Source organism: Kordia sp. (assembly GCF_050633145.1).
In the GTDB taxonomy this organism is placed as follows: domain Bacteria; phylum Bacteroidota; class Bacteroidia; order Flavobacteriales; family Flavobacteriaceae; genus Kordia.
The window spans coordinates 1-115343 of the sequence record NZ_JBOEFY010000018.1 but is presented as its reverse complement, the minus strand read 5'-3'; the positions used below and the strand labels follow the sequence as shown (position 1 = coordinate 115343).

At 33.1% G+C, this 115343-nt stretch carries 90 protein-coding genes (1 of these 90 running past the window's edge); 17 read left to right on the top strand and 73 right to left on the bottom strand.

Going from position 1 to position 115343, the window contains the following annotated elements; all coding sequences use genetic code 11:
• From ACRBBL_RS09445 to ACRBBL_RS09405, 9 genes are all read right to left on the bottom strand, one after another.
• A protein-coding gene (locus tag ACRBBL_RS09445) for an Ig-like domain-containing protein (protein WP_431368792.1) crosses the window boundary here: on the bottom strand, positions 1-1049 show its 5' portion. 6004 nt of this gene lie to the left of the window's left edge; only the first 1049 of its 7053 coding nucleotides appear in the window; its start codon is at positions 1047-1049; the stop codon falls past the left edge of the window.
• 9 nt (positions 1050-1058) lie between these two features.
• Positions 1059-7838 carry a hypothetical protein gene (locus ACRBBL_RS09440; RefSeq protein ID WP_431368791.1) on the bottom strand — a complete coding sequence of 2260 codons (6780 nt, stop codon included), beginning with the start codon at positions 7836-7838 and terminating at the stop codon, positions 1059-1061.
• A gap of 6 nt (positions 7839-7844) precedes the next feature.
• Positions 7845-10265, bottom strand: a complete 2421-nt coding sequence (locus ACRBBL_RS09435) for a hypothetical protein (protein WP_431368790.1) — start codon at positions 10263-10265, stop codon at positions 7845-7847.
• Positions 10266-10272: 7 nt separating this feature from the next.
• Complete coding sequence (locus ACRBBL_RS09430) at positions 10273-13920, bottom strand: hypothetical protein (RefSeq protein ID WP_431368789.1); 3648 nt, start codon at positions 13918-13920, stop codon at positions 10273-10275.
• An 18-nt stretch (positions 13921-13938) separates the two neighbouring features.
• Positions 13939-16236, bottom strand: coding sequence for a hypothetical protein (locus ACRBBL_RS09425; protein WP_431368788.1), 2298 nt, complete (start codon positions 16234-16236; stop codon positions 13939-13941).
• 787 nt (positions 16237-17023) lie between these two features.
• A complete protein-coding gene (locus ACRBBL_RS09420; RefSeq protein WP_431368787.1) occupies positions 17024-17746 on the bottom strand; it encodes an ABC transporter ATP-binding protein in 723 nt (240 codons plus the stop codon).
• Positions 17747-17767: 21 nt separating this feature from the next.
• Entirely contained in the window at positions 17768-19261 is a 1494-nt protein-coding gene (locus ACRBBL_RS09415) for a DUF5687 family protein (protein ID WP_431368786.1), read from the bottom strand.
• Positions 19262-19426: 165 nt separating this feature from the next.
• The gene (locus ACRBBL_RS09410; protein WP_431368785.1) at positions 19427-20203 is read right to left on the bottom strand and encodes a hypothetical protein; all 777 of its coding nucleotides are present in this window, start codon (positions 20201-20203) and stop codon (positions 19427-19429) included.
• A gap of 43 nt (positions 20204-20246) precedes the next feature.
• Positions 20247-20585, bottom strand: coding sequence for a PadR family transcriptional regulator (locus ACRBBL_RS09405; RefSeq protein WP_431368784.1), 339 nt, complete (start codon positions 20583-20585; stop codon positions 20247-20249).
• Between the two features lie 147 nt (positions 20586-20732).
• On the opposite strand from ACRBBL_RS09405, the gene ACRBBL_RS09400 reads away from it, so the two are divergent.
• Positions 20733-21773 carry a 2Fe-2S iron-sulfur cluster-binding protein gene (locus ACRBBL_RS09400; RefSeq protein WP_431368783.1) on the top strand — a complete coding sequence of 347 codons (1041 nt, stop codon included), beginning with the start codon at positions 20733-20735 and terminating at the stop codon, positions 21771-21773.
• A 211-nt stretch (positions 21774-21984) separates the two neighbouring features.
• On the opposite strand, the gene ACRBBL_RS09395 is transcribed toward ACRBBL_RS09400, so the two are convergent.
• The 6 genes from ACRBBL_RS09395 to ACRBBL_RS09370 form a co-directional block, all read right to left on the bottom strand.
• Positions 21985-22578, bottom strand: a complete 594-nt coding sequence (locus ACRBBL_RS09395; RefSeq protein ID WP_431368782.1) for a phosphopantetheine-binding protein — start codon at positions 22576-22578, stop codon at positions 21985-21987.
• Between the two features lie 40 nt (positions 22579-22618).
• On the bottom strand, positions 22619-24277 hold the full coding sequence (locus tag ACRBBL_RS09390; protein ID WP_431368781.1) for a HEAT repeat domain-containing protein: 1659 nt from the start codon (positions 24275-24277) through the stop codon (positions 22619-22621).
• 69 nt (positions 24278-24346) lie between these two features.
• A complete protein-coding gene (locus ACRBBL_RS09385; RefSeq protein ID WP_431368780.1) occupies positions 24347-25387 on the bottom strand; it encodes a glycosyltransferase family 9 protein in 1041 nt (346 codons plus the stop codon).
• Between the two features lie 28 nt (positions 25388-25415).
• Entirely contained in the window at positions 25416-26021 is a 606-nt protein-coding gene (locus ACRBBL_RS09380) for a DUF4254 domain-containing protein (protein ID WP_431368779.1), read from the bottom strand.
• A gap of 110 nt (positions 26022-26131) precedes the next feature.
• Complete coding sequence (locus tag ACRBBL_RS09375; protein ID WP_431368778.1) at positions 26132-31951, bottom strand: SdrD B-like domain-containing protein; 5820 nt, start codon at positions 31949-31951, stop codon at positions 26132-26134.
• A gap of 241 nt (positions 31952-32192) precedes the next feature.
• Positions 32193-33116: a DUF6427 family protein gene (locus ACRBBL_RS09370; RefSeq protein ID WP_431368777.1), complete on the bottom strand. Its 924-nt coding sequence runs from the start codon at positions 33114-33116 to the stop codon at positions 32193-32195.
• A 46-nt stretch (positions 33117-33162) separates the two neighbouring features.
• On the opposite strand from ACRBBL_RS09370, the gene ACRBBL_RS09365 reads away from it, so the two are divergent.
• Positions 33163-33390 (top strand): DUF6341 family protein, encoded by a 228-nt coding sequence (locus ACRBBL_RS09365; protein ID WP_431368776.1) that lies wholly within the window; start codon positions 33163-33165, stop codon positions 33388-33390.
• Here ACRBBL_RS09365 and purD read toward each other — a convergent pair.
• From purD to ACRBBL_RS09155, 42 genes are all read right to left on the bottom strand, one after another.
• Positions 33385-34656, bottom strand: coding sequence for a phosphoribosylamine--glycine ligase (gene purD / locus ACRBBL_RS09360; RefSeq protein ID WP_431368775.1), 1272 nt, complete (start codon positions 34654-34656; stop codon positions 33385-33387). The two genes, ACRBBL_RS09365 and purD, sit on opposite strands and share 6 nt — an antisense overlap.
• Positions 34653-35423: a glycosyltransferase family 2 protein gene (locus ACRBBL_RS09355; RefSeq protein ID WP_431368774.1), complete on the bottom strand. Its 771-nt coding sequence runs from the start codon at positions 35421-35423 to the stop codon at positions 34653-34655. The genes purD and ACRBBL_RS09355 overlap by 4 nt, the downstream gene beginning before the upstream one ends.
• Before the next feature lie 2 nt (positions 35424-35425).
• Entirely contained in the window at positions 35426-36832 is a 1407-nt protein-coding gene (locus tag ACRBBL_RS09350; RefSeq protein ID WP_431368773.1) for an exopolysaccharide biosynthesis polyprenyl glycosylphosphotransferase, read from the bottom strand.
• A gap of 3 nt (positions 36833-36835) precedes the next feature.
• Positions 36836-37822 (bottom strand): UDP-glucuronic acid decarboxylase family protein, encoded by a 987-nt coding sequence (locus tag ACRBBL_RS09345; RefSeq protein WP_431368772.1) that lies wholly within the window; start codon positions 37820-37822, stop codon positions 36836-36838.
• A 20-nt stretch (positions 37823-37842) separates the two neighbouring features.
• A complete protein-coding gene (locus ACRBBL_RS09340) occupies positions 37843-39153 on the bottom strand; it encodes a UDP-glucose dehydrogenase family protein (protein ID WP_431368771.1) in 1311 nt (436 codons plus the stop codon).
• Between the two features lie 83 nt (positions 39154-39236).
• Positions 39237-41270 carry a polysaccharide biosynthesis protein gene (locus ACRBBL_RS09335; protein WP_431368770.1) on the bottom strand — a complete coding sequence of 678 codons (2034 nt, stop codon included), beginning with the start codon at positions 41268-41270 and terminating at the stop codon, positions 39237-39239.
• A 56-nt stretch (positions 41271-41326) separates the two neighbouring features.
• Positions 41327-42460: a DegT/DnrJ/EryC1/StrS family aminotransferase gene (locus tag ACRBBL_RS09330; RefSeq protein WP_431368769.1), complete on the bottom strand. Its 1134-nt coding sequence runs from the start codon at positions 42458-42460 to the stop codon at positions 41327-41329.
• A gap of 2 nt (positions 42461-42462) precedes the next feature.
• Positions 42463-43074 carry an acetyltransferase gene (locus ACRBBL_RS09325; protein ID WP_431368768.1) on the bottom strand — a complete coding sequence of 204 codons (612 nt, stop codon included), beginning with the start codon at positions 43072-43074 and terminating at the stop codon, positions 42463-42465.
• Between the two features lie 51 nt (positions 43075-43125).
• Positions 43126-43680 (bottom strand): sugar transferase, encoded by a 555-nt coding sequence (locus ACRBBL_RS09320; RefSeq protein WP_431368767.1) that lies wholly within the window; start codon positions 43678-43680, stop codon positions 43126-43128.
• Positions 43681-43739: 59 nt separating this feature from the next.
• The gene (locus ACRBBL_RS09315; protein WP_431368766.1) at positions 43740-44489 is read right to left on the bottom strand and encodes an aldo/keto reductase; all 750 of its coding nucleotides are present in this window, start codon (positions 44487-44489) and stop codon (positions 43740-43742) included.
• On the bottom strand, positions 44477-45253 hold the full coding sequence (locus ACRBBL_RS09310; protein ID WP_431368765.1) for a TauD/TfdA family dioxygenase: 777 nt from the start codon (positions 45251-45253) through the stop codon (positions 44477-44479). Before ACRBBL_RS09310 ends, ACRBBL_RS09315 begins: the two co-directional genes overlap by 13 nt.
• 11 nt (positions 45254-45264) lie before the next feature.
• Positions 45265-45927 (bottom strand): PIG-L deacetylase family protein, encoded by a 663-nt coding sequence (locus ACRBBL_RS09305; RefSeq protein WP_431368764.1) that lies wholly within the window; start codon positions 45925-45927, stop codon positions 45265-45267.
• Positions 45928-46092: 165 nt separating this feature from the next.
• Positions 46093-47073 (bottom strand): methionyl-tRNA formyltransferase, encoded by a 981-nt coding sequence (locus ACRBBL_RS09300; protein WP_431368763.1) that lies wholly within the window; start codon positions 47071-47073, stop codon positions 46093-46095.
• Between the two features lie 5 nt (positions 47074-47078).
• Positions 47079-47654: a sugar transferase gene (locus ACRBBL_RS09295; protein ID WP_431368762.1), complete on the bottom strand. Its 576-nt coding sequence runs from the start codon at positions 47652-47654 to the stop codon at positions 47079-47081.
• Complete coding sequence (locus ACRBBL_RS09290) at positions 47655-48902, bottom strand: glycosyltransferase family 4 protein (RefSeq protein ID WP_431368761.1); 1248 nt, start codon at positions 48900-48902, stop codon at positions 47655-47657. It lies immediately after the preceding gene.
• A gap of 9 nt (positions 48903-48911) precedes the next feature.
• On the bottom strand, positions 48912-50792 hold the full coding sequence (locus ACRBBL_RS09285) for an alginate lyase family protein (RefSeq protein WP_431368760.1): 1881 nt from the start codon (positions 50790-50792) through the stop codon (positions 48912-48914).
• Positions 50793-50826: 34 nt separating this feature from the next.
• Positions 50827-52941 carry a bi-domain-containing oxidoreductase gene (locus ACRBBL_RS09280; RefSeq protein ID WP_431368759.1) on the bottom strand — a complete coding sequence of 705 codons (2115 nt, stop codon included), beginning with the start codon at positions 52939-52941 and terminating at the stop codon, positions 50827-50829.
• A gap of 26 nt (positions 52942-52967) precedes the next feature.
• Positions 52968-54290, bottom strand: coding sequence for an O-antigen polymerase (locus tag ACRBBL_RS09275; protein ID WP_431368758.1), 1323 nt, complete (start codon positions 54288-54290; stop codon positions 52968-52970).
• Between the two features lie 10 nt (positions 54291-54300).
• Entirely contained in the window at positions 54301-54837 is a 537-nt protein-coding gene (locus ACRBBL_RS09270) for an acyltransferase (protein WP_431368757.1), read from the bottom strand.
• Positions 54815-55948, bottom strand: coding sequence for a hypothetical protein (locus ACRBBL_RS09265; RefSeq protein WP_431368756.1), 1134 nt, complete (start codon positions 55946-55948; stop codon positions 54815-54817). The genes ACRBBL_RS09270 and ACRBBL_RS09265 overlap by 23 nt, the downstream gene beginning before the upstream one ends.
• A complete protein-coding gene (locus ACRBBL_RS09260) occupies positions 55935-57131 on the bottom strand; it encodes a hypothetical protein (RefSeq protein ID WP_431368755.1) in 1197 nt (398 codons plus the stop codon). Before ACRBBL_RS09260 ends, ACRBBL_RS09265 begins: the two co-directional genes overlap by 14 nt.
• Positions 57124-57669 carry an acyltransferase gene (locus ACRBBL_RS09255; protein WP_431368754.1) on the bottom strand — a complete coding sequence of 182 codons (546 nt, stop codon included), beginning with the start codon at positions 57667-57669 and terminating at the stop codon, positions 57124-57126. The genes ACRBBL_RS09260 and ACRBBL_RS09255 overlap by 8 nt, the downstream gene beginning before the upstream one ends.
• Before the next feature lie 18 nt (positions 57670-57687).
• Positions 57688-58938, bottom strand: coding sequence for an O-antigen ligase family protein (locus ACRBBL_RS09250; RefSeq protein WP_431368753.1), 1251 nt, complete (start codon positions 58936-58938; stop codon positions 57688-57690).
• A gap of 166 nt (positions 58939-59104) precedes the next feature.
• Positions 59105-60307, bottom strand: a complete 1203-nt coding sequence (locus ACRBBL_RS09245; protein WP_431368752.1) for a hypothetical protein — start codon at positions 60305-60307, stop codon at positions 59105-59107.
• 64 nt (positions 60308-60371) lie between these two features.
• On the bottom strand, positions 60372-60932 hold the full coding sequence (locus ACRBBL_RS09240) for a hypothetical protein (protein ID WP_431368751.1): 561 nt from the start codon (positions 60930-60932) through the stop codon (positions 60372-60374).
• Between the two features lie 86 nt (positions 60933-61018).
• Positions 61019-62446, bottom strand: a complete 1428-nt coding sequence (locus ACRBBL_RS09235) for a hypothetical protein (RefSeq protein ID WP_431368750.1) — start codon at positions 62444-62446, stop codon at positions 61019-61021.
• 6 nt (positions 62447-62452) lie between these two features.
• On the bottom strand, positions 62453-63916 hold the full coding sequence (locus tag ACRBBL_RS09230; RefSeq protein WP_431368749.1) for an MBOAT family O-acyltransferase: 1464 nt from the start codon (positions 63914-63916) through the stop codon (positions 62453-62455).
• A gap of 42 nt (positions 63917-63958) precedes the next feature.
• Entirely contained in the window at positions 63959-65425 is a 1467-nt protein-coding gene (locus ACRBBL_RS09225) for a thrombospondin type 3 repeat-containing protein (RefSeq protein ID WP_431368748.1), read from the bottom strand.
• A 4-nt stretch (positions 65426-65429) separates the two neighbouring features.
• Positions 65430-66206, bottom strand: a complete 777-nt coding sequence (locus ACRBBL_RS09220) for a T9SS type A sorting domain-containing protein (protein WP_431368747.1) — start codon at positions 66204-66206, stop codon at positions 65430-65432.
• 6 nt (positions 66207-66212) lie between these two features.
• Positions 66213-67418 carry a UDP-N-acetyl-D-mannosamine dehydrogenase gene (wecC, locus tag ACRBBL_RS09215; protein WP_431368746.1) on the bottom strand — a complete coding sequence of 402 codons (1206 nt, stop codon included), beginning with the start codon at positions 67416-67418 and terminating at the stop codon, positions 66213-66215.
• Between the two features lie 6 nt (positions 67419-67424).
• Positions 67425-68552 (bottom strand): non-hydrolyzing UDP-N-acetylglucosamine 2-epimerase, encoded by a 1128-nt coding sequence (gene wecB, locus ACRBBL_RS09210; protein ID WP_431368745.1) that lies wholly within the window; start codon positions 68550-68552, stop codon positions 67425-67427.
• A 37-nt stretch (positions 68553-68589) separates the two neighbouring features.
• The gene (locus ACRBBL_RS09205) at positions 68590-69849 is read right to left on the bottom strand and encodes a nucleotide sugar dehydrogenase (protein ID WP_431368744.1); all 1260 of its coding nucleotides are present in this window, start codon (positions 69847-69849) and stop codon (positions 68590-68592) included.
• Entirely contained in the window at positions 69839-70834 is a 996-nt protein-coding gene (locus ACRBBL_RS09200; protein ID WP_431368805.1) for an SDR family oxidoreductase, read from the bottom strand. The genes ACRBBL_RS09205 and ACRBBL_RS09200 overlap by 11 nt, the downstream gene beginning before the upstream one ends.
• A gap of 105 nt (positions 70835-70939) precedes the next feature.
• Positions 70940-71737, bottom strand: a complete 798-nt coding sequence (gene cysQ, locus ACRBBL_RS09195) for a 3'(2'),5'-bisphosphate nucleotidase CysQ (RefSeq protein ID WP_431368743.1) — start codon at positions 71735-71737, stop codon at positions 70940-70942.
• 4 nt (positions 71738-71741) lie between these two features.
• Entirely contained in the window at positions 71742-72596 is an 855-nt protein-coding gene (rfbD, locus tag ACRBBL_RS09190) for a dTDP-4-dehydrorhamnose reductase (protein WP_431368742.1), read from the bottom strand.
• Positions 72593-73126: a dTDP-4-dehydrorhamnose 3,5-epimerase gene (rfbC, locus tag ACRBBL_RS09185; protein ID WP_431368741.1), complete on the bottom strand. Its 534-nt coding sequence runs from the start codon at positions 73124-73126 to the stop codon at positions 72593-72595. The genes rfbD and rfbC overlap by 4 nt, the downstream gene beginning before the upstream one ends.
• A gap of 9 nt (positions 73127-73135) precedes the next feature.
• Positions 73136-73993, bottom strand: a complete 858-nt coding sequence (rfbA, locus tag ACRBBL_RS09180; RefSeq protein WP_431368740.1) for a glucose-1-phosphate thymidylyltransferase RfbA — start codon at positions 73991-73993, stop codon at positions 73136-73138.
• A gap of 18 nt (positions 73994-74011) precedes the next feature.
• Positions 74012-75031, bottom strand: a complete 1020-nt coding sequence (rfbB, locus tag ACRBBL_RS09175) for a dTDP-glucose 4,6-dehydratase (RefSeq protein ID WP_431368739.1) — start codon at positions 75029-75031, stop codon at positions 74012-74014.
• Positions 75024-76115 (bottom strand): hypothetical protein, encoded by a 1092-nt coding sequence (locus tag ACRBBL_RS09170; protein ID WP_431368738.1) that lies wholly within the window; start codon positions 76113-76115, stop codon positions 75024-75026. Before ACRBBL_RS09170 ends, rfbB begins: the two co-directional genes overlap by 8 nt.
• 10 nt (positions 76116-76125) lie before the next feature.
• Positions 76126-77820 carry a DUF6909 family protein gene (locus tag ACRBBL_RS09165; RefSeq protein ID WP_431368737.1) on the bottom strand — a complete coding sequence of 565 codons (1695 nt, stop codon included), beginning with the start codon at positions 77818-77820 and terminating at the stop codon, positions 76126-76128.
• A 42-nt stretch (positions 77821-77862) separates the two neighbouring features.
• Positions 77863-79362 carry a GH3 auxin-responsive promoter family protein gene (locus ACRBBL_RS09160; RefSeq protein WP_431368736.1) on the bottom strand — a complete coding sequence of 500 codons (1500 nt, stop codon included), beginning with the start codon at positions 79360-79362 and terminating at the stop codon, positions 77863-77865.
• A gap of 82 nt (positions 79363-79444) precedes the next feature.
• Entirely contained in the window at positions 79445-80317 is an 873-nt protein-coding gene (locus ACRBBL_RS09155) for a M23 family metallopeptidase (protein ID WP_431368735.1), read from the bottom strand.
• Positions 80318-80446: 129 nt separating this feature from the next.
• On the opposite strand from ACRBBL_RS09155, the gene tatA reads away from it, so the two are divergent.
• The 9 genes from tatA to ACRBBL_RS09110 all read left to right on the top strand — a co-directional run bounded on the left by tatA (position 80447) and on the right by ACRBBL_RS09110 (position 87006).
• On the top strand, positions 80447-80635 hold the full coding sequence (tatA, locus tag ACRBBL_RS09150) for a twin-arginine translocase TatA/TatE family subunit (RefSeq protein WP_431368734.1): 189 nt from the start codon (positions 80447-80449) through the stop codon (positions 80633-80635).
• A 107-nt stretch (positions 80636-80742) separates the two neighbouring features.
• Positions 80743-81258, top strand: a complete 516-nt coding sequence (locus tag ACRBBL_RS09145) for a PsbP-related protein (RefSeq protein ID WP_431368733.1) — start codon at positions 80743-80745, stop codon at positions 81256-81258.
• 41 nt (positions 81259-81299) lie between these two features.
• A complete protein-coding gene (locus ACRBBL_RS09140; RefSeq protein ID WP_431368732.1) occupies positions 81300-81971 on the top strand; it encodes a hypothetical protein in 672 nt (223 codons plus the stop codon).
• Entirely contained in the window at positions 81955-82413 is a 459-nt protein-coding gene (locus ACRBBL_RS09135) for a hypothetical protein (protein WP_431368731.1), read from the top strand. Before ACRBBL_RS09140 ends, ACRBBL_RS09135 begins: the two co-directional genes overlap by 17 nt.
• A 199-nt stretch (positions 82414-82612) precedes the next feature.
• Entirely contained in the window at positions 82613-83113 is a 501-nt protein-coding gene (locus ACRBBL_RS09130; RefSeq protein ID WP_431368730.1) for a Crp/Fnr family transcriptional regulator, read from the top strand.
• 65 nt (positions 83114-83178) lie between these two features.
• A complete protein-coding gene (locus ACRBBL_RS09125; RefSeq protein ID WP_431368729.1) occupies positions 83179-84033 on the top strand; it encodes an acyl-CoA thioester hydrolase/BAAT C-terminal domain-containing protein in 855 nt (284 codons plus the stop codon).
• Between the two features lie 70 nt (positions 84034-84103).
• The gene (locus tag ACRBBL_RS09120; RefSeq protein WP_431368728.1) at positions 84104-85357 is read left to right on the top strand and encodes an alpha/beta hydrolase-fold protein; all 1254 of its coding nucleotides are present in this window, start codon (positions 84104-84106) and stop codon (positions 85355-85357) included.
• A 24-nt stretch (positions 85358-85381) separates the two neighbouring features.
• Positions 85382-86476, top strand: coding sequence for a hypothetical protein (locus ACRBBL_RS09115; RefSeq protein WP_431368727.1), 1095 nt, complete (start codon positions 85382-85384; stop codon positions 86474-86476).
• 5 nt (positions 86477-86481) lie between these two features.
• Positions 86482-87006 carry a hypothetical protein gene (locus tag ACRBBL_RS09110; RefSeq protein WP_431368726.1) on the top strand — a complete coding sequence of 175 codons (525 nt, stop codon included), beginning with the start codon at positions 86482-86484 and terminating at the stop codon, positions 87004-87006.
• 73 nt (positions 87007-87079) lie between these two features.
• On the opposite strand, the gene ACRBBL_RS09105 is transcribed toward ACRBBL_RS09110, so the two are convergent.
• From ACRBBL_RS09105 to ACRBBL_RS09080, 6 genes are all read right to left on the bottom strand, one after another.
• Positions 87080-89206, bottom strand: a complete 2127-nt coding sequence (locus tag ACRBBL_RS09105) for a Tex family protein (RefSeq protein WP_431368725.1) — start codon at positions 89204-89206, stop codon at positions 87080-87082.
• Between the two features lie 337 nt (positions 89207-89543).
• Complete coding sequence (locus ACRBBL_RS09100; protein WP_431368724.1) at positions 89544-93401, bottom strand: LamG-like jellyroll fold domain-containing protein; 3858 nt, start codon at positions 93399-93401, stop codon at positions 89544-89546.
• A 572-nt stretch (positions 93402-93973) separates the two neighbouring features.
• Positions 93974-94960, bottom strand: a complete 987-nt coding sequence (locus ACRBBL_RS09095; protein ID WP_431368723.1) for a DUF4837 family protein — start codon at positions 94958-94960, stop codon at positions 93974-93976.
• A gap of 25 nt (positions 94961-94985) precedes the next feature.
• Entirely contained in the window at positions 94986-96629 is a 1644-nt protein-coding gene (locus ACRBBL_RS09090) for a LysM peptidoglycan-binding domain-containing protein (RefSeq protein ID WP_431368722.1), read from the bottom strand.
• Between the two features lie 265 nt (positions 96630-96894).
• Positions 96895-98082: a phosphoglycerate kinase gene (locus ACRBBL_RS09085; protein WP_431368721.1), complete on the bottom strand. Its 1188-nt coding sequence runs from the start codon at positions 98080-98082 to the stop codon at positions 96895-96897.
• Between the two features lie 7 nt (positions 98083-98089).
• Positions 98090-99157: a DUF2652 domain-containing protein gene (locus tag ACRBBL_RS09080; protein ID WP_431368720.1), complete on the bottom strand. Its 1068-nt coding sequence runs from the start codon at positions 99155-99157 to the stop codon at positions 98090-98092.
• A 185-nt stretch (positions 99158-99342) separates the two neighbouring features.
• Between ACRBBL_RS09080 and ACRBBL_RS09075 the strand changes: the two genes are divergently transcribed.
• The 3 genes from ACRBBL_RS09075 to ACRBBL_RS09065 all read left to right on the top strand — a co-directional run bounded on the left by ACRBBL_RS09075 (position 99343) and on the right by ACRBBL_RS09065 (position 101218).
• Entirely contained in the window at positions 99343-99696 is a 354-nt protein-coding gene (locus ACRBBL_RS09075) for a dihydroorotase (RefSeq protein WP_431368719.1), read from the top strand.
• A gap of 92 nt (positions 99697-99788) precedes the next feature.
• Positions 99789-100949 (top strand): ATP-binding protein, encoded by a 1161-nt coding sequence (locus ACRBBL_RS09070; protein WP_431368718.1) that lies wholly within the window; start codon positions 99789-99791, stop codon positions 100947-100949.
• A gap of 83 nt (positions 100950-101032) precedes the next feature.
• The gene (locus ACRBBL_RS09065; protein ID WP_431368717.1) at positions 101033-101218 is read left to right on the top strand and encodes a hypothetical protein; all 186 of its coding nucleotides are present in this window, start codon (positions 101033-101035) and stop codon (positions 101216-101218) included.
• A gap of 55 nt (positions 101219-101273) precedes the next feature.
• Here ACRBBL_RS09065 and ACRBBL_RS09060 read toward each other — a convergent pair whose 3' ends face one another.
• The 7 genes from ACRBBL_RS09060 to ACRBBL_RS09030 form a co-directional block, all read right to left on the bottom strand.
• Positions 101274-103874, bottom strand: a complete 2601-nt coding sequence (locus tag ACRBBL_RS09060; protein WP_431368716.1) for a TonB-dependent receptor plug domain-containing protein — start codon at positions 103872-103874, stop codon at positions 101274-101276.
• 55 nt (positions 103875-103929) lie between these two features.
• Positions 103930-104850 carry a FecR family protein gene (locus ACRBBL_RS09055; protein ID WP_431368715.1) on the bottom strand — a complete coding sequence of 307 codons (921 nt, stop codon included), beginning with the start codon at positions 104848-104850 and terminating at the stop codon, positions 103930-103932.
• Positions 104851-104903: 53 nt separating this feature from the next.
• Positions 104904-105416, bottom strand: coding sequence for an RNA polymerase sigma factor (locus tag ACRBBL_RS09050; RefSeq protein ID WP_431368714.1), 513 nt, complete (start codon positions 105414-105416; stop codon positions 104904-104906).
• A 459-nt stretch (positions 105417-105875) separates the two neighbouring features.
• The gene (locus ACRBBL_RS09045) at positions 105876-106547 is read right to left on the bottom strand and encodes a hypothetical protein (RefSeq protein ID WP_431368713.1); all 672 of its coding nucleotides are present in this window, start codon (positions 106545-106547) and stop codon (positions 105876-105878) included.
• Between the two features lie 28 nt (positions 106548-106575).
• Entirely contained in the window at positions 106576-107649 is a 1074-nt protein-coding gene (locus ACRBBL_RS09040) for a hypothetical protein (protein ID WP_431368712.1), read from the bottom strand.
• On the bottom strand, positions 107630-108175 hold the full coding sequence (locus ACRBBL_RS09035) for a hypothetical protein (RefSeq protein ID WP_431368711.1): 546 nt from the start codon (positions 108173-108175) through the stop codon (positions 107630-107632). Before ACRBBL_RS09035 ends, ACRBBL_RS09040 begins: the two co-directional genes overlap by 20 nt.
• A 2-nt stretch (positions 108176-108177) precedes the next feature.
• Positions 108178-108645, bottom strand: coding sequence for an RNA polymerase sigma factor (locus tag ACRBBL_RS09030; RefSeq protein ID WP_431368710.1), 468 nt, complete (start codon positions 108643-108645; stop codon positions 108178-108180).
• A 478-nt stretch (positions 108646-109123) separates the two neighbouring features.
• Here ACRBBL_RS09030 and ACRBBL_RS09025 point away from each other — a divergent pair, with 478 nt between their 5' ends.
• Complete coding sequence (locus ACRBBL_RS09025) at positions 109124-109390, top strand: hypothetical protein (protein WP_431368709.1); 267 nt, start codon at positions 109124-109126, stop codon at positions 109388-109390.
• An 11-nt stretch (positions 109391-109401) separates the two neighbouring features.
• Positions 109402-110055 (top strand): hypothetical protein, encoded by a 654-nt coding sequence (locus ACRBBL_RS09020; protein ID WP_431368708.1) that lies wholly within the window; start codon positions 109402-109404, stop codon positions 110053-110055.
• A gap of 86 nt (positions 110056-110141) precedes the next feature.
• On the opposite strand, the gene ACRBBL_RS09015 is transcribed toward ACRBBL_RS09020, so the two are convergent.
• From ACRBBL_RS09015 to ACRBBL_RS09005, 3 genes are all read right to left on the bottom strand, one after another.
• A complete protein-coding gene (locus tag ACRBBL_RS09015) occupies positions 110142-110492 on the bottom strand; it encodes a hypothetical protein (protein ID WP_431368707.1) in 351 nt (116 codons plus the stop codon).
• A 273-nt stretch (positions 110493-110765) separates the two neighbouring features.
• Positions 110766-111614, bottom strand: coding sequence for a DUF4249 domain-containing protein (locus ACRBBL_RS09010; RefSeq protein WP_431368706.1), 849 nt, complete (start codon positions 111612-111614; stop codon positions 110766-110768).
• Between the two features lie 4 nt (positions 111615-111618).
• Positions 111619-113997, bottom strand: a complete 2379-nt coding sequence (locus tag ACRBBL_RS09005) for a TonB-dependent receptor (protein WP_431368705.1) — start codon at positions 113995-113997, stop codon at positions 111619-111621.
• Between the two features lie 325 nt (positions 113998-114322).
• Here ACRBBL_RS09005 and ACRBBL_RS09000 point away from each other — a divergent pair.
• Positions 114323-115343: hypothetical protein (locus tag ACRBBL_RS09000; protein ID WP_431368704.1), on the top strand; the 1021-nt coding region annotated here is incomplete at its 3' end.

Genomic DNA, 115343 nt, shown 5'->3' with positions numbered 1-115343 from the left:
TGAGTTTTACAAGTAATAAATTGATCTTCACTACAAACTAGTAAAGATTGATTTTTTTGATTATAAGCCGTTGTAACTATTCTATTAGTTTCGATGTTGAAATTAAATTGCCTTAAGCCATTTTCAAGATCATCAAAATGTATTTCTTTAGACCATTGCACATTAAAATTCCAATCTAATAAATGAAGAATTCCATGTGTATTATAATGTGTTAGTATGTAAAAGCCTTCTTTCGCTATTTGTAATTGAGAGTGGTTATTTCTTGTATTCGATAAGTAGAAAATTGGCTGACTACTTAAATTACTATCTAATATGCTTACAAAAACAGCTTGTTCTTTTACTAAATAACCAGATATTAGATATTTCCCTTCTAGCCATTTTATATCATGAATGGCATTATAAGGGGTAACAATTTGTATCGGTTTATTTAGTTTTAAATCATTGTTTAGCTCAATAATTATACCTCTTGAATCCTTTTCAATATAACGTCCTGCTATGACCAAGCCTTCTTTGAAGGAGTGAATAGCTTCTACAATAAACTCTTCTTTATTAACAACAATATAATTTCCAGTAACAAAAGAGCCATTACCTAAAAACTTAGCAACAAAAGGAGAATTGCTAGTATCAATTTGATTTCTATCGGAAATTACAACAAAGAATTCAAAAGCTTTGTGAGAAGCTTCTAAATGAACAATTACGTCTTCATCTTTCCAAGGTAAGGATTCAACCCAATTGACAGTTCCTTCTTTACTATCAATACTAATTAAGTAATGCTTTTTACCCGTAGTCGCATGAATTATATATTGGTAGTCAAATTCTTTATGAGGTTTTATCTGGATAATTTTCTTGAATGAAATTGGGGCTTCTTCTTTTTCAATGCGATATACTTTTTCCCATATTAATTGTCCTTGAGTATCAGTACAAGTTATGAGTCCTTCTGCTTTGGTCTTGCCAATAGCTAGAATGAAACTATCTCCATTTTGAATAAATTCTTCACTATAAAAGTAATTTAGTGAATCGCCTTTGGTATATCTATTTATAAATGCCATTTTTAATCTTTAATTTTCAAGGTTTAACACTAAATTTTCAACAAGAACAGAATCTTCTATATTATATGAGTTTCCATTCCAAAGTTTGTACTGAAAACGTATATCTAAACTATTAGCAGTAATTATTTTACTTGAATGCATGATAAGTACCTGAGAATAGTCTTTAGAATACAACATGTGATAATTAGTATCTCTATTTGTTATGTCCTGCATAATCGCTATAATACCTTGTTTTTCTTCAATTTGTGAACCGTTTATTCCTTTTATAATTTCCAGTGGTATTTTAGGATCATTGAAAGGTTCAGGGTTACGTATTAACAATGCTACAATATCATTAGTGTTCTGATTTCTGATACTATTAAATTCTGTAGTTACTGGCGGATCTAATGGAATTATTCTAAAAACACCTTCCAATATTCTATCTAAATAATCTACAAATTGTGATTCTTGCACATCGTTTGTAGCATTAGATGTTGTTAAAATATTGTAAGCATCATCTATAACTTGGGTATTAAGGTCTAAACTAACATTAAATACTGCTTTTGTTATAGGGTTATTAGCTTCATCACGTTCTAAAATATAACTTTCCACTTGCTCATTAAAATTTAAATAACGAGAGGTTTGAAATACGTAATTATGAATTTTCTTTGTCACATTATTAAATGTATTGGTAAATATTGCCGTATACATTTTTCTCGGTTTCAGGTTTTGAAGCGTTATCGTATTGTATTGACTAGCAGGTTTAATAATATCTCCTGCTTCAAAATTACAATCACCACCTTGTTCTTCTACAAAATTCTGAATAAACTGTAATAGTAACGGCATTGGTGGTTCTTCATCTTCTGTCCACTCTTCAATAGTTTGTGGAAGATTAGTCACATCAACATCAGGAGGCATTGGATGTTCCATAATAATATTGGAAACAGGATCTTGGATAAACACTTTTAATGCCTGCAGTCCATCTGTATTAGATAGTAGAGGTAAATGATTGTCGCTTGATCCTCCATAAGCATCCCACTGGTCTTTTAACATATGCGCTATATATGGTTTTATATAGAATAACAATAATTTCGCCTGCTCACTGCTGTAAAATAATGGTTTGGATTGTAATAAATTACCATCGGCATTAGGATACGAGCGCCTGTAATCTATATATTGTTCTAAAGAGGTTAACGCATACTGATCTGGATTAGTGAGCTTACCATTGTCATCTCTATTAAGTAATTCTCCTGTTTGTGGATTGTATTCATTACCATACATTACATTAGGTGCGTTGTGGTAATGTCCAATAGTACCTGCTGTCTTAAAGCCGTAAAAATATTTAAAAGGATGGTCATTTGCATCATCCACAATGTCTTTAACTGTAAATTCAATATGGTATTTAGTGTTAGGTCTCCAAATTGGGTCAACCACATTATTAATAGCTTCTATAGTAGCTAAATAATCTTCTTGAATTGGTTCCTGACCAGGAATGTTTAAATTGTATGTCCAGTCTTCAACAGATAACCAACAAATTTCATGTAATAAGGTACCGCAATTGGTTGGTGGTTCTTCTTGGTTTTCGCAATTACAATTCCCTAATTGACTCACAAGGTTTATAACAGTTGAGACATACACTATTAATTGATTGTTATAAATATTAATAACATCTGCTCCTGTTAAATCATTATTTTCTGAAAAATAGAGTTCTAATTGATGATCACTTGAAAGCATTAGCCCTAAATAAGGTGTTAAATAATTAATAATATCATACTGAGGATGATCACTATTGAAACGTTTAACCTTAGCTTCTATTTCATTAGGGCAAGCTAGACTTTGTTGAATAAGTTCTAAATTATCTGTTGGTTGTAAACAATTCTGATAAATGGTATTTATTTCTTCATACAAGCCACAAACAACCTCATCTTTATCATCACACTCTACATTATTTTGAGAACAATCACAATTCCCTAAAAGATTCAGTTTGTTAACAATAATTTGCGCCTTTTCTCTTAATTGGTAATAACGAATTATGTAATCATTATTACCCTCATTAGCTATTAAATCCACTAAAAGGCTTCTATATTCGTTTAACGTTGGCTGTAAATTAGCATTTACAAATTCTTCTGTTAATTGACTATATATGAGTTCTACAAATGAGTTATATATGGATAAATACTCGTTAATCTCATTTATAGATTCTATGTGTTCTGGGTATTTTGCAGGGAATAATTCAGATAAATCATTATATAAATTACAGATGGTTTCGTCTTTAATACAATCATCTTCAATAGTTGAACATCCTAATCCTTGTAGTTCTTCTAATTGTTGAAGTAAATTAAAATAAGTTTCTGTATCTAAAGGTACTTCAATATTAACACCTTGTGGAAGGTCGTTTCCTAATTGTTCATATGTGTCATTGAACAATTGTTCTATTTCCTCATAAATGGCATCTATTTGAGATTGATTGCCATTACTTGGTATAACCTCAATTTTACTGATTGGTATATCTTCATTGGTATATGTAATTGTACTTTCTAATTGAGCAGGTGAATAGTTTATACTCTCAATTTCATCATATTGTATTATATAATCACCTTCCGGTAAAAACGATTTATAATAAATCACTTTAACCGACTGTGCATTGGTTGATAGTTTTAATTTAACTCTATTTGAAGGTTCTGGTAACTTAAATTCTAAAGTACTTGAATTTGGAAACTCTAACGATCTGCTAAATCCAAAGGTATTAGGTTTACTAACCACAGAGGCGTTTGAGTTCATCACTATACCATTTACAACAGAAGTCTGTCCTTGAGAGATGTTAAAAAATACTTGTTGATGTGAATGATAATATGGGAAATACGTTACTGTATTATATTGTGTGTTTAAAGGTGTTTGCAACCAGTTAGCACATTGATCTTCTCTTTTTTGTCCAGCACAGAAAAATGTAGCATGTGTTAATCCTAATTGCTCCGGAATAAACCAACCAGACTCACCTTGTTCAACATACGAAAATGGAGAAGTTGCCAGTAATCGTATTGCATTATATTCTTTACTAGATTTTTGCCAGTGCCCAATACGTAGATGATCTACGTTATTTCTATCAGTAGTATTTACTACTGCTTCATATGGATGATAGTCTACCCAAGTCGCCGAGCCATCTTTTGCTGCTTTAATTTTTATATCAGTAATTTGATAACGATGTTTTACTTGTCGTAGTTCATTCCCTTTTATCACCTTTACAGGAGGAATTAAATCTTCATAATTTTCTGGCGCATTGTTGTAGCTTCCTATACCTCCTTCGCCTGCAATATCTCCAGGCAATACTGCCTTTTCGAACTTTATATCTACATAAGTGTCTAGAGGAATGATAGCATTATTGAAAGATTCTACAACTTGCGGATCATTTAAATTTGGCAATGTATCTTCAAAATTAATTAACTCAAAAGTTTCCCCAGTAAGCATGTGGATGCCTTTTACAGCTTGATCTCTTAATTCTTGAGGGATTGCAGGTATTGGAGTTGTATCGATATGACGGCTCTTTTCCCATTTTATTTTTACAGTAGCACAAACTTTAATTTTAATAAAGCCTATCTTAATTTTTCCACAGACTCTAATTTCTGCATAAATTAAGAATGGTTTTGCAGCTTCAACAGAAAAATGTACATAAAAGGATACGCCAACTTCAATAAAACCAAATAGCCATACTGTAGCTCCTGCATCTACCGTCATATAACCGCCTATTTGTGAGCGTTCAAAACTAATAAAACCGCCTACTTCTGCAATAAGCCATGCTTTTACCCTAGCTATTGCAAAATTCTCATCAATATCAAAGGATACTTTAGCACCAGCCTCAATACCACTTGCAGAAAGCATTAGGAAACTCTCCATTTCTACGAGCGTTAATACTTTTGCTGTGATAGGGTCTTCACGAGTTCCTAAGTTTAAATACCAACCACTTGGATTGTCCCAGAAATATCCTGCTTGCATATATACATGCAAGTCAATGATATTACCGCTATTTTGTGGCAGTTTAAAATCTACACCTGCACCAATTTCTATACCATTATCTGCCAAAATCATAAAGGCAAAAAATGGTGGTTCGCCACTATCATCTAACCCCCACTCTTTACTTAATATACTGGCTCTACCATCTATCATCAGCATATTTGGGATTGATAATAACACCATAACGCGTAACGAAATAGCATCACTACTTCCCATAGTAGTTATAGTCACACCTGCACCTACGCTTACAGGGTTGGTATAGTTTTCTGTTTTATCTGGTCCATTAAATTTGGACACATGTACGCCACGTGGTGGATATGTATAATAATCATACCATTTATCATCATGTGAATGCAGACCTACCGCTTCTTTTTCTGCTACATATCTAAATCCTAGAAGACCTCTAAAGCCTGTAATCCCCAATCCTGTGGCTGCTATTGGAATAGGAATAGGAATATCTAGAGAAGCATCTAGTAAAAATGCTGGATGTTTTGGTTGTAAGCGCATATCAGCAGAACCTGTTGCCTTTAATTTGCTTAAATTTAATTTTAAAGAAACACCTCCAGCATATTCTACTTCATTTACAGATAACCATCCCTTTATAATTACTTTTGCAGTTTCTGGAGAGGCATCTCCTGGAATGGTTAAATTTACTTCTATTGTTTCTATTTTGATGTACGAATGAAACTCGCCATCATCAACTGTAAAGAAATATTTTATACCTGCACCACCTCTAGCATCAAAGCCTGCTAATCCAACAGCTATGGCTCCATCAAACCCAAAGTAATTGTACTTACGCATCACTCCGTTGTGTTCTTCTTGAAAAGACCCATAATTAATTCCAGATATAGATACTTCTAGCACTGGATTGTCCTTTGTTCCAATTAACACCATGCTAAAGTTGGTTGGAACAGCTATAGCTCCACCTATAATTTCAAAGCTACCATCACTATAAATGCGTAAACGCTCTACATTAATACGTTGGTCACCAATAAAGCTTTTAATAATTTCATTAGTAAATACTATATCACATGCAGTTCCTATGTAAAAGGGTTCGTCATTACTTTCTCTACCAACTTCTATTGAGTTAATGTATAGATCCAATATATTTGGCAAAATAATGGGTGCAAAGCCATCTTGTTCTGATGCTGTTACATTGAAACCTCCATCATCATCTAAATGTCCATATATATCTATGTTTGCAATGTCACCATTGGCATCTTGTAATCGAGGTATTTTTAACCCTCCTTGTATATTTGATTCTACTATATGTCCTTGTTGAAAGGTCATATCGAAGCTTGTAAACCAGATTTCAAAGCCGTTTGTACCAATACGTTTACTTAACCTTGGTCTGTTGGCTTCATCACTTGTATTATAAAGTGTGTTTAAGTAGCTGTAATATTCAGATACATTCGTATATATTGTAGGTTCTGACTCGCCAACTTTTGTTAAATTCAGTGGAAACACAAATTGTGTGGCTTCATGAGTTTCTAATTGGTTTTTGAGCTCAGTATGATTATTAATATCAGTAACTATTATATTATTACTTACATCTTTATGTGTAGTTTGTATTGGGTATTCAAATTGAAAATAGTCTGTATAATAGTTTAAAATAGTACCATCACTATTTCTAAAGGTTTCTGTTTCTAATGCAATAGTTCCTGATATACCTCCAGTTCCTATTAATAAATTATATCCTGCAATTTTAGCTGTTATACCTCCAACAACTTCATCATCGTTAAACCACTTTGGTGGTAAGGTTACTGCGGCATATTGTGCATACACACCTTTAAAAGTATTTGGTCTGCCATCTGCAGTAGCTTCGGGGATGTTTCTATCTTTTCTTAAATCAAGTTTTAATCCAGTGAATTCTACTACCAACCCCGTATTTCCTATCATAGACTTAGTAAAGTCAAAACTATCTTCTTCATAGAAATTTAACCCTTGGGTGGTAGAATACTCAACTTTCCCAACATTATATGTCAATCTGGATTTAAATTCTTCTGGTAAAGACTCTAAATTCTCATCTACAGGAACTAGCCATTTTCTAGGAAACTCTAAAGCAAGATCTATATTATCTATAGAAAGACTAAATTGAGGGATTAATATATTTAAGAAATCTTCAAACTTCAGATTTCCAAATCTTCGTTTAAAGATTGTTCTTAGCTTATCAAAAGCTTGATCAAAACTATCAGAGCTTAAAAATAAGTCATAAATAACATCTAAAGTCCCTCTAAAAAGTTGAATATGTTCTATGATATTATTTATGGCAGTGATATCATTATTTATATCGCTATCATTTAATATAATATTATCACTATATAATGAATTATAGTCATTTACAAAGCCATTAATAGCATTCGTTTCTTGCTGAAATTCTATTATGAAGTCATATAATAACATCTCTTTTGATGTGCCCGCTATGTCAAGGAAAATTTCCAGAATTGATTTAATAGAATTATCAAAAGAATTAAAATTAAATTGATTTTTATACCTAATTATTTTCCAGTTATAATGAAATGAAATAGGTATTTCTATACTATCTGATGTATTTCCTGGATTAAATAGTAATTTAAGACTATCTTCTCCAAGAAATTTAATTCCTATATCTTCTAATAGGATTATTGTGAGTTTATAAAACGCTGCATCTTTATAATAGGTTTTATGTACTGAATAATTCTTAAAAAATATCTTCCCAAATAATGTATCAAGAACATCATTTAAAAACTCTACTTCTACTGGTATGTTTTCTATTGTGATAATATCACTTAAGCTAGGATATAGTGTGTTATTTGCTGCCATTTATTTTTAATATTTTTGTACCATACCAGAGTATCTTACTTGTTTAAACTTCATTTTTTTCATACAGTTAGGGAACTTTATATGAGAGTACTCAAATATTTCCCTATCTCGAAAGGTTTCCATTTCTTTTCGTAATGCTAGCCGCTTTCTATATTCTTTTTCAATTTCTTTTAATTCTACTAGTGTAAATTCCTCCGATTTTTTATATACTTTCATGATGGCATCTATATTTTGAATAGATACAGATTCTCCCATAATTTCATCACGTATATAAATATATTCTTCCTTGAATTTATCTCTTTTAGGGTCTCTTATATAAATAGAATCTAACTCCTTTAGCTCACAAAAACATTCAGGAATACTTTTAATTTCTTCTATATTTTTAACTTCAAGAAAACGAAGTCCTTTAACTTTAACTATGTTATTTATCTCTTCTTGACTTGTTATTGAAGCCTTTCTTAGATGTTTCAATTTGCCGTAGTCAAAATTACCACTAGTTACCCTGTTTGAGTAGTCTATATATTCATAGCCTTCATAAACTATAGTATATTCGCCCAAGTCTCTTATGTCTTCTATGGTAAATTCTTGTACGGGTATATTTTCCTTACGGTTATGTTCATAATAATTATTGAATTTAAAAACATGCAACGGTTCTAAATTATTTTCTTCTATAAGATCAAAATAGCTTTCAAGAAGTTTTAGTTCTTCATCCAAAAATACTTTAGATCCATTGGCTCCTATTTCAAACGATATAGTACCATAAATTTCTTCGTTTTTAATAGCGCTAAATAGTTTATCCTTTTTTAAATCACTACGTTTTATTGGAGTATATTCATCTAGTCTGTTTAACTTATTTATTACAGTATTTTGTTTTGCCGAATATTCTTTAGTGTAAATATTCTCTTTAGTAACAAAAGGAATTTCTCTAAGTTCGTATAAAGCGTCTACCTTTTTTTTATTAGTATCTGTCTCCAATAATTGACCATTAGAATATATTCGATCGTTATAAACTTTTCTTTTTTCAAAAGGAATATCATTAATGTCATAAGAAAAGTAAGATGCCTTTTCTGCAGCATTTAAAATATCGTCTATTTGCGTAATTTTATTATTGTCAATGTTTACGATATTAAGAGGACTCTTATTTAAACCGTCTAATACTTCCTGTATATTAGAATAACGCCAAATCAATGTTTTTAAGTACTGTTGATCATTTAGAAACGTTGGCATTTCATTCACTGTCTTTTTATCTAAGAAAATTAATTGTTCTAACTTTTTTGCGTCAGAAAAGTTTGGAAAACCATTAGATAATCCTGTGTTTACAAAAACAATCTTTTTAAGATTTATTAGCCCTAGAATATTTGTTTCAAAAGAAACATTGGTCGTATTATTAAAAATTTTAAGTGTTTCTAATTGAGTTAGGTTTCCTATATTTCTAGGAAAATAGTTGACCTCGCTATTAAGAATCGTTAATTGTTTGAGTTTTTTTAAATCTTCTATAGAACTGGGTATACTATCAATAAAGGCATTTGTCAAAACGATTTCTTTTGCAGACTTCACTCTTAATAGATTTTGTATAAAACTTGTATGATTAGCCATCGATTTAACTGTCCTATCTTGAAATAATTGATCCGTTTGCTTCCCTTGTTCAGATTTTCCTTTTTTATATAACCTAAACTGTTGAAAATCTTTTTCTTTTAATTTTTGAGAGATTTCTTGTTCATAAATGATTTTGGAAATCTTCGTATCATTCGTAAAACAGCTTGGTAACGTTATGCTTGCATAAAATGGAGCTGCTTGCGTAGACAGTTGATCAGGATTCGCAAGATCACTTCTCTTTCCTGTTATTTTTAATGTATTAATGTTAAGTAAACAAAAGGTTTCTGGCAAGACAGATAACTCTTCAATAGTTTGCTTTCTGTTCCAAAATAAATGTGAACTTGGCTTTAAATTAAGTGTCAGTAATTCAATTTTTGGAAGTACTTTTATTTTTTCAATTAATACATCCAAAAACTCTTTATCATAACCCGATAAGCTAATTGCTTTTAAATTTTTATATATAGTAAAATCTAATTGAGTTATCTCTTTTAATGCATTCTCCCTAGTTTCCTCATTTAATGAAAGTTCCTTAGCTGAAAAATCAATTTCAATATGAATTACTTTTGGAAATAAAGAATAGGACTTTGAAAATTCATACTTTTTTCGAAGATTAAAATTTACTTTCAGCTCTAATATAGAATCATAAGATTTAGCAATATCTAAAGTATTAAACAATTCTAAAGATTGAGATTGAGGTATTAATGCTATTTGTTTTTCTACATCCTGTATTTCATTAATAGTATTGACAGGAGTGTTTGTACTACACTTCGGTAATAGCACTAAAATCAAGCTATAGCAGATTAAACGATATGTCTTATGAAATAGTTTCATTTCTTTATTAAAATTGCTTATCAAATAACATTTTCAAATAAGGCTGTATATAGGTATCTAAAAAGTTTGACTTTGTATTGTTAGCTGGATCATAAGGAACAGGATTATTTGGATCTATATTTAGAACAGATATATAATATCCATTTTCAAAAAGAGGCACTCTTTCTTTAATTTCATCTGCAGGAGTGTATTCATTAGCAGGTCCGCTTTGATAAAGTTTTAAAGGGTCGGCTCCTATCAAATCTGAAATTACCCCAAACCAATGGCTAAAAGGGAAACATCCATCATCTTTAATAAGATCACTATGAACCACCACTTTGCTTTCTACATGAACTCTAAGTCTAACCTTAAGGCCTTCAGATAATTCTCCCGTAAAGCCAAAACCTCCGCCAACTTCAGCGTGCAGGGCCATGTTAACATCATACATAGATCTGAAATAACGAAAAGCTAATTTGGCAAACATTGTATACATTGCTGCGTCGTATTCTGTTACGGTATCATCTCCTTTATAGAATCCTGCTCTTTCAGACATTTCAAAAACAGTAATGTCTAATAGTGTTTTGAAACTAGCAAGAATACCACCTCCATACTGATTTAAATACGATTGCATTTGAGGCTCTTGAGAAGCGTCATTTAGTTTGGTATATATAGTATCTACATCGTTCTGAGGATCTATGATATCTTTGTATTTATCTGATATATAATTTTTAATTTCTTCCGCTACCGTATCATCATTCATTACTTTATTGAGTGCTGTTAATACTCTAATAAAGATGATAATCCCTTTTATGAAGTTGATATAATCTTTTCCTGCAATTGTATAATTGAAATCTAAATAAGGATTCATACTGAAGAAAGATTGTTTTGCTTTTTGTCTAAAAGCTGTTTGATCTGCTTCGAATGCTAACCACCGTTTAGAAATTTGTTGTTTTTTTATACGTCTACGATATTTTCTATTAAACAACGATAAACCTATTCTCTTTTGAAAATTTACATGACTAAAGGTCTCTTGAATTTCTAAAAAATTATTAGTGAATTTGTTTATAAATCCTTCATCTTGTAGTGTTTGCTCCATACTACCCAATGCTAAATTTTCATTTGGCAATACTGCATTTATTATTCTCCCTAGATTGAAGTAATAGCAAGATTCATATCCGCTTCCTTGATAAAGATCTAAATTCCCAGAAAAATTATAAAACCCTATATATTTACTTGTCTTCTTAAGAAAATTATCTAATGTTAAGACATAGTTTTTAGTCACATTACTACCTCCTAACTCTTTTGCTATATCAAAATCTACCATAAGTTTTATACCTAAACCTTGATGTATATTAATATCCGGAATAGGAGAAACAGGTAAGTTAAGTCCAAAAAGCCCTAATGACAATGAATTATAAAAGTCAAAATGTACACTTCCTTCGCCAAATGAAGATAATTTAATTCTAGAAGGAACCCTTATATCTCTAACGGGATCGTAGCAATTATCCATTGCAAAAGGGTATTCAACCTCAACCTCTACTCCATATCCATACTCTACTCCTCCACCAAGTCCAACTGAAGCAGCTGTTCCAGAGAATAGAGACAATAAAAATGGAGGTAATAGGTTTTTATTCGTTAAACCTCCATTTACACCCACATCTTCTGGGTGAAGCCAATTATATTGTTGATTTTGTTCTTCACTTGGAACACCATATTTAAAAGTAGCACTTGCGCCTGTACCAGCTTCTAAGTATGATGCTTTGTATAATTTGAATTTAGTTACGTAATTCCATAAATTAAAATTGACTGTTTCCGCTGCCTTTTGAAATGCATAAAAACCTGCATATGGAAATACAGCAGAAACGGCAGAAACAACTGTGCTCAATAAACCAATAGCTCCATAAGCAGCAGCAGCTAAATTTGTTGATATAGGATCCTGTCCTGTGATAGGAATTTCAAACTCTATTAACGCAGACATTTTTTCTCCTGCCTGAAGATCTGCTCCTGCAGTAACACCAATTCCTGCTTTCTTTTCTTTACTTCCTCGTTTTCCGTTCCAAAACCCAAGATCAAAACCTACACCTGTATCTAAACCGCCTCTTATTTCACCATAAGCACTTATTTTAAGCGTATAATCAAGGTGACTATTAGTATCTTCTCTCCAAATAGAGATATCTCCCACAAAATCTATACCTATTGGTATTAAAAAAGTAGCTCCCAATTCTACACGTTGTCTAAAACCCAAAGATCGGTAAGGAAACATTTTTTTTACGGCTTTTTTAGCAAACTCAACTAAAAAATCACCTGAGTTATGACCATTGACAGGCATCAAAAATTTATACGTATTCCACATGGTAGTCATAAACTGTCTAGATGGCAACCACATCAAGTAACCTTCTGTAAGACCAATCCGCAATTTAATTCCGCCACCATCAAGTTCTTCAACATAATTATAGCCTGCAGAAGCTGCTATAAGTTCTGTTAGAAACTGATCGTAATAAGCAGTAGCGCTGGTATGATTTGCTGAAAAATGAGTTTCTGTAGCTTGTCGGGCTTCATTAATATCATTTTCAGTTAACCACTGCCCTGGCGATTTGACGTAAATACTTCGTTCATTATCAGACACTAAATCAAGATTAGATACTTGATTATTAGAATAGATGAGTACATTTAAACAAAACTTAAGCAGTAACATATTTTCATGCGTTATAGCATCTGGGAATGTTGTACCTGGAAATGATATATTTTCGCTATCATCTATAATACCATCTTCATTTACAGACCTTAAAGTAACTGGATCAAAATAAGTTTCTTTGATAAGGTTTAAAAGATATTCGCTATCATTCGCAATTGTTGTAGGTAAACGATGAATTTTTGAATACACATCTGGCATTTTTGATGGATGCGTATTCCAACTTTTATGAATAGAACTTCCTTGTATATAACCATTTAATTCATAACCTTTATTGAATATTTCATCATAAAGTTCTGCACCTCCTGTTATGATTGGTTCCACTAATTGCTTATCTCTATTACCTGAAAGAACTTTAACATAATACCAGTCAGTAGCAGTATCTCCTCCTTCTCTAAGGACATATAAAATATCATTTTCTTGCAAGCGAAACAAAACAGGTGAATTTGGAATCGGTTCCGAATATAAATTCACACCCACTCCACTAGCATCAAGAACTACAGTTGTTTGCGAAACAACGGTAGACTGCCCATAATTAAAAATAGTTCGCGCAGTTTCTTCATCATAATCAGATATTCTATTTAAAGCTTTATCCAATTCATGCAATGTTTTCCTTCCAATGATTCCATCTATGTTAGCATTTAACTCAAGCGTTTGTTGTTGAAAATAACGAACTAAAACTACCAAATTGCTATCAAAGCCTCCACTAATAGAAAGACTTAAAGCCTGTGCCTTTTTGGTGGCACTGACATTTGGTATTTCTGGAATAATAATTTTAAGAGCTTTTCTTATTAATAGTACGGCCTGAGAATTATTATTGTCTCTATCAGCCGATAGAGATGTTCCTTGCCCTAAATTGATTAATTGAAGCGTCTGATTTGGTTCAAATAATTTACTGGATAAAGACGGTAAATTTTCTGGATAAAATGTAGACTCTTGTAATAAAGATGCATCTGCTGCATCTTTGGACATATATATAGGCATGTTTTTTTTGTTTTTTTATTAGTATTCCAACCTTCTTGGTATTTTATGGTATGCATATGTAGAAATACCAGTGTCAAGATGTTTCTCTGTAACATTTCCCATATCGTCTTCTGCAAAACCTTTTAAGAAAAGTTTAGCTCTTCTATATTCCCCTCCATCAATTATAGGATTTTTTCCGAAAACAGAAACCCCTAAAAATATCCTGTACTTATCTGAAAAACCTTCTTGATTTTTCATAAGTTCCAGAGTGTCAAATTGATCTTTTGTTATGGTAATACAATCAAAGTGCTCATAATCCAATTCATTACTTAAACCATCAACTGCATTATTAACCGTAAAATATAATGGCTTAATGCTTACCAAAGTATCTGGCTCTCCAATAGTTTTAAGATAGCTTATATTTCTTTTATTTAAAGTTATGTTTAAGTCTTGCTTTGTTAAACTAAATAAAAAATCTGCTTCTCCTACTGTAAAACTTGAGTTCAAATGTGATTTGATTTTACTACTATCCTTAGCACTATGCATTATATTTTTATTGTCTATATAGGTAAAAAAGGTATAATTGTTATTATCTATCGCCATACCGACCTTTGGTGTATATAATTCTTCATAATAACTGCCATAACTTCCCGCAATAGGAAAAGCATTAGATTGTGAATACAATCGCACAGAAACCCTATTTAATCTTGGCATGAATATGGGTTTCATTTCAAAAATAGGAAACATTAGGTCTAAAGGATGTTTGTCATACCGTATCAGACTAGGAACTGGATCTGTTAATTGACCTGTGCTGGTATCTAAATTTCGCCTTTTAGGTATCATTCCCTGTCTTACTACTCTTAATTTAAATTCTGTAGCTAATTTTATGTAATGATAAGAGGGAATAACTCTTTGAGAATTCGTTAAAGACAAATCATTCGTCAAAAATAAAGGTAAATCTAAGGTTGATTTATAATTAACATCATCAAAAGCACCATAATCTTCAACAAGAATTTCACGCACCTTTAAATCATCTAAATGAGGTGTCTCTGTTTGATCTGGATTTAAAATTCCTTTACTATATGCTGATAAAAAAATCTTAAGCGAATTATCTGTATTCTCATTTAAATCTTCTGGGTGATTCTCATAAATACTTTGCACCAAATTTCTTAAAATAATTGACGTCCTAACAAATTGATAGTCTAATATATCATGTTCTTCTTGTAAGGCACCGTCAAATAAAGTAGCAAATGTCGAAGGGGAAAGATCAATTGCTGTCAGAGGCCATCCCATAGGGTATTGAAACTGAGCAATATTTTCTATGCCAAAAATTTGATAGCTAATATTATTTTCTGATTGTCCTATTGGGTTAGAAATTGTAAACATGAGGTACTCACTAAAATAATTATACGAATACCCCGTTCTATGTCTAAAATCGACATAAACTCTTTTATTATTCGTAAATTTATTTAACAACTCATAATTATTGCTTCTCAGTGGCACATCTTCATAAGTAGTACCGGAAACTTGCTTCATTAAAACATCATAACTTAATTCATCTTCTTTTATAGTTAAAGAACCATAAAAAGCCACAGGGTCAAAAAAGTGTAAAATTTCTTCACGCATATGCTTCTTCTCAAAGCCTGAATACGCTGAAACGTTCAGTACATGCTCGCTTTGTCGTAAAACGCCCATTTTAGTTTCATAGCCTATCCTTTCTCCTATGATTTCAAATCCTGCATCAATACCATCTTTAAAAACACCTATAAACATTCCTGCTTTTACTATTGGTAATTGTAAATCAGAATCATCGTCGTCCAACTCAATGACATCTTCTATATACGCTTCATCTGGAACATAAAAAGGATCTGTATCAGCTAAATCATGAGCATAATCATAACCTATATGGGAAGATTTTGGAACTTCATTGATCCCAAGTTCTTCATTAATTTTTGCTTGCTGATCATAAAGTAAATTCCTTACATCAGAAGCTTCTGGAGAAGCAGCTTGGATTATTTCACCATTAGTATCAATTAAAGAGGCTTTATCTATTCCTCTATAAATAAAATAATTCACGTGTTCATATTCCCATATTACAGGATCAACAGGTTTTAAAATGATATTTACGATACCGTTTATTGGAGTTCCTGAAGAATCAAACGCATTTTGGACTAATAATATAGATTTTGCAGCTGCAACAGCTATATTATTTGTAGAGGAATCAAATGTAAATTGATTACAAAGTCTATACTCATCAGCATTGATAACTCCAAATGGTTTTTCTTCAGTTGTGGCTAACCACGATTGTTTATCTGTAAAAAAGAAATATTTATTCATTTACTTTTATATTATATGAATCAAGAGTTATTTTTTTGAAATTTAGTGGGATCAAATTTTTATTCCATCTATTCTCACTCAGTGATTATTTTTAATTTTTGATTACTTTAAAAAAATGACAGATTTTGCAGCTAGATAATACTGCTTTTTCCCTTTAAATATATAGATTTTTCTTAGATACATCATATATAAATATATAAACGTAACAAAAAGTTAATAAGCGTAGTTAAAAAAACAATAAGCGTTGATTTTTCAGTATTAAATTTCAAAAACCTATTTCTAATTTGAGAAAATCGGATTAAAAAGAAAAATTAAAATGAGTAAGCGATAACATCTGTTTCGTTAAATAGTATTTTGATTTAGTTAAACTCAAAATACTGTAAATACCTAACAAAAATTAGGCCAAAACTTACAATAAATCCCATAGTTACAATAAAAAGTAAAATATTAGAAATTAATTACTTTGTCAAAAGTCTCATCAATTTCTTTGTGAATAGAATTAAAAAGAGTAAACCTTGAAGGCTATAATATTTTATAAAACTCAGCTTAATGATAAGCAAATTGTTTAAGTTTTTTTAATACGATATTTGCGTTAAACCAAAAAATTTCAATATTTCGCACAGGAAACAATAGAGCATTCAGTAAATTAAAATGTTTGAATATCAGTTATTTAAAATTTTCGAGTAAGAAAAGTGAATAGCCTGACCGCAATGAAAAAACACCAAACCGGTACTTCGACTCCGCTCAGTAACCAGTTTGGTGTTTTTTTGTTGTGGGAACGCCCAAATTATTCTTCCTCGGAAGATGTTACAGCTGATCCTGCAAAGAAATTTTCTAGTTCTTTTAGGGTTGCTTCTGAGGTTTCTATGTCTTTGACAACTTCACCTTTGTTAAGTACCACAATTCGATCAGAAACTTCAGTAACGTGCATTAAATCGTGACTCGATACGAGTACCGTTACTTGGTTGTCTTCTGATAGTTTTTTGATGATTCCTTTGAGGCGAATTTGCGTGGTTGGATCTAAGTTTGCAAACGGCTCATCTAGGATAATGATTTCAGGATTTCCGATAAACGAAGCAACAATTCCTGCTTTTTTCTGGTTTCCTTTACTGAGGTCGCGCAAGTATTTTTTCTGATTGAGGATTTCTCCGTGAAAGAAGTCTTCAAATTGTGCCAATAACGCATCGACATCTGCTTTGTTTTGTCCGCGTAAGTCACCAATAAAGTAAAAGTATTCTTCTGGTGTTAGGTAGCCAATTAAGAAACTTTCGTCAATGAATGAAGATGTAAACGGTTTCCACTCTTCGCTTTCGTTTACTTTGATTCCTTTACTACTTATATAACCTGTTGTTGGTTGAATAAGATCTAACAGTAAACTGAAAAGTGTTGTTTTTCCAGCTCCGTTGTTTCCTACCAAACCAAAACTTTGTCCTTTAGGTATTTCGAGACTATCTATTTTAAGAACTGTGTTTTGTCCGTATGTTTTTGATATATTTTTTATTGTGATCATTTTTCTTCTGTTTGTGTGTTATTATTTTTCGTCGAACGCTGCAATGGTTTTGTATTTTCCTTTTTGGTATACTTTTTCTATTTGTGTGAGGAAATAGTTTTTGAAAACCAATCCTACCAATCCGCTCACAGCAAGCGTGATGATTCCAGCATTTAAGCTATCTGTAAAGTAATAAGGAACATAAAATAATACTACTGGCAACAACATTTTTGGCAATGCAATGAGTAATTGTGTCGGATTGAAACCTTGCGTATTACTGAATGCTTTTGCTTTTTCGTTAAGTTTTACTGGAACTCTGTTAAGCGCTCCACCAAATAATGTTACAAACGTGTTGATTCCGATGTTGAACGATGCGCCTGCAGCAATCATTGCATATTTATCCCAACCAAAGTAAATGTATGGTGTACTTAGGATGAATGAGATGACTACAGCAATAACCATAAGATACCATTTAGACTCTAAGTATTGTCTGTATGGAATGTTTTGACTCATCATCATTTTGTAGTGTTCACTATCCCAAGAAGGCACTAATTGACCAAACGAGAATAGAAATCCTGCTGTAATAAATATGGACGCAAAGGCTATAAACCCTGGCATGTCATTGTATGTTTTTTGCGTAAAGAATATAACCCCATAGAACAAGAAGAAACCAGACATTAATAGTACTTGTCTTGGGCGTTTGTTTCTCCAAATCATACGTACATCGTTTTTTAAGAAGGTTGCCAATGCTCCAAAACGGTCCAGCCAAGAAAGATCGGATGCGTTTACTTCTTTTACTTTTTGAGAGATGGCACTGTCTAAGTAGAAACGACTGTTTAGGTAATTAAAGTTTAAGTAATATAATATTCCTAAGATTGCAATTGGCACTAGAATGTAGATTGGATTGTTGTATAGTCCGTTGAAAACAATTCCTAAAGGTGTTGCTACATCGTAAAAACCAAAATACTGTGCAGCAATTGAACCAATAAGTGCTGTAGCCACTACGTAAAATACTGTATTACTTTTGTTTACGAGTATGTTTAAGAAGTTAAGTGATAATGTGATAACAATAATAGATAACAACCAACATATTACATGTAAAGGTGGATATCCTTGCCCTAATAGTATTACACAATACGGAATAAAAACCAATAAAGGCAATAAGTTAAAGAATGAAATAACCGTTTTCCCTAATAAAAAGTGAATGATTGTTTTTTGTTTGATGGGAATAATCATGAGTGGTTTTATGTTCATGACTGGCATTTGCTGCATGAAATAGCGGAGCATTAAATCGGCCATAAACCAAAAGGCGATAAAGCTATTTACAATTACGTGTGGATCTATTAGATGTTCTGGTACTCCTAAACTTTTTAGATATTTTTTAATACCGAAGAATAATCCCATACCTGCTAGTATTGCCATACCACCTATATAGGCAGCAGCAATGAAAAGCAGTACTTTAATGGCGACTCCTTTTTGGAAAGAGGCAGAACGGAGAAATTCTTTCCATTGTAAGCTTATAAATGTTTTAATCATTGTATGTGTGAGTTAGTTGTATGGTTAGTATCGGTTTTTTGAATTTGTTACAGGTTGGGTTGTTAATTTGTTGTTTGTTGTTTGTTGTTTGTTGTTTGTTGTTTGTTGTTAATTTGTTTACTTCCTATTTTATTTCAAAGTGTAAACTAGTAAACTTTTAAACACCTAAACTTCAAACTTGTATTCTGGATAGGTTTTTTCTAATAACTCTTCTGCTTTTTCTGGCACTACAATGATATGTATGTAGGTTAATAATGATCCTAATACTATAATCGTTGCTACTCCTAATTGTACCCAATAATGATTGTATACGAAAGGCGGTATTAATGAAGATATATAGTCCGTTTTTAAATTTATTAATACAATTGGAATCGACATTATTAGAAAATCAACTATTTTTCGCTTCTTGCTTTTTTGTTGTCTTTCATAACTTACATGACTATGAAAAATCATATCTTCTAATTTCCATCTCTTCCCACTCTTTTTGACTTTTCTTTTATAAATTATTCTATTGTTTATGGTTGATAAGATATGTGTTAAAAGTATAATCATGAAAAAAATAGAAACCGTAAACATCGACAATACATATGGTTCTTCTGGCAAAAACCGAAGGCAATAAAATAGAATTGCAATGCTAGAAATGGTTCCTATTATTTTAGGCAGTTTAAAGTATTCCATAAAAAATCTTGAAATGATCTTTTTGTATTTTTTTGATAATGCTTTATCATGCTTTTTAATTACATCTGAAAAACCTACTGCTCCAAATTTTTGAAATTCTTGCATTTTGACTTCTTCAAAGGATTTTTCAGGATTGATACTCCATTGTTTTTCTATACCATTGGCTAAATGATCTACCAATTCTGTTTGCAAATCATAATGCTTCACATCTTGAGTTACCACAAATCGATATAGTTCTTGTATGTGTGCTTTTGTTAATTCCATTTTTATGTTTTTTTGTCACGAATACATACATTTTTGCTGTTACTTATTCAATACTCCATTTTGGATTTACCAAAACCTGCATGTTTCTAATGTATTCTTCTAATTCTTTTAGTTTACTTATGGTTTCTAGGCTTCCTTTTTCGGTAAGCTTGTAATATTTTCGCAATCGGTTGTCCACTTTTGCTACTTCTACTTCTAATAAGTCTTCTGCTTCTAGTTTATGTAACGCAGGATATAAAGCGCCTTCGGTAATGTTCAACTCTCCTTTGGTGATTTCTTTTACTTTTTGTGTGATTTCATATCCATACATTTTTCCATGCTCTTCTAATAGTTTTAGAATGATGGTCGTTAAGCTTCCTTTATATAGTTTTGAATTTCCCATAACTTGTTTGTGTGATATAAATATATGCATAATTTTCTTATGCATAAGATTTCTAGGTATATTATTATCATAAAATGCACGTAAAAACATTTCTGTTTTGTTATTTTTGCCAAAAATTTTAGCATACCCTTTTAATATAAATGCACAATGTCAGATTTTCGTCAACTAGAAGTACGTCATATTCATAGAGAAACACCAAGCGCCGTAAGCGTTGAGTTTCATGTACCAGAAGCATTACAACCTTCTTTTTCTTTTAAAGCAGGACAGTATGTTACGCTTAAAACAACATTGAATGGTGAAGAAGTTCGTAGAGCGTATTCATTATGTACAGCTCCAAAAGAAAATAGACTTTGTGTTGCTATTAAAGAAGTAGATGGCGGATTGTTTTCTACATACGCCAATAGAGAATTGACAGAAGGTACTGTGCTAGATGTACATTCGCCAGAAGGAAATTTTGTGTATACACCTTCTACACATCAAGGAGCCGTTGCGCTTTTTGCAGCTGGAAGTGGAATTACACCAATGATGAGTATTTTGAAAACTGCTTTAGATTATGGAAATACGGTTGCATTGTTGTACGGAAATAAGTCTCCTGAAGAAACTATTTTTCATGACGAATTGATCGCGTTGACTGAGAAGTATCCTAATTTTTATTTGAAGTTTGTGTATAGTCAAGCACGTGCCGAGAATGCGTTGGCAGGACGAATTGATAGTACAGCTGTAAATTATGTGGTTAAGAATCAGATGAAAGACGCCGATTTTAAACATTATTATATTTGTGGCCCTGAAGCAATGATTAAAACAGTTTCTGAAACTTTAGAAAATAATGGCATTTCAAAAGATGCTATTTATTTTGAGCTGTTTACTTCATCTTCTGAAACTAACAAAGAAGCAGAAGCGATTTCTGGAAAGTCTACGATTTCTATTACGGTTGATGATGAAGATTTTACGTTTGATATGGACGCCAGCGAAACTATTTTGGACGCTGCATTGAAACAAAAAATTGATGCACCCTATTCATGTCAAGGCGGAATTTGTAGCAGCTGTATTTGTAGAGTTACGGAAGGAAAAGCTATTATGGAGAAGAATCAGATTTTAACCGATAGCGAACTGGAAGAAGGTATGATTCTTGCGTGTCAGGCACATCCGACTACAGCTACGATTAAGGTTGATTTTGATGATATTTAATGGTGTTAGGTGTTAGGTGTTAGGTGTTAGGTGTTAGGTGTTAGGTGTTAGGTTAAAAAGTAAAAAATATTAACCGTTACAGCAAATTTCTAAGGTTAATTGATAACTTTATTCTAAAATCTTTTTTACTTGTCTATTTAAATAAGGTTTATTTGTTTTTTGTGAATATTTCTATTTGTTGATCTCGCTCACAACCTAAGCAACATTTTTTTTAATCAATTCCTAGATCATTTGTTAAGGAATGATGTAGTTTAATTTCACTGATAGGAACTCCTGTACTGTCTTCTACAACTGCGCAGACTATTCTTTCTATTTCATATTTGCTTGAGATATTTTCTATAGAAATTAATTTATCAAAATTCATAGAAATAATCCAGTTTGTAAATTTTCGTAAGGTGTTTTCTGCTACAGGTTCCGTTCGATCGTAGAGCTTAAGACCAAAAAGTTTTACTTCTTTATTTAATGTTTTATCTAAGTCTAAATCGACTAAATCTGGAATTTTGAGTTGTAATTTTGTTTCAAGTTGTTTCCACTCAGAAGCTATGTTTGTTTCAGATAGTAAGTCGGAAACTTTAGTATTTAGAGTGACCTCATTTTTATCATTTCCAAATTGCATTAACGCTTTTCTTATTCTGTAAAATACGATCTGTGACAAACATTTTTGATTCGGTTGAATTTTTATTTTTTCATACACACAATCTACTATTTGCTGAACAGTAGTAAGCATTTCGCATTCAGCATCTGGAATTTGAATCCCAAATGTTTTTTCAATTGAAACTATTAGTTCTACAGAATCTAAGCTCATTTTAGTATTTGTATAAAATTAGTCTGACTTTAAGTTTTTATCATTCCCAATTATCCAATATTTCTTTGACCAATTTCGAAACAGAATCTGAGTCGCTATCTTTAAAAGTAGCAATGTATTTTTTTCCCTTTTCACCTTTTAGCTCTGACAATGCAACAATGTAGGTTCTGCAATTGCTATCACTTCCTTTTCGCTCTTCCTCGCTTAAAGCTATTATTTGATCAATAGATTCCTTGTCAAGCAGTTGTGAAAGTCCAAACACAGCATTTCTTTGTATAAAAGTATCTTCATTTTCTTTATGAATGATTGCTCTAAATATTTCTTTGTGTTCTTTTTTGGGAAAGCTAGATAAGTATTCAATAGCACTTCTTCTCCAATCTCTGCTTTCTTGTGATGTATTGTATATTTCTACATACGTGTTTTGAAGTGTATCTATGTTATTATTGATTAGAATTGGTGTTACTGAAACTTCTCTTTTTATAGGATCTTTAAGTAATTCAATGAGTTTTTTTATGACTTTCTCATCCGTTGTATTTTTTAACGCATCAATAGCCCAATACCTAACAGACGAATTTTCCTTATCTATATACGTATATAGAATTCTTTGTGATAGTTGATCTTCTCTGTTTCCTAAAGCTTTTATTAAATATTGTTGAATTGAAATATGTGGTGTTATTCTGAGTGTTTCTTGTACATCGCTTAAAAGTTCATCCGAAAACAACAATGGGGTTTGAAAAGCACTGAAATAGTAGTCTTCTGGAATTTCTCTACGTGAGACCAACTCAAGCCAATACTTTACACTTTCTGGGTTTTTGGATTCTAAGAAACCATTTAAAATGTCTTTTGAAACCACTTTTTGTGTTTCCGCAAGTTCTTTTATATAGTCTACATCTTCTTTTGTTGGACTGTTTACTAATGCCTGAATGGCTATCGATCTTGTTTTTGTACTGTCTAATAAAGGAACTAACACTTCTTTTAAGTTTCCTATTTGCAATTCTTTTATTGAATAAATAGCATATCCTTTTATGTTATAGTCCCAATTTTTTACAGCGCTTAGTAATAGTTTTTCCGTTTTTTCTGTTTTTTCCGTGAAGGAAAGTATTTGTGCAGCTAGCACTTTTGCTTTTTTGTTATCACTTTCAATCCTATTGTATGCTGTGTTTTGAAGCGAGTCTTTCTGAAGCTTTATATATAAAGGAATCATGTGTGAATCTCCAAAGTTTTCATGTGCCACTAAAAAATCAAAAAGAGCTGTAGTGTGATTTGTATTTAAGTACATTAAAGCCATTCCACACCAAATAAGGTTCCCTTCTCTTGTTTCTGTTTTTAGTTTTTCTAGCAGCACTTGTTCATGACTCGCATCTTTAGCACTTGCAAGCACTAAATAGGAAAGTAATCTATGATTGGCGTTTTTAGAATGCAGTAAAAATTTAATGGTGTTTTTATATTCCTCCGTTTTTTTGTACTCCGCTAGCGGATAAGAAGCTATAGGTTCATTTTTTATATTTGCTGTAAACTGAGTGATATCACTATGAGGTGTTAGAAATTCTGAATATTTTCTAAACATTCCATCCAAATCATCTTGACTAAAATCGGCTACTGTTGCATTTTGAAATTCTTTTTTGAACTCTTCTAAGTTTTGACCAAAAGATGCAATGGTTAGTAAGAATATTGCTATTCGCAGTATGTTTTTCTTCATGTTTTTTTAAAATATCTATTTCTGATGTGCTATAAAAGCATTCTGACTAAGATAGTATTTTTAAAAAAGCTATTCATCAACCACTTCCACAATTTTATCAAAAACTGCTTGTGGTGTAATGGTTTGCATGACATTTTCGTAACCTTCAGGATATTTGTTTCCGTAGATGGAAGTTGGCAATAACGGATATTGTTCTCTGTCTGCCAATAAAGCGTTTTTTGGTGATTGTCCAAACGGATAAAATCCTGCATACGGATGCGTAACTCCCCAAATGGTTACTACTTTTTTACCGAACATAGCCGCTAGATGTGCATTTCCAGAATCCATAGAAAGCATCACATCTAAGTTAGAGATTAGGTTTAGTTCTTCTTCAAAAGAAAATAAACCTGCAGCGTTCACGACATTATCATATTTGCTTTCCCAATTAATCAATTGTTTTTTGTCTGCTGGTCCGCCAAATAAGATGATTTTATAGTGTTTTATTTCGCTCAGTTTTTCAATTACCGCTTGCATTTGAGCAATTGGATAGCTTTTCCCATCAAAAGCAGCAAAAGGAGCAATACCAATTAGTTTTTTGTTTGTTTCACCAATGAATAAATCGATCTTTTTTGTGGTTTTTAGCCGTGCTAATACATCTTCATTTGTTAAGTCAACATTGTATCCAAGTTTTCTAAAAACATCTGCATAACGCTCGTGTGTTGTTTTGAGTTGCTTGAAGATTTTACCTTCGGTTTTGGTCAAGGCTTTTTTGGCTGCTCTGCCTTTGTCTATTTTACAAATTTTGTATCCGCCAAGTTTAAAATACGTTCCTAAAATTTTAGATCGCAATACATTGTGCAAATCGGCAACGAAATCAATGTTTAGTTTTTTGAGTTCTTTGTAGAGTTTGAAGAGTCCAAGAACACCTTTGTGTTTTCCTTTTACATCTGCTGTATAAAAAGATACATTGGGAATGTTTTGAAAGATGGGTTTTAAGAATGCGCGCGAAACAACCGTTATTTTTACATTTGGATGCGTACGTAGCATTGCCTTTATGACAGGTACAGTCATAGCAACGTCTCCCATGGCAGAGAGACGTATGACTAAAATGTGTTTGGAAGCTTGTTCCATGGTTTTGAATACCTATGTGAGACTTCTGTTATTTGTTTTTGTTGTACAATACCGGATTTAGATCGTCGTCATTGTACATTTTCATTTGCTTGTAAACTTTCATGTATTTATCACCACTTTCTATATCAGCAATCAGTTGATCTATTGCAGAAGAAAGATCTACACGTTGTTCTAAAAGAATGTTTAGTTTGTCTTGACATTTTGCTCTGTGCGCATCGGAAGCATCTTTACGATCTGCTTCTTCTTGCATGTGATATATTTTTAATGCTAAAATTGACAAACGATCAATAGCCCAAGCTGGACTTTCTGAGTTGATCGTTGCAGAATCTTTTACTTGAACGTTGCTGTATTTTTGAAGAAAGTAACTATCTACATATTCTACTGTATCAGTTCTGTCTTGGTTAGAAGCATCAATTAATCGTTTTAATTTTAATGCGCCTACAGGATCTATATTCGGGTCTCTAATAATGTCTTCATAATGCCATTGTACCGTATCAATCCAGTTTTTTCTGTAAAGTAAGTGTTCTACTTTATCTTTTGGATATGGGTTTTCAAAAGGTTGGTCTACATCATCGATGATGTGATATTTTTCAATGCTATCCTGAAATATTCTATTCGCTAGATCACTAAACATAATTCTATTATTTTGCTACAAATATACGCTAATATTTGAGTTTAGTATAGGAAATAAAAAAAGCCGCTTTTCAGCGGCTTTTCTAATTAATTATGAGGGATTGCTATTAATTATTGTTTAACAAATTTCTTGCTAGCAACTTTATTTCCTGATACGAATTTAGCGTAATACATTCCTGGCGCTAACCTTTGAACGTTTACTTTAGCTTCGCTTCCAAATGAACTTGCTGTTGTAGACATTACTCTATAACCTCTGTCATTGTAGATCTCAACAGTTATGTCTCCTGCGAATTCATCAGCGTTGATCGCAATTTCTCTTACTGTTGGGTTTGGATATAATCTTAATCTATCAGATACATCTTCTGGAGCTTGGCTCACTGCGTTTCCGCTAGTGAATAATGTATCATCTCCTGAATCAGCTCTTGATGTAGAGTCTGTATTTACATACTTAACTCCATAGTTAATATTAGCCAAGTTACTTGTCATATTCACAGTATACACTCCGTCAGGGCTTGCAGTACCTGAATCTACATCATACGTATTTCTGTATGTTTCAAAGATTGTATCTGCTGGAAGTACTAATACAATGTGTACTAATCCTGCTGTAATCTCATCTACTAAGTAGTTAGGGTTTAATACCTCAAATCCTGCATTTGATGTTTGTGTAAATGCTACTAAAGCATCTAAGTTAGGATCAAATAATCCGTCTCCGTCTGTATCTGCATATACTTCAATTGGTAAACCGTCTAATGTATCTTCATTTGAATCAAAAACACCGTTTTCGTTTTGATCGTTAAATACAGCTCCAGTTACTTGGTATAAAGTATTAGCGATTCTCATACCGAAGTCAATATCAACAGCATCTGTATTGATACTAGAGATTGCTCTGTTATCTGGTGTAGTAAATGTTCCGTTTGCTACTAATGTAGGTGCAACTATTACATTTCTAAGGTTTACGTTAGAGAATTGGTATGCTCCTGTTGCAGAAGTAGTAATAGTACTTAGTGATATATCACCAGCATCTAAAGCTCCATCAGCATTTACATCTTCGAAAAGTGTTACTCCAATTCCTACTAATCTATCCTCGTTAGAGTCTTTTATTTGATCAGAGTTTTGATCATCCCAAACAATTCCTGAGATGTTGTATAAAATTACTACTGTTCTTAAGATTCCGAAATCAACAGTTGTTGAAACTCCTCCAGTTAATACTACATTTATTGGTGTAGTTGCAGTGTATGTAAAGTCAGCAGTATTAGATGGTACCATCATTTGAACAATTACATTTGATGCAGTAATTCCTATGAACTGGTAGTTTCCACTTCTGTTAGAATCTGTTGTTGCAATAAGTGGCTCACCTCTATCAATTCTTCCGTTTCCGTTTACATCTTCGTAAAGGTTTACAGTGATTCCTCTTAATCCTGCTTCAGTAGATTCGTTAACTCCGTCTCCGTTTTCATCGTTAAATACATTTCCTGAAACTGTGTATGAAGTAGCTTCTTTGTTTACTCCAAAGTCAACTCCTGTTACGTCAGTGTTTACTGAGCTAGTATCTAATCTTGCATCAGTAGTTAACGTATAAATATAATCAGCAGTGTTTTGTGGTATTGTAATAGCAACTAAAGTATTTGCTTCAGTTACATTAAGGAATGAATATGTTCCATCAGCAGCAGTTGTTGTAGTTTCGATAATTGTATCTCCAGTTCCAACTCTTCCGTTAGCATCATCATCAATATATAATGTTAATGTTACGTTTTCTAATCTTCCTGCTTCATTACTATCTAATGCAGCATTGCTGTTATCATCATCATATACAGTTCCAAAAATGTTGTAGCTTACAACTTGAGCTCTATCAATTCCGAAGTTTACATCATTTACATCTGTAATTGTTGAACTTACTGCTTGATCTCCTGCTGTTGTTAATACGAATGTGAATGTTGCAGTGTCAGTTGGTACTGTTACCGCTACAATTACGTTTCTTACAGTTACACCTGTGAAGTTGTAGTTTCCAGACATTGTGTTAGTGTTTGTAGTACCTATTACAGTATCTCCAGCGTCTAATACACCATCGTTATTGTTATCAGCATACAAAGTAAGTAATGCTCCTCCGATGAAACCTTCACCTGATTCTCTTACTCCACTTGCGTCATCATCATCAAATACATTTCCTGAGATGTTGTATAAGATAATTTCTTCTTCGTTAATTCCAAAGTCAGCTCCAGTTACATCAGCAATTGTTGAGCTAGTGTTTAATGAAGATGAAGTTGTTAATGTATATGTAAATGTTGCAGTGTCTGTTAGTACAGTTACCTCAACTAATGTGTTTTCTACAGTTACATTTGAGAAACCGTAAGTTCCATCGTTAGCAGAAGTTGTTGTAGAGATTACTGTATCTCCAGCATCAACAGCTCCATCAGCATTTACATCAGCATATAATGTTAAAGTAACATTTGCTAATCCAGCTTCACTATCGTTTGTTCCGTTTTCATTATCATCATCAAATACAGTTCCTGAGATATTGTAGTCGATTATTTGTACTTTATTAATTCCAAAATCTTGATCAGTTACATCATTGATTGTTGAACTAACCGCTAATTTTATTGCTGTAGTAGCTGTATACGTAAATTCTGGTGTGTTTGCAGGTACTTCAACTCCTACTAATGTAAACTGTGTTGTTACATTTGTAAAGCTATAAGTTCCATCTACTGCAGTAGAACCAATTTCTAAAAGTCCGTCTCCAGCAGTTAATGTTCCACTTTCATCGTTATCAGAATATAATTTAACAGTAATAGCGTCTAAACCAGTTTCACTATCATTTGTTCCGTTTGCATTGTCATCATCAAATACAGTTCCTGAGATATTGTAGTCGATTACTAAGTTTTCGTTGATTCCAAAATCTAAACCATTTACATCTGTAATTAATGAGCTTACAGCTTGCGTGTTAGATGTTGTTAATACATAAGTAAATGTTGCCGTGTTTCCTGGTACACTTACTACTGCCAATACATTTTCTGTTGTAATGTTTGAGAAGCTGTATGCTCCGTTTACATCAGTTGAAGTACTTGTGATAGTTGTATCAGCTACATCTAAGTTTCCATCAGCATTGTTATCAGCATATAATGTTACAGTAACTCCGTTTAAACCATTTTCACTATCGTTAGTTCCATTTTCGTTGTCATCATCAAATACAGTACCTGAGATAGCGTAGTCGATTACTTGCTCTTCGTTGATTCCGAAGTTTACATTGTCAACATTTACGTTTGTAGAACTAGTGTTTACTTCACCTGCTGTTGTTAATACATAAGTAAAGTTTGGCGTGTTTCCTGGTACTGTTACCGCTACTACTGTATTTGGTACAGTTACACCTGAGAAGCTGTATGTTCCATCTACAGCACTTACTGTAGTTGAAATTACTGTATCTCCAGCATCAACAACACCATCAGCATTGTTATCAGCATATAATGTTACTGTGATAGCGTCTAAGTTATCTTCTCCAGCATCTTGTGCTCCACTTTCGTCGTTATCATCGTATACATTTCCTGAGATAGCATAGTTGATTACTTGCTCTTCGTTAATTCCGAAGTTTACATTTGTTACATCAGTAGTAGTTGAACTAGTGTTTACTTCTCCTGCTGTTGTTAATACATATGTGAAATCTGCTGTGTTTCCTGGTACTGTTACCGCTACTACTGTATTTGGTACAGTTACACCTGAGAAGCTGTATGTTCCGTCTACTGCAGTTGTTGCAGTTGAAATTGCTGTGTCTCCAGCATCTACAGTTCCGTTTGCATTGTTATCAGCATATAATGTTACTGTGATAGCGTCTAAGTTATCTTCTCCAGCATCTTGTGCTCCACTCTCGTCGTTATCATCATATACGTTTCCTGAGATAGCATAGTTGATTACTTGCTCTTCATTTACTCCAAAATCAACTCCTGTTACATCAGTATTGATTGCATCAATAGCTTGAGTTCCTGGTGTTGTTAAAGTATATGTAAAGTCTCCAGTGTTTGTTGGTACTGTTACCGCAACAATTGTGTTTTGGATACATACATGTAAGAAACTATATGAACCGTCATTTCCTGAAGTTGTTGAAGTAATTACTGTATCTCCAGCATCTAAAGCTCCGTCAGCATTGTTATCAGCATATAATGTTAAAGTAACATTTGCCAATCCAGCTTCTCCGTTATCTAAGATAGCATCTTCGTTGTTATCATCATAAACAGTTCCGAATACATCATAGTTTACAGGAATTAATGCTTCGTTGATTCCAAAATCAACAGTTACATCATTTGTAGAACCTGTAACCGCAACAACTTCTGGAGTTGTTGATGTGTACGTAGTTGTTGGTGTATTGTTTGGTACAGTTACTGCAACTAACGTTTCAGCTACTTCAACATTGTTAAATGTATAAGAACCATTTGAATTTGTAACTTGAGAATCAATTACTGTATCTCCTGAGTCTAAAACATTATCATTATTGTTATCAGCATATAATGTTACTGTAATAGCGTCTAAGTTAGCTTCTCCTGAATTCTGAGTTCCATTCTCGTTGTTATCATCGAATACAGTACCATCAATTTTGTATGATACAGGTGGTGTTAAGTTGATGTAATCAGATGCATCTGTAATTCTACCAACATCTTGAGAGTTTAATCCAGAGATCTCATTTAATGATCCTAACTGAATACTATTGTAAGTTCTTAAGTTAGAAGGAGCCGTATATTTTTGCACAAAACTTTTAGTTGTACAAGATGTATGAGGACATCCATAGTAGTAAGATGTACTACACTGTCTTTTGTTCTTTAATAACTGAAGATTGTTGTTCTTATCTTTAGCCATTTGCGCATATACATCTTCATTGTTAGCCCAGTCATATCTGTTGCTATTGAAGTTATATGATTGTACTTGGTAAGAAGTAGCTGCGTACATCTGACCGTTGTCACCAACTACGATATCTCCAAGTTCTCCTCTGTAAAGGAAACTAGAGTACCACCAGTTGTCATATACAGGTTTTCCGTGTGCTACAGATGTTGTTTGACCTGATGTATCTGCTAATCCGTTAAAAGAAATTTCTAATAAGTAAATGTAGTTATTGTATGAACTATGCGAATAACTATACGAATACGACGAGTACGTTTGAGCTGTTGAGTTAGTTCCTCTTTGCTGTAATGTATCATCATTCGTAGAACCATCATCACTTGGTAATTCTTCTTCAGGAATATAATCACTTACATTGTCATTAATTTGATTTGCTTCTTCAGCTTCAATAACAACAAAGTCTTCAGGGCTTTCTCCGTCTCCGTCTCTTCCTCCATTATCCTGCTCAGCTTCCATAGTGGCAGCTGTAGTTGTATTTGATGATCTAGTAGTAAACATTCCAGTCGACACTGTTCCTGTCGCTCTCTGGTTATCACTTAATTCATCTTTAGGATTTGAATTACCTGAAGTTCTTCTACCATCTCTGTAGTAGTAGCAATACACAGGATATTCCATTGCGAAATATAATTTCCCGTTGTAAAAAGTTGCTCCACCAGAGGCAAGACCTCTAGAAGAATACGCGTGACCAGTACTTGTAAAAAAGTGTCTTACTGATCCAAAACATTTATGCACATTTGTGTATGCATTGTAACCATATATCGTCCAGTTGTAACTAGAGATGTGGTTAGAAACGTAAAAAATCCATCCTGTAGTTTGATCACTAGCGATAGAGTTAATTTCGTTTACATAAGGTGATGTTGCCAACAACGTAGCGTGGTACGTGTTCATGTCGAGTTTGTAGATTCTTTTTCCCGCAGATATGATAACTCCGTTATCATTTGTGGTCATCATTTCATTCTCGACAACATTTTCGCTTGTGGGCATTGAATTTGCGAAAACATTCGTCAGTCCTAATAAGGCTGTTAGGACCAAAAGAGTAATTTTAGTCTTCATTGATTTGCTGTTTAGTTAACTATTATATATACCAGTAGTACATGTAATAGGTTTGGTTTAAAATAAGTTTGGGGTGAGCGGCTTAATTCTCGAACACAAAAATATTTGGAATTCTTTTAATAAGCAGACAACGGGTTTTTCTTTTAGATAAAACGTCATTAAAATCGAGAAAAAGCACTTTATGTAGCCCTTAACTTACGTCAATGTAAGTTTTTACCCTATTGATGTTACGGTTTTATGCTTATTTTGAATAAATATTGAAGATAAAGCTAACAATCATTAGTAAAAGGAGTAAACTATTGCCAATCCTTTTATTTTCAATATTTTCTAGAAGATTTGCCATAAAAATAGCTAATGGAAATAGTAGCAAAAGCTCTGTATTATACGTGCTATTCTTAGCAAATAACACGTATGTAATCCCTATAAAAAAAAGCAATTTACTAAGTAAAAAAGATAGTTTTTTTTGAGAAGAATACGTTTTGTATTTTAGAAAAAATATTACAAAATTTATGCTAAAAAGCAAAGTAATGAGTGTATGTAGCGCAATTCTGCTATAATTTGTCACAGAATAGTCGATTTTTACATCAAACTGAAATAGTTGATTTATAAGAATGCTTTGCTTCGTACAATATAAATATACAATATACATACCTACAACAGCGATTAAACTAATTATTGGTACAAACCAATTTCTATAATCATTCGATACATACATTAAAATTCCAATGTATATGACAACAAAATAGACTATAATCCATGAATCAAACAATAAAGCTAGACTTATAAATAAGGATGCATCAAATATTTTTTGTTTTACACTCCGTAAAGATCCTAAAGTAATGATTCGTCTAAAAGCAAAAAGTATCAATAAGTGTATGCAAACAATTTTTAAATTTTCGAAAATTGAAGGAAACAATCCTATAAAAATAGTTGCAAATAAGAGCACAAAATCGTTTTGCTGCGTTAAATCGTTCTTCTTTACGATGAAATTCATCACTAATAATGAAAATAATAGTAATAATAGGACAGGAACTTGCAATAACAACACATCAAAATTAAGCTCCTTATCCTTTGAAAATAAGTATATTACAAAATACACAAGAAGAATTCCTGAGCAAAGAATAAAATTTATTGGTTTTGATTTACCAAAAACGCTTGTTATCATTTGAGGTTTTTATATTTTTGTACTGTAAATATAATATGATTTATCGATGAAAAGTCTATTTGAAGGAATTGCATACTTATTTGAAGAAATATTATTCATACCATTTAACGGAATGCGTGAAATGGAATTAGAGAGTTGGACATTAGCCAACACATTAAATTGGATTTTTATGTTAATTGCTGCTGCTGCAATGGTATATTGGGTTAAGCAATTGAAAAAATTTGATGACAACAATGAAGAACGCAAAGATGTAACTTCGCATACTTATTTATAAGTCGAAACCAATATCTTTTCTATAATACATCTTATCAAAATGTAACTTGTTTATATTTTGATAAGATTTTTTTATGGCTTCTTCGTAGGTTGCTGCCTGTGAAGTTATCGCTATAACTCTTCCTCCATTCGTAACTACTTTTTCTCCGTCTAGTTTTGTCCCAGCATGAAATACTATAGAATCTTTAATAGTTTCTATACCTGTAATTTCTTTTCCTTTTTCATACGCTTCAGGATATCCGCCAGAAACTACCATAATTGTAGTTGCCGCTTCTTCTTTGATCTGTATAGCTACATTATTTAAAGTTTGCTTGCCAACAGCTTCAAATAAGTCAACCAAGTCATTTTCCAATCGTGGAATTACAACTTCTGTCTCTGGGTCGCCCATACGAACATTATATTCTATCACAAATGGATCATTTCCAACTTTGATCAATCCAATAAAGACAAAACCTTTATATGGCAAGTTATCTTTTTGAAAACCATCAATAGTAGGTTTGATGATGCGTGTTTCTACTTTTTCAATAAATTCAGCATCTGCAAATGGTACTGGCGATATTGCGCCCATTCCACCTGTATTTAACCCTGTGTCTCCTTCTCCAATTCGTTTGTAGTCTTTTGCCGTTGGAAGCGTTACATAGTTTTTCCCGTCTGTTAAGACAAAACAACTTAACTCTATTCCATCTAAGAATTCTTCAATAACAACTTTCGTGCTGGCATCACCAAATTTGGCATCGACCAACATTTCACGTAATGCGTCTTGTGCTTCTTTTAAATCACTGATGATTAATACGCCTTTTCCAGCGGCCAAACCATCTGCTTTTAGTACATACGGTGATTTTAGTGTCGTTAAAAATTCGCAACCAGCTTCTACAGTATCTTTGGTAAAACTTTCATATGCGGCAGTTGGAATGTTGTGACGCATCATGAATTTTTTGGCAAATTCTTTACTTCCTTCTAACTCGGCAGCTTCTTTTTGTGGACCAATTACATGAATTCCTTTCAAGGCTTCATCATTCAAAAAGTAATCGTGAATTCCGTTTACTAATGGATCTTCTGGTCCTACCACAACCATTTCAATGTTATTTTCGATTGAAAACTTTCCAATCGCTTCAAAATCATTTACACTCATGGCAACATTTTCAGCAATTGCAGCTGTTCCAGCATTTCCTGGCGCTACAAATAAGTTGCTTACGCGTGGGCTTTGCGCTAGTTTCCATGCAAATGTGTGTTCTCTTCCTCCTGATCCTAAAACAAGAATGTTCATAGTTGTGTTGTTTGTTGTGGTTTTATAAAGAAATGTTCTATTAAAAATCGAATTAAATATAGACCCGATTTGAAAGCCCCAAATTTAAGTGCCTTTCTGTAAATAGCATAATTGTATTTTAATAAATTTAGTTTATTGGACGAAATTGAATTTTCGCGCACACGATATCGTGCTAACGGTTCTTCCAAACTGTATGCATAACCTACTTTTTTTATAAGTGTAAGCCATAATGCCCAATCTTGACGTTTGCGTATGTTTGGCATGTACACTTTACCGAGTTGCTCCGCATTGTAAATTCCCGTAAGGTTTCCGACATAATTACTTTTAAGCATTTTGGAGAAGTTTACTTTTGGCAAAGCTTTGATCATTTTTCCGAGCGATTTTCCCTGTTCGTCCATCAATTCGTAACTCGTAAAACTTACTGCAATGTTTTTTTCTTGCATGAATGCGATTTGTTTTGTGAGCTTTTCAGGCTTCCACAAATCGTCTGCGTCTAAGAATGCTATATAGCTTCCAGCAGCATTTTCAATAGCTGTATTTCGTGCGATGGCTGCTCCAGAGTTGGTTTCCAGTACATGAACTTTGATACGATCGTCTAAAGCGGCATATTTTTTAAGAATGGCAACAGTTGCATCTGAAGAAGCATCATCTACAATAACCATTTCCCAATTGGTATAGGTTTGCGCGCGTACAGAGTCAATAGTTTCCGAAATAAATGCTTCGGTATTGTACGTTGGTGTAATGACAGAAACTAACGGTTTATGCATGATTAGTATGCCTTTTTTTCTCCTTTAACGATGTTTGCAATTGTTTCAAAGATAATTTTTATGTCTAAGAATAATGACCAGTTTTCAATATAAAAAATATCATATTTAATACGGTTTATGATGTCTTCATCATTTTTTATTTCGCCTCGATATCCTTTTACTTGTGCCAAACCAGAGATTCCCGGTTTTACGCTGTGGCGGAATACAAAGTTGAATTTGTCAATTTTTTTGGCATATTCTTTTGTGTACGGAATCATGTGTGGTCTTGGTCCTATTACTGACATATCGCCTTTGAGTACATTGAAAAATTGCGGTAATTCGTCAATACTTGTTTTTCTAATAAAACGACCAATGCGCGTTACACGAGAATCTTGTTGTGTAACATGTTCGTACTTGGAATCGTTGTTATGCGCGAGCGATCTAAATTTGTAACAGGTAAATTCTTTGTAATTAATTCCATTACGTACATGTCTGTAAAAAACAGGTCCTTTTGATTCTAACTTAATTAATATCGCCATTAGCGGAATAAACCAAGAAAGCACACATATAATGATGATTAAAGAAAATACAATATCAAATCCACGTTTTATAAATCGGTTTATATTATTGTTTAACGCTGTCTCTTGAATAGATAATACAGGTAAATAATTGTAATAATCCGTTTTAAGTCGTTTGGTAATCAGCTTTTTTGTATTTGGAATGAACTTAATATTGATCATGTTTAAACTGGCATATTTTACATAATCATTCACGTGTTTTTCCGAAACCTCATCAATAGCACAGTAAATTTCATCAATTCCTGTCTCTTTTTCTATAAAGTCAAAACTTTCTTCAATGGTTCCTGTAACAACATCGTTTTTGTTATCGCTAAAAATCCCTAAGAGTTTATAACCAAGATCTTTGTTGTTTCTAAATAAGCGTTCTAATTCTTGCGCGCCCGCACTAAAACCAATGATGATGACTCTACGTATGTTTCCATCTAAAACGGAACGGTATTTTTTTAGTCCATAATATCCAATTATTTTACCCAAACCGATAATTCCGAAACTAAGCATCAAGTATTTAAACGTTACAAATGCAGAAACATTGATACTTCTAAAAATTCCGATAAACGCATACATAATCAACGTATACGCAAATAGTTGTTTGATAACTAAGGATAAAATATGTGGCACCGACGTAAATCGATATACGTTATAAAATTTTAAAAAGAATGATGATAATGGCCAAAATATAATCGTGTAGATGATGAATAATAAGTGTTTATTATTCCAAAAACTCGATTCAAAAAAGTATAGGTCTTGATCGTTAAAGTCAAAAAAGAAGAAGACAAGAATATTAATGACGCACAAGTCGAATACCATAAAAAATGGTCGCAAGAGCCATGAATATCTTCCTTTTACATGCATGGGCTACATTCTTGTATAGGTTGAAAAATCTTTGTGTTCTTTTTTGAATAATTCACTTTCTGGTAGTGATTTGAAATATTCATACGTGCGTCGCATTCCTTCGCTACGATCTACTTTTGGTTCCCAATTAAGTATTTCTTTTGCTTTACGGATATCTGGTTTTCGCTGTAGCGGATCGTCTACTGGTAATTCTTTGTAAATTACTTTTTGCGTAGTTCCTGTTAGCTTAATGATTTCTTCGGCAAATTCACCAATAGTAATTTCATGCGGATTTCCAATGTTTATTGGTTCTACATAATCACTCATTAATAACCTAAAAATTCCTTCTACTTGATCGGTTATATAACAAAACGATCTCGTTTGTGATCCATCACCAAAAACAGTTAAATCTTCACCGCGCAATGCTTGTCCTATAAATGCAGGAATTACACGTCCGTCATTCAGTCGCATTCTTGGTCCATAGGTATTAAAAATACGCACAATACGTGTTTCAAGTCCGTGAAAACGATGATATGCCATTGTGATAGATTCTTGGAATCGTTTGGCTTCATCATACACACCACGTGGACCAATAGTGTTTACATTTCCGTAGTATTCTTCATGCTGCGGATGCACTAATGGATCGCCATATACTTCTGATGTAGAAGCAATCAAAATACGTGCGTTTTTTTCTTTGGCTAAGCCTAATAAATTATGTGTTCCAAGCGAACCTACTTTTAAGGTTTGAATCGGAATTTTAAGATAATCTATTGGACTTGCTGGTGACGCAAAATGCAAAATATAGTCTAGTTTTCCAGGCACGTGTACAAATTTTGTAACATCGTGGTGGTAAAACTGAAATTCTTTAAGATGAAATAAATGCTCAATGTTACGAATATCTCCCGTAATAAGATTGTCCATTCCAATAACGTGATATCCTTCATTAATGAAGCGATCACATAAATGTGAACCTAAGAATCCTGCGGCTCCCGTAATTAGAATTCGTTTCATAGCATTGGTTAGTTTAGGTATTATAATACGTTTTTGCGTCCAATAGAAAAATAGGCAAATCCTTCTCTTTCCATTTCTGCTACGTCATATAAGTTTCTACCGTCAAAAATGATCGGTTGGTTTAGGTTTTCTCTTAGTTTTTTGAAGTTTGGTGTTCTAAATATGCTCCATTCTGTACAGATAATTAATGCATCTGCATTTTCAATAGCACCATACATACTGGTTGCATATTCTAGTTTATCACCTAGTTTCTTTTTAACGTTTTCCATTGCTTCTGGATCAAATGCTTTCAATTTTGCTCCTTTGGCTAATAATTCGTCAATTATATATAATGATGGTGCTTCACGAATATCGTCGGTTTCAGGCTTAAATGCCAATCCCCAAAGCGCAATCGTTTTTCCAGATAAATCGTCTCCTAAATGATTTAAGACTTTTGGAATTAACGCAGTTTTTTGCTTGTCATTTACATTGATAACCGCATCTAATATTTGGAAATTGTATTGGTTGTCTTTTCCAGATTTATGCAATGCTTTTACATCTTTTGGAAAACATGATCCGCCATAACCAATTCCTGGAAATAAGAAACGTTTTCCAATACGAGAATCTGTTCCCATTCCAATACGAACTTTATCAACGTCTGCGCCAACTTTTTCACAGAAGTTCGCAATCTCGTTCATAAAAGTAATTTTTGCTGCTAAGAATGAGTTTGAAGCGTATTTTGTAAGTTCTGCGGACTTTTCATCCATGATTAAAATCGGATTCCCTGAACGTACAAATGGTTTGTACAAACGTTCCATGAGTTTTGTAGCTCTTTCTGAACTTGAACCTATAACAATACGTTCTGGTTTCATGAAATCATCTACAGCAAATCCTTCACGTAAAAATTCTGGATTTGAAACTACATCAAATTCAACCTTTGCGTGTTCTGCAATTACAGCGGTAACTTTTTCGGCAGTTCCAACTGGCACAGTACTTTTATCAACAATAACACGGTATTCTGTCATGAGTTTACCTATGTTTTCAGCTACACCTACTACATACGATAAATCTGCAGAGCCATCTTCATCTTCTGGAGTTGGCAATGCTAAAAATATAATTTGTCCGTGATTCAACCCATCTTCGAGTGAAGTGGTAAATTTTAAACGACCTGCGTTTATGTTTCTATCAAAAAGTATGTCTAAATGAGGTTCATAAATAGGAACTTCACCATTTTGCATTCGGGTTACTTTGCTTTCGTCAATATCAACACAAAGTACATCATTTCCTGTTTCAGCTAGGCACGTTCCTGTAACTAGTCCTACATATCCTGTTCCAACAACAGTTATTTTCATGCGTTATTTTTTATTGCTTATGAGTTCTATTTTTGCTTGCAACTAAAACTCTTAATTTGATATTTTATTTCTCAATTTATTCCTTAGGATACTTTTTTGTCTGTTAATTTTTTGACTTTAGTATCTTTTCCTTTTTTGTCTAATTCTTCATAGGAAGAATTCATACTTTTATATTCAGGAACCAATGCTTTCATTCGTTTTACAACTTCTACTTTGTCAAATAACGAAGCAGAATCTATCAACTCAGCGACATTGTTATTTATTTCTTGATAATCATACATTTCCGCACGTGCAATCATAATTTTTTCGTTGTACGTTGGCAATGTTGTTGATTTATCGTTTAGTAATTCTTCGTATAATTTTTCACCAGGACGCAATCCAATGATTTTAATATCAATGTCTTTGTTTGGTATAAACCCTGCTAATTTGATAATTTTCTTAGCCAAATCGATAATTTTCACGGCTTCTCCCATATCAAATATATAGATTTCACCACCATTCCCCATGGCACCAGCTTCTAGAACTAGTTGACAAGCTTCTGGAATGGTCATAAAGTATCGAATGATATCTGGATGCGTAATTGTTAATGGACCACCTTCTGCTATTTGACGTTTGAATAATGGTACTACAGAACCGTTGGAACCTAGTACGTTTCCAAAACGTGTAGTTACATAGTTTGTCACATAACGATTGTCATTTTTGAAGGCTTCTTGTAAAGTTTGCACATAGATTTCAGCAATTCGCTTGGAAGCTCCCATCACATTACTTGGATTTACCGCTTTGTCGGTAGAAACCAATACAAATTTATCTGTTTGGAATTTTAAGGCTGTATCTGCCACATTTTTAGTCCCCATCACATTGACAAAAATTGCTTGTGAAGGATTGTCTTCCATTAACGGTACATGTTTGTACGCTGCCGCATGATAGACTACTTGTGGTTTGTAGAGTTCAAATATGTTTTCTAGTTTTTCTTTGTCGCGCACATCTGCAATGACAGCTTCAAAATCTAGATCTGGAAAGTTGGCTCTAATTTCCATTTGTATTTGATACAATGGAGTTTCGGCCTGATCGACAATGATGAGTTTTTGCGGATTGTAGTTGGCAACTTGTCGTGCAATTTCACTACCAATAGAACCTGCTCCACCAGTAACTAAAATTCTACGATCATATAATTCTTTCGCAATTAACTTATTATTTAGAACAATAGGTTCTCTTTCTAGTAAGTCTTCAATTTGTACATTTTGAATTTGCTGCGCCAAGTTTACATTTTCCTTGTCTTCCATATCGGAAACAATTGGCGCTCTAAATACTTTTATATTATTTTCTAAGCATTCATCTACAATTTTGATACGTTCTTCTTGCGTAATGGATTTATCTGCTAAAATAATAGCATTAGCTCCATGCGCTCGCAAGATTACAGCAAGTTTTCTTTTGAGGTGAATGATTGGTAATCCTAGGATTTCTTTACTTTGATTTTTTCCTTTTTTATCGATGAAACCAATGAGCTTATAACGAATAGGACGTTCTACTTTGAGTGCATTTGAAATGGCAATAGCATTTGAATCGATTCCGTAAATCATTACGTTAATTTGATCGTCTTTGGCAGCATGATCAAAGTAGGCTTCAAACACTTGTTTTACCAAGACTCGAAACAACAATAGTGATGAAAACGACATGGCAAAGTAGATAAACAATCTAGGAATTAGAAATAAATTGCTTCCTCTAAACATTAGGTGTGAAGAGTTTACAATTAATAACGTAATTAAGGTTGCCAAGGAAGCTAGGAAAAATTTAATCGCATCAATAAATGTTGAGTGACGAATTAATCCTGCATACGTTCTAAAGAATATAAAGAATAATAAGTTTGTAATAAGAATTAATCCAGAAGTTGGAGAAATCCCAAAGAATGATTGTGACGATACATTCGGATCATTAATATTAATGTTGTTGATAATGACGCTTGTCAAAATCACAGCAATGCAACAAATAAACATGTCAAAGCATAAAATAAGCCATCTAGGTAGATATCCTATATTCTTAAAATCAATGCGTTTTTTGCTCGATTTAAAGACTTGTTTTATTGCCTCTTTTATGTTTCTCGAATTCAATACCTTCATTTCTCAAAAAAACAGATTCGTTGTTTAACAGTACAAATTACTTAATTTATTTGTTTCTATGCTAGAAAAGCAGCTATAACTTGTGTAATACGTTCTTTTTCTTGTGCAGTTAGGTTAGATCCAGACGGTAAACACAATCCTGTATTGAATAAGTTTTCACTAACATTTGTCCCGTAATACGGGTATTTTTCAAATATTGGCTGCAAATGCATTGGTTTCCATAATGGTCTGGATTCTATATTGTCTTCCCATAATGCCAATCGTAAGTCTTCACGTGAAAATTTTGCTACACTTTCATCAACAGTGATACAACTTAACCAATGATTTGAAAAGTAGTCTTCATTTGGTTCTTCAAATACTGTTACACCTTCTACATCTTTGAAAATATTTTTGTAGAATGCTTGCATGCTTCTTCGAAGTTCAATGTGTTTTGCCAAAACTTCCATTTGTCCTCTTCCAATTCCTGCCACAATATTACTCATTCGGTAATTATACCCAATTTGAGAATGTTGATAATGTGGAGCATCATCTCTTGCTTGTGTCGCTAAAAATATTGCTTGTTTTTTGGCTTCTTCGTTGTTACACACAATAGCGCCACCACCTGAAGTTGTAATGATTTTATTTCCATTGAATGATAATGCGGCGTATTCACCAAAAGTTCCACAATTTTTTCCTTTGTAAGTTGAACCTAATGATTCTGCTGCATCTTCTATAATTGCAATTTCATATTTGTTAGCAATAGCTACAATTTCATCAATTTTTGCAGGCATTCCATATAAATGCACAGGAATGATTGCTTTTGGTTTTTTTCCATTGGCAATTCTATCTTTAATTGCTGCTTCTAAATGATTTGGACACATGTTCCATGTATCTGACTCACTATCAACAAATACAGGAATTGCTCCTTGATATAGAATCGGATTCGCGGAAGCGGAAAAAGTCATACTCTGACAAATAACTTCATCACCAGCTGTAACACCGGCCAAAATTAAACCTAAGTGAATTGCAGCAGTTCCTGACGCCAAAGCCCCAACTTCTTTTTCTGTATTTAAAAATTGCTTTAAATCATCTTCAAAACCTGTTACATTTGGTCCTAATGGAGCAATCCAATTGGTGTCAAATGCTTCATGAATGTATTTTAATTCGTTTCCGCCCATGTGCGGAGATGAAAGCCAAATTCTTGAGTTCATAGTTATTCGTTATTGTACTTTTTTATTTTCCCTGGATTTCCTACTACGACTGCAAAGTCAGGAACATCTTTTATGATAACTGCACCTGCACCAATAGTTGCCCATTTGCCTATTTTTATATTTGGTATGACAATGGCGCCTGCACCAATATGTGTTCCTTCTCCAATACTTACATTTCCTGTAATGGTTGCGTTTGGAGAAATGTGTGCAAAGTCATCTATGTTGCAATCGTGTTCTATTATTGCTGCTGTATTTATGATAACATGTTTTCCTATGTTAGCATCTGCGTTGATGTTAACTCCATTCATAACAACTGTTCCTTCTGCTATTTTTGCCGTGGGAGAAATAGTTGCTGTTTTATGAATGAGCCTGGTAAAGTCATTTTTTATTTTTTGACTGATGACTTTACGGATTCTATTGTTTCCTATACTTATTAAAAATTTATTTCCTGCGTATGTTGCCATTTCTGCCGACGTCACAATTGGAATTTCATGTAGAAACTCACTTTTTGGATTGTCGTCAATGAAAGCTTCAATCACAATGTTTGTGCTTGTTGCAACATCTTTGACCACTTTTCCGTGTCCGCTTGCGCCAAATAGACAAATGTTACTCATGTCTTCTAAATTTTACTAAGTTGTTTAATCTTTCGTATTGATTCTAAACAATCAGACTAGTTTTTGTACTGTTTTTAATAGTATTTTCAAATCTACTAAAAAACTTCTAGTGTGATAGTAGTATAAATTCATTTTAATTTTATCTGGGTAAATTACTTCGTCGTTGTATTGTTTGGGATGTTCTTTTGAAGCTAATAATTGTTCTTCGTTTATATATTTTAACGCAGCTTCAGAAGTAATTCCTGGTTTTAGTTTAAGTATTTTTCTGTTTTCTCCTTCGAGCAAATCGTAATAACCCGGTAAATCTGGTCGTGGCCCTACAAAACTCATTTCTCCAATAAAAATATTGAGAAGTTGTGGTACTTCGTCAATTTTTGTTTTTCGTAAAAAAGCACCCCATTTTGAGATTTTTCTTCGGTCAGCAAATAACGTTTTGTATTTATACATTGTAAACGATTTGCCGTGTTGGCCAATTCTTGTTTGTAAAAATATACCGTTTGAGCCTATTGCTATTGTTGTAATAAACCACAATATGCACATAGGCACTAATAGGATGACTAGTAATGTAAAAGAAAGTACTATATCAAAAATACGTTTTCCGATCATTACGAATCTTTTGAGTTTTGTTTTTTATGAGAAAGCACAGCGCCATGCAGAACATAACGCTATTTTAGATACTTTTTATATGTTTGGAGTTGTTTTGTACTGTTGATTCCTACTATTGTTGATAGTAGTGTTTTATGGTTTTCTACAAATTGCAAACTACTGATGATTTCAGCGTCAATATCTGTTGATTTTTCAATGAGTTTCCCAGCAAATAAAGGGCGTATCGCAATAAATGGAATTGTATTCGCAAATTCTTGGTATTCCAATTCTTCTTTATTTAAGTAGGTAACTAATCCGTCTACTTGATCAAATTCTAGTACTTTCTTTGCAAAGTTTACAGAGTATGGAAAGCTAAAGCAAGTTTTTATTTTGCCTTTCTTTTTTAAGTCTTCAATACTAGCCACAATTTCTTCCTGCTGATCTTCCAAAGTTTGTAAACGATCTGCATCATTTATAGGTTGCGACCTTACTAACCATTGCAACACGTCAATACTGTCTATGTGCAAGGCTTTTAATTGATTGTCTACTCTTTCTTCTAATATTTTAGCAGAGAAAGCATCGTCTTTAAAGTGTGGAGAAGATAATTTTACAATATGCTTAATTTCTTTTCCTTTCCCAGATTTCTCCAATGCTTTTGAATACAGCTCATATGAACTGTATTCAAAAGAAGAATGGTGTGTATTGATTCCTATTTCAAGGCCTTCATTGATAATATCAACAACCTGATTAACGGTTAGTTGCTTATCATGAAAACGCATGGTACCAAGCGTAAGTTTGCTTAGGTTTAGTGTTTGTTTTATTCTTTCCACTTAAATCCTGTTTTCCATATAAAACGGTCGTTTGTCTTTTTTACATCGTACGAAGTTCGTCCGTGCAATACAAGTTCATCCCACCATAATACCGCTTCTCCTGGATTTAGTACTACTTGTTCTATCATGTGTGAATGTGCCACATAGTTTTGTAGAAAGTCAAAGAACTCCTTGTTTAATGCTTTGTTTTCCTCAGTTTCAGCTTTGTCTACACAATAGTAATTGTAGTTAAAGTGAATTAACCCATCTTCTTTTATGTCGATGATTTTTTCGGTACGCTCTTCTCCAGCTTTTTTGTAACGTACAGGTGTAGATTTTAGTTTTGCTAGTAATTCAGGAGCATTTTCCTCCATGTATTCTATAAGTACAGGACCATCAATGAACGTTGTAGCTCCACCTTTTATAGCTTTATTGATGCTATAAAATAACATAATGTCCGCAGGATCTTCAATGTATGATTCGTCTGTATGTAATGGTTGTGCGTTTTTACTGTGTCGGTATGCAGAAAGATCTGGAATGTCTGCATCGTAACGAATTTCCAACCATTTTTCATGTGTTTGAGCGCCTGCATTTTTAAAGTCCTCTCCAATATTGACAGGTATTCCTATTTCGTCAGTAAGGACTTCATAAAATGCACGAAGGTCTCCTAAGTACCACTCAGGAACTACTTTCACAACCTTGTTGTTCTTTAAAACTTCCTTTACTGCTTTTGCAGCCTCTACAGGATCATTTGTTCTTAATTTAACATCAGTTATAAACTCCATAATTTTTTGATTTAATTTATACTTCTAATTAACATGAAAGCTTCAGCTGCATTTTTTCCAACTGTTGCTCCTCTAAATTTGGCTAGTGCATCAATGGCAACTAATGAACGAGAATGAGGAAATTCTTTTAATTGGCTTTCAAATTTACGCATTGCCTCTATTTTAAGCTCAATATAATCTGAGATATCTTCAAAAACATTTGGGATAAAGGCATCATCACCAAAAGGTGCGCCCCATTCTGTCTCTGATAAGGTTTCGTAACAGTAAATATGTTGTACTGAACAATTGTTTACTGGTTTTATAGCTACTAAAGAAGATTCAAATACCATTCTGTGGTCTTTGTGAAGATCTCCTCTGTGTGGCAAATACACTGTTTCTGGTTGGTATGTTTTTACAATTTCAGCTACTGCATTCGATATTTTATACGAAGGCGTTTGGTCAAGTATTGGTGCTGGAAAGTCAAAAAATATAGTTTCTGAGACTCCAAGAAATTCGTGTGCTATTTTAGCTTCGTTACGTATTACTTGTACTTCAGCATCTGCATAAAGTTCTTCGGCTCCTTTTGTTACTACCAAAACTTTCACCTCATCACCATTTGCTATGTGCTTAGCTATGACTCCTCCACATCCTAATATTTCATCATCTGCATGAGGTGCTATTACTAGAATTTTCATCTGTTTATTTTTTTTTAATTTCTGAATATTCAAAAAATTTGAATACATTATTCACATTATATTATTTTTTGAATAAAGTGTTCATGAATCTTTGATTTCAGGAACTCACATGATTTTTGATTGTTTTTTGTGCGAATTTAAAAATAATCAAAATTCATGTTCGTTTCATTTTAATTTATTTTTTAATTGTTGTATTTCCTTTTTTAGTTTGAAAAGTTCTAAGTCTATATAGTATCCTAGTTTTTGTCCAACTTTTAGTTTTTCTTCTAATTGATTTCCTCTAAAATCAAATAATTCGTATTCGGTTAGCCACAATAATCCTTCTCCAGTTTGCACTAATGCGTCACCATTTTCATTTACATCAAGAATTCTTCCTGTGACTCCTGTAATTTTTAGATTTTTTTCGGGTCTTGCTTTCCAAATAAGCACGCGTATATTTTCTTTAAAAGAGAATGCTCCTGGATGCGGTCTTGAAGAAGCTCTGATGAGTCTGTATATTTCTATAGCTGGTGCATCCCAACTTATACAACCGTCATTTGGCGCTCTTCTTCCGTAATAGTTTGCTATTTCATCATTTTGAGGAACTGCTTTGATGATTCCTTGTTTTAGTTGTGGCAACCAATTGTCTAATGCTTTGTGTATAGCATCAATCATTTTTAGCTCAAAATCTTCTGCATAATCATCTTCGCCAATGTCAAATAATTGTTGTGCTAAAATTGGACCACTATCTACTCCATCATCAATTAAAAAGAAATTAGCTCCAGCTTGTTTTTCATTTAAGATAGACCAAGCTATTGGTGCTCTTCCTCTTCCTCTTGGTAAGCTTGTTGGATGAAACCCAACAACTCCATGTGTGGCACTATTGATAAGATCATCACCTATGAGTTGCGAAAGCCCTACTACAAATAGTAAATCTGGTTTCCAGCTTTTTACTTGTTCAACGATATGTTCGTCGTTTATTTTTACAAATGGTTTGTAATCTAATTGATTTTCAAGAGCAATTGGTTTTAGGAGTGTGTATGCGCTTACATTTTTGAGAGAAGCTGGTTCATATCCTAATACACCTACAATATCCATTTGATGCTCAACAAGCTTTTTTAGTGTTGTTAGCGTGGAAGATACTGCTCCTGCGATTACAATTCTCATCAGTTTTATTTTTTAAATTTTTCTTCTCCTAGAAGCACTACTGCAAAAGTCTTAAAAATGATTTTAATATCGTTGATGAAACTGATATTTTCAACGTATTTTTTATCAAAAACCCATCTTTCTTTCCAAGGTAAGTGAATGTTTCCGTTTACTTGAGAAAGCCCTGTTAAACCAGGTCGTACTTTTAATCTATGTAATGCGTCTTCGTTAAAGTGTTCCTCTACCGCTGGCAATACAGGTCTTGGTCCTACGATAGACATGTCTCCTTTAATAACATTTATGATTTGTGCCAGCTCGTCTATTTTGAATCTTCTTATGAAGCTTCCTATTTTTGTAACGTTTTTATCGTTTTTGTAGACTTGCTTGTTTACAGAGAAGCCTTTGTTTACATACATCGACCTAAACTTATGCAAGTTGAACAATTCGCCATTTTTCCCTATTCGTTCTTGAGAGTAGAATATAGATCCTTTACTGGATGTGTATATTAAAATTCCAACAATTAAAAATAAAGGCAACAATACTATTAAAGTAACCACTCCAACAATGATGTCTAGAACTCTTTTAAAATATCTTTTATACATCTATTTAAAATTCTTTTCTATTTCAGAAATATAGGTATCTGCCAGCTTATTTCTATCAAATCTTTCTTTGGCGTAAAAGTAGCCATTATCGCCCATTTTGTCAAACATATTGTCTGAATTGATGGCTTCTATTATTTTGGCTGATATATCTTTAGCATTTTCGGGTTCTACACATATTCCGCAGTTGGCTTCTTCTACTAAATCTTTCGATATTCCTTCGATAGCTAATAGGATTGGCTTTTTACATGACATGTAGTCAAATGTTTTGTTTGAGTAGATTGTTTTGAATGTATCTATTCGTTTTAATACAGATGCGCCCATGTCTGAAGAGAGAATGTATTTGAATACTTCTCTTTTGGATACAGGATCTCTGAAGATCACTTGTTCTTGTAAGTTTCTTTTTTCTACTTCGCTTTGAAGCATTTCTTTTTGCATTCCCGAACCTATGAGTTGAAATACAACATTAGTTTCTCGTAAGTATTCGGCAGCATCAACCAATTGAATGAGGTGATTTGCAACACCGTGTGCACCAACATACGTAATTACAAATTTGTCTTGCAATCCTAGTTCCTTTTTGAAAGCAGGTGCATCAAAGTCTTTCTGGATTTCTTCCGCCAAGGTAAAATCGGCTGCATTTGGAATGAATATTATTTTTTCTGCAGGAACTTTTTTGTCTTTTATTAGTTTGTCTCTAAATGCTGGTGTTAATACATTGATGAGACGTGCTTTTTTGTACATGAATTTTTCAAACCAATACGCAAATTTGATAATGATTTTGTTTTTTAAAACACCTGTATCAATAGCTGATTCTGGCCATAAATCTCTAATTTCAAATACAAACGGAATGCGTTTGAATAGATAGAGTATGTACGCCGTAATTCCAACAAATAATGGTGGAGATGTTACAAGAATAGCATCGAATTTTTTCCCTCTAGTTTTGAATAATCCTGCATAAACACTTGAAAACACGAATGAGAAATACGCCCAAAGTCTTCCTAAGAAGCTTACATTATAGCTTTCGGATACGTGACAACGAATAACATCTACATTTTCGTAAAATCCTTCGTCTTTGAATGTGTATTTACCTTTATATTTTGGATTCTTTTTTCCTGTTGTATAATGTACCATTCCTGCCAAGACCGTAATTTCATGTCCTTGTTCTGACCACATTTTTGTCATCTCATTAAATCGCGATCCTCCGCCCTCATCCTTCTCTAGAAATGCTTGATGTATTAGTAATATTCTCATCAGATATAGTTATATATTAATCTCAATTGATGTTTTCATTGTTTTACGCTTTGTTGTAAATGTGATACGAAGCGATTTTTCTTTAATCCCATAGTAACCAGAAAACCATTTTTCTTCTATTAAAGGTTCTAATTGATTTCCTTGATCGTCTTTGGTGCTAATTTTTACTTTATCAAAATGTTCAGGGTTTATATGCCAGTATTGATATAGAGAATGTTCTTTTTTGTTTTGAACTGTATCTTCTATTTCCCAACGATTTTCGGTCGCTGTTTTTGTTATTTTTCTTTGATGTACAATGTTATTTCCAAGTTGTGCAAATGCTTTTATACTTCCATCAAATTCATAAGAAGTTGCTGTTTTTTTTAGATGTGCCTTTGCTGTTTTTACCCAGTAATACCAGATAAACCGGCTTCCTTTTAGCATTTGATCTGCTTTTCCAACACTTACTGTGTTATGCCCTTCACAACCATTAAAATACGCTATATCTTTTGTGTCAGAATTGTATTTGTACGAACCATTATCTCTTAGGTAATTGATTCCATTGACCCAAATATCAACATGTAAGTTGTCTGACTGAAAAGGTCTGTCTTTGTACTTTCCGCATCTTACAAATGTTTTTGTGTTTCCATCTTGAATGATATAGTATCCACTTTTTTCGTAAGCGTTTAGTGTGTCTGGCTGTTTGTATTCTTTTATTTCTGGTTGTACTCCATACCAATGCGCACTTTCAGATTCGTTATACGTATATCCGTTTAAAACTGCTCTTAAATCGTCTAGTTGAGAAGAGTAAATTCTGTAATCGTCATTGGTAAGCTTAAAAAATAACGCACCATCATTAGAGCCATAATTTGGAAGTTTTCCGCTTACAGGATCCATACAGGAATCTAGGAAGTCAAGTGATTTTTGCGCTCTTTCATATACTTTAGAATCAAACTTTTCACCATTGAGTTTTGAGAGTTGTATTCCCCAAGTAAGCAGTTGCACTACTACTCTGTGATAGTTCATTGAAAATTGCAAGAAGGTACCATCTTCATACACTTGATATTTAATTTCCTGCTCAAACCATTTTTTTCCTTTTTTACTCCACTTGTCTACGTTTGGAAAAAAAGGAAATAGTTTTGCTGATAGATACAACATCAATGTTTCAGTAATAGCATGATTGTTTCTCACAGTAATTCTTGAAAAGTGAATGTTGTGATATACATGATGCACTTGCCAATATATGGTATGCATTATTTTATCGAATAATGCATCTGTTAGATTTGGTGAATCTTTGTAATAGTATAAGGCAAACGTCCAATTGAGCGTTCGTAAACTTATTTCCTGACTGCATTTATAGTTTGGACCTTGATTGATTGGGTTTTTGTCTATAAAGCTTTCTATTTCACTAAAAATAAACGCCGATTTATCTTCATTATAATGATAATCGTACCGAATAATATCGTATATATAAGAGAATCTTGCTTTTTCCCATACATATTTTATGTCTCCAGCTTCTTTTGATAAATCTTGTATTTCCGACCAATGCTTATTGATGTTATATCGATATTCTGTAGAAGGATTTACAAGCCAATTATAATTTTTCCCAATGTTTATTTTTGATTTATTGAAAAAAGTAAACATTCCTTTTTCGATCTCCTGAAAAGTTTCTGCTAAAGCTTCCTTTCTTTGTTTGGGAAGATTTTTAATGTTTTTTCCATAAAAAAAGAATGGAGGTAAATTTTCTTTCCATTCTTTTAGTGAGATTGTTTTTTTAAAAGTTGGTTCGACTGGAAATGTTTTCTTTTGCCAACCAAGTTTAGCCCTAATTGTATAGAGGATTCTAAAGAAAATATATCTTAGTCCCATGTTAGAGACAAGATTGCTTATTTTTTTTATTTTTTGAATCATACTATAAACTATTAGTGTTTTTTAATGGATTGATTTATTCAATTTCAATCCATTTACCTTCTTTTAAACTTTGTATTGCCGCAAAACTGGCTTTGGTTACATTGATTAATTCATCATAAGGAATCAACTCTACGCTTCCTTCTTTTATTTTTTCAATGATTTGTCCAAATTGCGCTTTGTGCCCTTTGTCTAATTTTGTTTTTAGTTTAGAGAATCCTTTGGTTCCATATCCTCTCGTTTTAATGAAATTGTCCATGATAAGTGTTTTCTCTTGCGAGAACACTTCCAAACGTTCTTTAGAATATGATTTAGATCCATTTGCAAAGTAGTTTACAACTCCTGTAGATCCGTTTTCTAGCTTTACCAAGATCGAAGCATTATCTGTGTTTTCTTGAGGATTTTCTCCTAAAGCATTCATACAAACTGCTTTTATTTTACTTCCCGTAAGGAATACGATCAAGTCTAAATAATGGCATGCTTCTCCTATGATTCTTCCACCTCCAATTTTCATGTCATGTACCCAAACTTCTGGTGGAATTGCTCCAGCGTTCATTGTTGCAATAACATTCATTGGAGAATCTCCAACAAGTGATTTTATTTTTTGTGTATGCGGAGAGAATCTTCTGTTGAAACCAATCATTAAGGTTCCTTTGTTTTTGCTATACGATTCTTGAATTGCTGCTAATTCTTCATTGTTTAGCGCTAACGGTTTTTCTACAAATACATGTTTTCCTTTGTCTAGTGCTTTGATGACCATATCTGCATGCAAATTGTGTCTTGTGGTAATCATTACCATGTCTACATCTTTGTCATCTAGCACCAAATCATAGTCCGTAGTACTTTGTGCAATATTGTGCTTTTTGGCAAGTACCGTTCCATTTACACCTCCAGAAGAGACTATATGTTTTATTTGTGCATTTTTCCCTTTTAAGGCTGGAAGCAATGTCATTTTGGTAAAGTTTCCAGCACCTACAAGTCCAATAGTTCCTGTGCCTGGTTGTAATTCTTTTTGGGTAACTACAATACTGTTTTCAGGTTTGCTATTTTCATTGTATTCGAAAAGTACAGCGATCGATTTGGATTTTCCAATGTCTCCATAAATTTTCTCAAAGTCATCTAAAGGTAAACGTTCGGAGATGAGTTCTTTTACACCTAATTTCCCTGAAGAGATTAATTGTAATACGGTTTCAAAGTTTCTTTTTTCAGTCCATCGTACAAAAGGCAATGGGTAATCTATTCCTTTAAATTCATAATCGTCATCATATCTTCCTGGTCCGTACGAGCATGATACTTGAAAACTAAGTTCTTTTTCATAGAATTCTGCTCTAGAGATATTTAATCCGATTACACCAACTAAAACAATTCTTCCTCTTTTTCTACTCATTTGAGCAGCTTGAGAAATGATTTGATTTGTTTTTGCTGATGCTGTAATTAATACACCATCGGCACCGATATTATTTGTGTTTTCTAGTACAAATTTTACAGGATCGCTTCCTTTGAGTGGATTGAAAGCCATTACACCTTTACTTTTGGCAACTTCCACTTTTTTATCATCTAAATCATACCCGATCACTTTACAACCATTGGCTATTAACATTTCGGCAGCTAATAAACCTATAAGTCCTAATCCGACAACTACAATTGTTTCACCCATTGTAGGGTTGATGAGACGAATTCCTTGCAATCCAATTGAGCCAATTACCGTAAATGCAGCTTCATCATCTGTAATATTATCAGGAATGTGTGCTACTAAGTTTTGTGGAATTGAGACAAATTCGGCGTGCTGTCCGTTAGAAGCTACTCTGTCTCCTACTTTAAAGTCAGTCACTCCTTTTCCTACGGCAATTACTTTCCCTACATTACAGTATCCTAATGGTAATGGTTGTTCTAGTTTATTAAAAACTGTTTCTAGCGTAGGCATTAATCCTTCTGCCTTTATTTTGTCTAGAACCATTTTTACTTTATCTGGTTGTTGTCTAGCTTTTTGAATAAGCGAAGCTTTTCCAAATTCAACTAACATACGCTCCGTACCTAACGATACTAAGCTTCGTGTTGTTTGTATTAAAACTTGACCTGCTTTTACTTTAGGAGAAGGCAATTCTGCTAATTCGGTTACTCCTGTTTTAAAAGACTGTAATATTTGTTTCATGATAAGGTGTCGTATTTAATTTATAGTTAGCTTTTGGTAAGTTTGAATCTTACACTGACAGCTAGATATATAATGATAAATGGTATTATTGTTATAAAATATCGAGAGAAAAACCCAAGGAATTCCGCAAAGTAAAATTGAGTAAAAAACAGAATCATGGTAAAAAAGGATGCCATTTTTACAATTAAGTAATTGGATCTGTTTAGGTGTTGTAATATGAGTCCCATGACAATGGCAATGAATATTGGAAATATGACAATTCCGACAACACCATAGTTCATTTGTAATTCTGTAAAAAAACCTGTTGTTAATGATGAATTTCTTTCTCTACCAAGCACATAACTTCCAGGATCAATAAAGTTTTTAAGTTTTGGTCCAGCTCCTAATGGTTTGCTTGGCCAAAGTTTTCTAGGAATTATGTTTGCGTAGCCTGCTAAATAGGTTTGTCCATATAATTTTTCATAGTCATTTTCAAGCATCCAAAGGATGTTTTCATGGTTTCCAAAAGCTCCGTTTAACGATTTTACTAATGGATATTTGAATTCTTTATGTCTTGATGCGTATAACGCATATCGTTCTTTTCCGATATTAAAGAAGAGTATAAATGCGACTCCTACAAGCACAAACATCAAGAAAATTCTTTTCATCTGTTTTTTGTTTGCCTTGATATTGAGCGATTTGTTATTGATAAACCATGCGCCACCAACAAGCAATAGCATGATAAATATGGAGTTTCTATTACTATTTAAAAAGTAATATAACATACTCATTCCAAAAGAGAAAATACTTAAAATAAGTGCTCTAATTCTAAGTTTTCTTGTACCTGCCATATAGTAGCAAAAAATGAATATAAAGGCTGAAACATATGTCCAATGGGCAAATAATAATTGTATTCCTTTTCCTTGTCCAAAACTAATTCGGTCTCTCAGGTATTCTGTAACTCCAACTGAAAGAATAATGGAAAGGTTTTTATATGAGAAATAAAAGCCGACTAAAAACACTAAGAAGCCAACAAAGAGCATTCGCTTTATTTCTCTGTCACTTACTTTTAAATCTTTGAATAGTTTGAAATAATCTAAATTAAATCGGGTAATGAACAGCATAAAAAGAAACTGCCCTAGCACCACTAATACTATAGAAAGTATAATGGTTATTAATGCGTATTCTGTTTGGTATCGGTAGTAGTCTTCATTTATTTGTAATAAAGGCAGTAAAAGGTGAATGATGGTAAAAAACAATAAACCCAACACAACTGGCTGAGAAAATAGTGCTCCTATTCCTTTCGCAAGTATAAAATATAGCGTAAATGCAAATACAATTACCAATAAGATACTCAGAAATATAACCATGTTTTACTTTTTATATTTTATATTCTGGTGTATCAAACTGAGGGAATTTAGATTTCACATATTTTCTAGAATCTCCCACAACTTTTCCTGGACTTCCGATGTATATGCTATAGTCTGGAATGTCTCCTCTTACTACGGTTCCTGCACCAATAATACATGCTTTCCCAATTTTGCAACCGGGCATTAATATTGTTCCTGTTCCTATGAATGAATAGTCTCCAATTTCTACGGTACTTAAGATTCCCAATGGTTTTTCTTGCGGAAGATCGAATGCTTTTGCGATGGTATGTGGAGACCAATCGTGCGTTAACACACGAATGTAGCTAGACATGGTAACTTCTTTTCCGATAGAAATTAATGAATAATCTGTGCCATCAAACCAAATCTTTGAAGAGATATAGTTTGGCTTTCCATTGAATTTCATTCCATACTTTTTGAAGAACTTAAATTGAATATTCGTTGCTCTTCTAGGACTAAAATTCCCTATCATTTTTATTAACAAAAAAGTATATGCTTTCTCTATTTTACCTGGCTTCTTCTTTTTCATTGTTTATTTTTTTAAAGAGTTGTATCAATTGATCTTCATAAAACGGCATAATTTCCGAGTATTTCTTTGCATTTTCTTTTAACTCTGATAGTTTTGAAGGATTTGCAAATAGTCCTTGTATTTCTTTTACCAATGCATCAATATCATTGTATGGAACTATAACTCCAAGCTTGTTTTCTTTTATAAATTTTGCAGATTTCACCTCTTCATTTACAATAATTCCAATTCCTGTTTTTATAGCGTCTCCCCATTTATTTGATTCTGCATATTGATTAATTTCCAATTTTGGATCATAATACGTTAATACTAAATCAGATAGGAAATAATTTGCTAATGTTTCTGCGTTCGATAATTTCCCTTTGTATAGTACATTTTTGTGTTTCGCTAGCGTTTCTGCTGCTTCACCATCTAACTTTCCAATGAGGAGTATTTTTATATCGTCGTTGTCTAATTTATTTACTAGTTGAAGCGCTTCATTCATTCCTCTACCAGCACCTAACCATCCATTAATATTGATGACAAAGTTAGCAGGTTTTTCTAAATTCTTACTTATTTCTTTCGCTTTTTCTATTTGGCTTTCACTAGGGGTATTTTTTAATACATAGAACTTTTTAGATTCAAAATCATAACGTTCAGCTCCAGGCACTACATGGAAGTCTACACCTCGTGAAGTTCTTTTTTCTAAAAACCGTATTATTTTGTCTATAATGCTTGGAAAATTGAAGATCATAGAGAAGCGATCGGCATCATCAAACACAACTTTAAACCCTTTTATTTTGGATGCCATCATTGCTGGAAAAGCACTTTCAAAACCCAAAGCCCAAACGATGTCTTTTTTACCAAATTTGAGACAGTAAAAAAATGTTTTGATGAGCCATAAGAAATAGAGTCCTTTTACTTTGCTTGTACCATAACCTCCACCTTTTAGAATGATTTTTTTCTCTATTTCAAAATCAAACCTGGTTTCTTCACGCTCTCCAGGGATTCTTTCCCAACCAACATGTTTTATATTTTTATACCCTAACGTATCATGTAAAAATAGTGTTAGTTTATATAATCTAGTTCTTTCAGATAGTGACGAAAGTGGCGCAACTATTTTAATGTTTTTCATCTTTAAAAACGTTTACTGCGTAGCTATGCGATATAATTAACCTAGAAAGCCAGTGCAATGTTGTGAGGATTGCAATAACTATGATAAGTGTGTCTACCTGTATATTACTTATTAATCCTACTAATATTAATGAGATATATGTTATGAGAACAGCCCAGTTTAAACCTGCTGTTTTGTATAAGAAAGAGTTGCTTCCAAATACACCTAAGTATAAAGAAGAAGCTGTGTATACAGTACGTATCATACAACACGCCAATACAGTTATTGCCAATGGAATGTTAACCTCATTAAAAGGTGTTCCTTTAAATTGTCCTAATAAAAAGATTCCTGCAACAAAAGATATGATTGCCATTACAACAGCAAATAATACTAGTTTTAACTGTAATGATCTGTAGTCTGCAGTTGTTACTGTTTTTCTGGCTCTTAGTTTTGGTCCAATGATAAAACCTATGAATCCGTTAGCACTTAGTATGATTGGACTGAAATATGCGAAATACATGAATAGTTCTGACGAAATGTGTTCGTTTCCATACAAGTTGATGATAAATTGCTCACCATATACTGCACTCGTCAACGTCATATTATGTAAAAAGAATGCCACTCCTGTTTTTCTGTAATCATCATACTTTAGAATTTCATCTCCAGAAGGTGCTTCTTTATAGTTTTTTATGTAAAGAAATATAAGAATTACAAAGATGAGTCCTAAACTCATTGCAAGCAGGTTTAGCATGTTTTTCTCAACTATTAAGAAAAATGCTGCTACAATGACTATTTTCCATCCGTTTGTGGCTAATTGTGCTATGGTAAACTTCTGATTTGCTCTGAAAATTCCAGATAAGAAAATCACCATTGAAAATAGGTTTAGTGTCACAAAAAATAACAATACATTTTTTAGCGGATAAAAAAACCAAACTAAAGATGTACCTATGATACTTATGAGAAGTGACTGGAAGAGGAATTTCTTTTTGATAAAGAAATGTAGTTTAGGAACTCTTACCATCACTTGGTCAAACCCTAAAATACAAAATCCTCCAAGGATAAAAATACTGGATTTATAGAACGCCCATTGGCTTACAAATTCTTGATCATAGTTTGTAGAAATGTAGATATCCAAGAAAAAAAAACTTGCCAATCCTAATCCATACAATGCCAATGAAGGCAAAATAGCTATTATTCTATTCATTTAATTCACTCACCTTTCTTTCTGCTATTTTCCTTGCTGGATTTCCAACATATATTCCGTACGGTTCTGTGTCTTTTGTAACAACTGCTCCAGAACCTATAATACTTCCTTCTCCTATGCGCTTTACTGAGGGCATAATTAAAGCATCTGCTCCAATCCAAGCATAGTCCTCAATGACAATACTAGAGTATGTAATTCCGTTTTTTTGCCAATCTTTAAACTTTCCGTTTATATCGTGATTGTGTGTAAATATTTTTGCGCCCGCCGATACCGCTACTGCATGTCCAATTTTTACACCGCCAGAATAATCTATATATACTCCTTTTCCAAGGTTTATTTTACCTGTTCCTTCAAAAGAAGCATTTTCGTTTGTATGTGCCGAAGAAATGTCAACACCACTATCTACGTATAATTTAGGAGCTCCATAATATTTTCTGTAAAAAAACCATCGAATATCCCGTAATACTGGGACTTGAAAAATTGCGACGTTTTTAATTAATAGAATTCCTATTTTTAAAATAATGCTATGCTTCAACATTTTAAATTTTTAACAAAATTAACAATTTTCTGTATCCAAGCTTGAATTCACTTGTAAAAAACAGTAAAAAAAGATGAAAAAGGATATTCCTATGTATCTATTAATCACAGTTTCAGAAAAAGAGAAAAGGATAATTAATAATATAAAAGAAAGTTTTAAGAATTTTATGTTCATTTTACTTTTTACTGCTTGTATGATAAAACTAATGAATGTTACTATGTAAATGAGTACTCCAAAAATTCCTACTTCGCCCCATATTTGCATGTATTGGTTGTGCGAATTGAATCCTACTTGACTTAGTAAGTAACGACTCCAACCTACTTTTTCATGTAAGATATCATTGAATGCCAAATCAAATCCTTCTTTTCCATAACCAAACCAAGGCGCTTCTTGAATGAGATCTACAGAACACGTCCACATTCGCCATCTGTTTCCTAAGAAGTCTTTTGGTATTTTATCTGGTTCTGTAAGATACAGCCAAAATTGTGATATGTATTCATTAAGTCGTGGCGAAATAAATGCCAAAATGATAACGAGTACAGGAATCAATAGTACTAAGTATGCTTTACGAATGCTAAAAGTATATAGTACGAACAATACACCTAAGCCTAAAAGACCTATTAAACTGTTTGACAAAAATATGTGAATTAGAAAGAAAAAGATGATTGCCATTTTGTGCAGCATTTTCCAATCTAATAAATACCAAACTATCGCAATTGCAAAGTTTAAGTATATAGAATAGTACGATCTGTCTAAAAAGTTTGGAAAGTGTAGTGAGTAAAAATGATTGAGCCAGTTATGGTTTTTAAAAACTACTTTTTGCTTTACTTCAATAAACTCAAATGTTGCCCAATTAAAGTCATTTATAAAAGGTTCAATTAAGTTAAGTAAACAGCCAAAAGCTACTCCATACACGAAAAATAAACATACTTGATAGAGTGCCTTTTTGTCAACATGCATTATAGAAAACGCAATGGGCAATATTAAAAGTGATAGTTTTTTTTCAACTGTTTTAAATAAAAATTCTTCTTCTACAATGAGATTTATGATTACATATACTATGAATAACACAAATACTACACTCACTTTTTTAAATTGCGAACGAGAAAAGTTTTTAATATTGAATATACTTACTGCAAAAAATAAGATCAGTAATAGCGTCGATATTTTTTCGCTAATATTTATAAAGAATACAAATGCACATGCTATGTGTACTAAGTAATTATTTATTGATTTGTCTTTTAAGAAGCTTGTAATTGCTACATTCATAAATTACTGTTTTCAGAGGATGTTATATGTTATCAATAAGCGCAAAAATACACAATTAACTAAGAAGTAAATTAAATCCTTTTATCTATTGATATTTTCTTCATGCAGACAAAAACTACACAATATTTTTATCCTTTATGTTTTTTAAAATTTTGAACTTTGAAAGTTACTTTGGTATATTCTTTACGGGTTCTTCTTCAACTGTATTTATTCCTCTCAGATATAAGAAAACAACCGCAAAAAAGAATGCATTCGTAATGGAGAAGAATAAGTTTCCTCCTAAGCTACTTATTAATATGATTGTTAAAAACAAAACGATGTAAAGCCAATCTTGTTTCTTTTGAAAGAAGACTTTTTTTAATATTATGATGTATATAAGAACTCCTGTTATTCCTAGAAACAGAAAAATGTCTACAAACTCAAACTCTACTCTGTGCATTTTTAAATCAATTCCCCCTATAACATAGTTTAAAGCATTCCAATGCTCTTGGATGTACGCTATGGCATCTTTGAATAGTAAGTCTCTTTTTGACGTGATAAACGTCATAAGCCCATGCTTTTCGTATATATAAGGTCCAAAACTAAAAGAGTTTATGGCTAGCGTAATAATTTTATCTTTTAAAACAACAAACGAGATGATTAGTGCCGCTACAAAAGAAAATCGGTATATATTCTTTTTTAAAAGTATGAGGATATGTATAAATGCTAAGATGGCAAGAAATAGCAAACCTGATTTTGTTCCAAGGAAAAAAACACCAATACATATAAGCAGCAAGTTTATAAGACTCCCTTTTTTGTATATGTATTTAAGGTAGGCTGCAATTGCAAGTAGCATATAAAAATAACTGCTAATTCCAGGTTCAGAAATAATTCCGTTAAAGCCAAATCGAATAGTATACGGATATGATTTAAAAATATCGATCTTAAATAAAAAACCAATAACTATAAAAATGAGATTGATTTTAGCGATTAAAAATAATACGTTGATCGTTTTTTCTAAACTCTCCTTTTTAAATCCTCTAATAGCTATAATAAGTAGGAAGAAGAAAATTAACTTTGAGAAAAAATAGCTTTTACCAATAATTACAGAGAAAGCTTCTTGATTGAAAACTTTGATGAGTACATCTATCAAGAAAACTCCAACTAGAATATAGACGTATTTTGCTAGTTTATCTTTTCGTAGAAAGGTTATGAAGTAGATTCCTAATAGTAATACAGCTAATAGCTTTAAAACGGTGCTTGGATAGAACGAAGCACTCATTGAGAATACTTCTTTGCACAATTTTGAAACAAAGTTTAAAGCAAAAAGTAAGATTGCAAAAATTAAAATACTCTTTGAGGATATAATTTTTGCAATCTTACTTTTCATTAGTTGATTTTGGATATAATCGTTAGAATTTAAAAAGATGACTCATACGTTGAGAGTCACATTTTTATAAAGAAAACTTGTTAACAATTAACTTAGGTCTTCCAGGGTTTAAAATACCTCCTCCAGGTTTGTATAAATATGCTTTTCCACTTTTCATTTTCTTTCCAAGTAGTTTAAAGTCTGGTATTACAACTGCTACCGATTTTCCATCTTGTACCAATTTGCATTTAATACTTTTAGCTGTTAAACCTCTTTTTCTATCACTTTCTTTCTCAATAGTGCTTACATCTTCTGGATAAAGCATCAATGCTATATAATAGTTTTCTAATTTTTCAAAGTCAGTATCATCACTAAAGTAGAATACAAAATTGTAGGTGTCTTTTGCAGCTGCTGGCACAACTTCAACTTCTTCTACACTAATGCTTTCATCAAAAGAATGTAATTCTCCATGAATAAGTGTAGGCTCCTGATCAAATTTTTGAATTGCAGGATACTTTGGAGCAACCTCTTTCTCTACTTCTTTAACAACAGTTGTTTCACCTTTAGGGTCTTTTTTTTCTGTTTTTTTATCATCTTTACAAGCTACGAAAGCCACTAAAGCAAAAAGTAAGATTATTTTTTTCATATTATTTATTTAATTTCGTTTTTTCAATTTGAATCTCCAAATATACAATGATTATTTGTTTATGGAAATTTCTTTTTTTGTTTCTCCTACTCAGTAAGATCAACATCTTTAATGATTAGGATTTTTTTAATCCATCCTTTTTTGACTTTAAAGAATTTGATTTCTATTTTTCTAAAATTAGTAGGATCTATTGTTTCATAAGCTGTGTGTACAACTTTATAACCTTTATACTCGGTAGGAATCGCATGATCTGTTACAACCCTTTTCCAGCTTACCTTTGCCTCTTTAGGAAGTTTTAATAAGGGCATTTGCTCTTTTATAGGATAATAATAAATTCCTAACCTGTGCGATGTCATTTCTGTGATATCTGTTTCTTTATCTAATAAGATAAAAAAGATATGTTCGTTGTTTTCAGTACGTTTTACACGTACTTCTTTGATAAGAATGTCTTCTGATAGTTGAAAATCTCCTTTGTATATTGTTTTTGTTTCGTCTAATTTATCTTTGTATAAATAATATTCAGCATCATTCTGCATATATGAATAGTCTTCTTTTTGCTCAAAATCATATTGAGTTGCAAAGGTATCGGCAATTTTTTCAGAAAACTTTAAAGCTCCTAAATGATTAAAATGCACCATGTCATAGTAATCAGCTTTGGTGATGTTCAGTTTTTCTACATCTCCTGTTGGGTATAAATCTGTGTACGCTATATTTAAGCTATCGCACAATTGTTTTGTTTTCGGAGATACCTCATCCAAATAAAAGTCTTTGTACGTACTGTAGTTTAATACAGGAGCTCTTACAATGTGAAGTTTGATATCGTTTTCTTTACAAAAGTCTGCTACTTTCCCTAAGTATTCAATGTTTTCTTCCGTGAATTTAAAATCTTTCGGAACTTCTTTTATTCTCTTCTTTATCGTATTGTCTTTTACTTTTCTGTAGATTCCTATTTTGTATCCGTCGTATTGACTAGGCTCATATTCGTACGCTAAGTTTTCCTCTAAGCGTTCAAAATTTGCCCATTCGTGATGGTTTCTGAAATAAGGAAAAAAGCTATTGACAATGTTTGACTTTTTGGAAAATTGACCAAAAGTTGATGCTACTTTGTTGAAATTTAAGTTTTGACCATCTAAGTTTTCAAATTTATAACCCAATCGGTTGTCTTCTCCTGCATCAACAATATCAATAGATCTAGCTTCTACAACTAACACTTTTAATTTTTGGTGTTTTACAATTTCTGGTAAATTGTAGTAAATCTGTTTGATGTTCAGTACAGGTATTGCTAAGTTGTATGCTTTAGCATCGAGCTTGGCATTGAATACTTGTGGAATGAAAGAAAAAATACTTAGTGAGCTTCCTGTAAAAAGAATGTCTACAGTGTTTTCTTCCTGATTGTAAAACTCTGTCCAACGATCTACACCTTCTCTTTTTTCAGTAACATAGCTTGACATGTAGCTTACGCATACAAATACAATTACTGTGAGTAATACTATTTTTAAAAGTAACTTTCTCATATCAAATTAGAATTGAAAGTATATAAATTGTGATTCGTCATAAGATCCATAAATCCCGAAAGTAACCAATATTAGTGCCGCAATAATATAAAAGCTCCATCGTACTAATATATTTTGTTTTGCTAAGGTTACCACCATGCTTTTACGCTTGTGAATAATTTCAAAGATAATCATCAATGCTATAAAAATTAGTGCCGCATAAAAATTAGGCGAATCCATTCCTATTTCACTTATAATTGTTTTTTCTCCTTTATCAAACGTAAATATTTTTCCAACTATTGCGAATGCATCTGCTAAGGAATTTGCTCTAAAAAATATCCAAGCAAAACAAACAATCACAAAGGTTACTATCATAAAAAATAACCTTCCAACAATGTTCTTTTTGGTTAGTTTTATCTTTTGAAATATACTTTTTCTAAACGTTCCTGTAGCTTTTTCTAAAACAATAATAACTCCATGAACTGCTCCCCAAATAACAAAGGTCATTGCAGCTCCGTGCCAAATACCGCTTATTAAGAATACAAGGAATAGGTTTAGGTATGTTCTATATTTTCCATCTCTACTTCCTCCTAACGGAATATATACATAATCTCGAAACCATGTAGATAAAGAAATATGCCATCTACGCCAAAATTCGGTAATTGATTTTGAGAAATACGGACTGTCAAAGTTTTTCATTAAGTCAAATCCCATCGTTCTGGAGGCTCCAATAGCAATGTCTGAATATCCTGAGAAATCACAATAAATTTGGAACGCAAAAAAGATCGTTCCTATTACGAATTCCATTCCGTAATAACTACCTACATTATTGTATGTTTCGTTTACTAAAAGCGCAACTCTATCGGCAATAACCATCTTCTTAAAAAGTCCCCACAACATTAAAAGCAATCCGCTTTTTACTTGTTGATAGTTGAACTTATATTTTTCAAAAAATTGTGGTAGTAAGTGTGTTGCTCTTTCAATAGGTCCTGCAACTAATTGCGGAAAGAATGCTACGAACGCAAAAAATGCAATTATATCATTTGTTGGCTCAAATTTCTTTTTATAAATATCTACCGTATAGCTTAAGGTTTGAAACGTATAGAAACTAATTCCAACTGGCAAGATGATATCTAAGGTGCTTATTTCGAGTTCTTTTCCAAATAAACTGAAGGCATCTACAAAGGATTCTATAAAGAAATTGAAGTATTTAAAATAAATCAGAAAGCCTAAGTTAACAAACAAACTCAATATTAATAAGCCTTTCCGTTTCTTTTGATTTTCTTCTTTCCCTAATCTTCTTCCAACAAAGTAATCGACAAACGAACTGATTACGATTAGTGATAAAAATTTCCAATTCCACCAACCATAAAAAATGTAACTTACAATAAGTATGAAAGCATTTCGCTGCTTTAAATTTTGGGAAAATATCCAATATAGTATAAATACTATTGGAAAAAAGATTGCAAAATCTAACGAATTAAAAAACATTTATTATAAAATTCTTTTGTGTAACTCTAATTGTTATACTATTTAATTTGGGCAAGGAATTTCTACACCTATTAATTGTCCAACATTATTTGGTCTGTATCTAAAACACTTTCCATTTGGCGCCTTCATAATGATTCCTCTTTGCATATTATTTATCAATACATCTCCATCTTCAATATGCAACTTGCTCTTCGGTGTTGTGGTACTAATTCCAACAAAACCAGTATCTGCTCCTGCTGATGCTTGACAAGCATCACCAATACCATCTTCATTAGAATCTAACTGATTAGGGTTGGCAATTGTCAGACAGTTATCACAAGCATCACCTACACCATCTCCATCAGTATCTTGTTGGTTAGGGTTTGAAACATCTATACAATTATCAACTAATCCATCAACACCACAATAATCAATGATAGCTTCATTGGAAGCACAATTTGTATTATTTCCAAAAACATTTATGGGTCTATTGGCAAGTTTAATTATACAGCATTCATCTAAGTTTACATTTCCGCTTATCTCATTTGAACTTGAACCAAGTGTTATGTTAGCTAATGTGCTAATATCTATTAGGTTTTGATTGTTTGTAACTTTGAATTCAGAAGTTATTAATAAATTCGTTGTTGGTGCAAACAAACTCGTAATGTTAGTATTATTATGGATTAAAAGTCTTTCTATCTCAGTAATGCTAGATAATACATCTAGACTACTGAGTTGTGCGTTGTCCTGAATTAGAATCTGTGGTGATGGATGTGATAAATTTTGTAAAAAAGATAATGCAGTCATACTATCATTATTTTTTACATTAAAAATAGCATCCCAAGCTCCATTTGGGTTCGTGCTTTGAATCGTAAAACCACCAATATCTACTAATGAGCTATTGTGTTGAATATTAGCATAAATCAAGGGCATTAACGTGTTTGACCCAATCACAACACTTACTAAGTTATTATTTGACAATATCTCTAATTGTTTTAAACTTGAAATATTTGGTAAATTAATATTTGGTAATTGATCACAATTAAGAACTCTAAGTCTGGAATCATAGGTAGGGCCTATATTTATATTCACTAACCCATCAATTGATGTTAAAGAAGGGTTGTTAGATATGATTAATTCTTCACACATAACTATTCCTTCCAACCCATTAAGGTTTTGAAGCAAAGGATTATTATCAATAAGTATAAGAGGAACACTATCTAAATTTAGGTTTTCCAAGCCTGCTAAAGTGGTTAATGAGGTATTCCTAATTAGAATTCTTGGATAAGTAAAAATGTTTGTTAAGAAAGACAATCCAGAAATGTCAGTTACAGGATCCGAACCTCCTCCACTTGCAGTTCCAATGCTTAATGTTGCTTGCACTTCATTACAACTAGATGCATTTGCTGCAACAAAGTTATCTACCTCAGTTTGGGTTGTTAATGTTACATCTCCACATGACTGTGCTTGAATAGAACTCAATCCACAAGAAATAAAGACAAGCAAGAAAACTATAACTCCTTTTTTCATATTGCTAAGTTTTTATTATTTTTTTAACTTCAACCTTACCATCAGTAGTTTCTATTTTTAATAGATATGTTCCAACAGGTAACTGTTTAAGATTTATAGAATCTTGGTTTTTAAACTCTAAAACCTCAACTCCTAAAAGATTGTATACTTGTACTTTTTTTACCTTATCTGAAGTTTTTATCGCAATACTATCACTTGTTGGATTTGGATAAATTGCGATTTCTCCCAAAGAAAAATCAGCAACACTTAAAGTTCCAGTATATAATAGTTTTACAACTCCTGTTGTTGAATAATCTATTGCGAAATCATTATCAAAATCAAAGCTAGTAAACTGTCCTGTTAACGTACCTGAATAATTCATAATGACAAACTCATCTCCCAACGTAGGCGTATAATTCATACTAGTAACGGTGAGTTTTCCGTTTAAAGTCAAATCTCCAACAACATTCACATTATCATTTCCATTTACTAATCCTATACCTTCATTCCCAGCAATTTCAATAGTAATGTTTGATGTCTCCGTATTAATTAATGAAGAATTTATATTTAATTGTCCTATTTCAAACCCTGGACTAATGTTCATCGTATTGGACATAGAAGAAAAGTTTACACTTCCATTTCCAACTATTTTACCTTCTCCTACGTTTAATATACTTCCTTCCGAATAAATTAATGCATTTTCTTGAAGAGAAATAAGAGCTCCTTCATTTGTTAGGCTTTGAGCAAAACAAAAGCTTGACACCAAAGTCAACATCAAAAAAAGGAACTCTTTTCGTATCATAATAAATTATTTAAACACACCACAAAAATCCAGTGTATTTCCTGTCTTTTCTAAGTTAGAAAATTCTCTATGTGCTACTAAATATACAATAATATCTGCTTGTGCAAGCGCATCGTCGATATCATATATGTCAAATTTCTTGTGCGATTTGATATTTGGTTCAACCGCTAACACATTGAAACCATCATTTACTAACGTATCTACCACTAATAATGCTGGAGATTCACGTAAATCGTCAATATTTGGTTTGAAAGCCAATCCCATACATGCGATTTTAGCATCTCTACCATTGTCAATTTTGAATTGTAAAGCTGTGTTTTTCACCTTTTCAATTGCCCATTCCGTTTTGTAATTGTTGATTTCTCTTGCTGAACGAATGATTTTTGCTTTTTCTGGAAATTCAGAAACAATAAACCATGGATCTACTGCGATACAATGTCCACCAACACCAGTTCCTGGCTGTAAGATATTTACACGTGGATGTTTGTTCGCTAAGTTGATTAATTCCCAAACATTGATTCCTGCATCATCACAAATCATAGAAAGCTCATTTGCAAACGCAATTTGTACGTCTCTTGATGAGTTTTCAACCAACTTACACATTTCTGCTGTTTTAGAGTTGGTTCTGTGTAATTCTCCTTTTACAAAATGTCTGTAAAACTCAACTGCTTTTTCAGTAGATTCAGCGTCGATTCCACCAATAGCTCTATCGTTGTGCTCTAATTCGTAAATTACATTTCCTGGCAATACACGTTCTGGGCAATATGCCATGTATATTTTTCCAATCAATTCAGGACGTTCAGCTTCTATAACTGCTTGCATTTTTTCAGTAGTTCCTACAGGACTTGTAGATTCTACAATTACCAATGCTCCTTCTTTTAAGGTTGGCAATAATGCTCTTGTTGCCGATTCTACATACGAGATGTCTGGCTCATAATCACCTTTAAATGGCGTTGGAACAGCAATTAAATATACATCTGCTTCTACTGGCGATGTACTTGCAGTTAAATATCCATCTTTTACTACTTTGTGTACCAAACCATCTAAATCTGGCTCAACAATGTGAATTTCTCCTTTGTTAATAGTATCAACTACATGTTGATGAATATCAACTCCTGTTACTTTTATTTCTCTACTTGCAATTAACGCTGCGGTAGGAAGTCCAATATATCCTAGACCTACCATAACAACACTTGGTTTGTTACTTCCCATGATTCTTTATTGTAATTTTGACATGTATTTAACGATCTTATCACAAGCAGTTCCATCTCCATACGGATTGTGTAGTTTACTCATTTTGTGATAAGCAGATTCGTCTGTTAGTAATTTATTAGCTTCACTGATAATTTTTTCGGTATTTGTTCCAACCAATAATACGGTTCCTGCGTCTACAGCTTCTGGACGTTCTGTAGTATCACGCATAACCAATACAGGTTTTCCTAAACTTGGTGCTTCTTCTTGAACGCCACCACTATCAGTAATTATTAAGTTTGATTTATCCATTAACCATACAAATGCAGGATACGACAACGGCTTTATTAGGTTTACATTGTCTATGCCTGCTAATAGTTCGTATACTGGCTTTTGTACGTTTGGATTTAAGTGTACAGGATAAATAATTTGTGTATCAGGATGATCGGTTGCAATTTGCTTTAAAGCAGTACAAATGTTGATAAATCCTTGTCCGTGGTTTTCTCTACGGTGTCCTGTAACTAGTATTAATCGCTTAGAAGTATCTAAAACTCCTTTTAAGTCTTCGATTTCTTGATCTTCGAATCCGTCCGACTTTACTTTGTTTGCGCTAAAGTGTAACGCGTCAATTACGGTATTTCCAGTAATTAATATATTTTCGTCTGCTACGTTTTCGTTAAGCAGGTTTTGTTTTGATGTTTCTGTTGGTGAAAAATGATAGTCACAAATACTTCCTGTAACACATCTATTAATTTCTTCTGGGAAAGGCGATCTTTTATTAAACGTACGCAATCCTGCTTCTACGTGACATACTTTAGCTCCTGAATAGAACGCTGCAATACTAGTTGCCATCGTTGTTGTTGTATCTCCATGAACATACACAAAGTCTGGCTGAAATTCTTCCAATACAGGCTTTAAATTCATGATAATATCTGAAGTTAAACCGTAAAGATTTTGATTAGGCTTCATTAAGTCTAAATCATAATCTGGTGTTATTTCAAAAAACGAAAGTACCTGATCCAGCATTTCTCTATGCTGTGCCGTGATACAAACTTTTGTTTCAAAAGTGTCTTGGTGTTTTAAAAATTCTTTTACCAATGGTGCCATTTTAATAGCTTCTGGTCGTGTACCAAATACAATTAGGTTTTTTTTCATCAGTTTGTTTTTGTTCTTTTATTTATTGTTTTTACGGCTATAATCTCTCTGTAACTACTGGTTTAGGGAAGAAATTTTTCGCGTCAAAAATAATACATCCTGCTTTAAAAAAGGGAGTTACGTCAATTTTATTAAAACTTTTATGAGCAACTGCCAAAATAATCGCTCTAGTATCATTTGAAATGCTCGACACTAAGTCAATATTATATTCCTTTTTTACTTCAGATGCATCTACATTGTCGTCAAATACCTCAACTTCAATACCATATTCCGAAAGTTCATGCACTATATCAATGACACGTGTGTTTCTAATATCTGGGCAATTTTCTTTAAATGTGATTCCCAAAATAGTCACTTTTGCACCTTTGATGAGCTTTCCTTGTTTTATCATGAGTTTTACCACGCGTTCTGCAATGTATTTGCCCATGTTATCGTTTATTTTTCTTCCTGCTAATATTACTTGCGGAATGTATCCTACACTTTTTGCTTTGTGTGTTAAATAATACGGATCAACACCTATGCAATGTCCGCCCACCAAACCTGGTGTAAATGGTAAGAAATTCCACTTTGTTCCAGCAGCTTCTAATACTTCATGTGTATCAATTCCTAATTTACCAAATATCAATGCTAACTCGTTTACAAACGCAATGTTGATATCGCGTTGCGAGTTTTCAATCACTTTGGCAGCCTCAGCTACTTTTATAGACGACGCTTTAAACGTTCCTACAGTAACGATGCTTTTATATAGTTCATCAATTGTTTCAGCTATTTCAGGCGTGCTTCCAGAAGTAACTTTGACAATGTTGTTGACTCTGTGTTTTTTGTCTCCTGGATTGATTCTTTCAGGAGAATATCCGCAGAAAAAATCTGTATTAAATACCAATCCGCTTTGCGTTTCTAAAATTGGCACACAAACTTCCTCAGTACATCCAGGAAAAACAGTCGATTCGTAAATGACAATATCACCGTTACTTAAAACCGAACCTACTAAATTTGAAGCAGCTTCTAAAGGTTTTAAATCTGGAAATTTATGATCGGTAATTGGTGTAGGAACAGTTACGATATACACATTTGCGTTTGCAATGTCTGCCGCTTTGTTTGTGTATTGTAAAGTGGATGCTTCTTGTAATTCTTCTTTGCTAACTTCTAACGTATGATCGTTTCCTTGTTGCAATTCTTGAATTCGAGCTTCATTGATATCAAATCCTATGACTTGATATCCTTTTTTGCTGAATTCAACCGCAAGTGGCAATCCAACATATCCTAAACCTATTATGGAAATTACCTTATTTGTCATTTGCTTCCGCTTGCTTTTTAAAAAAGTCGTATGTAATGGCCAAGCCATCGCGTACTGTATATGTAGGATTGTATTGTAATAGTGTTTTTGCTTTTGTAATGTCGGCCAATGAATCTCGCACGTCACCAATTCGAGTTTCTCCATGAGAAGCTTCAATAGTACTTTGCGTAATTTCTTTGATGTTATTCCACAAATCGTTTACACTAATGCGATCGCCCACAGCGACATTGAATACTTCATGTTTCTTAATTTCTGAAAATACTGCTTTTATATTTGCTTGCACTACATTTTCGACAAAAGTAAAATCTCTCGTTTGATTTCCATCTCCATTGATTGTTACTTTTGTGTTATGTATTCCTGCATTGAAAAATAGCGGAATTACTGCCGCATACGCACCTTTTACATTTTGTTTTGGTCCAAATACGTTGAAATAACGCAATCCTACCGAATGAAAGTCAAAGTTTGTAGAGAAGTTATCTGCATACAATTCGTTTACATATTTGGTAATTGCGTACGGAGATAAAGGTTTCCCAATAATTTCTTCTTGTTTTGGCAACGCTTTGCTATCGCCATACGTACTAGAAGAAGCTGCATATACCATTCGTTTTACACCTGCATCACGCGAAGCGATTAACATGTTTAAAAAACCAGTAATATTTACTTCGTTTGAAGAAATAGGATCATTAAATGAACGCGGAACTGAACCCAATGCTGCTTGATGCAAAACAAAGTCCATTCCGTCAACGGCAGTTTTACACATTTCTAAGTCGCGAATATCACCTAATATGAATTCGAAATTTGGGTTTGACTCAAATGCTGAAATGTTATGTTTAAAACCTGTTGCTAAGTTATCTAATACACGTACTTTTTTGGCGTTGTGTTTTAGTAAGTATTCTACTAAATTGGATCCTATAAATCCTGCGCCGCCAGTAATTAAAAAACTGTAATTTTCTAGATGCTCGTGATGATATGCTTCTTGGTACATAGTGCTATTATTCGCTGCAAAACTAGCTATAAATTTTAACACTAGGAAATAATTGACTTTTATGGGGAAATACCCTTTTTTACAAGGGTTTTATCCCCTTTTATTTTATCCTATTTTTCGAACAAGAAACCAAGGATTTAGTAGATTTTCTTTGTTGTATTTTAGTGGCTCATTGGTTTCTAGCGAATATACTTCGAGTCCAACAGCATTACAAATGGCATGTCCGGCTGCGGTGTCCCATTCCATTGTTGGCGCACAACGCGGATAGTACGAGGCTTTTCCTTCCGCCATGAGACAGAATTTTAAAGAACTTCCTGCTTTAATGAGTTTCACCTCTTTTCCTTCTGTTTCAAGTGTACGAATTAAATCTAATACTTCTTGCTTTTTGGAGGAGTGACTTGATGTCAATGTAACTACATCACTTTCGGAAGCTGCAAATATTTCAACAGCGTTTTGCAACATACTTTCATTAATGGTATGTGCTTCTAGTGCTATTTTAAATGCTTTTTTTTCTGCAGGAATTGCGTAATACAACGATTTTTTTGCAGGAATATAAATAACTCCAAGTAGTGATACACCATTTTCAACCAAGGCAATATTCACTGTAAATTCACCATTTCGCTTAATGAATTGTTTGGTTCCATCAAGTGGATCTACAATCCAGCATTGTTTCCAGTTTTTACGAATTTCGAAGCTAGCATGTTCGCCTTCTTCACTCAATATGGGAATTTGCGTGCCTTGTAATGCATTTTGAATATATATATCTGCTTTTTTATCTGCAATAGTCACAGGAGAATCATCTGATTTTCGTTCAACATCAACTATTTGATTTTCATAGATATCCATAATAATTGCACCTGCGTTAACAGCAGCTTCTATGGCGGTGTATAGATATTTGTTCATGAAGTTATGAATGATTTTGCATCAAATTGCGAAGACTTTCTTGCCAACTAATAGTTGAAATAATGCTGCGAACTTTCGTTTTGTCTAGCACACTATTTTCTGGACGAGCTGCTTTTGTTTTGTAGCTGCCTATGCTTTTTAAAGAAGGTTGATCTGCTTCTGCGAGATTTAAATTTTGAATAATTTCTTTTGTGAAATCGTACCAAGTAGCTTCGCCATCATTACTAAAGTGATAGATTCCGTAATTTTTGTTTTCTGTGTTGATGATTTCCAGAATGAGTTCCGCCAAATCATTTGCGTTTGTTGGCGTTCCTTTTTGCTCTGTTGTAATGGTTAGGCTTGCTTTTTCAGCTGCTTTTCGCAGAATGGTTCTGTAAAAATTTTTTCCAAATTCAGCATATAACCAAGATGTACGAATGATGAAATACTTTTCAAATACTTCTTGAATGTTTTCTTCTCCTTTTAATTTGGAAGCACCATACACACTTATTGGATTTGTAGTATCTGTTTCTACGTAAGGTGATGTTTTTGTTCCATCAAATACATAATCTGTAGAAATATGAAGTAAGGTTACATTATTTTCTGCACATGCTTTCGCTAGATTTTTAGCAGCTTCCGCATTTACCAAATACGCTTTGTCTTCTTCGCTTTCTGCCAACTCTACATTTGTGTAGGCAGCACAGTTTACACAATAATCAATGGCATGATTGGAAAAGTAATCTTGTACCGATTTTGTGTCTGTAATATCTAATTCTTTCGATGATTTGAAATGGAAATTGATTTCTGTATATTGGTGTTGTATCTTTTGAAGACATTGCCCTAATTGACCATTTGCGCCAGTTACTAAAACTGTTTTCATAGCGATAATGATTTGAAGTTGGGAAGCAATTTGTCTTTGTCAGAAAGTATAATTTCATCTTCATTCAACATCCAATCAATGGCAATGTCTGGATCGTTGTATATAATTCCCGATTCTGCTTCTTTGTTATAAAAGTTATCACATTTGTATGCAAAGATGGTATCATCTTGCAAGGCTGCGAAACCATGCGCAAATCCTCTTGGCACAAAGAGTTGCTTGTTGTTTTCAGCATTTAGGATGATTGAAAAGTGTTGTCCGTAGGTTTTAGAACCTGGTCTAACGTCTAAAGCTACATCAAGTATTTCTCCACGTATGACACGTACTAATTTCGCTTGCGCATGTATGCCTTTTTGAAAGTGCAATCCGCGCAATACACCTTTTTGCGATACAGATTGATTGTCTTGTACAAAATGAACGTCTGCTGGAAATTTTTGTTCGTTATAGCTTTCCATAAAGCTTCCTCTAGAATCTCCAAATACTTGAGGTTCTATGACAAAACAGCCTGCTAATGTTGTGTGAGTTATGTTCAAGACGTTAATTTATTGTATTTCTAATAGATGTTTTCCATAGCCACTTTTTAATAGTGGTTTTGCCAATTCATCTAGTTGTTTTTTGCTAATGAATCCCATTCGATATGCAGCTTCTTCAATGGCTCCAATTTTGAGTCCTTGACGCTCTTCAATGACTTGTACAAATTGTGAAGCTTGCATTAATGAGTTAAATGTTCCAGTGTCTAACCAAGCTGTTCCTCTATCTAAGATGCTTACGCTTAGTTTTCCTTTTTCTAAATATACTCGATTTACATCGGTAATTTCGAGCTCGCCACGACCACTTGGCTTGATATTTTTTGCAATCTCTACAACTTCATTGTCATAAAAATAAATTCCAGGAACTGCAAAGTTTGATTTTGGCGTTGAAGGCTTTTCTTCTATTGAAATTGCATTCCCATTTTCATCAAATTCTACAACTCCATAACGTTCAGGATCGTGTACATGATATGCATAAATAATTCCACCTTCTGGATTGTTGTTTGCTTGTAATAAGTTTGCTAAACCTGAACCATAAAATATATTATCGCCCAAAATTAAGGCAACTTTATCATCGCCGATGAATTTTTCACCAATAATAAAAGCTTCTGCCAATCCGTTTGGTGCTGCTTGTACTTCGTAATGAAATTCGCAGCCAAACTTTTTACCATCGCCCAATAGTTTTTGGAATAATGGTAAATCTTGCGGTGTTGAAATGATTAGTATTTCGCGAATTCCTGCACTTATAAGTGTAGAAACAGGATAGTATATCATTGGTTTGTCATATACAGGCATTAATTGCTTACTTACTGCAAGAGTAAGTGGATGCAATCGTGTTCCTGATCCGCCAGCTAATACTATTCCCTTCATCTGTATATTTCTGTATTATTATTGTTTTGTGTATTTTTCCAAATACCATTCAATCGTTTTCAAAATGCCCGATTCAAAGTTTTCTGCGGCTTTCCAACCAAGTTCATTCTCTATTTTATTTGCATCAATTGCATAGCGAAAATCGTGTCCTGGTCTGTCTTTTACAAAACTAATTTGTTCTTTGTATGAAACTTCTTTTGGACGTAATTTGTCTAAAAGTTCACAAATTGTGTTTGCAATATATACATTGGTACGCTCGTTTCTTCCTCCAATATTGTAAGTCTCACCTGTTGTTCCTGTTTGATACACTAAGTGAATTCCTTTGCAATGATCTAATACGTATAACCAATCGCGAATATTAGTTCCATCACCATAAATAGGAATATTTTCTCCTGTTATTGCTTTACGAATGATGGTTGGAATTAGCTTTTCATCATGCTGCTTTGGTCCATAATTATTTGAGCAGTTTGTTGTTACCACGTTCATTCCGTAGGTATGAAAATAACTGCGCACAATAAAATCGGACGATGCTTTGGAAGCACTGTACGGACTGTTTGGCGCGTACGAAGTATCTTCAGTAAACAATCCTGTTTCACCTAACGTTCCATATACCTCATCGGTTGATATGTGATGAAATCGGCAATTTTCATAACCTGGTTTCACTTGATTTGGTCCGTCCATCCACGACTTTTTGGCTACATCTAATAAATTAAACGTTCCAAAGATATTCGTTTGTATAAACGCATCAGGATTTTTGATAGAGTTATCTACATGTGATTCTGCTGCAAAGTGAATTACCGCTTTAAAATCATAGGTTTCAAATAATTTCTCTAGCAAATTTCTATCACAAATATCGCCTTCTACAAACGTATAATTTTCATGAGTACTTATTTCAGCCAAATTCTTCAAATCACCAGCATAGGTGAGTTTATCAATATTTACAACCGTTGCATCTTGGTGTTGTTCCAAGAAATATGGAATATAGTTTGCTCCTATAAATCCTGCTCCTCCGGTAATAAGTATCGCGTTTTTAGCCATTTAATCGTTTGTTTTCTGCGTATGTATTTAAATATTTATTTAATTCTCTCAATAAGATAAACATGAGTAATAATGAGATAGTAAGTATTGGAATTCTATATAAATATCTATCATAGAAATGTTTAAATCTTGCTCCAGGAGAAAAATCACTCAACACATTAATGGTTTCACTTTCCATTTCTTTTTGTCTGTTGATTTCAAGAATTTTATTAGAAAGTTTTTCATTTACAGCTAATAACTCAATTTCTTTTGTTTTTCTTTCATTATTTGCAGCTAATTGAATGTACGTATTTGAAGCTTTTCCTGCACTTTCCTTAACAGGCTCTTGCAATAATATTTCTTTGTACGCTTTTCCTAACGAATCAATATTTACCAATTGTTTTTCAAGTGCTGCTGCCTGATTTTCAAGATTATCAAGATTAATTTGTTTTTGTCTCTTGATGTGGAAGTTTTCTATGTTGTTAGTAATGATTGGATTCTGTAATGCAGGAATCATTTCTTTATCAGCTGAATAAACAAAGATTTGATGTACTGGAAAATCTAACGGGCTTGTATTTCGCTTAAACCTATCGAAGTCAATTTCTCTTAAAACAAACGTAGTGTCTGCTGTTTTCATAAATTCATTATACGCTTTCAGCAATCCATTGTCTGTTACATCTGGCTCAATTATAAATCCACGTAAGCTTCCTGCTTCTTCTTTTGTAATCTTAAAAATACCTGCCAGTTTTGTACTATCACCTTCTTCTACAAGTCCTTGATAATATTTAATATTAGAGTATAATTGACGTGTACTTCCATAGTTGGTTTGCAGATACATACTTGATCCGTATATGGCTTCTTTTCTGGAATCGATAAACCAGCCAATAACAATACTTAAAAAACCTACAATCACAAATTTTACAATGTGTACCCTAACAATTATTAAGGCTCTAATTAATAAATCTAGTAGAAATAAAAATATATTTCGTAAGAATATAAAGAACTTATTGAAAGCACTTCCAATCATTCTGAAGAGCTCTTTTAAGTCTATTTCATTGCCAGATTGTGGTTTTTCAGGCAGCACATTTTGGTTATTCTCGCTCATTTTCTTGTTATTAGTTGTTAAATAGTTGTTCTAATATTTTTCTTGTTATTAAATACGTTGGTTTTACACCTGTTGTTCCCAATCCACCTGAAGCTAAAGTGCTTCCTGTTTCTAGTGGATTATCTGAAGCATAATAGGCATATCTTACTTTTACATCTTCCGAAATACTTCTTCGTATTTTAGAAGCTGACTGAATCGCTTTTTGATAATGCGCGCCTTCCATTTCTAATCCGATGACATTCCAAGTAGAATCGTGGAAGAATTTTAAGATGTCTTTATTTTGTAAAGATGTTCCTAAAACACTAATCATAGAACCTTCAAATACTTCCAGTCCATGTCCTTCCAAATCTTCTTTTTCCAATTCATTTTTAAAAGGATAATTATCGGCAGTTCCTTCAAAAATATGTGCCGAAGGAATCATAATGTCTCCTTTTCCTCCTTCTAAAATCCCAGCTTTTCCCATAATGGAAATCGAAGCTACGTTTAAGTATTCTTTTTGCGTTTTATCTTTGCTTGTATAAGGTTTTAAAAACTCATCAATGGTTTCATACGCTTGTTCTCCAAACGCATAATCCATTACAAATAACACAGGTTTTTCATCATCACTTGGCGCACAACACGTATATGTTGTTTTGCTAAAATCAATTTTGGCAGTATCAAAAATTTGCACATTGATGTTTGTTCCTGATTCATCTTTGATATAAATCATTCCTTTTTTCAACGCTTCTTTTTCTACTTTATTTCGAAGTTTATCATTTCCTGATGTACTCAATGCTTCAAAAATATCAAATTCGTCTGTAGTGTTGAGTTGTTTTTGCAACAGTTTTGGTGCAAATATAGAATTCATTACACTGTGCATGTTGGCACTAATGATATGAATTGGTCTGTGTAAAAGTTGATTGTCTTTAAGTACTTTTTTGATATTGTTTGCCCAAACTTCTCCATGAATGTGATGTCCTAAACGTTCGCGTAGTACTGGGCTAAATGTAATTGTTCTTTTTTCGCTTTTGCTAACTTCTTTGATGGCAAGTTTTCCTAACCAATAAATAATATTTAAAAAACGCTCTGGATTTTCTTTCGTAGAAAATGTTTTGTGCGCATCTAAAATTTCTTCAAAAGTTCTACCTAAAATATTTGCCGTATGTGTAATGGCAACTTCTCTTTCGGCTAAGGTTAGTTTTTTCTTTTTACAAACAGCAGCTTCTAGTTTTTCCCAATCGCGTGTTGTTTCTCCATCTTCTCCAATTAAAACACGATCGCAAATTTTGTGCGATTCTATAAATAAAAACGTCAAATGCGTTAAAATATCGTAGATTTCCGAACGTCCACGTGTAATTTCAATGTTCATCTGTTCCTCATCAATTCGGTAACAGTTTCTTCTTCTTTTAGGTGGAATGATGGCTTTGAAGTGCGAATTTTTATACCCTTCATCAGATGTTAAGTTGATAAAACGGCATTCTTCAATACCAATTGGCAAACGATCTATTACGTATAATAGACCATTAATTTCCGCTTTCTGTTCGGCAATGGAACCATATATTTCGGGGCGTAACACTAGTAAAGACTGGCGCAACGTTTCCCCAGAAACACCCATTGGTTTATAAAAGCCACGATTAAATAAATGTCTCATGGTGATGTACAAACGTTCAATGGCTCCTGATGATTCTTGTGCTCTAGTTCTTTCGTGTATTTTAATGTTACTCATAAATGGTTTTTCCGCACAAAAATACAAGTTAATTTGATATTTCTAAGCTTTTTTGTAATTCGTTAGCATTTCCGCTATTTTTCGATCGTTTGATAATCTAGGAATTTTGTTTTGTCCACCCAGTTTTCCAATGGACTTCATATAGTTTTGAAAGCCATCTTTTTGAATTAGAGTAATTTGCAAACGTTTTAATATTTTCCCTTCTATTAAATCAAAATAATAGCTGTTTTGCTGTTGTAATGAAGCATCAATAGTATTTGCAAATGCTTCTATGTCTTTAGGTTTTGTTTCAAATTCAATAAACCATTCATGATATGGTAAACCTTCTGTTGGATTTATTTGTGGCGCTACCGTAAATTCATTAATGCTTGCGCCAGAATTTTGCAAAGCTTCATTTAATGCATGCTCTACTTCTTTCCCTATGACATGTTCGCCAAAAGCTGAAATAAAATGCTTTATACGACCCGAAACAATAACTTTATATGGTTTTACAGAAGTAAATTCGACAGTATCACCAATGTTATAGCCCCAAAGTCCAGCGTTTGTGGAAATAATCATAACGTAGTTAACGCCAATTTCTACATCTTTTATGGTGATTCGGGTTGGGTTTTCGTCAAAAAAGGTATCTGCTTTTATAAATTCATAAAAAATACCTGAATTGAGTTGCAACAACATTCCTTTGTCATTTTGTTGGTCTTGAAAGGCAAAAAATCCTTCACTTGCAGGATACAATTCAATGCTATCTACTTTTCTTCCAATTAAGTTTTCAAACTTGTTGCGATACGGTTCAAAGTTGACGCCTCCAAAAATAAATAGGTTGAAATCTGGAAAGACTTCGCCTATTTTTTTGCCTGTTCGTGCTTCAATACGTTCAAAATACATTTGAACCCACGATGGAATTCCGCTGATAATTGCCATTTTTTCATGCAAAGTTTCATCAACAACAGCTTCTACTTTTGTCTCCCAATCTTCGATGCAATTGGTTTCCCAACTAGGCATTCTGTTTTTTTGTAAATATCCAGGTACATAATGTGCTACAATTCCTGAAAGCCTTCCGAGTTTTACACCGTTTTTTTCTTGTAATACAGGGCTTCCTTGCAAAAAGATCATTTTTCCATCTACAAAATCTGTATTTCCCGTTTCGGCAATGTACAATAGAATGGCATTTCGGGCAGCTTCTACATGCGTTGGCATAGATTCTTTTGTGATTGGAATATATTTTGCGCCCGAAGTGGTTCCTGAAGTTTTAGCAAAATACAATGGTTTTCCTTTCCATAGAATATCTTTTTCACCAGCTACTACTCTATCTACATACGGTCGTAAAGCTTCATAATCGCGAATTGGAACACGTTTTACAAAATCGGCATGTGATTGAATGTTTCCGAAATCATGATCTTTTCCAAATTCCGTATGCGCTGCTTCTTTAAGAAGTTTTTTAAAGACTTTTTCCTGTGTTTGTACTGGATTGTTTGCCCATTTTGATACTTTTTTTCGAATGCGATGTGCAAAAGGTTTTGCTAAAAGGGCTTTGAGTGATTTCATCTGTGTGCGTTTGAGTTCTTGATTAAATCAGCTATAATTTTTTATTTTTATGAATGATGAATCTTCTGTGTTTGGATTCATGTTATAGTTTAAAATCAATAAATGATACTGGATCGATGGAATATCCTTCGCTCCAGAGTTCAAAATGTAAATGCGGTCCTGTGGTGAGTTCGCCCGTATTTCCTACGGTAGCAATAACTTCACCTGTTCTGACCAAATCGCCTTGTTGTTTGGTTAATGATGCATTGTGTTTGTATACCGATATTAAGTCGTTTGGATGTTCAATAATAATTACATAACCAGTTTCTGCAGTCCATTCGGAAAAAATAACCATTCCAGCAGCAGTAGCTTTTACAGGCGTATCTTTTGGTACAACAACATCTACAGCAAAATGCTTTTCTTTCGGATTGTATTTTTGTGTAATTTCTCCTTTTACAGGCGGAAAGAGTTTAAAATTCACTTTTGTGGTAGCAGTTTCAAGCAAATTGTATTTGTCTTCTTGCGCTACTTCTTCACGCAATAGCGAATCTTGTTTATTTGGTACTAAATCAGTCGCATTAAGATCAGTTTCAAAAGACTTAAATAGTGAATCTTTGTTGATGCTTTCGCTTTTTATTTCTCCCGTAAGGACATTACGAATAGAACTTAAATAAATAGAATCTCTACGAGTCACTTGACTTAACGAGTCAATTTGTTCATTCAAGTCTATTGCTTGTTGCTTTAATGCTGTTGATGAATAGCCAGGAATATATTCTCGCAAAGAAGTAAATGCTATTAAAAAAGTGGTTAACACAACAAGCATAATTGCCGAAAACGTTACCAATACAAAAACATTTAATCGTGTGAGTTTAAAAGAAATACGCTCTTCAAAAGTATCTTCGTTCAGAATTACCAGACGATACTTATGCAAAAGCTTCTTTTTAAGCGGTTGTTTTTTTCGTTTTTCTTTTGCCATGATTGTTTTGTGCGTTACAAACTTAAAAGAAAAATATTAGGAATAAATTGTATCGAAGTGTTTTTTTTATGCTTCTGTAACGCTAAGTATCTATTTATTTTTACCTTTGTAGCCTAAATAATAATCATTATGATGTCACTAAATATGTTTTTAGCTATTCCAGGTGGATACTCAATTATCTTAATTGTAGTAGTTGTATTACTTTTATTTGGAGGAAGAAAGATTCCAGAATTAATGCGCGGACTAGGTAGCGGTATTAAAGAATTTAAGGATGCAAGCAAAGGCGACGACGAAACTAAGAAAGTAGAGAAAGAGTAATTTTCTACTACATATAATACACAAAAATCCACACTGTAACAGTGTGGATTTTTTGTTTTGGCTTAAAAAGAACTAGTTTTAAACTTTTAAAGATTAAATTTTACAAGATGAACAGAATATCATTCCTTTTACTATTTGTATGTATACACATAAGCGTTAACGCTCAAGAATCTTGGAAATCTTTAACACAAGATGCGTATTCTATTAAATACCCAAGCAATTGGACACCAGACACATCTAAAAGTCTAGGTGTCGATTTAATTTTGTACAGTCAACTAAAATCCACTGAAGATAATTTTACAGAAAATATAAATGTCTTAATTCAAGATTTATCTGGATATAATTTGGATCTTGATAAATATACCGAGATTTCTGAACAGCAAATAAAAACCATGATTGAAGGCGGAAAAATTATTGAAAGTAAGCGAATTACGAATGGCTCAATTCCTTATCATCGTGTTATATATACTGGAAAACAAAATGATTACAAGTTAAAATTTGCACAGCATTATTATGTAATAAACGATAAAGCATACGTACTTACACTTACTAGCGAGCAAGATCAGTATGATAAGTATATTGACATTGCGATGAAGGTTTTTAAAAGTTTTAAGTTGAAATAATACATAGTATTTCTGATTAGAAGTAAAGATAATTTCAATTTATGATAACCTCCAAAGAAGAAGTAACAGCACTTATTGTAATTGAAAAACTAGATACGTTCTGGACGCATTTTTTGTGTTTTCTCAACAAGAATAAAAAACGATATGGAAATCATTCTTCAAAAGAAGTTCGACTTTGGCAGCATACTAGTTGGACAGCAAGTTTGCATTCGGTCTTTATTTTTACATTCAACAACGATAATAATTTAGTACATGTTCGTAGCAAGCTTAATATTTTTGGAAAAGTGTTTTTCTTAGGAATATTTACAATACTGCTTTCATTTTTTTCGTGGAAGCTCTATACCTTGTATAAAAATGAACGTTTTTGGTTATATGCATCTATTATTGCTGTTTTTATGATATTGTTTGTTGTGCTTTGTAAAGCAGTTTATGAAGGCGAAAAGCGTATTCAGCAAAAAGCTATTTTTGAGAAATTAGCAATTGATATGACAAATAAGCATATTGATAATGAACATTGGCTGTTTCGTATTTTTATTCGCATTCTTACCTATCCTATTGGTTTGGGTACTTTGTATGCTAGTATTTTTCATTTTTTTCCAACTCAACAATACGAATATGCACTATTAGGAACGACAATGGTTTCTGCGTATTTTATCACAGATATTATTTTACTTTTTAAACGAAAGAAAAAAACAGATGAAGGAATGGTTTAAATATGAATATGGCTATGTAAATATTGATGCCGAAAATCTATACTTTACAAATACTGGAAATTGGTCAGAAGTTAAAGGGTTGGAAGAAAAAGGTATTCAGAAACAAAACTCATTTAGGCAATTTAGAATGAAAATCATCCCTTTTGTTCTTATTCTAATTGCTGTTTTCCTTTTTTTATTTCAGTTTGATAATAATAAGATTAAATTCTCAACAATTTTTGGAGTATTAGCATTGGCATTTGCTTCGAGAAAGTATTTAAAAAGAGAAATTGGTAAAAAATTTAAACTTCCTATTTCGAAAATCGAAAATATTACATTTCGGGGAGAAGCAGCTACTGTGACTTTTCGAGATGGAGAAGGCAAGTTAACTGAGGAATTACTTGAAAAACTTCCTAGCAAAGGGATGAAACTATTGGAAGAATTAACTTTATTAAAACTATGAAGTATAAATCATTTTTCAGAAGTTTTAAATACAATTCCTATAACTTACTGATAAAAAGTAATCCTAATTATTAAAGAATTGGTAATTGTTGAGGCTACTAAAATGAGTAATCAGAAAAATTTATACTATCGATACTACCGAAAACATATTTGAACATTTTGAGCAATACATTAAACTTTCCGATAAGCTTAAAGCTGAATTGAAAGATAAATTGCACGTCGTTACGTTTAAAAAAGGCGAGCTTATTTTAGATGCAGACCAAATTTCTACCAAAAGTTACTTTATTAGAAAAGGAATATTGCGCACTTATTTTTTGAAAGATGGAAAAGAGGTTAGTGAATATTTTTGCAGTGCCAATGAATGGATAAATTCTCCAAGAAGCTTTATGCAACGCAAAAAAGACATTTATTATATTGACGCGATTGAAACCACTGAAGCTTTTTCATTGCATGTAAATGATTTGGTGTATTTGTTTGATAATTTCCCAGAAATGGAACGCTACTCACGACTTTCTATGGGAACTATTTTTGGACATTTGATGGAACGAATTACTTCGATGCGTTTTGCTTCTGCCAAAGAAAAGTATGCGCATTTTCGTGAAACTTATCATGATATTTACCATCGCATTCCGCTAGGAATGATTGCTTCTTATATTGGCATTACACAGGAAACCTTAAGCAGAATTCGCGCTGAAAAATGATTATTTGATTTATGTCAAATGTTTTGAATGTATGATACTGTTACTTTGTCTAAAAGCAAACAACTATGATTTCATCAAAAAAAATACACTTCACATTCTTCTTCATTTTTTTAATTTCTACTACACTATTTTATGCGCAAGAAACACTTTCTACTAAAAATACAGAAGCTGTTTTATATGTTGGAAACGGGCAAAACCAACCTTTAGTTGTTGGACTTGGCGGTTCGGAAGGCGGAAATGCTTGGACAAGCAATCATTGGAAAAAAACCAGAGATCAGTTTATTGAAAAAGGCTATGCGTTTTTAGCTATAGGGTATTTTAGTGCAAAAAATACACCGAAGCTTTTAGAAAAAATTGCTATTGAAGATATACACAACGCTATTTTAAAAGCAACTCAACATACAAAAGTAGATGCAGAACGCATTGCCATTGTTGGCGGTTCTCGTGGTGGCGATTTGGCTTTGTTAGTTGCGAGTTATTACGATGATATTGATTGTGTTGTGGGAATTGTGCCAAGTCATGCTGTATTTCCTGGACACACCAATCATTTTACAAGCTCATCATGGACATTTAATACTACTGAGTTACCTTTTGTACCTGTAAATGAAGCAGCAGTTCCTTTTATGATGAAACGTGATTTACGCGGTGCTTTTGAAGCGATGTTACAAGACAAAGAAGCAGAAAAGAACGCTTTGATAAACGTTGAAAAAATACAAGCGCCTATTTTGTTAATTTCTGCAACCGAAGATGAAATTGCGCCTACAACACCAATGTGCATTAAAATGATGAACAGATTGAAACAATACAATTTTCAATACGATGCAGAACATATTGCGATTGTAGGTTCGCACACAGCACCACTAGCCCATTTTGAATTGGTTTTTAATTTTTTAAAACATACATTTCCTGTAAAGAAGTAATTCGTCTTTTCTATTAATTTTTGGCATTGTTTGTGTGGTTTTATTACAAACATTAACGACCAATTTTATTATGAAAAACCGACTACTTTCCTTTGTAATTTGCGTGCTTGCAAACACAAGTTTATTTTACACTTTAGCACAATCCAATCCAAATAATTTGTTTCAAATAGGAACGAAGGATAGCATTTATTCAGAGATTCTTACTGAAAATAGGCGTATTTGGGTTCAAGTTCCTGAAAGTGCTAAGATTGCTACAAATCACCCAAAAACATATCCAGTAGTGTATATTTTGGATGGCCGTGTCCATTTTTTATCTATTTGTGCCGTGCTGAATCAATTGGCGCCAGATACGGTTCCTGAAATGATTGTTGTTGGTATTGAAAATTCTGAAAACAGAACTCGCGATCTTACACCAACTAAAGTAAAAGAAGCTAGGGGTTCATCTGATTGGGTAAAAGATTCTGGTGGCGGAGAAAAGTTTACTGATTTTATCGCAAAAGAATTGATTCCATATATAGATAAAAAGTATCCAACTACAAGCCATAAAACATTAATTGGACACTCTTTTGCAGGATTATTGGTTGTAAATACCGTATTGAATCATCCTGAATTGTTTGCTGATTATATTGCTATTGATCCTAGTTTATGGTGGGATAATGAAGTATTAAATTCACAATTAGCCAAGCGTTTATCTGATAAAAAATACAAAGGAAAATCATTGTTCCTTTCTATGGCAAATCCGTTGCCTCCAGATACAGAAAAAGACTTGAATGTACTTGTTAAAGACACTACTTTTAGAACCGAAGGTTTGCGTGCAATCTATAATTTTACGAAGATCGCTTCAGAAACAAAATCAAGTACTTTAGAGTTTGCATACAAGTATTATGAAAATGAAAACCACGGAACAATTCCTTTAATTTCTTTATATGACGGAATGTATGCGCTGTTTCCTTGGTATAAAATGAACAGTAGTTTTGTGGATGTTTTAAGAGATCCTGAAGCTGATGCTAAAGCAGTAAAAAAAGCATTTGACGATCGGTATAAAACACTTTCTAATCATTTAGGATATACACTTTATCCAGAAGAAGATTTGTTGAATAATTTAGGCTATATGTTTATGTCTAATGATCCAAAAAAGTCATTCCTGTTTTTTACCATGCTTATTGAATCGTATCCTAAAAATGCAAATGGATATGATTCTATGTCAGATTATTACATTTCTCAAGGTGATACTAAAAATGCCATCAAATATGTAGAGATTGCTTATAAAATAAGTGGTGGGGATTATCATAAAGAGAAACTTCAAAAATTAAAAAAGAAGTAATTTATTTTATTGTAACTTCATAAGATGAAAACAATCACACCTTTTTTCCTTGTTATTTTTCTAGTATTATTTTCTGCTTGTGAAGAGAAGGTAAAGACAGTTCCTGAAAAAGAACAGCAACCAAAAGTTTCAAAAGATACTGTTTCACCAAAAGTCAATTCTCACGAAAAAAACATTGAAAAAAACACATTTGATGTTGAAAAATATGCCGAAAAAATTCTTGAAAACAAAGTGTATCCATCCGACAATGATGAAACCTTTAATTATCTAGATACTTTTTTGAAATTTAATTCGGACGAATTAGATCTTCATTTTAAAGTCTTTAGAGTGATTGTACAAAAATCTGATGGCGCTTTGGCAGAAGTAATGGGTCAATATATTTTTTCTTTTATAAAAAGAAGACCTAATTATTTTCTAAAAGAATACGCTACTTTCAATAAGAAAGAGCAAAAACAATGGATTCATCATTTAGCATATGAGTTTTATTTTAATGAAGATTCCGTAACTGTTATTGAAGATGAGTTTAATCGTATATTAGATTTTATTCCTTCTCACCCTGAGAAAATTGAAATGTTCAATCTTAAGAACGAAATTATAAAGGAAACTCAAAATAGCATTATTGATACTGATGCTACTTCCTATCAAGATAATCTTACTTCAAAGTTAAAAGAGAAAGTTACCCGATTAGCGGCATTGAAATACAACTATCAACTGAAAAGTTTAGATACGGTAGTTTCTAAAAAAACCATTCTTTTAGGAGGTTTGAAACGTTTGATAAAATTACGAGATACCGTTTATAAAGATATAGATTTTACCATTTTTGAAAAGGAAACGCATCAAATGTCAACGTCGTTTTTAAAAGGAACAAAGCCAATGCCACAAACTACAAATTTGTATCCTAGAGTCACCGTAGAAGAATATATTTTTAAAACTCCTGAAAGTGCTCAAAACGCACTAAATCTGCTGGGAAAATTAAAGAAATACAGAGGTTTATGGACATATATTGGTAAAGCACCACACGATTTGTTTCGAGAAGAAAATCGAATCTATTTTATGAGTACGGGCGGGCATTATATGATGGGAATGGAAAAAGATATTATTTCATTACTTAAAGAATAGTCTGTATGAAAAAGTATTTCCTGTTATTTTGTGTATCATTATTTCTTCTTTCTTGTAAAAAGAAATGTATTGTCGTTGAAGATTTTATGTTAGCTGAATCTGAGTATACAATTTTACCTTTTAGTGAAAATAAATACTATATTTTTAAGGATGTAAAAGAAGCAACACTTTCAGATAAAGAATTAATTGAAATAGAAGTTTTATTTCAAAAAATGGTGACTGAACATAATGAAAGACAAGTGAAATGGCTTGCAAAACACAACAAAGAAAATCCAAAAAATCAGTGGGAAAAAACTGGTTACGAATTAGAAACAAAAGGTTTTAAACGCCAATATTTACCAGTAATCAACGAAAAAGGTGAAAAAGAAGTATGGATTAACTTTTTTTGTAATGATCCAAAAGATGTAAGTTGGAAAACCGAAATATATGATTCAGGAATGGCAGATGGTGGAAATTGTTTTTATCGTTTAAAAATAAACTTAGCTACAAAACAGGTATATCATTTATTTATTGACTCACATTCACCATAGTATTCTGCCTCACTTCTATTATACTCAATGTAACACTTAAGAAATCGAAATTTCGACGAAGACAACAACAAACTTAATCAATCATAGACAACTGAATTCGTTTTCGCGCTTCGTCAACCTCAACAACAGTAACCGTAACATGCTGATGTAATTTTACCACCGAATTGACATCGCTGATAAATTCATTGGCAAGTTTTGAAATGTGTACCAAACCACTTTCTTTGATTCCTATATCGACAAAACAACCAAAGTTGGTAATGTTATTGACAATTCCCGGCAAAGACATGCCTACTTTTACATCGGAAATAGTTTTTACATTCGGGTCAAATTCAAAGAGTTTTGCTGCTTTCCGCGGATCAACTCCTGGTTTTTCCAATTCTTTGATAATGTCATTTAAGGTTGGCAAACCAATGGTTTCTGTACAATAATTCTCCAATTTTATATTGCTTAAAATAGCTTTATTTCCAATTAATTCATCCACAGAAATCTTAGCATCTTTCGCCATTTTTTCTACGATGTGATAACTTTCTGGATGCACCGTAGAATTATCTAACGGATGTTTGGCATCTGTAATTCGCAAGAAAGCGGCAGCTTGTTGAAACGCTTTTGGACCTAATCGCGGTACTTTTTTTAAACTACTGCGAGAATCTATTTTCCCGTTTTCGGTTCTGTATTTCACTACATTTTCTGCTAAGTTTCCTCCAATTCCAGATACATAACTCAGCAATGCACTACTAGCAGTATTTACATTGACACCGACTGCATTTACGCAGCTCATGACAACTGTATCCAATTCTTCTTTTAGTTTTGTTTGATCGACATCATGCTGATATTGTCCAACGCCAATTGATTTCGGGTCAATTTTTACAAGTTCGGCTAACGGATCTGTCAAACGTCTTCCAATAGAAACGGCACCACGAACAGTTACGTCATAATTTGGAAATTCGGCACGTGCAATTTTTGATGCTGAGTAGACTGATGCACCAGCTTCATTGACGATAAAGACTTGCAAATCGCGATCAAATTGAATCTTTTTAATGAAGAATTCCGTTTCGCGCGAAGCAGTTCCATTTCCAATAGCAATCGCTTGAATTTTATAGGCATTTACCAACGATCGTATTTTTTTACCTGCTTCAGTAATTTTTCGCTGCGGCGGATGTGGATATATATTTTCGTTATGCAATAAATCGCCTTTTTCATCTAAACACACCACTTTACAACCCGATTTAAAACCTGGATCGAGTGCCAACACACGTTTTTGTCCTAATGGCGCGCCGAGTAATAGTTGTTTTAAATTATCGGCAAATACTGAAATTGCCGTTTCGTCTGCTTTTGCTTTTACATCGTTCATCACTTCGTTGACAATTGCAGGACCAAGTAAACGTTTGTACGCATCTTCAATAGCAATAAAAATTTGATCGGTACAGGAAGTAATGTCCGTTTTAATGATAATTCTGTCCATTAAATCAATGGCTTCTTCTTTGTCAACGGCAACTTTTAGTTTGATGAAACCTTCTTTTTCGGCACGTAACATGGCTAGCAATCTGTGTGAAGGTGTTCTGTGAAGCGATTCGCTCCAATCAAAATATTGTTTGTATTTCTGTGCTGTATCGTCGTCTTTTTTTGCTTTGACTACTTTGGTTGTAATCGTAGCTTTCCGTTGATAGAGGCGTCTTATTTTATTTCTAACGTATTCGTTTTCATTAATCCATTCTGCCATAATGTGTCGCGCACCTTCAATCGCTTTTTCTACCGAAGCAACTTCTCCTTTTACAAAACGTTGTGCCGCATGGTCTACATCCTCATGTTGCTGTTTCATGATGATTTTTGCCAATGGTTCCAATCCGTTTTCTTTGGCTACCGAAGCTTTGGTTTTACGCTTTTTCTTGTATGGTAAATATAAATCTTCTAATGCTGTGAGTGTTTTTGCTTGCGCAATTCGTTCTTGTAGTTGTGGTGTTAACGCATCTTGCTCAGTAATCGCTTTTAAAATAGTTTCTCGTCGTTTTTCGAGTTCTTCAAAAGCCGTTTTTAGCTTTACGATTTGACCTATTTGTACTTCATCTAAATTTCCTGTCATTTCTTTTCGATAACGCGATATGAAAGGAATTGTACAATCTTCGTTTAGTAGTTCAATGGTTTTTAGAATGCTTTTTTCTGGTATTGAAACTTGTGATTGTATGTATTGAAGTTCGGTCATGAATGTGCTCTTTTATTTGAAAGATTGAAAAGTACTTCAAAATTCTTTTTTTACCACGAATTCATGAATATTTTTTTGGAAACTTGCTTAGATTGTTAGACACGCTTTGCTCTTGGATCGGCTTTGCCTTTTAGATCGCTTCGCTCTTGGTATTTTGATAAGTAAACTTTTGTGTGAAACTTCTTTTTCAAATTAACAAATTGAATTAGACGTGCTTTGCTCTTACTAAAGAAATTTCTTCTAAAAACAACAAATCCCAACATTGCTGTTGGGACTTTTTTTGTTTAGAAAAGATCAAATATAAATTCAATAGCAGTTTTCACGCACTAGTTTTATTTTAGTTTTCGGGTAATTGTTCTTGTATTGGATGTGTACTGAAATTCAAAGAATTTCCTGGATGAGCCAGCACGTTTTGCAATATATATGGAGTGTCTGGTTCTATTCCGCTATATTGAGAACTTCCATTCATGTCAATATCATTCATATTATATCCTAAAACCTGATAGGTCGGAAAATTTAGAAAGTTTCCTGAATCATTTAATACACTCGATAAGATACTTGGTGTATCAGGACTCGTTCCTGAATATTGCACCAATTGATCGTTATTTACATTACCAGCCCAAAGTGCTACTATATTTGGAGAACCAATTATAGTTGCTTGCGCATTTGTACCAAAAGTAATTGGAGTGGTACTATTTGTAAAATCAACACTTATTGGTGTCTTTGATAATGCTATTGTATTGGCACTCATAATCCCTAAATGATTCCGATGTTTTACAACGACATAAAAATTATTGTTAGGTTGTGAGAAAGGTACATCTGATACACCATCAACAGCTACGATATTTCCATCGCGCTGTAATAACGCCGATTTTGCTTCTGTAATTACAGTATTATCTGTAGCATCTCTTAATTCTACCCAAACCCAATCAACAATATCGTCACTTATTGGTCCAGTTCCATCAGTTCCTCCTGTATTAAAAACGGTTGCGTTACAAATTAACCCATCTGCATAAGGTGAAGTTGTAGGGATATAATTAGCATCTCTTAAGTCATCGCGCATTAAACTAGTATCATCTACATCTGGATTCATAAAAGTGCCTTGTAGATATACTTTAGCATTAAGAATAATAGGTTCAATAGCAGTACCTTGTACTGTAAAATCATAAATTGCTTCGTCACAATCATTACTTGTTATACTTATAGTAGCAGTATCATTTGTAACAACAGCGCTTGGCGTATAACGAACAGTAAATGTTGTTGTTCCTCCTCCTAAAGTTACAGGAGAAACAGGAGCTGCAGTTACTGTAAAATCGGTGCTGCCTGAAATAGATATCAATGGTGTGCCAGATAAGATTAAATCTTCATCTCCTGTATTTTCTATAGTAAATGTGCGTTCCAAATAATCACCAATATAAACATCTCCATATGCTGTATCATCTGCTGCATCTGGTATAATGTCTCCATTTGTAATAGTAACAGCATTACCCAATACATTTATTTCTGGTGCAGTTACTGTGACTAACTGAGAGCACATAGCTGTATTACCAGCATTATCTGTAACAGTCCAGATAACTGTAGTATCTCCTATAGGAAGTATAGCAGGTGCATCATTTGTAACCGATGCTATTCCGCAATTGTCTGATGTAACTGGTGTGCCTAAATCCGTATTGTTAGCAGTGCAAAGTATTTCAGAAAAACCAAAAGCCACTTCACCTATTGCTACAAAACTTAAAGTACTATGGTTGCTTAAAACATTAAATTTAATATGAGTAGCACTTATGGTAGGGAAGTTAAATATTTCAGGAGTAAAAGTTGTTGTTACTTGACTAAAATTAGTCGGTGTATCTGGAATAAGTGTAAAGTTAATTCCATCTGTAGAGGCTAATATTTCAACTCCATTTACACCTGCGCCATTAGCACCTCCTGTGGCTCCTCCATAATTCCAAAAAGATAAAGAGTTTACAGATTGTAACCCGCCAAGATTAAATGTAATTTCTCCAGAAGTACCTTGGCCTGCCCAAATACTAGAACCTTCAGGTCCGTCTAGAATTTGATGACCAGCTGTTAGTGAAGGAAAAGATGATAACCCAGAGCCATTTATCATATTAAGAATTTGTTCGCTAATAGGTTCACCATTAGGACCTTGAAAAGTTGTAAATGTAGTTGCTGCACTTATCGGGTTTATGATTGTGGTATTTAATGTTGTTGTTACAATATCAGAAGGACACGTAATCGTAGGGTTTTCAGTATCAATATTTATTGTAACTAATTGCGAACACATAGCTGTATTACCAGCATTGTCTGTAACTGTCCAAGTAACTGTAGTATCTCCTACTGGAAATGTAGCTGGTGCATCATTGGTTATCGACGCTATTCCGCAATTGTCGGATGTAACTGGTGTACCCAAATCGCTAGGGCTACAGGCTGTTACAATATCTAAAGGACACGTAATCGTTGGGTTTACTGTATCGTTTACAGTGACTAATTGAGAGCATGTAGCAGTATTACCAACAGTGTCTGTAACGGTCCAAATAACTGTAGTGTCACCTACAGGAAATACAGTTGGCGCATTATTGGTTACAGATGCTACTCCGCAATCATCTGATGTAACAGGTGTGCCTAAATTTACGTTGTTAGTACTACAAAGAGTTTCTTGAAATCCAAAAGCGACTTCAGCTATTCCAACAGCAGGTCCACTACCTGGACCACCACTACCTGTATAACCATGATTACTTATGATATTGAATTTAATATGAGTAGCATTTGTAGTTGGGAAGTTGAAAATTTGAGGTGTTAATATTGTAGATGCTTCTGCAAAATTAGTAGGCGTATCTGGAATAAGTGCAAAGTTAACCCCATCTGTAGAAGCTAATATTTCAACTTGATTTACTCCTAGCGTACTAGAACTACCGCTAATATTCCAAAAAGACAAAGAGTTTACAGGTTGTAACCCACCAAGATTAAATGTAAGTACTCCAGAAGTACCAGATCCAGTCCATGTTCTACTAGAACTACTACCGCTTTGGTGAGTGGCTGTTAGTGATGGGAAAGACGATAATCCAGATCCGTTTATCATATTAACAAGAGCTTCATCTATTCCACCTCCAGTTTGACCAGGTGCTGGTGGAACTGAAAATGTAGAGACTATACTTGTTGGATTTATGATTGTGCTAGTTGCGACTACAATATCTGAAGGACACGTAATTGTGGGGTTTTCAGTATCGTTAGTAATGGTTACTGTAGGTGTATTGGTCATTACTTCTGAAGTTTCATAAGTTGTCCAACTGGTATTGATTAAGGTTCCGTTGTTTCCGTTTGGAGATAGGTCAGTAACAATACTTCCTGTTCCTTCTTCAAACCCATAAGCTGCAATCAACCCTGTTTCGGATCCTGTTAAAAAACAACTGTTCATTTGGTTTAGTATTTCAATACCCGTTTGTGCAGTATTCCAAACACTTACTTCATCTATTTTTCCCGTGAAATTTGAGCTTCCTGCTCCAGATCGATCACCAATCCACAATTCATTTTGAGATGCTAGTGCATCAGTTATCAATCCGGTTCCTGCTGTACTAAACACTGCAACTCCATTTATATAGAGAATAATTAAACTTGTAGCATTATCGTAGGTTGCTGCAACATGAGTCCATTCGTTTAAAGGCACAGTAGCACCTGAATCTATCCAGTTCCAATTTGGAGAAGTATTATCTATTGCAATAGCAAGTTCACCATTTCGTAAACCCATTTCGTATTCTCCTTCTTTATTAATAATAATATCATAAGCTTTAAAAGCTGTAGGGTATATCCAAGCTTGCATGGTTAATGCTCCCGATACTTCTAAAGAAACATTTGCACCACAATTTATATACGCAGTTGTACCGTTAAAATCTAATGCGCCAGAAGTTTTTGTAGCATATACATTATAGGTTTTATCTGCAGTTATGGTTTCAGAAGTAAAATTTATTTGATTTCCTGTACCAACTATAGGACCTTCAATACTAGAATTATCTGCATCATCACGTAAAAAATAGTTAACTCCAGTTTGAGAAGAACCTAAAGACACTACAACATCTGCACTACAAGCATCAGTAGTTGGACTTGCTATTACTGTTTGGTCTATAATACATTGAGCTTGTATTGTTATTGAACTTAAGAATAAAAAAAGAATAAAAAATAGGGTTGGCTTTGGAAGCATAATTTTGGATGGTTATTATGGGTTTGGTTTACTATACCTATTACACAAGATCTATATATCATACAAATTGATAGTAACACAAGAAACAACTTTTAAATCTTAGAAAGGGAAATTTAATTACTTATATTTCAAATAGTTATTATTTAATCAGTACTAAAACCCAAAAGGCAGAAATTACACTACTAACTTAGTATTGACATTTGTTCTTGAAGGTTTTATCCTGCTTTTTATTCAATATTTAGTAGCTTCTTTAGGGGTTATACGTATTATTAATAACGCTATAATAATTTATAGCTTTTGAATGAAGTGTGTTCTTTAACAAACACATTAATAGCTTTTAAAACTTCAATCAAAAAGTTCGACTTTAGAAACTTTGCTCTTGGATTGCTATCGCTTTTGGTATTTTGATAAGCAAAATTTTGTATGAAGCTTCTTTTTTAAATTGACAAATAGAATTAAGTTTCAGCTCCAACTATCTCAAAGTTTCTTCCAGCGAAAGCGAAAAAAACACATAAAAAAAGCACCTAAGTTTAGTACTTAGATGCTTTCTGTATTTTATATACTAGTAAATCTTATTTTTCGATTTTCAAAGATTTTAAGATCGCTTCAATTTCAAACATATAATCTCTTTTGTTTTCTGATGGCGCAAACGTAAATCCTTCTATAACGACTAAACGATTGTGTGCTTTGTCTTCCACAACATAGTTGATAAATGGACCTGCCATTTGAAAGTTATGTACTTCCCACATTCCTTTAGTTTCAAACGCAGGCTTGCCATCAATAGTAGCATTAAATAAGAATGGCGAATATGCTTTTTCTGTAATCATGTACATCGTTTCAGGATCTTTTCCTGGCACATAGGCTTCTCCGATAGAATCACGCATTTTAATAATGGCGTCAATTGTTGTATCGTCTTTTGGAATGGCTCCTAATGGCAATGTATATGCGATGACATTCATGGTTCCTGTTTTCACTTTTCGTTCAAACCAAACAAAATTGTCCTCCTTTTTTACCATTTCGTATACAGAAGGAATATTGAGCGTAATTCCGAATACTTCTTGCAACGCTTTATCTTGATTCATTGAACCTCGGATAAACTGTTGCTTAGAAATGAGTTCGTTTTTTTTGAACGTTTTAATAGAGGTTTCAGCATTTTTTCTTAGCTGTTGTACAATTTCATCTTCAGTTCCGGAAACATAGACTATTTTTTGAGGCTTTGCGTATATGTTTTCACGTACTTTATATTTCTTTTTCTCAGACGTTTTTACCACTAAAACACTTCTGTATTTGGTAACTGCTCCTTTAAACACCACAGGATTTACATGTTTTAATGAAAAAATAGGTTCGTCCATTGGTAAACCATCTGTTGGTATTCCATAAATACTTCGAATGCTGTCACCTACTGTTCCTTTCCATTGGTCGCTTTCCATCACAACCGCTATCATGTTCACTGTTCCAGAAGATACTGGCAAATATTGCGCTGCCACATCTTTATCTTTTGGGTCTTCGCATGCAGAGAATACTGCTAAAGCGAATAAAAATACATATAGTTTTTTCACGTGTAATCGGTTTTATGATTGTTATTTATTTTTTTGAAACCTGTAAAGTCATTCCAGGTTTTAGTTTATTCCCACTAATATCGTTCCATTTTTTAATATTCTTTACAGAAACTCCAGGAAATTTTTGAGCAATGCTCCACAAAGAGTCGCCAGACTTGACAGTGTAGGTTTTTGCATTTCCTTTATTTTTTTTCTTTTTGGATGATTTTTTAGTAGCAAAACCAGGTTTTTTTGGATATACTGTTAAACGTTGTCCAATCCGCAATCGGTTAGATCGAAGTCCATTCCATCTTTTTAAGTCGCTTACACGCACTCCAAATCTTCTTGCTATTTTCCCTAGATAGTCGCCTTGTCGAACGCGGTAACGTGTCCGTTTGTCCATTTCAAAAAGTTGTGGCAATGGCTTTTCTCGCTTTGCCAATTCTTCTTTTGCTAAGGCATAAATGGCTTCTTCATTGTTTACAAACTTCCCAACTTCTTTTACAGGCAATCGCAATGTATAGTTTCTTCCTTTTATGTGTGGAATGATATCTAATTTGTATGATGGATTGAAAAATTGTAAGTCTTCTACTTTTACGTTTAATACTTCCGAAATTTGATCGAAGGTTAATAGTTGCTTTACGCGAATGGTGTCGGTTGCAAAGTGAGGTACTTCTATTTTTTCGACTTGAAAACCGTGTTCGTCTGCATATTCAAAAATGTACATGGTTGCTAAGAATGCTGGCAAGTATCCAGCAGTTTCGCGAGGTAGGTTTTTACGAATGTTCCAGTAGTTTTCATATCCACCAGAACGTCTAATGGCTTTGGAAACGTTTCCAGGACCTGAATTGTAAGCGGCTAAGGCTAAATCCCAATCGCCAAATATTTTGTATAAGCTTGCTAAGTATTGACAGGCTGCTTTGGTTGATTTTTCAGGATCACTGCGTTCATCTACATACGAACTTACATTTAAATCGTATTGTTTTCCTGTTTGATACATAAATTGCCATAATCCGGTTGCGCCAACTCGTGAGCGTGCTCTTGGATTTAAGGCAGATTCTACTATGGCCAAGTATTTTACCTCTAATGGAATGTTGTAATTGTCCAATTCTTGTTCAAACATTGGAAAGTAGTATTGACTAGTTTTCATCAATCGTTCCATCGATTTTTTGTGTCTTTTTAAGAATCTTCTAATGACACTTTCTAGTGATGGATTGTACTCAATGTTAAACGGTGTTTTTGCGTTCAATCGTTCCAAACGCGCTTTTAACGTATCGGTTGGTAAGTCTTGAAAAACAACAGGCTCGTATTTTAGTTCCGAAATTTCTTTGTGAATGGTATCAAACAATTCTTCGCCACCAAGTTCGCGAAGCCATAAACTGTCTATTTTAGCCGCCATTTTGTTATCTAGCAACTCATAGCTTTCATTTACTTTATTTAATGGTTTATTGCCATCAATAGCAGTTTTAGTACTATCTAATTGCGGAAGTACCTCATCTAAAGAACGTTTGATTTCGTTTTTGGTATCTAGATAAATTGTATCAGTCATGATGGTTTTTTTTCCATCAAGAATGATTGTGTCTTTTATTATTTTGAAAGTAGGTTTTTCTTTTGCTGGCTTTTTTTCATCTTCTTGGGCAGTTCCCACAAAAGCCATTAAAAAAAATAATATGCTAAAGAGATATTTCATTTATAGTAGGTTGTTTTTATTGTTAGATAACAGTTTTCTAAGCTGTTCTCGATAGCTCTGCTGAGTTTATCGAAGTGCAATTTTTTATCAGTTTCAACCATGTTGATTTGATAAAAAATCACTCGAACTGACGTTATTCGTATTTTAAAAAACGTGATTGCTGCTAAATTCGTGTTTTTTATTCAGATTTTGAAATTCCCAGATACTAAAAAAAGTCTAACTACAGGAATTAGACTTTTTGATATGTGTTATTTTATGTTGTTTTTTACGATAATATCGCCGCGATTCCTGGCAATGTTTTTCCTTCTAGGCTTTCTAACATTGCGCCACCACCTGTACTTACGTAACTTACTTTTGGTTCAAAACCAAATTGTTTTACAGCTGCAACAGAGTCTCCTCCACCAACTAATGAGAACGCTCCGTTTTTGGTAGCTTCTGCAATGGCATCACCTAAAGCAATGGTTCCTTTGGCAAAGTTTGGCATTTCAAATACACCTAATGGTCCATTCCAAAGAATTGTTCTCGATTGTGCTATAACGGCAGCAAATTTAGCTTGTGTTGCAGGTCCGGCATCTAATCCCATCCAACCGTCAGGAATTTGAGTTACATCTACAATTTTTGTTGTTGCATCATTGGCAAATGCATCTGCAATTACAGAATCTACAGGCAAATGAATGGTTACATTTTTTGCTTCTGCTTGCTTCATAATTTCTTTTGCCAATTCCATTTTATCATCTTCCACCAATGAATCTCCAATACTTCCGCCTTGTGCTTTGATGAACGTAAACGTCATTCCACCACCAATAATTAAGTGATCTATTTTATCTAAAATATTGTCAATGATTGTAATTTTTGAAGATACTTTTGCTCCTCCAAGAACTGCTGTTACTGGCTTTTCGCCTACTTCCATTACTTTTGCAATACTTTCTATTTCTTTTGCAAGTAAGAGACCAAAACATTTTTTGTCTTCAAAATTTTGTGCAATAACTGCTGTTGATGCATGCGCTCTGTGTGCCGTACCAAATGCATCATTTACATATATATCTCCGTGCTTTGCTAATTGTGCAGCAAAAGCTTCGTCTCCTCCTTTTTCTTCTTCGTGAAAACGTAAATTTTCTAATAGTAAAACTTCGCCATTTTCTAATTCGGTCACAGCTTTATTTGCTTCTTCACCAATACAGTTTCCTGCAAATTTTACTTGTACACCAATGACTTGTGAAACCGTTTCTACAATATGTCTTAATGAATATTCTTCTTGAAATCCTTTTGGTCTTCCTAAGTGAGACATAAGTACGCAACTTCCGCCATCTTCTAGTATTTTGATAATCGTTGGCTTTGCAGCTTTGATACGAGAATCATCGGTTACTTCAAATTGATCGTTTAGTGGTACATTAAAATCAACGCGAATTAATGCTTTTTTGTCTTTAAAGTTATAATCGTTTAGCGTTTTCACAAGTATTTTATTTTTCGGTTATTGTTGTTTTAAATCCTGAATCAGCAAGCAATATAAGTTCTTTTATATTTTCGGGAACGACTTTTTTGAAGTTTTTTTTCATCAAACGTTTTAGTAAGATGCCGAAAGGCTTAAAATCGACAAATACCTCGATTTGCAGCCGTGTTTTTTGATCATTTTCGGGTGTTAAGACATAATAGACATTCAATTTTTTGGTGAATGGAACTTCTGTTGTTGATTCTCCATATACCAATTGATTTTTTTTAGCTTTTTTGGTAACTGTTGTCGGAGTGACTTCTTTTTTATCTATTAAACATTTGTGTTTATCTCCTACTCGATTGATTCTGTTTTTTTCGTATTCGACTTTGTCAATTCCTTTTGCCCACAATAAACGATAGTCAAAGTTGCTAATGATTTCGTAGAGTTCTAAAATTGGCATATTGATACTTGCTTCTTCACTGTACAAATTGTGTTTTGGTACATTGTCTGGAATTGGCGGAATTTCTGGAAGTTCATTTTTAAAATCGGAGAGCGATTCGTAAGCATAGTTAATATCTCCAAAATCATAATTGGCTTGCAATTTATTTTCTGCATTTTGAACCGTTTCTGCATCTACATGTTGCGTAAATAAAGCATATTCTGAAATTGGCACGTCGTTTTTGAGCAATCGATGCACTTTAATTACATTAGGTCCATACGGTTTGTTTGTGTCTTTTACAGAAATAAATTCTATATCACCATAGTGAACAACAAATTTCAAAGAAAGGTTATACACAGAAGAACAAGCTCCGCATTGACAAATTTTTTCGTATTCATACCGCTTTAAATAGGTATGAAACGCCACATACATTCTTTTGACTTGCTCACGAATTTGATTGATATTCACATCTCCTATTCTGTAAAAAAACAATGCATCACCTTCTATTTCTGCCAATTGCAAACCTGTGATGTTATTATCTATCAATAATTCTAGGAGTTCCGAAATGATATGACGACTGTGCTGAATTGCCGTATGTTGTACAAATTCAGTAAATCCGGAGATATCAGGAATAAAAAGAAGCGCTTTGTCCGCCATGTGTTTTGGTTCGTTTTTGATCGAGTTATTACAAAGGTATTGAGTTTGTTGTAATTATTAGCGATTCCTTTAGAAAGTAATTGGGTTTTTAGTTTGTTTTACTAAATCAAAAAAATATAGCGTTTTATTTATTGTTTCGTCATTTTTTATTATTTTGAAGTATCTCTAATTTTGAATTTAATCTCATGAAGAAGTATCTTTTTTTAGCCGTTATTTTTAGTTTTTTTACAAGTGTAATTTATGCGCAAAACTCCGATGTTAAAGTAGGAGATGTTTATGTTATTGGAAAAGCACTTAACAACAACTATAAGCATATTCATTTTCCGAAAACAAACTTCATCATAAAAAAAGGAGGAGTTGCTAGTTATAAAAATATTAAAGGTGAAAAAGTTACGGTAACTTCAATCGATAAAAAGAAAGACGGAAGTGTCATTGCTACCATCAAACTAACTTCTAATGCATCTTTTTTTAACAGTCATAAATATGTAACTGTTGCTATTGATGAAGCTATCCGCCAAAAAGAACTGCTTACAAACTAAAAAAGCTTTCTTTATTTTAGATTTCTTTGTTGGATGTGTTGAGTTTTTTAGATTTTACTAAAAAATTCAAAGGTTACTCCTATATTTGCCACATGCTTTTCCAAGATATTTTAGGACTCACACATATTAAAAAACATTTGACACTAAGTGCCGATCGTGGACGCATTCCGCACGCCCAACTTTTTGTTGGTCCAGAAGGTTGCGGTACGCTTCCAATGGCAGTTGCCTATGCGCAGTATGTGTTGTGTAAAAATATGGAAGGTGAAAATTCAGGTGGAAACGAAGCGTGTAATTTAAAATTGAGCAACCTTTCGCATCCCGATTTGCATTTTGCCTTTCCTGTAGCGGGAAATCATAAAGTAAAAAGTCATCCTGTTTCCAAACACTTTTTGGAAGAATGGCGACAGTTTATCAAAGAGCAGCCTTATGGAAATTTGTTTGATTGGTACAAAATGCTCGGTATTGATAATAAGCAAGGACAAATTGGTGTTGATGAAGCGTTAGATGTGGTAAAATCGCTTGCGCTGAAATCGTATGAAGGCGGTTATAAAGTGATGATTATTTGGATGGCAGAACGTATGAATACTGCTGCTGCCAATAAGTTGTTGAAATTGATTGAAGAACCGCCAAATCAAACTCTATTTATTTTAATTGCTGAAGATGAGGAGCAAATTATTAATACAATTCGTTCGCGTTGTCAAGTTTTACATTTTCCTCCTTTGGGTGAACAAGCCATTAAAGAATCATTGATTAAAAATTTGAATGTTTCTGAAACTGAAGCCACAAAAATTGCACACCAAGCAAATGGAAATTATAACAAAGCTGTCGATTTAGTACATCAAGATTCGGAAGATTTACTGTTTGAAACTTGGTTTGTAAGTTGGGTTCGTTCTGCTTTTAAAGCGAAAGGAAATAAAACGGCAATTCGCGATTTAATTTCTTGGAGCGAAGAAGTTGCCAAAACGGGTCGTGAAACACAAAAGAAGTTTTTAGGCTTTTGCCTGAATCTTTTTAGACAAGCATTACTTCAAAATTATACCGCAACCGATTTGGTGTTTTTTGAACCACATACCAAAGGATTCTTTTTAGAGAAATTTGCGCCTTTTGTACACGGAAATAATATTTTAGATATTTCGAAAGAATTGCAAGATGCTATTTACCATATAGAACGCAACGGAAATTCTAAAATCGTATTGACTGATTTATCTATTAAGTTGACACGATTATTGCATAGAAAAGATCTTCCTCTGTAAATTTTTCTTCTTTTTTTAACTTTTTTCTTGGGTTACGTTTTTCATGATGATGAACTTTTAGTTGAAACTTTAAAACATTCATTATGAAAAAACAAGCATTTAAAAAGATTCGATTAAATAAGCGAACTATTTCCTCATTTGACGCACATCAAATTGGCGGAGGAATAGCTATTAGTATTACATGTGTTTCTTGTGATTTTGCAGGTTCAGATGATCCAACAGATCCTGATGCGATTTGTTTGGACGAACCTAAAAAAGAGAAAAACTAAATTTAAGTATATAAAAGCGAGTTTTGGCTCGCTTTATTTTTTGTGAAAGTTGTTTCTAAAAATCTACTCTAAAAACAAGATTAGGCGTCATTCCTAAAGAAAATTTATCAACGGTTTCTAGTCGAAATTGCACATTGTTTTCTTGATTTAAAAACGGTCTTATTTCATAATAGCGTTCTAGCAAGTTTTGACGATTGTAGATATTGAGTAAAGAAAAACCAATTTTTCCTTTCCATTTATTCTTTTTGTCAAAATCGAAAGTATATGTTCCCGAGAAGTCTAAACGATGATAGTCTGGGATGCGCGTACTGTTCGTATCTCCAATAAAGACGAATAAGTCTCCGTTATCTTGCGTTTGCGACGTTACGGGCGTGTATGGCGTTCCTGTGCGGTAATTCCATCCCAAAGAGAATTTAAAATTGTTTAGGGTGTATGAATGCGCCCAACGGAAGTAATGGCGAATATCATAATTCCCTGGAAAAGTTAATCCGTTATTGATTCGTGAGAATTCAAAGTTATTATCTGTATACGAATAACTCACCCAAGTTTGGTAATCGTTGATTTTTTTTTCAATTAAAACATCTATCCCATATACATTACTGTTTCCTTCTGTAAAGGTTTCTAAAACACTTGTGTTTCCAAAACTTCTATTGAATGATGTTAATCCTGTAATGTTTTTATAGTATGCGTCTAAATCGACACGCCACCCTTTTTTATTGAATAATATTCCTGCCGAAATTTGTCTGCTTTTTAATATAGGAAGCTCTTCACCATTGGCAACTGCCCATACTTGATTTTCCAATCCGAAGTTTGCTGTGTTGAATTCCAATATTTGACTTACTGCTTGGTGTTTTAATTCGCCCGAGAAGTTAACACTAAAATCATTGTTTAGTTTCTTCTCTACATACAATCGCGGTTCAAAGAGCAAATCGTTTGTTGTACTGAAATAGTTCATGCGCAGACCCGCATTGATAATTAGCTCATTTTTATCGTTGTATTTGTACGATGAAAACAGTGCATGAGAATTGTTGATACTTTCTTCTCCTGTATTATATGTAGTAACACCTTCTTCTGTTCCTCTGAAACCAGAGAAACCGAAAGACACATCGTTAGAAGAGAATTGATACCCAAATTGCAGACTCCGTTTTTCATTCATTTTCCAATTGGTATGGTATGAAAAACCAATGTCTTTGATTTTGTTTCGTTTTTGATCTTGCTCCGTAGCACCTACAATATCGCCTCTAAACGTGCCTAAGTAGTCAAAATCAAATTGAGAATAATACATATCTAACGTATGTGAAAAGTTTGGATTCCATTGTCGTTCCCAAAATCCACTATAACCAGAATTAAGAATGCTTAGTTTGTCTCGTGAAGTTTCTTCAAAAAGATCTACTTCAGACCTAAAATCAAGTTCGTTTTTAGTACGCAAATTACTAAGCATTATCTTGTCTTTATCAGATAGTTTTCCAATTAGTTTTATGGTGTAATCTGTAAAGAAGAATTTATTTTCAGTTTCGGAAAATACATTTTCTAATATTTCAGAGCTTTTGATAATTTTTGTGTTTTGAAATACACGATCGGAAAAGTTATTATAGGTAAATGTTTCCCATACATCTGTAAATGCTCTACGTGCAGAAACCGTAACACCAAAGTTTTTAGCAATTGGAATTTTAAGGTATGCATCTCCATGTGTCATATTAAACCCGAAGCCACCCGATAGTTTTTCGGGAACTTTGGTATCTGTTTGAATGTCAATTACACCCGAAATACGATCGCCATATCTAGTTGATGTTCCACTTTTGAATACTGAAACTTCTTCTATTACATAGGGATTAAATGCCGAGATTAAACCGAAAAAGTGTCCTGAATGATACATTTTGATTCCATCCCAAAGAATTAAGTTTTGATCGGGCGTTCCTCCACGAATGAATAAACCTGAAGCCGTTTCGTTTGGACTTTGAATACCTGGTAATAGTTGAATGCTTTGCAATACATCGGGTTCTGTTAATCCAGGAAGTATACCTAGTTTTGAAGGTGAAAGAGATATTGCTCCGTCATTTTTTTTGTTGATTCCTGATGTAAGATAGTTGCTAATTAAAACCGTACCTAAGTCATACTGCTCTGCTACCATCAAAATTGTTTCGCAAGGATTTTTTTGAAAGTCTTGTGCTTGTATGCGTTGTGTTTTGTATCCTAAGAACCGAACTTCTACCGTATCGGACGGAAATGCTAAGAATAGTTCAAAGCTTCCGTTTATGTTTGTTACAGTTCCTTTATTTTGTGAAATATTAACCACCGAAGCTTCGACGATAGGAAGCTTACTTTTTGTATCTTTTAAAACACCACAAATCCGTATTTTTCCTTCTTGAGATTGGTTTCGAATAATGTAAAATCGCTTCGTTACTTTTTCAAAAACAATTGGTACTTGCTTTTGTAAACGCTGTATAACAGTGTTTAAAGGAGCATCTTTTATTTGCAGTGTAATGGTTTTGTTTTCGGCGAGTTCTGAATTGTACGAAAATTTTATGCTGTATGCTTTTTCTACAGCAATCAGTACGTTTTTCAGTGGTTCTTTTTCAAAGGAGAATGATCCATTGTTTTGAGCAAACAATGAACAGGTGATGAACAGTAAGGCAACACTTAATACACTTCTCATAAACGTAACGATAAAACTTCGATAAGCGAAACCTTTTTAGCTCTAAAAAGGTTTTTTACTTCGCTTCTTTAAGTACAACTGTTTTTTCGCCCTTAAAAGTATGTGAAATTTCCATAGGATCAAAAACTGTTCGCAACGCAAGTTTCAAATTTTTGTGAGAAAAAGTTCCTGTAAATCGTTGTGTAGTGTCTATATTTTCAAAAGTAAATTGTATTCCGTATTGGTTTTGTAGTGCTTCAATCACATGTTTTATAGGCATTTCTCTGAAATTGCTTTCGCCATCTCTCCAGTTAGGATCATTTGTATTGAAGTCCCAAGAAGCTGCATTTCCTTCAATTAAAGAAAATGCCTTTCCATGCGTTAATATTGCAGATTTTTGTGTTTTGGTCGTTACTTTTACTTTTCCTTCATGACATTTTACTTCAAAAACACCATCATCATCTGTAAGCACATTAAATTGTGTACCTAATACTTCAACCGTTCCATCGTTTGTAGTAACTGTAAATTTTTCTCCTTTTTTTACTTTGAAATATGCTTCTCCGTCAAGCGAAACAGTTCTGTCATTATCCCAAGAGCTTTCATTAAAAGAAAGTGTTGTTTTTGCATTTAAAATAACTTCCGAACCGTCTGGTAAACTTACAGTAGTTTGTTCTCCAAAACCAGTTTCAAAAATTTCATCTGTATTAAGGTATACATAAGAAAATCCTATAAATAAAAGTACAACTGCAGCGGCTGAGTATAACCATGAAGTGCGCAGTTTTCTTACTTTAGGAGTATGCGTTTGTTGTTTTTGTTGAATCGAATTCAATATAGATTGCTTATCAAAAGAAGGTGCTTCCATTAAGTCAACACTTTCTATGATATCAAGATAGTCCTGATGCTCAGCAGAATTTTCAAAACGAAGTTTTTCGTCTTCTGTGAGATCATTGGCAAGCCATCTTGCTAGAAATCTATCATCATGTTTTTCTTCCATCATTAATATTTGATTCGCTTATTAAACAGTTTCTTTATAAAATACCCTACTTTTTTTTAAACATTTCCTATTTCTTTTCTCAATGTTACTAAAGCTTTGTGCATTCTCTTCTCTACAGCTTTTACAGAAAGCCCTATAATTTCGGCAATTTCCACGTAGGTTTTTTTGTCTATTCTATTGAGCAAAAATACTTCGCGTTGTCCTTCTGGTAATTTTGCAATAGTGCGCTGTAGTTTTTCTTGAAACTCTTTTTGTCTCAGAATAAATTCTGGTGTTTCGTTAGAAACTTTACTTCCGGTTTGTTGTTTGTACTTTAATACTACTTTTTGATGTGCTACTTCATTTAAAAACATATTGTTTGCAACAGTATATAAATATGACTTAGCTTTTGTAAAAATAACCTTAGCACAGTTTTTCCAGAGTTTTATGAATGCTTCTTGTACAATGTCTTCTGCTTGCTGTTGGCTACCACACTTGTAGTACACAAAATTCCGAAGTGTTTCGGCATGTGTATTAAAGATGCTTTCGTAGTTTTTTGATTCGCAAACAGATTTGTCTTCCGAAGTCATTAATTATGGGGCGTTTATTTATTTTTTTCAAAACTACGTAAATTTTTTTTTATTTTTTTTCAATATTAGGTAGGGTATTTTAAAAGTTACCTGTTTTATCAACAAATTAAGCACTGAAAAAATATCAATTACTTAGAAATTTAACATTTCTAATACGTTCATAAAAAAATTAAGTTCAATTAAGTCGGTTTTTTATTAGTTGAAAATAAAGCGGCAGCAAAGCTATTGAGATCGAGGCTAAAGTCTTTGTTGCCCTTTTTTTTACTAAACATAAAAAAATAAGGATGGGAAACGAATTGCTATGAAAAAGAAAAACAACTATTTCGATAGTTGTCTCACAAAATTCGGGAAAAAGAAAATACATCTCAAAACCTATTTACTAGTTTTTCTTCCCTCGGTAATTCTTAATATTGCCGAGGTTTTTTTGTGCCTAATTTTTTGGTTTAATTGCTATTGTTTTTAGAATTTGTCTTTTATTTTTTTCTTTCTTCCCATATTGAAGATTCCAATTTTTAATCCTATACCAGCAGAAAAACCTTTGATATTATCTTTTCCGTAGAATGGTAATTCAAAAGATTCTGAGATTCGATAACGGATTCCTGCTTCTATTTGTACAAAGCGTGAAATGTTGTAGAGTACGTTTACACCAGGTTCTACAATGAAGAATGAATCATAATCATAAGTGTCATTTTCTAGTGGAGTTTCATCAAAATCACCATTTGTCTTTTTTTCAAGTATGGTAACGCCACCGCCGCCAATCATTAAAGGAAAAGAAACACTAATAGTTCTGTTTCCAAAAAGAATTGGTTCTAAATGCAATCCGCCATAAGCGCCAACTAACAGCACCTCATCACCTCTATACACATTGGTATTGTTGGGTTGTTTGCTAAAAAATACGCTTCCAGATAATCCTATTTCAAATTTTCTATTGGCAACATAGGCTAATTTCAAGTTTGTAAAAAAAGCGTCTTCTTTGGAAATTCTTCCAAATTGCGGTGTAAATCCTAAATAAACACCGTGTACAATGTTTTTCCGATCGTCAAATTCGACATAATCTTCTGTTTCATTGGTTTGCGCAATGATTGTATTGAAAATGAATAGTGCGAATACTGCAGTTACTAACTTCTTCATTTTTTATGGTTGTTTCGTTGTTTGCTATTTATAGTTCTTTTAAAATGATGACACCTTTATAACCCGTACATATAATACTTCCTTGTTTTTCTGCGCCATACGTAGCGCTTATACGTCTTATTTTTTCTTTTCGGTCTATAACTTCACTTTCTATATTGTCCATTATTTTTGGAATACGCAATACACCTTGTTCAAGCTTTGCTTTGAAAGAAAAGTTGGTTTCAGAAATATTGATGTATACTTCCGATTCTTTTTGGTTTATGTCAATATCTGGCGAAGTTGTAGTATGTTTTAAAATACGTAGTTCGCCATGATTTAAATCTAACGTTGCTTTTCCACTAAGATTTTTTAAGAATGTTTTTGAATATTTGATGGTTCCTGAAATTCCATCTATTTTTAAAATATCTATGTTGTCTTTGTTAGAGTTTAATTGCAATTTTTGTATGTTGTTCAAGGTCATTTCAGAACCGTCTGAATCAATTTTTAGTTTTGTTCCGTAATGAATTCCTACAGTAGCATCTTTGCTTACAATGTGTGATTCTTGCAAACTTATTGCATCTAGTTTTCCATATTTAATTGTCAAACTTGCATTGATTAATGCTGTTGATAAATGCATTTCGCCATGTTCTACGTCTGCTTTTAGTTTTCCATTCCAATCAGATACAATAATATTTCCATATTTGTTATATGCTTCTATGATTGCTTTTTTGGGCAAGTATATGGTATAATTAATTTTGGTTTTTTCGTTCTTAAACGGATCTAATCTTCCTAGAAAACCACCTTCTTTTTTGGCAATTTTTGATGTTACTTTTAATTCGTTATCGGTTGCAACTATATCCATTTTTACTCTGTTGAGTAACTTTTTTGCCTTTTCGCTATTTTTACTTTCAGCTTCAATGTCAATTACAATTTCAATACTGTTTTTGTCCCAACCGCTCACAAAAATATCACCATACTTATTTTCTAAGTATAGTTTACTGTCATTACTAAAAGCATACGTTTCTTTAATTTCTTTGGTGAGTTTATGTTGCGATACTGCACTTTGATACAACAGCATACAAAACACTACACACAGAAATGTTTTATAGTATGAGTTCGCCATCGTCTACTGTATTTTGAATAGGATATGATCTTCGTAAAAGATCTTCCATAATTTGTATTTTTTTTCTATAGTTATTGATTATTGCTTCTATAATAATTTGATTGTTGACACCTTGCTTGAGTTCCTTTTTTAATTTGATGTATTCCTTATCTAATTCATCAATATAATTCAAGAATTCAACTTGTTCTTCTTTTGATAAGTTGGCGCTATTTTTTACCATTTGAATTTGATTTTCGACCAACGATTTGTAATGCGTATCTATTTGGCGAAATTCTTCACTGACCATATCATATTCTCCAGCACCTTGATTTGTTGTGTAAAATGCAAACAAGCAACCGAAAAGCAACACAACTGCTGCTGCAACTCTAAAAGATGATTTTTTCCATAACGGAATTACTTTTTTAGGTGTTTCAGGCAATTGCTCACTAATTTTTCCCCATAGTTTAAGTTTTTCAACTTCGTCTATAGAATGATCGTCGAATTTGTTTTTGTGGGCTTGTATGTACTCTTTTAATTCGTCTTTCATAATCAATTAATTAATTGAATTAACTTCTTTTTTGCTCTGTGATATTGCGATTTAGAAGTTGATACACTGATTTCTAAAATATCTCCTATTTCATTGTGGTCATAACCTTCTATGAGGTATAAATTGATAATGGTTTGATAGCCATTTGGTAATTTTTGAATGGCGTTTTTTATTTTACTTATGTCTAATTGTTCTGGTTTGAGTTCTTCTTCATCTTGAATCCAATATTCTTGATCTTCTATGGCAACCAACGGAATGCGTTTTACTTTTAAATAGTTGATGCTTTTGTTGATGACTATTCTTTTTAACCAAGAACCAAACGTACTTTCATATTTAAATGATTCTAAGTTTTTAAACGCATCAATAAAACTATCTTGCACTACATCTTCAGCATCTTCTTTTATTTTCACAATTCGAATACTTACATTGAACATAGCATCTACGTATAATGAATACAGTTTGTATTGCATTTTACGGTTTCCCAGCTTGCTCTTTTCTATAAGATTTTTATGTGTAAATAAGATAGCGTTGCTCACTAAACTATAAAATATGGTGTATGATTATGGTTTGTTACTCTTTTAATAGACAACTCAATTTTACAAAGGTTGCACATTTTTATAAAAATATTTTTCAAACCGTAAAAAATATTGGTTTTGAGTACATTTTTATTTCTATATAAGGCTGACTAAATCTTCTTTAAAGTTTACGAATACAACTTCTAAAAAATAGTTTTTTAACTCTCACCTACTGATTTTTAAACAATTAGGTAGTTTACCCATTTTAAAAATCAAGTACTTATACGCTGAAAATTCTTCAATTAACGTAAGATATTTGTTATATGTTCAAAAAAGATGAATTAAATATTAGTAGCTACTTTCTTTTTTTTATTGTTAAAGGTAGAATCCGAAAAACCTTAAAAGAGTAGGAATAATTTAAATAAAATTAATCATGTCAAACCTACCGGGAGCCTATTCTCCATACACATGTAAAATTTCAGCAGAAGCTAAAAAAGCTTTTGAACAAGCAACAAAAGAGCTTGTCGGTGTACATTATTCACCGGTTGCCGTTTCAACACAGATCGTTGCAGGAGTCAACTACAAGTTTTTCTGTAACACACAGGCCGCTACAATTCTGCCATTATACGGCGCGGCTATTGTAAGCATTTATGCTCCTCTTAAAGGAGATGCTCATATTACACATATACAAACCCTATAAATTTATTAATCATGCAAGGAATACCAGTACCAGTTAAAAATATAAGAATTTACAAATATTTTAAACCAACAGAACCTATACAAGAACTTATAATAGAAGGCGCTACAGGAACTTATACTGTAGGAACTTTAACCACAAACATATTTTATAATCTAGATTTAAACGACGACGGAAAACGCGTAAATCCATTAAATGTACATGAAAGATACTATGCTACATTTGAAACTATGGATGGAAAACCAACGACAACCGTATGGATGTTTTGTTTAGATAATTCAGATACACCAAGATTTGGTCGTACCATAAATATGTTAGTCAATGACGATGTATCGCATGCAACACCAGCAATTATAGATCCATCTGACTATATTAGAATTGCTCCATTATACGATATTACTGTAAGTCAATTGTTTCCGCCGCCAGCTATTGGTCAACGAACATTAATAGAAAACGGAACAGGATATATTATTGGAACTAGAATTGGAACTCCACATCTTATGGGTGTCGAAGTAGATAACGGTGATTATATAGGTAAATTTGCTCCTGGAATGAAACGTATTATCATTACAGGAAGAACTGAAAATGGCGAATTAATTACAAGAACTGATTTAACCGTAATTTCAAATGGAAAGCCAGCTATATTTTTAAGAACGTTTCCATCATAGAACGTATTAAAAAGTAAGCTTTATAAAAAATAACCTCTGAACAATTGTATTTGTTCAGAGGTTATTATCGTATTAGTAGTTGAATTTTATTTTTTCTTCTTTTGTTTTTTAAGGTATTTATGATGTGCAATAATTGTTTTATTGTCTGCAATTCCTGTTAGCTCAACTTCGTATCCTAATGCTTTTAGTTTTTGTTGATACTGTTGCATTTTTTGTTTTTTTTCCTCAATTTCGGAAAGTTGTGCTGTTGTCATTTTGGTATTTTGTTCTTTAATTTTTGAACAATCTATTTCTTTCCATTCAAATTTTTTATTGTAATCGAAACATCTTTCATAACATTTTCCTGCTTCTGGATTTGGAGGTACATCAAAGTTTTGAGCATTTGCTGATATTGTTGCAAATGTTATTAGTAGCGTAAAAAGGAATGCGTTTTTCATTTGTTATGGGGCTTTTAGAGGTTATATTTTATTTTTCTGTAAGATTTAACTCTTAAATTTAAAAGAATTTAAATCAAAAACAAAATACCTTAATAAATTTTACATCTTTCATACCTAAATTGAAGAATCTAAAATTCTAATAATTTAATACTTTATAACTGGGCTTTTAATTTAGATTTCACCAAACTTTTAAACATAAAAAAGCGCAATCTTTTAAGGGATTACGCTTTAGCATAGAATATTACTTCTATAAAATAAACTAATTAAGATTTTTTATTGGAATGTATAATCTATTTGGTCAAATTCTGTGACTCTAAAATAACCAAAAGCATAATTGGCTTCATTGGTTACATTAATACAATTTCCTTTTATTTCTGCTGGTGTTGCTGCAAACGGATCACCTCCAGAGTCATATTGTTCTACTAACAATGTAACGTAGTTGTGATATCTTTCGGAGATTCCATATAATTTAATATTTACGGTATCACCAGGATTATATTCTGCTTCAGGATCTTCGTCATCTTTATCTTTTTCAAAAAACTCATCTTGTAAATTTCCATCTGAAAATTCATCCGACTGCGTTTCTAATTCCCCAAATAAATCAGTGTCTTCTTGGTTTCGCAGCATGTAAAAATTTTCCTCATTAGGTGGATCTTGAAAAAAGATCGTAACGTCTAAAACCTCATCATCAAATCCGCCTTCAAGTGATTGTGTCGGATTCATAATTGGAGGCACAGATATTAATTGTTCTGTTGCTGTGTAAGTTTCACCGTTATAAATAACTTCTAACGTGTACGAATCATTTATAACTGGCACAAAGTTATTAATAGTATAATCGCCATCATTCTGATCTACGAAGTTGTATACTGCATTTGAATCTGTGTTTGTAACTTTTACCGAAGCACCAGTAACACTTGTATTTAAAGTCGTATTAAAGTACGGTGTTGATGTTCTTAATTTTATTGTTTGATTGTTTCCCGTAGTTCCTTTTTCCCAATCAAGAGAAGCTTCAATCACCAAACGTGGCGCAGCTTCAGGAACATCGACATCTATTTTGTCATCACATGAAATAAGCGCGATGAATATTGTTAAGATTGTTAATAGCCTTATATACTTTTTCATGATCTTAAAATTTGAAATTATATGTTATTGATGGAATAAAACTTCCAAAAATGGAAAGTCTTCGTGCTTCGTTTATACCTGTGTCAAAATCTTGCGTAAATGAGATTGAAGCTGCGTTTTTTCTCGCGTAAGCGTTATACACGCCAAAAACCCATTCACTTTGCCAACGTCTGTTTTTGTTTTTAGTTGGTGTAAATGTTGCTGATAAATCCAATCTGTGATACGCTGGTAAACGATTGGCATTACGTGCGTCAAAACTCGCAATAGACAAACCTTCGTATTCGTATTGTCCGTTTGGATATGTTACAGGACGACCTGTTTGATAGACAAAATTTGCACTGAACTTCCACTTTTCATTAAAGTCATAGCTTCCCGTAAGTGAAAAATCGTGTGTTCTATCGTAAGGTGTATTGTACCAATTTCCTTTGTTAATTCCTGGTCCTCCAACATTTCCTCCAAGCGCTCTTTGCTCAGATTTTGAAAGTGTATATGCAAACCAACCTTTAAATTTTCCTTTGTTTTTTCTGAATAATATCTCTAAACCATACGCTCTTGCTTCTCCGTTTAGAATTTCAGTTTCAATAGTGTTCGTTCCAATTAGGTTTGAACCGTCAATATAATCGATTCTGTTATCGACTGTTTTATAATACGTTTCTAACTCTAATGAGTATTTTTTGTCTTTGAAATTTCGGTAATATCCAACTGCATATTGATTGGATTTTTGCGGTTTAATATAACGACCACTTGGCGCCCAAACATCTACTGGTGTTACCGAAACTGTGTTGGAAAGTAGGTGTACATATTGAACCGATCGTGTATAACTTGTTTTTATTGATGAATTGTCATTGAGTTGGTATGATAAACCAAGTCTTGGTTCAAAGTTTGCAAATGTTTTAATGCTTTCACTTTTCTTATACGCTGTAGTTCCTATTTCTTCTCCTTCTTCATAAATGCCTATTTCTTCATTGTATACAACAGGTAAATCATTTGCGTAGTTTGACAACGATTGTCCGCCTAAACGACTAAATGTACTGAAACGCAATCCGTATTGAGCGGTTAATTTATCTGTTAGTTCATGTTCGGCACTAATATATGCAGCAGCTTCAAACGCTCTTTTTTGATCTAGTTTTCTAAAGTTGATTGACGATGTTGGATCTGTAGGTTTTACTTCTCCCGGATTAAAATCGTATGTAATTCCACTTACCCCAAAATCTAGTTTTAGTTTATCACTTGCATAATAGCGTAAATCATATTTTAGATTGAAGTTTTCAATATCTGCAATCCAATCTAATTTTATAAAGTCAAGTACAATTTGATAATCGTATTTGCTATAAATTAATGATAGGTTTGAGAAGAGTTTTTCATTAAATACATGGTTCCAACGTAAGTTTCCCGTTGTATTACCATACCTGTTTTTAATGAATTTTGAAATATCGAAGATGTCTCTTCCAAAGTATCCCGAAAGATACACACGGTTGTTTTCGTTGATTTCGTAATTCGCTTTTAGATTTAAGTCGTAAAACGAAATTTTATCATCTTTTATTTCTTTAATTAATGGCATAAATAAATGTGCATACGAAGTTCGTCCTGCCACTAAGAATGATCCTTTTTTGTTGAACATTGGTCCTTCGACAGCCAAACGACTCGAAATTAAACCAACGCCACCATTTACTTCAAGGTTTTTACTGTTTCCATCTTTCTGACGAACGTCTAAAACAGAGGAAATTCGTCCTCCAAATTTCGCTGGAATATCTCCTTTATACAATTTGATATCTTTAATTGCATCTGCATTAAATACAGAGAAGAAACCAAAAAAGTGCGATGTATTGTAGATAATAGCTTCATCTAATAACACTAAATTTTGATCGGCAGCTCCACCACGAACATTAAAACCTCCTGTACCTTCTCCACTATTGGTTACTCCTGGTAACATTTGAATGGATTTGATAACATCTACTTCACCCAAAACTACGGGCATTTGTTTGATGGTTTCTGCGTTGAGTTTAGATACACTCATTTGCGGTTTTCGAATGTTGAGACGTTCAGATTCTTCCGCTTCAATCACAACCGTTTCTAGGGAAGTTGAAGATTCTTTAATTTCAAAGTTAACCGTTTGGTCAACATCGAGCGTAATTTCTTTGGTTACATTTTCATACCCAAGAAACGATATTATTAATGTATACGTTCCTTTTGGCGCTGTTAATGAAAAGAAACCATATTCGTTGGTTATTGCTCCGTTGGTAGTTCCTTTTAAGTATACAGTAGCTCCAAGCAAAGTTTCTCCATTTTTCTTGTCTTTTACGGTTCCGCTTACGCTAAATTTTTCTTGCGCAAAGAGAAATGTGCTCATTAAAAGACAAATCCAGATAACACTGTTTTTCATTTTTTGTTAGGTTTTCTAATTGATAATATACAGCTATTGACAGTTGGTAAAATGAAAGGTTGCACGTTTAACAATTTTTTAAGGAATAAAAATAAGTTTCTTAGAACGTTGTATGGATTTTAAGCAGGTTTTTTAACAAAGTATTATAAAATCAGTCTTACCGATCATGGAATCAACTCTACTGTTCCTAAAATTGTTCTATATAATTGATAGCTACTATTTCATCTTTGCTGCATTAATTACGTAATAATGCAACCTCAACAAGGCGGATACCGAAAAGCCTTTTTTATAAAAAAACAGAGTAGGCAATTTTGAAATAATAATTATGAAAAATAATAAAGACTGTAGTCAAACAAGATATTTTAAAGCAACGTATTCTTGTGATAACTACTCAGATATTTACATAGGTGATTGCAATCAAGTACTTCGAAAAATTACTGAGAATAGTACGCTAGAAGCAGTCCGTTTTGAAGCAAAAGCAACTTGTAATGAGTACTTATATTTTGTGTGTTGGAGTGATGATGGCGGATTAAATGGTTTGCTAGCAGAATTGCACGGAGCAAATACCGTTTTTTCTGGAACACATGCAAAATGGGAAGTTTTTCCAACAGGAATTAATTTTAGAGATCACCTCACAAGACCTTCTGAAAAGTTGGTGAATACAGAGTTGAAAAAAGCACATTGTAAAAAGTGGAAACCTGTAACAAAAGGACCAAATAACGGGAAAAGACCTTTTAGACCTTATAAAGAAATTGACGAAAAAGCACATTTTATTTGGTTCGATTCAGGAAAAGATCCGCAAGCAGGTGCTCCTTTTCAAGGATTTAATCATGATGAGTTTTTGATTTTCAGATTCCCAATTAGCGAATTGTTTGCAAAAGAATGTCACGACTGCAAGCACGATTGCGAATGCGTAGATGATTGTCACTGTTCTGTTTGTGCAGAAACAATTGAAGAAGAACGAAAAGTGTTAAAGGAAGAAGCACTTTCAAAAACATTCTTGATAAAAGGAAAAGAAAACAATTCGCGTAGATGCAAAACTCCATATTCAGAAGAAACCTGTTCTATGCTCGATTTACCAAACTTAGAACCTTGCTTCTACTTGCATTGGGGAGATAGTACTAAAGATCAAATGGAAACGCATGATGATGAAGTATTGTACATCACAGCATGTAATCCGTATGGAAATTTACGCTTTAGAGGAGTAACCATAACCAATATTACGATTGTTCCTAAACAAGTAAGTAATACGATTCAACTAATTCCAAATCGTTTAATACAACTTGGCGATTTATGTGGATGCGCTTGTGCGAGTCAGGCATTGTACTTATCAATTCAAAATGCAA

What these genes read in the sequence shown, in the direction of transcription:
- ACRBBL_RS09225 (WP_431368748.1), bottom strand. Translation starts at nt 65,425, where the DNA reads ATGAAAAAAGGAGTTATAGTTTTCTTGCTTGTCTTTATTTCTTGTGGA.
- ACRBBL_RS09005 (WP_431368705.1), bottom strand. Translation starts at nt 113,997, where the DNA reads ATGAAAAACAGTGTTATCTGGATTTGTCTTTTAATGAGCACATTTCTC.
- ACRBBL_RS09105 (WP_431368725.1), bottom strand. Translation starts at nt 89,206, where the DNA reads ATGACCGAACTTCAATACATACAATCACAAGTTTCAATACCAGAAAAA.
- ACRBBL_RS09135 (WP_431368731.1), top strand. Translation starts at nt 81,955, where the DNA reads ATGAAGGAATGGTTTAAATATGAATATGGCTATGTAAATATTGATGCC.
- ACRBBL_RS09170 (WP_431368738.1), bottom strand. Translation starts at nt 76,115, where the DNA reads ATGAGCGAGAATAACCAAAATGTGCTGCCTGAAAAACCACAATCTGGC.
- ACRBBL_RS09435 (WP_431368790.1), bottom strand. Translation starts at nt 10,265, where the DNA reads ATGAAACTATTTCATAAGACATATCGTTTAATCTGCTATAGCTTGATT.
- ACRBBL_RS09155 (WP_431368735.1), bottom strand. Translation starts at nt 80,317, where the DNA reads ATGGCAAAAGAAAAACGAAAAAAACAACCGCTTAAAAAGAAGCTTTTG.
- ACRBBL_RS09065 (WP_431368717.1), top strand. Translation starts at nt 101,033, where the DNA reads ATGAAAAAACAAGCATTTAAAAAGATTCGATTAAATAAGCGAACTATT.
- ACRBBL_RS09255 (WP_431368754.1), bottom strand. Translation starts at nt 57,669, where the DNA reads ATGTTGAAGCATAGCATTATTTTAAAAATAGGAATTCTATTAATTAAA.
- ACRBBL_RS09280 (WP_431368759.1), bottom strand. Translation starts at nt 52,941, where the DNA reads ATGAAACAAATATTACAGTCTTTTAAAACAGGAGTAACCGAATTAGCA.
- wecC (WP_431368746.1), bottom strand. Translation starts at nt 67,418, where the DNA reads ATGGGAAGTAACAAACCAAGTGTTGTTATGGTAGGTCTAGGATATATT.
- ACRBBL_RS09290 (WP_431368761.1), bottom strand. Translation starts at nt 48,902, where the DNA reads ATGAGAATATTACTAATACATCAAGCATTTCTAGAGAAGGATGAGGGC.
- tatA (WP_431368734.1), top strand. Translation starts at nt 80,447, where the DNA reads ATGATGTCACTAAATATGTTTTTAGCTATTCCAGGTGGATACTCAATT.
- ACRBBL_RS09350 (WP_431368773.1), bottom strand. Translation starts at nt 36,832, where the DNA reads ATGCATGTAAAAGGAAGATATTCATGGCTCTTGCGACCATTTTTTATG.
- ACRBBL_RS09430 (WP_431368789.1), bottom strand. Translation starts at nt 13,920, where the DNA reads ATGCCTATATATATGTCCAAAGATGCAGCAGATGCATCTTTATTACAA.
- ACRBBL_RS09115 (WP_431368727.1), top strand. Translation starts at nt 85,382, where the DNA reads ATGAAAACAATCACACCTTTTTTCCTTGTTATTTTTCTAGTATTATTT.
- wecB (WP_431368745.1), bottom strand. Translation starts at nt 68,552, where the DNA reads ATGAAAAAAAACCTAATTGTATTTGGTACACGACCAGAAGCTATTAAA.
- ACRBBL_RS09405 (WP_431368784.1), bottom strand. Translation starts at nt 20,585, where the DNA reads ATGGGAAATTCAAAACTATATAAAGGAAGCTTAACGACCATCATTCTA.
- ACRBBL_RS09220 (WP_431368747.1), bottom strand. Translation starts at nt 66,206, where the DNA reads ATGATACGAAAAGAGTTCCTTTTTTTGATGTTGACTTTGGTGTCAAGC.
- ACRBBL_RS09055 (WP_431368715.1), bottom strand. Translation starts at nt 104,850, where the DNA reads ATGATGGAAGAAAAACATGATGATAGATTTCTAGCAAGATGGCTTGCC.
- ACRBBL_RS09340 (WP_431368771.1), bottom strand. Translation starts at nt 39,153, where the DNA reads ATGAAAATAACTGTTGTTGGAACAGGATATGTAGGACTAGTTACAGGA.
- ACRBBL_RS09240 (WP_431368751.1), bottom strand. Translation starts at nt 60,932, where the DNA reads ATGAAAAAAATAATCTTACTTTTTGCTTTAGTGGCTTTCGTAGCTTGT.
- ACRBBL_RS09030 (WP_431368710.1), bottom strand. Translation starts at nt 108,645, where the DNA reads ATGCAATACAAACTGTATTCATTATACGTAGATGCTATGTTCAATGTA.
- ACRBBL_RS09425 (WP_431368788.1), bottom strand. Translation starts at nt 16,236, where the DNA reads ATGAATAAATATTTCTTTTTTACAGATAAACAATCGTGGTTAGCCACA.
- ACRBBL_RS09310 (WP_431368765.1), bottom strand. Translation starts at nt 45,253, where the DNA reads ATGGAGTTTATAACTGATGTTAAATTAAGAACAAATGATCCTGTAGAG.
- ACRBBL_RS09275 (WP_431368758.1), bottom strand. Translation starts at nt 54,290, where the DNA reads ATGGTTATATTTCTGAGTATCTTATTGGTAATTGTATTTGCATTTACG.
- ACRBBL_RS09045 (WP_431368713.1), bottom strand. Translation starts at nt 106,547, where the DNA reads ATGAAGAAGTTAGTAACTGCAGTATTCGCACTATTCATTTTCAATACA.
- ACRBBL_RS09140 (WP_431368732.1), top strand. Translation starts at nt 81,300, where the DNA reads ATGATAACCTCCAAAGAAGAAGTAACAGCACTTATTGTAATTGAAAAA.
- ACRBBL_RS09410 (WP_431368785.1), bottom strand. Translation starts at nt 20,203, where the DNA reads ATGGAATTAACAAAAGCACACATACAAGAACTATATCGATTTGTGGTA.
- ACRBBL_RS09025 (WP_431368709.1), top strand. Translation starts at nt 109,124, where the DNA reads ATGTCAAACCTACCGGGAGCCTATTCTCCATACACATGTAAAATTTCA.
- ACRBBL_RS09325 (WP_431368768.1), bottom strand. Translation starts at nt 43,074, where the DNA reads ATGAGTAACATTTGTCTATTTGGCGCAAGCGGACACGGAAAAGTGGTC.
- ACRBBL_RS09300 (WP_431368763.1), bottom strand. Translation starts at nt 47,073, where the DNA reads ATGAGAATTGTAATCGCAGGAGCAGTATCTTCCACGCTAACAACACTA.
- ACRBBL_RS09060 (WP_431368716.1), bottom strand. Translation starts at nt 103,874, where the DNA reads ATGAGAAGTGTATTAAGTGTTGCCTTACTGTTCATCACCTGTTCATTG.
- ACRBBL_RS09375 (WP_431368778.1), bottom strand. Translation starts at nt 31,951, where the DNA reads ATGAAGACTAAAATTACTCTTTTGGTCCTAACAGCCTTATTAGGACTG.
- purD (WP_431368775.1), bottom strand. Translation starts at nt 34,656, where the DNA reads ATGAACATTCTTGTTTTAGGATCAGGAGGAAGAGAACACACATTTGCA.
- ACRBBL_RS09385 (WP_431368780.1), bottom strand. Translation starts at nt 25,387, where the DNA reads ATGGAACAAGCTTCCAAACACATTTTAGTCATACGTCTCTCTGCCATG.
- ACRBBL_RS09125 (WP_431368729.1), top strand. Translation starts at nt 83,179, where the DNA reads ATGATTTCATCAAAAAAAATACACTTCACATTCTTCTTCATTTTTTTA.
- ACRBBL_RS09235 (WP_431368750.1), bottom strand. Translation starts at nt 62,446, where the DNA reads ATGAGAAAGTTACTTTTAAAAATAGTATTACTCACAGTAATTGTATTT.
- ACRBBL_RS09015 (WP_431368707.1), bottom strand. Translation starts at nt 110,492, where the DNA reads ATGAAAAACGCATTCCTTTTTACGCTACTAATAACATTTGCAACAATA.
- ACRBBL_RS09080 (WP_431368720.1), bottom strand. Translation starts at nt 99,157, where the DNA reads ATGGCGGACAAAGCGCTTCTTTTTATTCCTGATATCTCCGGATTTACT.
- ACRBBL_RS09370 (WP_431368777.1), bottom strand. Translation starts at nt 33,116, where the DNA reads ATGATAACAAGCGTTTTTGGTAAATCAAAACCAATAAATTTTATTCTT.
- ACRBBL_RS09420 (WP_431368787.1), bottom strand. Translation starts at nt 17,746, where the DNA reads ATGATCACAATAAAAAATATATCAAAAACATACGGACAAAACACAGTT.
- ACRBBL_RS09160 (WP_431368736.1), bottom strand. Translation starts at nt 79,362, where the DNA reads ATGAAATCACTCAAAGCCCTTTTAGCAAAACCTTTTGCACATCGCATT.
- ACRBBL_RS09250 (WP_431368753.1), bottom strand. Translation starts at nt 58,938, where the DNA reads ATGAATGTAGCAATTACAAGCTTCTTAAAAGACAAATCAATAAATAAT.
- ACRBBL_RS09145 (WP_431368733.1), top strand. Translation starts at nt 80,743, where the DNA reads ATGAACAGAATATCATTCCTTTTACTATTTGTATGTATACACATAAGC.
- ACRBBL_RS09355 (WP_431368774.1), bottom strand. Translation starts at nt 35,423, where the DNA reads ATGCATAAACCGTTAGTTTCTGTCATTACACCAACGTACAATACCGAA.
- ACRBBL_RS09010 (WP_431368706.1), bottom strand. Translation starts at nt 111,614, where the DNA reads ATGAAAAAGTATATAAGGCTATTAACAATCTTAACAATATTCATCGCG.
- ACRBBL_RS09295 (WP_431368762.1), bottom strand. Translation starts at nt 47,654, where the DNA reads ATGTATAAAAGATATTTTAAAAGAGTTCTAGACATCATTGTTGGAGTG.
- ACRBBL_RS09100 (WP_431368724.1), bottom strand. Translation starts at nt 93,401, where the DNA reads ATGCTTCCAAAGCCAACCCTATTTTTTATTCTTTTTTTATTCTTAAGT.
- ACRBBL_RS09395 (WP_431368782.1), bottom strand. Translation starts at nt 22,578, where the DNA reads ATGAGCTTAGATTCTGTAGAACTAATAGTTTCAATTGAAAAAACATTT.
- ACRBBL_RS09320 (WP_431368767.1), bottom strand. Translation starts at nt 43,680, where the DNA reads ATGATCGGAAAACGTATTTTTGATATAGTACTTTCTTTTACATTACTA.
- ACRBBL_RS09075 (WP_431368719.1), top strand. Translation starts at nt 99,343, where the DNA reads ATGAAGAAGTATCTTTTTTTAGCCGTTATTTTTAGTTTTTTTACAAGT.
- ACRBBL_RS09260 (WP_431368755.1), bottom strand. Translation starts at nt 57,131, where the DNA reads ATGAATAGAATAATAGCTATTTTGCCTTCATTGGCATTGTATGGATTA.
- ACRBBL_RS09165 (WP_431368737.1), bottom strand. Translation starts at nt 77,820, where the DNA reads ATGAGTAACATTAAAATACACGAAAGAACTAGAGCACAAGAATCATCA.
- ACRBBL_RS09270 (WP_431368757.1), bottom strand. Translation starts at nt 54,837, where the DNA reads ATGAAAAAGAAGAAGCCAGGTAAAATAGAGAAAGCATATACTTTTTTG.
- ACRBBL_RS09265 (WP_431368756.1), bottom strand. Translation starts at nt 55,948, where the DNA reads ATGAAAAACATTAAAATAGTTGCGCCACTTTCGTCACTATCTGAAAGA.
- rfbB (WP_431368739.1), bottom strand. Translation starts at nt 75,031, where the DNA reads ATGGCTAAAAACGCGATACTTATTACCGGAGGAGCAGGATTTATAGGA.
- ACRBBL_RS09120 (WP_431368728.1), top strand. Translation starts at nt 84,104, where the DNA reads ATGAAAAACCGACTACTTTCCTTTGTAATTTGCGTGCTTGCAAACACA.
- ACRBBL_RS09285 (WP_431368760.1), bottom strand. Translation starts at nt 50,792, where the DNA reads ATGATTCAAAAAATAAAAAAAATAAGCAATCTTGTCTCTAACATGGGA.
- ACRBBL_RS09380 (WP_431368779.1), bottom strand. Translation starts at nt 26,021, where the DNA reads ATGTTTAGTGATCTAGCGAATAGAATATTTCAGGATAGCATTGAAAAA.
- rfbA (WP_431368740.1), bottom strand. Translation starts at nt 73,993, where the DNA reads ATGAAGGGAATAGTATTAGCTGGCGGATCAGGAACACGATTGCATCCA.
- ACRBBL_RS09070 (WP_431368718.1), top strand. Translation starts at nt 99,789, where the DNA reads ATGCTTTTCCAAGATATTTTAGGACTCACACATATTAAAAAACATTTG.
- ACRBBL_RS09040 (WP_431368712.1), bottom strand. Translation starts at nt 107,649, where the DNA reads ATGGCGAACTCATACTATAAAACATTTCTGTGTGTAGTGTTTTGTATG.
- ACRBBL_RS09415 (WP_431368786.1), bottom strand. Translation starts at nt 19,261, where the DNA reads ATGATTAAAACATTTATAAGCTTACAATGGAAAGAATTTCTCCGTTCT.
- rfbD (WP_431368742.1), bottom strand. Translation starts at nt 72,596, where the DNA reads ATGAAAACAGTTTTAGTAACTGGCGCAAATGGTCAATTAGGGCAATGT.
- ACRBBL_RS09305 (WP_431368764.1), bottom strand. Translation starts at nt 45,927, where the DNA reads ATGAAAATTCTAGTAATAGCACCTCATGCAGATGATGAAATATTAGGA.
- ACRBBL_RS09335 (WP_431368770.1), bottom strand. Translation starts at nt 41,270, where the DNA reads ATGAAGGTATTGAATTCGAGAAACATAAAAGAGGCAATAAAACAAGTC.
- ACRBBL_RS09245 (WP_431368752.1), bottom strand. Translation starts at nt 60,307, where the DNA reads ATGAAAAGTAAGATTGCAAAAATTATATCCTCAAAGAGTATTTTAATT.
- ACRBBL_RS09090 (WP_431368722.1), bottom strand. Translation starts at nt 96,629, where the DNA reads ATGAAATATCTCTTTAGCATATTATTTTTTTTAATGGCTTTTGTGGGA.
- ACRBBL_RS09050 (WP_431368714.1), bottom strand. Translation starts at nt 105,416, where the DNA reads ATGACTTCGGAAGACAAATCTGTTTGCGAATCAAAAAACTACGAAAGC.
- ACRBBL_RS09365 (WP_431368776.1), top strand. Translation starts at nt 33,163, where the DNA reads ATGAAAAGTCTATTTGAAGGAATTGCATACTTATTTGAAGAAATATTA.
- ACRBBL_RS09205 (WP_431368744.1), bottom strand. Translation starts at nt 69,849, where the DNA reads ATGACAAATAAGGTAATTTCCATAATAGGTTTAGGATATGTTGGATTG.
- ACRBBL_RS09390 (WP_431368781.1), bottom strand. Translation starts at nt 24,277, where the DNA reads ATGAAGAAAAACATACTGCGAATAGCAATATTCTTACTAACCATTGCA.
- ACRBBL_RS09230 (WP_431368749.1), bottom strand. Translation starts at nt 63,916, where the DNA reads ATGTTTTTTAATTCGTTAGATTTTGCAATCTTTTTTCCAATAGTATTT.
- ACRBBL_RS09400 (WP_431368783.1), top strand. Translation starts at nt 20,733, where the DNA reads ATGTCAGATTTTCGTCAACTAGAAGTACGTCATATTCATAGAGAAACA.
- ACRBBL_RS09440 (WP_431368791.1), bottom strand. Translation starts at nt 7,838, where the DNA reads ATGGCAGCAAATAACACACTATATCCTAGCTTAAGTGATATTATCACA.
- ACRBBL_RS09110 (WP_431368726.1), top strand. Translation starts at nt 86,482, where the DNA reads ATGAAAAAGTATTTCCTGTTATTTTGTGTATCATTATTTCTTCTTTCT.
- ACRBBL_RS09345 (WP_431368772.1), bottom strand. Translation starts at nt 37,822, where the DNA reads ATGAAACGAATTCTAATTACGGGAGCCGCAGGATTCTTAGGTTCACAT.
- ACRBBL_RS09330 (WP_431368769.1), bottom strand. Translation starts at nt 42,460, where the DNA reads ATGAACTCAAGAATTTGGCTTTCATCTCCGCACATGGGCGGAAACGAA.
- ACRBBL_RS09020 (WP_431368708.1), top strand. Translation starts at nt 109,402, where the DNA reads ATGCAAGGAATACCAGTACCAGTTAAAAATATAAGAATTTACAAATAT.
- cysQ (WP_431368743.1), bottom strand. Translation starts at nt 71,737, where the DNA reads ATGAACAAATATCTATACACCGCCATAGAAGCTGCTGTTAACGCAGGT.
- ACRBBL_RS09200 (WP_431368805.1), bottom strand. Translation starts at nt 70,834, where the DNA reads ATGTACCAAGAAGCATATCATCACGAGCATCTAGAAAATTACAGTTTT.
- ACRBBL_RS09035 (WP_431368711.1), bottom strand. Translation starts at nt 108,175, where the DNA reads ATGAAAGACGAATTAAAAGAGTACATACAAGCCCACAAAAACAAATTC.